The organism is Anaplasma marginale str. Florida (genome assembly GCF_000020305.1).
Classification (GTDB): domain Bacteria; phylum Pseudomonadota; class Alphaproteobacteria; order Rickettsiales; family Anaplasmataceae; genus Anaplasma; species Anaplasma marginale.
The window spans coordinates 1-115,343 of the sequence record NC_012026.1; the positions used below are offsets into that span (position 1 = coordinate 1).

The 115,343-nt window shown below is 50.2% G+C and carries 92 protein-coding genes, 4 tRNA genes, 2 rRNA genes and 4 pseudogenes (1 of these 102 running past the window's edge); 55 read left to right on the plus strand and 47 right to left on the minus strand.

What is annotated here, in order from left to right; genetic code table 11:
* Nucleotides 1-12 precede the first annotated feature (12 nt).
* Entirely contained in the window at nt 13-1,905 is a 1,893-nt protein-coding gene (locus tag AMF_RS05070; RefSeq protein ID WP_181005423.1) for a hypothetical protein, read from the plus strand.
* Here AMF_RS05070 and purE read toward each other — a convergent pair.
* Together purE and AMF_RS05080 are read right to left on the minus strand one after the other, a co-directional pair.
* Nucleotides 1,862-2,329, minus strand: a complete 468-nt coding sequence (gene purE / locus AMF_RS05075; protein WP_010262250.1) for a 5-(carboxyamino)imidazole ribonucleotide mutase — start codon at nt 2,327-2,329, stop codon at nt 1,862-1,864. The two genes, AMF_RS05070 and purE, sit on opposite strands and share 44 nt — an antisense overlap.
* 25 nt (nt 2,330-2,354) lie before the next feature.
* Nucleotides 2,355-2,957, minus strand: coding sequence for a TlpA family protein disulfide reductase (locus AMF_RS05080; RefSeq protein ID WP_010262269.1), 603 nt, complete (start codon nt 2,955-2,957; stop codon nt 2,355-2,357).
* 155 nt (nt 2,958-3,112) lie between these two features.
* On the opposite strand from AMF_RS05080, the gene rodA reads away from it, so the two are divergent.
* From rodA to AMF_RS05095, 4 genes are all read left to right on the plus strand, one after another.
* Complete coding sequence (gene rodA, locus AMF_RS05085) at nt 3,113-4,183, plus strand: rod shape-determining protein RodA (protein WP_010266753.1); 1,071 nt, start codon at nt 3,113-3,115, stop codon at nt 4,181-4,183.
* A gap of 74 nt (nt 4,184-4,257) precedes the next feature.
* Nucleotides 4,258-4,554 carry an integration host factor subunit alpha gene (locus tag AMF_RS05090; RefSeq protein ID WP_010262280.1) on the plus strand — a complete coding sequence of 99 codons (297 nt, stop codon included), beginning with the start codon at nt 4,258-4,260 and terminating at the stop codon, nt 4,552-4,554.
* Nucleotides 4,551-4,925 (plus strand): MerR family transcriptional regulator, encoded by a 375-nt coding sequence (locus AMF_RS10160; RefSeq protein ID WP_010266757.1) that lies wholly within the window; start codon nt 4,551-4,553, stop codon nt 4,923-4,925. The genes AMF_RS05090 and AMF_RS10160 overlap by 4 nt, the downstream gene beginning before the upstream one ends.
* Nucleotides 4,916-4,993 (plus strand) — tRNA-Pro (locus AMF_RS05095). Before AMF_RS10160 ends, AMF_RS05095 begins: the two co-directional genes overlap by 10 nt.
* A 193-nt stretch (nt 4,994-5,186) precedes the next feature.
* Here the strand turns inward: AMF_RS05095 and AMF_RS05100 are convergent.
* Together AMF_RS05100 and AMF_RS05105 are read right to left on the minus strand one after the other, a co-directional pair.
* Nucleotides 5,187-6,122: a hypothetical protein gene (locus tag AMF_RS05100; RefSeq protein ID WP_010266761.1), complete on the minus strand. Its 936-nt coding sequence runs from the start codon at nt 6,120-6,122 to the stop codon at nt 5,187-5,189.
* A gap of 89 nt (nt 6,123-6,211) precedes the next feature.
* Nucleotides 6,212-6,622 carry a hypothetical protein gene (locus tag AMF_RS05105; protein WP_010262291.1) on the minus strand — a complete coding sequence of 137 codons (411 nt, stop codon included), beginning with the start codon at nt 6,620-6,622 and terminating at the stop codon, nt 6,212-6,214.
* 202 nt (nt 6,623-6,824) lie between these two features.
* On the opposite strand from AMF_RS05105, the gene AMF_RS05110 reads away from it, so the two are divergent.
* Together AMF_RS05110 and murC are read left to right on the plus strand one after the other, a co-directional pair.
* Nucleotides 6,825-6,911 (plus strand) — tRNA-Ser (locus AMF_RS05110).
* Nucleotides 6,912-6,947: 36 nt separating this feature from the next.
* Nucleotides 6,948-8,372 (plus strand): UDP-N-acetylmuramate--L-alanine ligase, encoded by a 1,425-nt coding sequence (gene murC / locus AMF_RS05115; protein WP_037348963.1) that lies wholly within the window; start codon nt 6,948-6,950, stop codon nt 8,370-8,372.
* A gap of 26 nt (nt 8,373-8,398) precedes the next feature.
* Here the strand turns inward: murC and trpS are convergent, their stop codons facing one another.
* Complete coding sequence (gene trpS, locus AMF_RS05120) at nt 8,399-9,388, minus strand: tryptophan--tRNA ligase (protein WP_010266766.1); 990 nt, start codon at nt 9,386-9,388, stop codon at nt 8,399-8,401.
* Nucleotides 9,385-10,020, minus strand: coding sequence for a nucleotide exchange factor GrpE (locus AMF_RS05125; protein ID WP_010262299.1), 636 nt, complete (start codon nt 10,018-10,020; stop codon nt 9,385-9,387). The genes trpS and AMF_RS05125 overlap by 4 nt, the downstream gene beginning before the upstream one ends.
* Before the next feature lie 80 nt (nt 10,021-10,100).
* On the opposite strand from AMF_RS05125, the gene ribD reads away from it, so the two are divergent.
* A complete protein-coding gene (ribD, locus tag AMF_RS05130; RefSeq protein WP_010262304.1) occupies nt 10,101-11,216 on the plus strand; it encodes a bifunctional diaminohydroxyphosphoribosylaminopyrimidine deaminase/5-amino-6-(5-phosphoribosylamino)uracil reductase RibD in 1,116 nt (371 codons plus the stop codon).
* A gap of 269 nt (nt 11,217-11,485) precedes the next feature.
* On the opposite strand, the gene AMF_RS05135 is transcribed toward ribD, so the two are convergent.
* Together AMF_RS05135 and secG are read right to left on the minus strand one after the other, a co-directional pair.
* Nucleotides 11,486-13,168 carry a CTP synthase gene (locus tag AMF_RS05135; protein WP_010266777.1) on the minus strand — a complete coding sequence of 561 codons (1,683 nt, stop codon included), beginning with the start codon at nt 13,166-13,168 and terminating at the stop codon, nt 11,486-11,488.
* A gap of 12 nt (nt 13,169-13,180) precedes the next feature.
* Nucleotides 13,181-13,489 carry a preprotein translocase subunit SecG gene (gene secG / locus AMF_RS05140; protein ID WP_010262310.1) on the minus strand — a complete coding sequence of 103 codons (309 nt, stop codon included), beginning with the start codon at nt 13,487-13,489 and terminating at the stop codon, nt 13,181-13,183.
* A 303-nt stretch (nt 13,490-13,792) separates the two neighbouring features.
* Between secG and AMF_RS10490 the strand changes: the two genes are divergently transcribed.
* Together AMF_RS10490 and AMF_RS05145 are read left to right on the plus strand one after the other, a co-directional pair.
* A complete protein-coding gene (locus AMF_RS10490) occupies nt 13,793-13,945 on the plus strand; it encodes a hypothetical protein (RefSeq protein ID WP_010262314.1) in 153 nt (50 codons plus the stop codon).
* A complete protein-coding gene (locus AMF_RS05145) occupies nt 13,938-14,876 on the plus strand; it encodes a tyrosine recombinase (RefSeq protein ID WP_010269150.1) in 939 nt (312 codons plus the stop codon). The genes AMF_RS10490 and AMF_RS05145 overlap by 8 nt, the downstream gene beginning before the upstream one ends.
* Before the next feature lie 197 nt (nt 14,877-15,073).
* On the opposite strand, the gene AMF_RS05150 is transcribed toward AMF_RS05145, so the two are convergent.
* Nucleotides 15,074-15,748, minus strand: a complete 675-nt coding sequence (locus AMF_RS05150) for an ABC transporter ATP-binding protein (protein ID WP_012658791.1) — start codon at nt 15,746-15,748, stop codon at nt 15,074-15,076.
* A gap of 270 nt (nt 15,749-16,018) precedes the next feature.
* Between AMF_RS05150 and AMF_RS05155 the strand changes: the two genes are divergently transcribed.
* The 3 genes from AMF_RS05155 (at nt 16,019) to AMF_RS05165 (ending at nt 22,899) form a co-directional block, all read left to right on the plus strand.
* Nucleotides 16,019-18,271: an NADP-dependent malic enzyme gene (locus AMF_RS05155; protein WP_012658792.1), complete on the plus strand. Its 2,253-nt coding sequence runs from the start codon at nt 16,019-16,021 to the stop codon at nt 18,269-18,271.
* Between the two features lie 227 nt (nt 18,272-18,498).
* Entirely contained in the window at nt 18,499-21,165 is a 2,667-nt protein-coding gene (locus tag AMF_RS05160; protein WP_244825226.1) for an AsmA-like C-terminal region-containing protein, read from the plus strand.
* A 219-nt stretch (nt 21,166-21,384) separates the two neighbouring features.
* Entirely contained in the window at nt 21,385-22,899 is a 1,515-nt protein-coding gene (locus AMF_RS05165; protein ID WP_010266785.1) for a proton-conducting transporter transmembrane domain-containing protein, read from the plus strand.
* Between the two features lie 14 nt (nt 22,900-22,913).
* On the opposite strand, the gene AMF_RS05170 is transcribed toward AMF_RS05165, so the two are convergent.
* The 4 genes from AMF_RS05170 to AMF_RS10165 form a co-directional block, all read right to left on the minus strand.
* Complete coding sequence (locus AMF_RS05170; RefSeq protein ID WP_010266788.1) at nt 22,914-23,222, minus strand: hypothetical protein; 309 nt, start codon at nt 23,220-23,222, stop codon at nt 22,914-22,916.
* A gap of 138 nt (nt 23,223-23,360) precedes the next feature.
* Nucleotides 23,361-23,486: a hypothetical protein gene (locus tag AMF_RS10625; protein WP_010266790.1), complete on the minus strand. Its 126-nt coding sequence runs from the start codon at nt 23,484-23,486 to the stop codon at nt 23,361-23,363.
* An 8-nt stretch (nt 23,487-23,494) separates the two neighbouring features.
* Nucleotides 23,495-23,881 carry a TrbC/VirB2 family protein gene (locus tag AMF_RS05175; RefSeq protein ID WP_041660044.1) on the minus strand — a complete coding sequence of 129 codons (387 nt, stop codon included), beginning with the start codon at nt 23,879-23,881 and terminating at the stop codon, nt 23,495-23,497.
* A gap of 72 nt (nt 23,882-23,953) precedes the next feature.
* A complete protein-coding gene (locus AMF_RS10165) occupies nt 23,954-24,187 on the minus strand; it encodes a TrbC/VirB2 family protein (protein ID WP_011114405.1) in 234 nt (77 codons plus the stop codon).
* 3 nt (nt 24,188-24,190) lie between these two features.
* Here AMF_RS10165 and AMF_RS05180 point away from each other — a divergent pair, with 3 nt between their 5' ends.
* A complete protein-coding gene (locus AMF_RS05180) occupies nt 24,191-24,778 on the plus strand; it encodes a P44/Msp2 family outer membrane protein (protein ID WP_276324272.1) in 588 nt (195 codons plus the stop codon).
* Nucleotides 24,779-25,002: 224 nt separating this feature from the next.
* Here AMF_RS05180 and AMF_RS05185 read toward each other — a convergent pair whose 3' ends face one another.
* Nucleotides 25,003-27,444: a hypothetical protein gene (locus AMF_RS05185; protein WP_010266814.1), complete on the minus strand. Its 2,442-nt coding sequence runs from the start codon at nt 27,442-27,444 to the stop codon at nt 25,003-25,005.
* Nucleotides 27,445-27,641: 197 nt separating this feature from the next.
* Between AMF_RS05185 and thiS the strand changes: the two genes are divergently transcribed.
* Together thiS and AMF_RS05195 are read left to right on the plus strand one after the other, a co-directional pair.
* Nucleotides 27,642-27,851, plus strand: a complete 210-nt coding sequence (gene thiS, locus AMF_RS05190; RefSeq protein WP_010262367.1) for a sulfur carrier protein ThiS — start codon at nt 27,642-27,644, stop codon at nt 27,849-27,851.
* Between the two features lie 80 nt (nt 27,852-27,931).
* Nucleotides 27,932-28,708: a thiazole synthase gene (locus AMF_RS05195; protein WP_010266818.1), complete on the plus strand. Its 777-nt coding sequence runs from the start codon at nt 27,932-27,934 to the stop codon at nt 28,706-28,708.
* 97 nt (nt 28,709-28,805) lie between these two features.
* Here the strand turns inward: AMF_RS05195 and AMF_RS05200 are convergent, their stop codons facing one another.
* Nucleotides 28,806-29,195, minus strand: a complete 390-nt coding sequence (locus tag AMF_RS05200; RefSeq protein ID WP_227013331.1) for an Erum7620/ECH_0207 family putative T1SS effector — start codon at nt 29,193-29,195, stop codon at nt 28,806-28,808.
* Between the two features lie 230 nt (nt 29,196-29,425).
* Between AMF_RS05200 and gltX the strand changes: the two genes are divergently transcribed.
* The 4 genes from gltX to AMF_RS05220 all read left to right on the plus strand — a co-directional run bounded on the left by gltX (nt 29,426) and on the right by AMF_RS05220 (nt 32,965).
* Complete coding sequence (gltX, locus tag AMF_RS05205) at nt 29,426-30,751, plus strand: glutamate--tRNA ligase (RefSeq protein WP_010266823.1); 1,326 nt, start codon at nt 29,426-29,428, stop codon at nt 30,749-30,751.
* A gap of 224 nt (nt 30,752-30,975) precedes the next feature.
* Nucleotides 30,976-31,048 (plus strand) — tRNA-His (locus AMF_RS05210).
* Between the two features lie 134 nt (nt 31,049-31,182).
* A complete protein-coding gene (locus AMF_RS05215; protein WP_010266826.1) occupies nt 31,183-32,388 on the plus strand; it encodes a hypothetical protein in 1,206 nt (401 codons plus the stop codon).
* A 58-nt stretch (nt 32,389-32,446) separates the two neighbouring features.
* The gene (locus AMF_RS05220) at nt 32,447-32,965 is read left to right on the plus strand and encodes an RsmD family RNA methyltransferase (RefSeq protein ID WP_241759768.1); all 519 of its coding nucleotides are present in this window, start codon (nt 32,447-32,449) and stop codon (nt 32,963-32,965) included.
* Nucleotides 32,966-33,205: 240 nt separating this feature from the next.
* On the opposite strand, the gene AMF_RS05225 is transcribed toward AMF_RS05220, so the two are convergent.
* Complete coding sequence (locus AMF_RS05225; protein WP_041660045.1) at nt 33,206-33,583, minus strand: TrbC/VirB2 family protein; 378 nt, start codon at nt 33,581-33,583, stop codon at nt 33,206-33,208.
* 231 nt (nt 33,584-33,814) lie between these two features.
* Here AMF_RS05225 and AMF_RS05230 point away from each other — a divergent pair, with 231 nt between their 5' ends.
* Nucleotides 33,815-34,006: a hypothetical protein gene (locus AMF_RS05230; protein WP_041660046.1), complete on the plus strand. Its 192-nt coding sequence runs from the start codon at nt 33,815-33,817 to the stop codon at nt 34,004-34,006.
* A 1,710-nt stretch (nt 34,007-35,716) separates the two neighbouring features.
* Nucleotides 35,717-36,175 (plus strand): annotated as a pseudogene (gene msp2 / locus AMF_RS05240) (outer membrane protein MSP2); the annotation flags it as partial.
* Between the two features lie 322 nt (nt 36,176-36,497).
* On the opposite strand, the gene AMF_RS05245 reads toward msp2, so the two are convergent.
* Complete coding sequence (locus tag AMF_RS05245) at nt 36,498-37,784, minus strand: MFS transporter (RefSeq protein ID WP_010266850.1); 1,287 nt, start codon at nt 37,782-37,784, stop codon at nt 36,498-36,500.
* A 290-nt stretch (nt 37,785-38,074) separates the two neighbouring features.
* Here AMF_RS05245 and rpsP point away from each other — a divergent pair, with 290 nt between their 5' ends.
* Nucleotides 38,075-38,344 (plus strand): 30S ribosomal protein S16, encoded by a 270-nt coding sequence (gene rpsP, locus AMF_RS05250; protein ID WP_010266854.1) that lies wholly within the window; start codon nt 38,075-38,077, stop codon nt 38,342-38,344.
* A 152-nt stretch (nt 38,345-38,496) separates the two neighbouring features.
* Here rpsP and AMF_RS05255 read toward each other — a convergent pair whose 3' ends face one another.
* From AMF_RS05255 to rpmI, 5 genes are all read right to left on the minus strand, one after another.
* Nucleotides 38,497-39,783 (minus strand): NTP transferase domain-containing protein, encoded by a 1,287-nt coding sequence (locus AMF_RS05255; protein ID WP_010266857.1) that lies wholly within the window; start codon nt 39,781-39,783, stop codon nt 38,497-38,499.
* 180 nt (nt 39,784-39,963) lie between these two features.
* Nucleotides 39,964-40,671 carry an SDR family NAD(P)-dependent oxidoreductase gene (locus AMF_RS05260; protein WP_010262423.1) on the minus strand — a complete coding sequence of 236 codons (708 nt, stop codon included), beginning with the start codon at nt 40,669-40,671 and terminating at the stop codon, nt 39,964-39,966.
* 141 nt (nt 40,672-40,812) lie between these two features.
* Nucleotides 40,813-41,862 (minus strand): phenylalanine--tRNA ligase subunit alpha, encoded by a 1,050-nt coding sequence (gene pheS, locus AMF_RS05265; protein WP_010266860.1) that lies wholly within the window; start codon nt 41,860-41,862, stop codon nt 40,813-40,815.
* On the minus strand, nt 41,831-42,217 hold the full coding sequence (rplT, locus tag AMF_RS05270) for a 50S ribosomal protein L20 (RefSeq protein WP_010262430.1): 387 nt from the start codon (nt 42,215-42,217) through the stop codon (nt 41,831-41,833). The genes pheS and rplT overlap by 32 nt, the downstream gene beginning before the upstream one ends.
* 26 nt (nt 42,218-42,243) lie before the next feature.
* Entirely contained in the window at nt 42,244-42,444 is a 201-nt protein-coding gene (gene rpmI / locus AMF_RS10170; protein WP_010262434.1) for a 50S ribosomal protein L35, read from the minus strand.
* A gap of 466 nt (nt 42,445-42,910) precedes the next feature.
* Between rpmI and AMF_RS05280 the strand changes: the two genes are divergently transcribed.
* The 3 genes and pseudogenes from AMF_RS05280 to AMF_RS05290 form a co-directional block, all read left to right on the plus strand.
* Entirely contained in the window at nt 42,911-43,480 is a 570-nt protein-coding gene (locus AMF_RS05280; protein WP_010266863.1) for a cell cycle transcriptional regulator TrcR, read from the plus strand.
* A 108-nt stretch (nt 43,481-43,588) separates the two neighbouring features.
* A complete protein-coding gene (gene rho, locus AMF_RS05285; RefSeq protein WP_011114094.1) occupies nt 43,589-44,953 on the plus strand; it encodes a transcription termination factor Rho in 1,365 nt (454 codons plus the stop codon).
* Nucleotides 44,954-45,353: 400 nt separating this feature from the next.
* Nucleotides 45,354-45,968, plus strand: a pseudogene (locus tag AMF_RS05290) (P44/Msp2 family outer membrane protein); the annotation flags it as partial.
* 1,679 nt (nt 45,969-47,647) lie between these two features.
* On the opposite strand, the pseudogene AMF_RS05295 reads toward AMF_RS05290, so the two are convergent.
* Nucleotides 47,648-47,869 (minus strand): annotated as a pseudogene (locus AMF_RS05295) (P44/Msp2 family outer membrane protein); the annotation flags it as partial.
* Here AMF_RS05295 and AMF_RS10175 point away from each other — a divergent pair.
* From AMF_RS10175 to AMF_RS05315, 4 genes are all read left to right on the plus strand, one after another.
* Nucleotides 47,870-48,103 carry a TrbC/VirB2 family protein gene (locus tag AMF_RS10175; protein WP_011114405.1) on the plus strand — a complete coding sequence of 78 codons (234 nt, stop codon included), beginning with the start codon at nt 47,870-47,872 and terminating at the stop codon, nt 48,101-48,103.
* Between the two features lie 72 nt (nt 48,104-48,175).
* A complete protein-coding gene (locus tag AMF_RS05300) occupies nt 48,176-48,556 on the plus strand; it encodes a TrbC/VirB2 family protein (RefSeq protein ID WP_010266903.1) in 381 nt (126 codons plus the stop codon).
* A 571-nt stretch (nt 48,557-49,127) separates the two neighbouring features.
* Complete coding sequence (locus tag AMF_RS05310; RefSeq protein WP_010262497.1) at nt 49,128-50,168, plus strand: Fe(3+) ABC transporter substrate-binding protein; 1,041 nt, start codon at nt 49,128-49,130, stop codon at nt 50,166-50,168.
* Nucleotides 50,169-50,348: a Trm112 family protein gene (locus tag AMF_RS05315; RefSeq protein WP_010262501.1), complete on the plus strand. Its 180-nt coding sequence runs from the start codon at nt 50,169-50,171 to the stop codon at nt 50,346-50,348.
* A gap of 249 nt (nt 50,349-50,597) precedes the next feature.
* On the opposite strand, the gene AMF_RS05320 is transcribed toward AMF_RS05315, so the two are convergent.
* Nucleotides 50,598-54,587: a hypothetical protein gene (locus tag AMF_RS05320; protein WP_037349892.1), complete on the minus strand. Its 3,990-nt coding sequence runs from the start codon at nt 54,585-54,587 to the stop codon at nt 50,598-50,600.
* A 291-nt stretch (nt 54,588-54,878) separates the two neighbouring features.
* Between AMF_RS05320 and AMF_RS05325 the strand changes: the two genes are divergently transcribed.
* Nucleotides 54,879-61,187, plus strand: a complete 6,309-nt coding sequence (locus tag AMF_RS05325) for a hypothetical protein (protein WP_010266915.1) — start codon at nt 54,879-54,881, stop codon at nt 61,185-61,187.
* Between the two features lie 28 nt (nt 61,188-61,215).
* Here the strand turns inward: AMF_RS05325 and AMF_RS05330 are convergent.
* Nucleotides 61,216-61,287 (minus strand) — tRNA-Ala (locus tag AMF_RS05330).
* Nucleotides 61,288-61,356: 69 nt separating this feature from the next.
* Nucleotides 61,357-61,812: a transcriptional regulator NrdR gene (nrdR, locus tag AMF_RS05335; RefSeq protein WP_010266919.1), complete on the minus strand. Its 456-nt coding sequence runs from the start codon at nt 61,810-61,812 to the stop codon at nt 61,357-61,359.
* Nucleotides 61,813-61,979: 167 nt separating this feature from the next.
* Between nrdR and AMF_RS05340 the strand changes: the two genes are divergently transcribed.
* The 3 genes from AMF_RS05340 (at nt 61,980) to AMF_RS05350 (ending at nt 64,183) form a co-directional block, all read left to right on the plus strand.
* Nucleotides 61,980-62,237: an NADH-ubiquinone oxidoreductase subunit NDUFA12 family protein gene (locus AMF_RS05340; protein ID WP_223822740.1), complete on the plus strand. Its 258-nt coding sequence runs from the start codon at nt 61,980-61,982 to the stop codon at nt 62,235-62,237.
* A gap of 107 nt (nt 62,238-62,344) precedes the next feature.
* Nucleotides 62,345-62,800 carry an outer membrane lipid asymmetry maintenance protein MlaD gene (mlaD, locus tag AMF_RS05345; protein WP_010262538.1) on the plus strand — a complete coding sequence of 152 codons (456 nt, stop codon included), beginning with the start codon at nt 62,345-62,347 and terminating at the stop codon, nt 62,798-62,800.
* 213 nt (nt 62,801-63,013) lie between these two features.
* Nucleotides 63,014-64,183, plus strand: coding sequence for a P44/Msp2 family outer membrane protein (locus AMF_RS05350; RefSeq protein ID WP_010269287.1), 1,170 nt, complete (start codon nt 63,014-63,016; stop codon nt 64,181-64,183).
* Nucleotides 64,184-64,754: 571 nt separating this feature from the next.
* On the opposite strand, the gene AMF_RS05355 is transcribed toward AMF_RS05350, so the two are convergent.
* The 3 genes from AMF_RS05355 to AMF_RS10555 form a co-directional block, all read right to left on the minus strand.
* The gene (locus AMF_RS05355) at nt 64,755-65,156 is read right to left on the minus strand and encodes a TrbC/VirB2 family protein (RefSeq protein ID WP_029209763.1); all 402 of its coding nucleotides are present in this window, start codon (nt 65,154-65,156) and stop codon (nt 64,755-64,757) included.
* A 106-nt stretch (nt 65,157-65,262) separates the two neighbouring features.
* Nucleotides 65,263-66,978: a hypothetical protein gene (locus AMF_RS10495; RefSeq protein ID WP_041660047.1), complete on the minus strand. Its 1,716-nt coding sequence runs from the start codon at nt 66,976-66,978 to the stop codon at nt 65,263-65,265.
* A gap of 135 nt (nt 66,979-67,113) precedes the next feature.
* Entirely contained in the window at nt 67,114-67,305 is a 192-nt protein-coding gene (locus AMF_RS10555) for a hypothetical protein (RefSeq protein WP_041660046.1), read from the minus strand.
* Between the two features lie 231 nt (nt 67,306-67,536).
* Here AMF_RS10555 and AMF_RS05370 point away from each other — a divergent pair, with 231 nt between their 5' ends.
* The 4 genes from AMF_RS05370 to AMF_RS05385 all read left to right on the plus strand — a co-directional run bounded on the left by AMF_RS05370 (nt 67,537) and on the right by AMF_RS05385 (nt 70,927).
* A complete protein-coding gene (locus tag AMF_RS05370; protein ID WP_041660048.1) occupies nt 67,537-67,908 on the plus strand; it encodes a TrbC/VirB2 family protein in 372 nt (123 codons plus the stop codon).
* A gap of 408 nt (nt 67,909-68,316) precedes the next feature.
* Entirely contained in the window at nt 68,317-69,390 is a 1,074-nt protein-coding gene (gene recA, locus AMF_RS05375) for a recombinase RecA (protein ID WP_010262591.1), read from the plus strand.
* 94 nt (nt 69,391-69,484) lie between these two features.
* The gene (gene pyrE / locus AMF_RS05380; RefSeq protein ID WP_010262594.1) at nt 69,485-70,087 is read left to right on the plus strand and encodes an orotate phosphoribosyltransferase; all 603 of its coding nucleotides are present in this window, start codon (nt 69,485-69,487) and stop codon (nt 70,085-70,087) included.
* Nucleotides 70,088-70,120: 33 nt separating this feature from the next.
* Nucleotides 70,121-70,927: a HesA/MoeB/ThiF family protein gene (locus tag AMF_RS05385; protein ID WP_010262598.1), complete on the plus strand. Its 807-nt coding sequence runs from the start codon at nt 70,121-70,123 to the stop codon at nt 70,925-70,927.
* A 355-nt stretch (nt 70,928-71,282) separates the two neighbouring features.
* Here AMF_RS05385 and AMF_RS05390 read toward each other — a convergent pair whose 3' ends face one another.
* A complete protein-coding gene (locus AMF_RS05390) occupies nt 71,283-72,131 on the minus strand; it encodes a P44/Msp2 family outer membrane protein (protein ID WP_010266964.1) in 849 nt (282 codons plus the stop codon).
* Between the two features lie 354 nt (nt 72,132-72,485).
* Between AMF_RS05390 and AMF_RS10560 the strand changes: the two genes are divergently transcribed.
* Nucleotides 72,486-74,417 carry a P44/Msp2 family outer membrane protein gene (locus AMF_RS10560; RefSeq protein ID WP_244825228.1) on the plus strand — a complete coding sequence of 644 codons (1,932 nt, stop codon included), beginning with the start codon at nt 72,486-72,488 and terminating at the stop codon, nt 74,415-74,417.
* A 371-nt stretch (nt 74,418-74,788) separates the two neighbouring features.
* On the opposite strand, the gene AMF_RS05400 is transcribed toward AMF_RS10560, so the two are convergent.
* Both AMF_RS05400 and AMF_RS05405 read right to left on the minus strand, forming a co-directional pair.
* Complete coding sequence (locus tag AMF_RS05400; RefSeq protein WP_010266981.1) at nt 74,789-75,703, minus strand: AEC family transporter; 915 nt, start codon at nt 75,701-75,703, stop codon at nt 74,789-74,791.
* A gap of 108 nt (nt 75,704-75,811) precedes the next feature.
* Nucleotides 75,812-76,126 carry an ETC complex I subunit gene (locus AMF_RS05405; protein ID WP_241760035.1) on the minus strand — a complete coding sequence of 105 codons (315 nt, stop codon included), beginning with the start codon at nt 76,124-76,126 and terminating at the stop codon, nt 75,812-75,814.
* Nucleotides 76,127-76,181: 55 nt separating this feature from the next.
* On the opposite strand from AMF_RS05405, the gene xseB reads away from it, so the two are divergent.
* Nucleotides 76,182-76,385: an exodeoxyribonuclease VII small subunit gene (gene xseB / locus AMF_RS05410; RefSeq protein WP_010262628.1), complete on the plus strand. Its 204-nt coding sequence runs from the start codon at nt 76,182-76,184 to the stop codon at nt 76,383-76,385.
* 430 nt (nt 76,386-76,815) lie between these two features.
* Here xseB and trxA read toward each other — a convergent pair whose 3' ends face one another.
* From trxA to AMF_RS05430, 4 genes are all read right to left on the minus strand, one after another.
* Entirely contained in the window at nt 76,816-77,151 is a 336-nt protein-coding gene (gene trxA, locus AMF_RS05415; RefSeq protein ID WP_010266982.1) for a thioredoxin, read from the minus strand.
* Nucleotides 77,152-77,171: 20 nt separating this feature from the next.
* On the minus strand, nt 77,172-77,984 hold the full coding sequence (gene virB9, locus AMF_RS05420) for a P-type conjugative transfer protein VirB9 (RefSeq protein ID WP_010266984.1): 813 nt from the start codon (nt 77,982-77,984) through the stop codon (nt 77,172-77,174).
* A gap of 250 nt (nt 77,985-78,234) precedes the next feature.
* Nucleotides 78,235-79,353, minus strand: coding sequence for a pyruvate dehydrogenase (acetyl-transferring) E1 component subunit alpha (gene pdhA / locus AMF_RS05425; RefSeq protein WP_012658811.1), 1,119 nt, complete (start codon nt 79,351-79,353; stop codon nt 78,235-78,237).
* Nucleotides 79,325-80,266 carry an alpha/beta fold hydrolase gene (locus AMF_RS05430; RefSeq protein ID WP_012658812.1) on the minus strand — a complete coding sequence of 314 codons (942 nt, stop codon included), beginning with the start codon at nt 80,264-80,266 and terminating at the stop codon, nt 79,325-79,327. Before AMF_RS05430 ends, pdhA begins: the two co-directional genes overlap by 29 nt.
* 300 nt (nt 80,267-80,566) lie before the next feature.
* Here AMF_RS05430 and AMF_RS05435 point away from each other — a divergent pair.
* Nucleotides 80,567-83,353 (plus strand): 23S ribosomal RNA (locus tag AMF_RS05435).
* 78 nt (nt 83,354-83,431) lie between these two features.
* Nucleotides 83,432-83,546: ribosomal RNA gene (rrf, locus tag AMF_RS05440) — 5S ribosomal RNA — on the plus strand.
* Nucleotides 83,547-83,921: 375 nt separating this feature from the next.
* On the opposite strand, the gene guaB is transcribed toward rrf, so the two are convergent.
* From guaB to rpmE, 3 genes are all read right to left on the minus strand, one after another.
* Nucleotides 83,922-85,388: an IMP dehydrogenase gene (gene guaB / locus AMF_RS05450; protein ID WP_010262673.1), complete on the minus strand. Its 1,467-nt coding sequence runs from the start codon at nt 85,386-85,388 to the stop codon at nt 83,922-83,924.
* A gap of 72 nt (nt 85,389-85,460) precedes the next feature.
* Nucleotides 85,461-86,282 carry an NAD kinase gene (locus AMF_RS05455; RefSeq protein ID WP_010262675.1) on the minus strand — a complete coding sequence of 274 codons (822 nt, stop codon included), beginning with the start codon at nt 86,280-86,282 and terminating at the stop codon, nt 85,461-85,463.
* Nucleotides 86,279-86,500 (minus strand): 50S ribosomal protein L31, encoded by a 222-nt coding sequence (rpmE, locus tag AMF_RS05460; protein WP_010262677.1) that lies wholly within the window; start codon nt 86,498-86,500, stop codon nt 86,279-86,281. Before rpmE ends, AMF_RS05455 begins: the two co-directional genes overlap by 4 nt.
* 343 nt (nt 86,501-86,843) lie before the next feature.
* Between rpmE and fabD the strand changes: the two genes are divergently transcribed.
* The 3 genes from fabD to AMF_RS05475 all read left to right on the plus strand — a co-directional run bounded on the left by fabD (nt 86,844) and on the right by AMF_RS05475 (nt 89,781).
* Nucleotides 86,844-87,821: an ACP S-malonyltransferase gene (fabD, locus tag AMF_RS05465; protein ID WP_010262680.1), complete on the plus strand. Its 978-nt coding sequence runs from the start codon at nt 86,844-86,846 to the stop codon at nt 87,819-87,821.
* Nucleotide 87,822: 1 nt separating this feature from the next.
* Entirely contained in the window at nt 87,823-88,458 is a 636-nt protein-coding gene (tmk, locus tag AMF_RS05470) for a dTMP kinase (protein ID WP_010267004.1), read from the plus strand.
* A gap of 141 nt (nt 88,459-88,599) precedes the next feature.
* Nucleotides 88,600-89,781 carry an MFS transporter gene (locus tag AMF_RS05475; RefSeq protein ID WP_276324275.1) on the plus strand — a complete coding sequence of 394 codons (1,182 nt, stop codon included), beginning with the start codon at nt 88,600-88,602 and terminating at the stop codon, nt 89,779-89,781.
* Nucleotides 89,782-89,936: 155 nt separating this feature from the next.
* Here the strand turns inward: AMF_RS05475 and AMF_RS05480 are convergent, their stop codons facing one another.
* On the minus strand, nt 89,937-90,590 hold the full coding sequence (locus AMF_RS05480) for a Tim44/TimA family putative adaptor protein (protein WP_010269346.1): 654 nt from the start codon (nt 90,588-90,590) through the stop codon (nt 89,937-89,939).
* Nucleotides 90,591-90,701: 111 nt separating this feature from the next.
* Here AMF_RS05480 and secB point away from each other — a divergent pair, with 111 nt between their 5' ends.
* Together secB and AMF_RS05490 are read left to right on the plus strand one after the other, a co-directional pair.
* Nucleotides 90,702-91,199, plus strand: coding sequence for a protein-export chaperone SecB (gene secB / locus AMF_RS05485; RefSeq protein WP_010267008.1), 498 nt, complete (start codon nt 90,702-90,704; stop codon nt 91,197-91,199).
* Nucleotides 91,153-91,971, plus strand: a complete 819-nt coding sequence (locus AMF_RS05490; RefSeq protein WP_012658816.1) for a DsbA family protein — start codon at nt 91,153-91,155, stop codon at nt 91,969-91,971. Before secB ends, AMF_RS05490 begins: the two co-directional genes overlap by 47 nt.
* Before the next feature lie 254 nt (nt 91,972-92,225).
* Here AMF_RS05490 and AMF_RS05495 read toward each other — a convergent pair whose 3' ends face one another.
* Complete coding sequence (locus tag AMF_RS05495) at nt 92,226-93,491, minus strand: M16 family metallopeptidase (RefSeq protein WP_010267013.1); 1,266 nt, start codon at nt 93,489-93,491, stop codon at nt 92,226-92,228.
* A 148-nt stretch (nt 93,492-93,639) separates the two neighbouring features.
* Here AMF_RS05495 and AMF_RS05500 point away from each other — a divergent pair, with 148 nt between their 5' ends.
* Complete coding sequence (locus AMF_RS05500; RefSeq protein WP_181005424.1) at nt 93,640-94,905, plus strand: peptidoglycan DD-metalloendopeptidase family protein; 1,266 nt, start codon at nt 93,640-93,642, stop codon at nt 94,903-94,905.
* A gap of 305 nt (nt 94,906-95,210) precedes the next feature.
* Nucleotides 95,211-96,614, plus strand: a complete 1,404-nt coding sequence (locus AMF_RS05505; RefSeq protein WP_010262714.1) for an NAD(P)H-dependent flavin oxidoreductase — start codon at nt 95,211-95,213, stop codon at nt 96,612-96,614.
* A gap of 96 nt (nt 96,615-96,710) precedes the next feature.
* On the opposite strand, the gene AMF_RS05510 is transcribed toward AMF_RS05505, so the two are convergent.
* From AMF_RS05510 to mfd, 4 genes are all read right to left on the minus strand, one after another.
* A complete protein-coding gene (locus AMF_RS05510; RefSeq protein ID WP_010262718.1) occupies nt 96,711-97,328 on the minus strand; it encodes a riboflavin synthase in 618 nt (205 codons plus the stop codon).
* A gap of 281 nt (nt 97,329-97,609) precedes the next feature.
* Complete coding sequence (msp1b, locus tag AMF_RS05515) at nt 97,610-99,775, minus strand: adhesin MSP1 subunit beta (RefSeq protein WP_012658819.1); 2,166 nt, start codon at nt 99,773-99,775, stop codon at nt 97,610-97,612.
* Between the two features lie 230 nt (nt 99,776-100,005).
* Nucleotides 100,006-101,202, minus strand: coding sequence for a hypothetical protein (locus AMF_RS05520; RefSeq protein ID WP_012658820.1), 1,197 nt, complete (start codon nt 101,200-101,202; stop codon nt 100,006-100,008).
* Nucleotides 101,180-104,638, minus strand: coding sequence for a transcription-repair coupling factor (mfd, locus tag AMF_RS05525; protein ID WP_012658821.1), 3,459 nt, complete (start codon nt 104,636-104,638; stop codon nt 101,180-101,182). The genes AMF_RS05520 and mfd overlap by 23 nt, the downstream gene beginning before the upstream one ends.
* A gap of 115 nt (nt 104,639-104,753) precedes the next feature.
* Between mfd and rnhA the strand changes: the two genes are divergently transcribed.
* The 6 genes from rnhA to AMF_RS05555 all read left to right on the plus strand — a co-directional run bounded on the left by rnhA (nt 104,754) and on the right by AMF_RS05555 (nt 111,251).
* Nucleotides 104,754-105,209, plus strand: a complete 456-nt coding sequence (gene rnhA, locus AMF_RS05530; RefSeq protein ID WP_029209769.1) for a ribonuclease HI — start codon at nt 104,754-104,756, stop codon at nt 105,207-105,209.
* A gap of 9 nt (nt 105,210-105,218) precedes the next feature.
* Nucleotides 105,219-108,218, plus strand: a complete 3,000-nt coding sequence (locus AMF_RS05535) for a YhdP family protein (RefSeq protein WP_010267046.1) — start codon at nt 105,219-105,221, stop codon at nt 108,216-108,218.
* Nucleotides 108,219-108,404: 186 nt separating this feature from the next.
* Nucleotides 108,405-109,142: a UMP kinase gene (pyrH, locus tag AMF_RS05540; protein ID WP_010262748.1), complete on the plus strand. Its 738-nt coding sequence runs from the start codon at nt 108,405-108,407 to the stop codon at nt 109,140-109,142.
* Nucleotides 109,143-109,150: 8 nt separating this feature from the next.
* Nucleotides 109,151-109,702: a ribosome recycling factor gene (gene frr / locus AMF_RS05545; protein ID WP_010262753.1), complete on the plus strand. Its 552-nt coding sequence runs from the start codon at nt 109,151-109,153 to the stop codon at nt 109,700-109,702.
* A 21-nt stretch (nt 109,703-109,723) separates the two neighbouring features.
* Nucleotides 109,724-110,413, plus strand: a complete 690-nt coding sequence (gene uppS, locus AMF_RS05550) for a polyprenyl diphosphate synthase (RefSeq protein WP_035017772.1) — start codon at nt 109,724-109,726, stop codon at nt 110,411-110,413.
* Nucleotides 110,403-111,251, plus strand: a complete 849-nt coding sequence (locus tag AMF_RS05555) for a phosphatidate cytidylyltransferase (RefSeq protein ID WP_010262761.1) — start codon at nt 110,403-110,405, stop codon at nt 111,249-111,251. The genes uppS and AMF_RS05555 overlap by 11 nt, the downstream gene beginning before the upstream one ends.
* A 101-nt stretch (nt 111,252-111,352) precedes the next feature.
* On the opposite strand, the pseudogene AMF_RS10135 reads toward AMF_RS05555, so the two are convergent.
* Both AMF_RS10135 and AMF_RS05565 read right to left on the minus strand, forming a co-directional pair.
* Nucleotides 111,353-113,350, minus strand: a pseudogene (locus tag AMF_RS10135) (hypothetical protein); the annotation flags it as partial.
* A 44-nt stretch (nt 113,351-113,394) separates the two neighbouring features.
* On the minus strand, nt 113,395-115,343 hold the 3' portion of the coding sequence (locus AMF_RS05565) for a hypothetical protein (protein WP_010267068.1). The gene runs 979 nt beyond the window's last position; the window shows 1,949 of its 2,928 coding nt (coding positions 980-2,928); the start codon falls outside the window, past its right edge — the gene reads right to left on this strand; the stop codon is at nt 113,395-113,397.

The window sequence follows — 115,343 nt, forward strand, 5'->3', positions numbered from 1 at the left end:
ATGGGGGGGTTTATGCCTTTAAAACAGCAGACTACCGATGACTCTGATCTTGAGTCGGAAAAAAACTCACGCACCAAGGGTACCGAAGAGTCCGACAACAAGCATCGGCCTGCAGGAAAAGGTAAGGCAGAATCTCGAGATGGTAGCGCCAACCAGGATTATGGTGCCGACGAAAATCTCACGGCACTCAAAAGTCGCATCACCGTTCTACATAGGAAATTGGTACGCCTGGAGAGCGAACTTGCACGATGTCAGGACGCACAGCATGAAGCCTTCAATAACTATGTGGCATTGGCGCATCATGTCCAGAAAGTAACAGCACCCGTAGTGCTGTGTGTCATGGTGCTGATGTTTTCCATATCAACCGCAATACTCGTCCGAAATGCGTTGAAAATTTCTAAGGCCCTTGCTCCGGGTTTTTTCCGGGGAGTGGGAGCGATATTTACCGGCCCGTATCCATTAATGCTCAAATTCGCATTTGCCATGGTTCTACCCCTACTGATCGGGATAATTTGTTTGGGGCTGCACATAACACTTAGAGGGCGCAACTACAGGAGGGCCCATACGGCTGCAATAGACACTTTGATGAAAAAGTACGAAGCATGCCATGAGGTCCAAGCAAAAATTTCACACGGCAGGCTCGCCCTACAGGCCGCTGTAGTGTCTGTTGCAGATGCCAGCATGAAACAACTACAGTTTGTGCAGCAGGGCATTCTTATGTGTGTCGGGGAGCTGGACGACATGCAGAAGTTCCGGGTACGGCTGGACAATGAAATCCTTGCGATCAACCGGCGGATTCCCGGCCTTGTTGAGGAGATCAAAAAACACACCGACGACGCGCTTGAGTGGAATCTTGCCAGAACCAAGAGCATTCTAGAGAGCACTGAAGAGCGCCTGCAGGATATGGGTAATGAGCTGGTGCGCTGTCTGGATGACGCCCGTGCTCTTATCGAAGCGGCGCGCACAGCCGCGGGAACGATGCAGAACATTGTTGATGACGCGGTGAAGAAACACCTTACTGAAGTGCTGCAGAAAGTTGCAGAAGTGAGCAACGGCTTCCTGGCCCTTCAGAAGAGTGTATCTGACTACCTGGAAAAGAGTAGTGGGCTTGTCGCACGGGAGGTAAAAGCGATATTAGATGACCGTATGCGAAGCCTGCGTACCATGTATAACATATGGAACGTAGACAAAAACTCCGTGGTCAACGTATGCTGCCTACTACAACAGGCGCAGAGAGAAGCTGTTGCAATTGCAAGTCATATCAGCGAATACGACGCAAACACTTTTCGAAAAACGCCTCATTATAACTTGCTCAAGTACCAGGTTGCTGACAGTCAAGGCAAGAACAAGGAATACCTCGTGCATAGTAAAATAAAAGCGATGGCTGGTGAAATAGAAAAAGTTCTGCCAAGTATATCAAGCATAATAGCGAAGAAGAGCGGGCACACCAAAGAGGATATTGTAAAGTGTAGAGACGCGCTGCGCCAACTTGATCGTAAGCTATTCGGCGACAGAGCGGTGTTTGCAGACGAAGCTGAGTATACTGCTTTTATACGTGCAGCAAGTAATGCTACAAACCTCCCTGAGGGTGTGGAAACATTGCCGGCCCCATTACAAAGGGTGAAGAACTTTATTGAAGCGCAGGATGGGTTTTTTGTGTATCTCCCGTACCTAATGACTTCTGCTATGGCCATCGATCACATGAAAAACTCCGTTGACCAGATGACTGACGTGTGCACACGGCTTGAGTCTATAGCGAAAGACATCTGTCCTGACGTGCGAGGTAACACCGCTCAGCCTAGTTCCGAGATTGATGGTACTTCTGTATTCATGTCAGGTCTGCAATTTCCCGGCTTGGCCACTAATGCTTCCGCTCAAAAGGCGACACCTCAACCGCAGCTGTAAGACTCGCCTTCCACTCCCCAAGCCTGTGCTGCACGCCAGCATCGCTTAGCCCTAGTATGGATGCCGCAAACACGGCGGCATTTGCCGCCCCCGCTACTCCGATAGACATAGTAGCGACCGGGGTGCCTTTAGGCATTTGTACTATAGACAACAAGCTATCCAGGCCATTCAAACACTCGCTCTTTACGGGCACACCTATGACAGGAACGCTCGTTAGCGAGGCAACCATCCCCGGTAAATGCGCCGCCCCACCCGCGCCGGCTATTATAACTTTGATTCCTCTCGTGTGCGCAGTTTTCGCAAAATCGTACAGCCTGTCTGGTGTTCTGTGGGCTGAGACTACCATCACCTCAAATTCAATGCGCAGCTCATCCAAAACCGACGTCGCAGCGCTCATGGTGGGAAAGTCAGACTTGCTGCCCATCACCACTGATACCCGCGCGCCGCTCTTACTCACCCTGGGTCTTTCCCGAAGTTATAGAGTCCATAACTGCCCGCAGTGCCCGTGAACTGGTGATATTGCCGGAAGGGGCGCTGCCACCGCCGAGTACCGATATGTATGGTATTCGCCCATCAAAATACACACCCTTGCCAGCCAATGCGTAGGCAAGTTTGCTGTGATATGCGGGAGACACGTTGTACGGGACGAAGTTTATTTGTTTTTGGGACAACAAAAACCCAGCGAGTTTTTCTTTGTTGGTATCCAGAGAAATAACCATGGGTTCCACGTCCTTGTACGCACCAATAATCCCTATAACTTCGGGCATCTTCTCCACACAGTTGCTGCACCACGAGGTGTATAGCACCAAAAGTGTGGGACCTGCCCCTATTTTTGACATCAGACCATAAAGGGCCTCGTCAGAGTTGATCTCCTGAATTTTTATTGAGGACCGCTCCAGCTCCCGCTCATAGTCGTGCACACTGCCGATGAGTATGAATGATGCAACTGCGAGTATGCAAAACGCAGCTATGAAACACTTGTTGTATAGTACCTTGGGAACCATAAGCGCACCCCGCACAAGACCCTCACTTGCCACAATTATGAACTTCAAGGAGGCAACTCACAAGGTTTTTATCAGTTCGGATATGGCACCAGGCTGTGGGTCATTACTTGAAGATATAACAAATCGAGGTTTTGTGTTATATCACCGTGGGTGTTGTATTGGTGTGGTAAGCGGGTTGCTTTTTAGCGCTGGGGAGGTGTGTGATGTCCAAAATACGCGTTTTACTGTTGCTGGATGTGGCTATACTGCTGCTCGTCGGTTTTGGAATCCAATACTCCTCCGCTGGCGGGCACTGGCACCCTTTTGCCAAGCACCACATGTACGTTTGCGCAGTGTGTATACCTCTGTCTATTGCGGCGTCATTTGTCAGTGTAAAGTCGTATATGAGGTACTCATACTTGGCGTACGCCGGCGCATTTTGCCTTTTGTTGATGGTACACGTTTTTGGGCATTCAGCCATGGGTGCAACCAGGTGGCTAAAGGTGGGTGCCTTTGGCGCGCAACCATCGGAGTTTGCCAAGGTCTCCCTGATCCTCGCCTTGGCCCGATATTTTCACTGCAGAAACCCACACCGATCTCTAAGTTTACGCAATTTTACTGGGGGGATGATAATCACCCTGCCGCTGGTGCTTTCGGTGTCTAAGCAACCCAACTTGGGTACTGCGGGTATCATGTTCCTCATGGCGATGCTTATGATGTTTGTTGCTGTTGCAGATAGGCGATACATGGCGTGGTTTTTGTCTCTGCTGTGTGCAATGTCTCCCATAGTGTGGGGCATGCTGCACCATTATCAGAAAAACAGGCTGCTGTCCTTCTTAGACCCTGGGCGTGACCCTATGGGTATGGGGTATAATTCTTTGCAATCACAGATAGCCATAGGTTCCGGTGGAATGTACGGCAAGGGCTTTGCGAACGGTAGCCAAACCAAATTGGGTTTCTTACCCGAGAAGCAGACCGATTTTGTTTTTTCCGTTTTTAGCGAGGAGCACGGATTTGTGGGCGTGATTTTGCTGTTCGCCCTGTACAGCATGTTGGTATACACCAGCTTATACGTTGCCTTGTGTGCGCGCTGCAACTTCAGTAGGCTAATGGCGGTGGGGATCTCTGTGTTTTTCATGCTACACCTCTTCATCAATGTAGGCATGGTCACCGGAATTTTGCCCATAGTTGGGATTCCGCTGCCGTTTCTGTCATACGGGGGGAGCATTATGCTTACGAGTATGGTGCTTGTGGGCATACTTGCAGCCGTTGCTCGGGAGGCCCGTACTCCCTAATGCAGCTAATATGGGCTTGATACTTTCTTCCTATGATGTAGACTTGTCAAGTCTGTTGTACTTGGTGCTAAATTATGGCTCAGACGCTTACGAGGGCTCGGCTTGCTGACGAGATTAACAGAGAAATCGGTATATCGCGCGAGGATGCGCTAGTACTGGTTGGGGAGATACTTGACGAGATGGTGTCGTCCCTGGTCAGAGGGGGCCTGTTAAAGATATCTTCGTTTGGCACATTCAAGGTGATAAGAAAGAAAGAGCGCATTGGCAGGAACCCAAAAACTTTGGAGCAGTTTATAGTGAAGGAACATAACACCGTTACGTTTTGTCCATCGGTAACGATGAAGCGCCTGATCAACGGCGAAGAATCGTGACCACTGATCTGCAAACCCGGAGTGAAGCGGACGAGGTTCGCGAGAGGGTTTTTTGCACCATTAGTGACGTAGCGAAGGAGGTTGGCGTAGAGCAATATGTGCTCAGGTTTTGGGAGAGTAAATTTCCACAGATTAACCCAATCAAGCGGCGCGGAAGAAGGCTGTACGACAGGCAAAATGTTGCCATTATCAAAAAAATTAAGCACATGCTTTATGACAGGGGGTACACCATAAGAGGTGCGCAGCTGGAGCTAAGGCGCAAGCAAAGCATGTCAAAAACTGTGGCGGAAGGGAGTGACGGCCTGATTCAGCTATTGCGTCGCATGACCGAAATGCGGGACATGCTGATCAAAAAACTAAACGGAATGTAGCGCAGCCAGGTTAGCGCGTCAGTCTGGGGGACTGGAGGTCGTGGGTTCGAATCCCGCCATTCCGACCAGTATGTGTTTGCCTGTTCGGGGCTACATGTTGTGGGTCTTGTAGTTTATCTCTAATCTGTGGGCAATCCGATTATACCCGAGTTGCTGCGCTGGTATATCTGGGCCAGGCTCCCCGGTTGCGTGTATCCCGCTAGGAATGCAGATGGAGAGCCCGGCTTCACCTATTGGCGACGTTAAATAGGCTTATGTAAACTAAACCCAACTGAAGATATTTGCGGCTGTGGGTATGATGTCTGTGTCTTCCTCTGTGTACACATCTTCCACAACTACTTCAAGTGCAGATTCTTCTGGTTGCGCTGAGGTTTTGCCTACCTGCTCACCCTCTGTGCGGATTTCCTCACCTAAATCTGCCAGGTCCTCTACCACGGGAGAGTGTGCCACCTCTTGTGCTTGCTCTTCCTCATCGCTGTCGTTATTACTAGCAGGTATTGCGGCTTCAGAATCCATTGCAGGCTGCACTGCTGCAGAGCCATTCACGCTTTCTGGAAGCTGGTCCTGTGTGGTTGTTACGTCCGGCTGGCTGGCTTCCAGTGCCTGTTGTGTATCCGCAGTCTCATCGGAATTTGCAGTTTCAGTTGGAGCCGAAACTTCTATTATGGGAGCATCAACCACTTCCCGCTGTGATGTTGCTATTTCTACCACACCTTCATCCTCATCAAAATTTTCGTCTGTAGCGTCATCAACAGCTTCTCCACGCTGCTGCATAGGTGCCCCATCGGTGCTTTGCGCGGGCACGCTATTTTCTGCTAGTTGTAGCTGGCCACCATCTATAACAACGGAGCCTGCATATTTTGAGCCCTCTTCCGGTGGCAACAATTGGCCGTCACATCCTAATAGTTCCAACAATGGGGGGATGTCAAAAGCTATACTTGCTGTTTTTTGGTCGAAGTTTATTGTAAGCTCATGGGCGTGGGTTCCCATAAAACTGGCTACAGTGGAGCCGTCTCCTCTGACAAAAACTACCTCACTGTGTCTAGGGGAGTCTGCAATGTGGGAATAAACCTGCAGGTCCTTGCCGTGTATGGAAAAGTCATCACTGGAAATTGACACATTGTCATGTGCGTTTATGTCTGAAAAAGTCACAACAGCCGTGCTTCCATTAAGCGCGTCGTATACGTAATCGAACATTGTGGTACCTTAAATATTGAATGGGTGTTAGTGTTTGCGCAATTGCTTTGGTGGCATGTCACTAGAACAGTTTCTAAGCTGAGGCACTGCTACCACTGCAAATCTTCATCCTCGTCGAAAAAGTCATAATCTGCCATTGTGTATACCTGTACTTGGACCTCAGGGTACATTTGGCTCATCACTGGAAGAGCCTGCAGGGGATTTATGGAAAAATGTGCCTCGAGCGATTTTTTGTCTGAAGCTATATTTAACGCGATGCCTGTCAACGCGGAGTTATATATATCAGCTGTGACTTCGCCGTCCCTTCCCAGTACTACATGGCTTGTGCAATAACTCATAGGCTCTTGCGCAGGTGCGTTGCAGTGCTGTAGTGGGCTATGGCCAGCGAAAATATCACCGTTAGTGACAACCACGTGTCCGTCACTTACGGAAAAATTACGAGACAAATCAGCGTCGTCTATGCGAAACGCTAGATCGTAAGTATTGTCGAAATCAAACATAGTGCGTCGGCCTTTAATTTATTAAAACCGCGGGGATTCTAGAGAGGAGGAATTAATCTTGAGTTAACAGCGCTTTTTTCGTGCGTAACGCAACTTTGCCTGGCAGAAATAGCACCTCACTTACATGTGATGAAGGACACGCGTCCCATTCAACTGCTGACACACGATTGCATGCTTGCCTGTATTGTGTTACAAGTGACGCGGACGGATGGCCGAGCGGTTGAAGGCACCAGTCTTGAAAACTGACGTACGTTAGCGCGTACCGTGGGTTCGAATCCCACTCCGTCCGTTTTGTTCTCTAGTGCTGCTGGCTTGGAGGTGTAGTTTGACGGACCCTTTTGGATTGAGTCCCGGCAGCGTACTACACTTTATAGGCATTGGGGGCATCGGGATGAGTGCATTGGCGATGGCTACCCGCGATTGTGGTTACACGGTGCAGGGGAGTGATACATCTACATCCCCGATGGTGCAGGCCTTGTTAGACAAGGGAGTCCACGTAATGCCGGACCATAGAGCAGACAATGTGCAGAATGCAGACGTCGTGGTATACTCCAACGCAATTAAGGACGACAACGTTGAGTTGCAGTCTGCAATTGCTGCGGGCAAGCTCGTTTTACGCAGAACGGAGCTGCTGTCCAAGGCGTTAGGAGCAGGGCGTACCATAGTCGTATCTGGCTCGCACGGGAAAACCTCAACGACCGGCATGATTGCCTCCATAATGGAACATGCAGGAATGGATCCTACGGTCTTTATCGGTGGAATTGCCTTCCACTATGGCAATAACTACAAAATGGGGGCCGGGGAGTGGGCTGTAGTTGAGGGCGATGAATCGGATGCCGGTTTTACGGAGCTGCCCTGTGAAATAGCTGTGGTGACAAATCTTGAGTGGGAACATCCGGACAAGTATTCATGCTTGGAGGCCTTAGAAAGGGTATTTTCAGATTTCCTGCGCAACGTAAAAGCCGGTGGGGCCTCTGTTATGCCGAGCAGACTGTCTTTCACATTGGGCAATGGTGCAAAGTGCAGCAAAATTACTTATGGCCTTGAAGGTGGTGATTTGCGTGCTTCCAATACCACATATATGGGTGATGCCACGGTGTTTGATATAGTGGGATTGAATGGAGAAGAGATTTGTTGTGGTGTGCGGCTGCCAGTACCGGGGCGCCACAACGTGGAAAATGCACTCGCAGCGGCTGCAGTGGCCAAGCACATTGGTGTTGGTTGTAACTACATAAAGGCCGGGCTAGAAGGCTTTATGGGCGTTGGCAGAAGGTTTGAAATTATCGCCAATGTTGGGGGCGTTACATTTGTTGATGACTATGCACACCACCCCACTGAAATAGAAGCCTCGAGAAACGCGGCCAAGCTATCCACAACTAGCGGGCGGGTGATCGGCATATTGCAGCCACATAGATTCACCAGGGTTCAGCACTTTTTCAAAGACTTTACAAGCGCGATTTCCAAGTTTGATTATCTGATTTTAACTGACGTATACCCTGCTGGTGAGGAGGTAATATCGGGTTGTGAGAGCCTAGACATTGTGCGCGAGATAAAAAGCCGCGGGTTCGACCAAGTCGTACATGCGAGTACGCCCGATGCAATCACAGATATCGTTGCTTCCGTTGCTCAACCGGGAGATGTAGTAATAGCAATGGGAGCCGGCAGCATAACGGGCATAGTACGTTCTGTTGCCAACGCGTATATGGCTCATCACAGCGTGCGCTGCCAAACAACGCAAAACTATGCATAGCCTGGCTGCCCTTTTCCTGACTATTTTTACCGCACCAGCCCTATGATTTTTTTGATCTCCACAATGTGCTTGCCGGCTAACTCCCTGGCCGCACCATTTCCCGTAGCTATTATTTTGTCCACGTATGCAACATCACGTACCAACTCCCTTATTTTTTCTCTTATGGGGGAAATTTCCCGCACCAATAGGCCTGCCAGTGCCTCTTTGAATTCTTTAGTGCCACTAGCCGCAAACTCATTACACACTTCTGCTTTAGTCATGCCAGAGAGCGCCGCAAATATATTGACCAAGTTGTGCATTTCGGGCCTCTCATCGAGGCCTTCTAACGATAGGCCCCGTATGCTATCTGTTGTGGCACGCATGATTTTTTGAACTATGCTGTCATCATCATCATCAAGATTGATGCGTGCAGCATCTGACGCGTCAGATTTACTCATCTTCTTCTTGCCATCTCGTAGGCTCATAATTCTTGCTGAAGAATCAAGGCTAAGCGGCCTTGGAACGGGGAAATAATCCACCTTGTGCATAGCATTGAATGCCCTGGCAATATCTTGGGTAAGCTCGATATGCTGCATTTGGTCATCACCCACGGGTACCAAGGTTGCCTTGTATAGCAATATATCAGCCGCCATAAGCACTGGATACCCGTACAGCCCCATGTTCGGTGTGCTACCGCTCCGGCTTTTATCTTTGAATTGAGTCATACGATTAAGCCACCCCATGGGGGTGACACATCCGAGTATCCAGCAGAGCTCAGAATGCTCGGGTACCGAAGATTGCACAAATAGCACAGATTTTTCCGGATCAATGCCGCATGCTATATACGTGGCCAGTAAACTAATCGCCCTAGAGTGCAGTGTGGCCGTGGCCGCGTTTCCTGCGGTAAGCGCGTGAAGATCCACTACGCAGAAAAGGCACTGATCTGAACCTTGCAAGCCCACCCACCTGCGTATCGCACCCAGATAGTTGCCTAAGTGCGGTACACCACCACTAGGTTGGATACCAGAGAATATCACCCCTGCTCGCTCGATGTTTTTGATACTATAACCAGCGCTGGACGCAAGACTTTTGTCTGAATTATATACCCAGCCTGTACAACTTCCAAAACCGTGCCAGCGGGCTTACTATCGTCAACAGCCTGGGTTACCGCTTTGTGAAACCTTGGATCAAACTGCTCGCCCAGGGGAGAAACCCTCGACACGCCATGGCTACTTAGCGTGCTCATGAGGCCATCCCACGTCATCTTAACGCCAGTATGCACGTTGTCATCGTCGCTGAGGTTTTTCAAGGACGCTTCTAAATTGTCACACGAGGCGATTAAGTCACGCACGAAGTCAGAAATGGAAAGTGTTTTTGCCTCTTCTACCTCTTTTTGAACCAAGCGCCTAAGGTTTTTGCTATCCGCAACGGCTAGGCGTAGCTGATTGCGCAAATGCTCAACTTCGGCCCGGAGCTTTTCTAGCTCTAAAGAATCAGCAGCCACCCTGTGCTGCGCCTTGCCACCCACACCAGCTGCAAACTTCCCCGCGGGGCCTTGCTTCCTTCCCGCAGTAGGGTCGGGTCCGCCCTTTTGTGGTGCTCCAGCACCCGGCCCGGCCGGTGTGGCGCCCCCCTGCTGTTCGGGATCAACGCGTCTCTCTTCAGCCATAGCTCAAAAACTTTTACACACGAACCTTAGGAGTATATAGTAATTTTGTGTGTACATTTCAAGAGTAAAAGCAACACCCAATGTTCGACGACGAGAGATTCATGTCCATCGCGCTCAGACTTGCGCATAGGGGGTTAGGCAATACATATCCAAACCCAACTGTAGGGTGTGTTGTGACCAACAGCGCCGGCAGTATTGTGGGTAGGGGATGGACAGCCATGGGAGGTCGGCCCCACGCTGAGGTTGTGGCACTCAAACAGGCCGGGGAAGCGGCAGCTGGGTCTACTGTATACGTTACGCTAGAGCCGTGTTGCCACCACGGGCAAACTGGGCCGTGCACTGCCGCGCTCATCAGTGCAGGGGTGCGCAGGGTGGTTATAGCCGCGCTCGACCCCGACAAGCGGGTGTCCGGCAAGGGGGCTAGATCTCTTGCAGATTCTGGTGTGGAAGTCAAACTTGGGGTGCTGCAGCAACAGGCTGAGGAACTTAATGTGGGATTCTTCTACAGTAAGACCAAAAGGAGGCCGTTCATTACGGTAAAGCTGGCAACCACACTTGACGGCAAAATTTCTCTGCCGAATGGCAGTGATCGGTGGATTACCAACGAGCTGACGAGGAAGTGGGTACACAAACAAAGAGCCATGCATGATGGAATCATGGTGGGTAGCAATACTGTGGTCGCTGATGATCCCATGCTAGATTGCAGGCTTCCAGGCTTGGAAGAGCACTCTCCGATCAGGATAGTAATAGACCGCTCTGGCAAGTTATGTTCACATCATAAGGTTGTTGCTACATCTGATGTGGTGCCAACATATATTGCTACAGATAACGACGACCATAAAGCACTGCACGCTGTGAGATACCTCAGGATATGTGAAAGGGGTGACTTCCTTGCAGGCACCATGAATGCGCTTGCAGAGGAATTGGGAATAACCAGGTTGTTTGTTGAGGGTGGAGGTGTGCTGGTTACTGAGCTTCTTAAAAGGGGGTTGGTGGATCAGTTCATTTGGTGCAGAGCAAACAGAGTGTGCGGAGAGCAGGGCGTTGAATCTATATTGAATCTCAATGAGCTTCCGTCCGGACACTGCCACTTCTCCAGGGTAAAAACCCTAACGTTTATGGAGGACACCGTGGATATCTTTCAAGTTTTGTTTGCCAATGAACACAGCAACACTGCCGTGCCCGTTGAGGCATAGTGATGCGCACTGGTCGCGCGTGGCCGCAGGGCATGCTCGGCATGTATGGGCTTTGTGATAACTTCTCCAAGTTATAAGCAATGCCGCGAGTCATGAACCTCGGCGCGTTTAGTAACAGATCTTGATGAATGCTGCAAAGTGAAGGCGCAACCAAGTGCCAGCATCTTTATGTTGGCGCAACACCAGAAACATAGCATCAAAAGCCAAAATTGGGAATTCCATGCCCCGAGCCACTATATTTTGACGAAAATTCTTGCTGCGGCACTACGCTATGACACGACGCTACTGCCGGGAACAAGTATGGCAGCAGCCGACACCGATTTATGCATAAACCCGCGCTGCTTTATCTGCAGCACATTTTGCACAAAAGATGTAAACAATGGGTGCGGCGCAAACGGACTGGATTTAAACTCTGGGTGGAATTGCACGCCTATGAACCACGGGTGTGACTGCAATTCCAGTACCTCCACCAACCCGTGCGAGTCTGACATGCCGGTGAAGGATAACCCGTGCTCCTCCAGGACATTTTTGTACTGGGGGTTGATGCAGTAACGATGTCGGCATCGTTCGTTGATTACCGTACTGCCGTACACAGACGCAACTCTAGAATCTGCGCTCAGACGGTATGTGCACGATCCTAACCTCATACTACCGCCCAAAAGATATTCTCCTTCGCCCTTTTGCAGCCATGGCAACTCGACAACAATCGGGTTTTTGCAGGCCTGATTAAATTCTGTGGAGTTTGCATCTTCAAGCTTCGCAACATTAAGCGCAAATTCTATGGCGGCAAGCTGCATTCCCATACATATTCCTAACATGGGGATGCCATTGGCGCGCGCGTAACCTATTGCTAGGACTTTTCCATCCACTCCATCATCACCAAACCCGCCAGGGATGAGCACCCCGTCCACATCATGCAAGTCAGACTCCCTTACCGGTAGACGGGAATCCACCCACTTTACTTGTATTTTGATTCCACTATGCATACCCGCATGGTCCAGCGCTTCTGTGAGTGACGTGTAGGCGTCTAGGAATTTTGTGTACTTGCCTATAATTGCTATAGTAACCACATTCCGTGCGTTGTTGACCATCGTGAGTACATTTGCCCACTTGGTTAGGTCAGGTTCTGGAGCGCCCATCCCAAAGTGGCTGAGTATTTGTGTATCAAGCTTATGCGCATGATACATAACTGGTAACTTGTACATGCTTTCTACGTCGAGCGCGGGGATTACGTTATCTGCAGAAACGTTACAGAAGTTTGCTATTTTCGCGCTCTGGTATTGTGGCAGCGGCTCCGCACTGCGGTATAGTATTATGTCTGGCTGTATTCCCAAAGAGCTCAACTCCTTAACCGAGTGTTGCGTGGGCTTAGTTTTCAACTCCCCAGCAGAACCTACGCAGGGTACCAGGGTGAGGTGTACAAAAATTGTGAAGTTTTTACTCAGCCTGTAGCTCACCTGGCGTATAGATTCGAGAAACGGCTGACTTTCGATGTCACCAACGGTACCGCCTATTTCACAAATTATGAAGTCAGCCCCATCGTCATTACTCAGGATGAAAGAGATTATAAGGTCCGTTACGTGCGGGATCACCTGCACAGTGTGGCCCAAATAGTCTCCACGCCTTTCCTTGGCAAGCAACTGCTGATATATCCTCCCAGCGGTTATGTTGTCTTCCTTTGTGGTGTTGACCCCCGTAAACCGCTCGTAGTTTCCCAGATCTAGATCGGTCTCGCCGCCGTCATCGGTGACAAACACCTCCCCATGTTGTGCAGGGCTCATAGTACCCGGATCTACATTTAGATACGGATCAAGCTTTCTAAGGCGCACCCGAAAACCACGGGCCTGAAGTAGCGCACCTATAGAAGCTGCAGCTAGCCCTTTCCCCAGCGAGGATACAACCCCGCCCGTGACGAATATGAAGCGCGCGCTACACACGTCCCCTATTGACATAAACTCCTAAGCTCACTCAAAAGGGACCTCACTGCCGTTGGACTCCTGCCCAGATACTGCCTCAGTCTTACTAACAACAGAAACCTCTCGAACACGTCTTGCGTTAGTGCCCACAAGTAATATGGTGTTGACTATGAAGGCAGCAGCCACGACCGCAGTAAGCTTGGCTATAAAACTAGAGGAGGAACTCTTACCAAACATTGAGCCAAGGTTACACTGAGGGCCACCAAACCCCCCCAGGGTATCAGACTCAGGAGACTGCAGTAACACCAGCAGAACCAGCAGAAACGCCAGGAACACCTGCGCGGCTGTCAAAAACATAAGGCAAGAGACAAACGACACCTGCGGAGGCTATACCATTTGTGCACTTTAGTCAAGAAATTGTTCCATGGTGCGCCATGATTGCGGCGTCCGTACGCAGCATATTTTGCAAAACCCATGCAGCTCGCTATGCGCTGAGTTATGCTCGGATGCCGAGACTTAATACGTGTACACTAGGTTAATTGTGTTGCGCGCATGCCGGGGTTGCCAGTCTCTTGTCAGTTGATACCGTCGATACAGTTGATACAGTTGACATTGGGGTTTTTAAACTTAACATCCGTGTATGCGGTTTGTCGGAGCCAGATGAAGATAAAGCTGAATAGGAGACGCAAACTCGTCCTGGTGTTAGTGGGTGGGTTTGTGCTGTGGTTACTGCACTACTACAGAATGCGCGAAGGCGCGCGCATGTTATCCGCAGAAGAGCGCAGGGAGATAGTGCTGGAGCTGCATGAGTGACGAGCGCCACCTAGACGCGTTTCTTGAGTCTCTGTTGTCGGGTAGATGTGTTTCTCCAAACACTAGCAGTAGTTACAGGTCTGACCTGGAAAACTTGGCTGAGTTTTTGGGCAGGCGCAACCTCAGAATGGTAGACGCCAGCGCTGCAGACCTGCGCGCATATGTTAGGAGCCTCAACAGCAGAGGCTATAGCCCCGCGACTGTGGCCAGGAGGATCTCTGCGATCAGGGGGCTGTACGGCTTTTTGTATGGTGACCGAATAATCGATGGAGACCCTGCAGCTAATTTGGACTCCTGTAAACTTGGCCGCCCCCTGCCTAAGGTGTTGACTGTGGACGAAGTGGACAAGTTGCTTTGTGCAGCCGGGTCTGATTTGTCTGTGGAAGGGAGGAGGACCGCAGCCATAGTTAACATACTATACTCTTCAGGTGTGAGGATTTCAGAGCTCATAAATTTGGGCTTCTACGATATAGAGTCAATGCTAAAAGAGCAGCGCTCAGATGTGGGACATTTGGTCATCAAAGGGAAGGCAGGTAGGGAGCGCCTCATTTTGCTGAATGAGGTTGCAATCGCCAGCATAGTCGCATACCTAGCGGTGAGGGACCACTTTATCGTAGGGCAGAAATCGGAATCTAGGTGGCTATTTCCCGGCGCAAAGTTTGACCAATGCATTAGTAGACAAAGAGTTGGACAGTTGCTAAAAGCACTGGCAATTGTTGCGGGGGTTGACCCAAAGCGGATATCGCCACACAAGCTCAGGCACTCGTTCGCTACACATTTGCTAAATAATGGGTCCAACGTAGTCTTCATTCAAAAGATGCTGGGGCACGCAAGCTTGTCCACAACCCAAATCTACACTTATGTCGCGAATGACAGGCTCAAGGAAGCTCTGCAAACGTTTCACCCATTTGCAAAAAGCCCTCCTAAGTAGCGCTTGCCGCCTTGCGTAGGCCATAAGTAGTTGTCCGTTTTTACATCAGCGCAGGGTAGCGTACCACCTTTCCCGCGCGGCAGTTTGCCGCAGCACTCATTAATGTGTTGGTAGATCATCCGTGCAGCATTGCGCCGTGTGTTACTATCTGGGTATTCTGCCGTACGTGCGGCCGGGTGGCGGGAGACTTTGCATTTCTATAACTCGGTTAGCATTCCCCCGCTTAGGGAGAGGACACGGTCGGTTTGCTTGGCTAGAGTGCGATCATGGGTTGCGACGAGCCCGGCAAGGTTTTTCGCTTTGACGTGTTTGTGCAGTACAGAAAATACTGCTTTGGACATTTGCGGATCTAGGCTGCCTGTGGGTTCATCTGCAAGTATTATGGTGGGGGAATTCACGATTCCCCTTGCTACCGCAACCCTCTGCCTTTCACCACCAGACAGCTCTGAAATTCGGCATCCGGCCTTGTCTTGCAGCCCCATTTCTTCTAGTATTGCAGCCGCAACACTTTCCGCGGTGCTCGCGCCGTGGCCCAGGATTCTTTGGGGCAGCATTACGTTTTCTAGCACTGAAAACTCCTGCAGCAAATGGTGGAACTGATACACAAACCCCATGTGCTTTCTACGCATCATGGTTCTTGTCTTGTCACTTGCCGGGGCACACACCGTCCCGTTGAGCACCACAGTCCCGGAGGTTGGTACCTCAAGCAGGCTTGCTATGTGTAGTAGGGTGCTTTTACCGGAACCGGAACTTCCAATCAGAGCCGCGAACTCCCCGCGTTGTATTTTTAGGTTTATGTTTGACAGAACACATACGCGATTGCGCCTCCCGTAGCACTTGCTGACGTCGAGGATTTCTAGCACCGTAGTCATGAAAAACCGGAAGAGCCATGCAGGTAGCCAGTATACTCATTGTAGCCGCTGTATCAACTGCCACAGGAAGCGTAGTCTAGTTAACGTTTGCGCGAAGGCATGCAGCCTGAAAATTCGTGCTAAGTACGCACATTCCGCATTTAAACTATTTTCACATACTGCCACGGTTATGAACGGCTGCTGGCGCGTGGGTAGGCGGCTGATTTAAAAGTTGCTAGTGGGAGTAGCGAGGTGTATACCCTATCCGTTTAATGGTTAACGAGCGATTTTATGGGTGATTTTTCAGAAAGAGATAGGGAGGCGCTCGAATTTCACTGCAAAAGGAGGCCGGGTAAGGTTTCCTTGTTGCCTACTAAACCACTTATGACGCAGGGTGACCTTTCGCTGGCTTATTCCCCAGGCGTCGCCGTGCCATGCCTGAGAATCGCCTCCGATCCTGACACGGTGTATGACTACACCGCCAGGGGTAACTATGTTGCTGTGATCTCCAACGGTACCGCAGTTTTGGGGTTGGGCAACATAGGCCCTCTTGCATCCAAGCCAGTTATGGAAGGTAAGGCAGTTTTGTTCAAGCGGTTTGCTGATATTGACGCCGTTGATATAGAAGTCGACACAGAAGACGTAGAAGAGTTCATAAATGCCGTGAAGCATCTGGGCCTCAGTTGGGGCGGCATAAATTTGGAGGATATACGCGCTCCTGAGTGCTTCATCATCGAGAGGCGCCTTGGCGAGCTGATGGATATTCCCGTATTCCATGATGACCAGCATGGCACTGCCATTATAACACTCGCCGGAATCATAAACGCGCTGGACATCACTGGGAGAAATCTCAAGAGTGTTAAGATAGTCGTAAATGGTGCGGGTGCCGCGGGTATAGCGTGCGTAGAAATGCTAAAGTTTGTGGGCATCCCCAACGATAACATAGTGCTGTGTGACCAAAATGGGGTGATATACAAAGGGCGGCAGCTCGGGATGAACGAGTGGAAGCTCAAGCACGCGATCGAGACTAAAGAGAGAGATTTGAAAGACGCCATGAAGGGGGCGGATATCTTTATCGGACTGTCTGTGCGCGACGTTTTGAGCAAGGAAATGCTGCTCTCCATGAACAAAGACCCAGTGATTTTTGCGTTGGCAAACCCATATCCGGAAGTAAACCCAGAGTTTGCGCGGGAGGTGCGCCCAGATGCCATAATAGCCACTGGCCGCTCAGATTACAGCAACCAAATCAACAACGTAATGGGCTTTCCCTACATATTCCGCGGGGCTTTAGATGTGCGGGCAAAGTCTGTAAACAATGAAATGAAACTAGCTGCGGCTGAGGCTTTGGCTATGTTGGCAAGAGAAGTGGTCAGTGATGAGGTTTTGGAGGCCTATGGCGGGCGCGGAATGGGCTATGGCAAGGAATACATAATTCCAACTCCGTTTGACCCCAGATTGCTGTCCGTGGTCTCTCCCGCAGTTGCGAAGGCCGCCATAAACTCCGGAGTTGCAAGAAAAAAAATTGACGATTGGGACCGCTACGCTCTGGAATTGAACTCCAGGATTTCACCCACCTCTAACATTTTGAACCTCATGTATGGCTCAGTAAAGAGCTCTCCAAAGCGCGTGATCTTCCCTGAAGGCGAAGAGGTGCGGGTAATTAAAGCCGCGCTGCAGTGGTACGGGCAAGGTTATGGCACGCCAATACTTGTAGGCAGGGTTGATAAGATCAAAGAAAGCCTTGACCTGATAGGGGTAGATTCCCTCGAGGGTATTACCATCGCAAACGCTGCGATTTCCTCTCGCAATGACGTATACATAGACTACCTGTACAGTAAACTTCAGCGTATGGGGCGCTTGCACCGCAGCTGCGTCAGGGACGTCAAGACGGACAGAAACGTTTTTGCCGCATGTATGCTCGCATGTGGCGATGGGGATACTTTAGTCACGGGTATAACTCGAGGATACAGCGAGTCACTCTCAGACATTCGCAAGGTAATCGACGCGCGAGGGGAGGTATTTGGCCTGTCAGTTGTGGTCATGGAGGAGCGCACGCTATTCATTGCTGATACAGCCATAAACGAACTTCCCACCGCGCAACAACTGGCCGATATAGCAATTAAATCTGCCGCGGCCGCGCGGAGTATGGGGCATGAACCCAGGGTTGCTTTTGTCTCATTCGCAAATTTTGGAAGTCACTCTCAAAAGGAATCTGATCGGGTGCGGCAGTGTATGGACATTGTTGCAAGCTGTAACGTAGATTTTGAGTATGATGGTGAAATGTCGGTAGATGTTGCGCTGAAGCCCGAATCGCTGTCTATGTACCCCTTTTGTAGGTTGAGCAAACCTGCAAATGTTCTGATAATGCCCAGCCTATACAGCGCGAGCATATCTTCTAAGTTGTTGCGAGAAGTTGGCGGGACGACCGTTGTTGGGCCAATTCTCATGGGCATGGAGAAGCCGGTGCAGATCGTTCAGATGACCGCTTCGGTGTCGGAGATTCTCAACCTTGCAGTCCTCGCCACGCTTTCGCACCCCATCTAGCCGGTTTTCCGGTTGCAACGGGCTAAACTGCATGGCTCTACGCGCTGTCATGGCCCTGGTGGCGCGTGGGGCATTATGCGTTCTGGCGTAGTGCTGCGTCAGATGCGTCCCAAAATGAGTGGGGAGCTTTTACTGGGACCTTTATATATTCTTAAGCTGTTTGGTGAATATAAGTGGGTGATGCTTTCGGTATACCGATGAAGTTTTTGGGGCGCTTATGTTGTTGTGTGCTAGTTGTATTTGCAGCGCTGGCGTTTGTACCCTACCTGGTGGATTGGAACGCCCACTATGGCGAGTATGTTTTTAAACAGTTGGGTGCGGCCACAGGCAGTAGTGGCGCGGTAGTTAAGGCCATAGGGAATATTGAGGGCAGTCTGCTGCTTCCAAAACTTACGGTTCGCAACCTCTACGTGGAGTGCAGTGAGGACGCCGCGGGTTGCGCTGGTACACTCTCGATCGATCGCATGGAACTCAGCGTTGACCCGTTGTCGATACTTATGGGTGAACCGAAAGTGCGCACAATTAGCCTGTACGGGCTGCGTACCAGCGTTGGGGGCCTGGTCGGCATGGTGGGCTCGCAGACCAAGAGCGGTCTCGGTCATGTGCGGATTTTTGATTCAGCAGTCGTGACAGGTGGGGTCGTTGGCGCTTCCGCATCTGCATACAATACAGTGCACGTGAAGAGTGCAACGATAAAATCAAGCGGCAGCGCGCTGTTCGGTGATGCTGTGCTCAAGATAGGTGGTACTAAATACCTCCTCTCTTCAAAGTTAGAACGCAGTGCGGCTGGTAGCACAGTCAAGGTAGAGCTGCACTCCCCTAATACAAGCATGGTACTAAGTGGCAATGGTGCCGGTCAGGGCTTGTTTGATGACTTTGGCGCCAGGTTTGAGGTCAAAACTGAAAACCTTTCTGAGTTGGCACAAACCGTGGCAGTAGTTACAAATTACAGGCTCCTAGGCTCTGTTGCCTCCGCTGAGGAGATGGTACTGTCTGCAGGAATCAAGGCTGCGAAGGGCAGCGGATTCGAAGTGAAAGACCTTACCATGCAGAGCAAAAGCATTTCCGGAACCCTGGAATTGGCGTGCACTTATGCGCCTTTCTGTACAACGTCCCTGAATTTCTCCTCCATTGATCTAGACGCCCTGTTCCCCGAAGGTCTAGGCACCGAGCAGGATGCTTATTATGCAGATTTCCAAAGCAGCGCGGAACGCTTCTCCGTCGTGCCATCGTGGTTGGATGCTACAGTCGGGCTGGATGTGAGAGAGATAAACTACAGAGGCGGCGTATCGAGAAATCTTGTGGCTGCAGTTTCGGTCAGGCAGGGCAGGATCGCAGTTGATCGATTGTTGCTCGATCTGCCGGGTAAAAACAACCGTCTGAGCGTTAGTGGGGTAACTTCAGAAGATGCGGGCAGCATAGTGCCCCGGTTTGTCGGCACTCTTAGCGCTCAGGGGGACGATGCCGACACAATCGTATCCTGGTTACTGCCGCTACGTGCAGATGCGCACAGGGCACAGGGTAAGAAGTTTGCTCTCACGGGTAGCCTGTATGTGGCCCCTCGTATTTTCTCTCTGTTGGGCGCAAGAATGTACGCAGGTGGTGCCCACGCATACGGGAATGTAAAGTACAAATACGGTAAACGGGGGGGTGAGGTCATAGGTGATGTGACCATGAGCAACTTTAGTGTTGGTGGCTACAGCTTTGATGAAGACTTCGACGTCAAGCGCGACGTCATGAACTTCACGTGGCTGAGAAGTGTCAGTTGTCCGGTCAAGCTTGCGGTTAGGCTGCAGAATTTTGCGGTGAACTCTGGGTTTGTCAAGGAGCTGAGCTTCCTGGCAGACCTATCGCAGCACAAAGTGAGCGTCGAGAAGATCAGCATGCGTGCGGTTGATGAACACGACAGTCCGTCTGACTTGGAAGGACGTGCAAGCGTTGCTCTCAGCAGCCGTGGTATGCGCCCGAAGGTATTTGTGAGCCTCAAAAGCGCTAGGTACAGCGATGCTTTCTTGCGGCTTCCCAAGTTTGTGGAGCGCACCGGGGCAGATGTGCATGCTGATACCGCAAGCAGCTCTCCCCGGGGGGAGAAATCGGAGAAGTTTTTGTGGTCAAGTAGACCCATAGATCTTGCCAGCTTTGAGGGCTTAGATGGCAGCATTGAGGTACACGTTAAGGAATTGTTTTTCGGCGGCCGGATGCTATCGAATTTTACATGGCTTTCCACCCTGAAAGAGGGCGTTATGTCCATGGACAAGCTACACTTTGCCCAGGGGAAGAGCGGCACAGTGGATATAAGCGGTAATATCGGTATGGGAGAGGTCTCTTCCTTGTCCCTGGTCGTTTCTGCATCGGACGTCTCGATCGGGGATGTAGAACAGCAAACAAACTCGTCACAAACTTCGAAGGTGAGCGGGCACGTTAGCGTAAGTGGCAGCATTCAAACGCAAGGAAGGAGCATGCTCGAACTTGCCAATGCCCTAAAGGGCAAGATAAAATTCGCGGCTAGGGGGCTGGACATTGGTGGTGTAGACTTAAACGGGTTTATTGAGGATTTGTTCGCAGCTGAGAGCAAATCTGAGGTCGCATCCCTTGCGCGCGTACATCTTTACAGAGGCAGCACACTCTTTGAGACGCTGGATGGGGAATCCCAGATAGATCAAGGTTCTCTCGCTTCATCTCTGCAATTTAAAATAGGTAACGCAGCTGGCTCCGCATCTGTCAACCTTTCGGTCCCACAACTCGCTGTCATTGCGCTGTTCAGATTCTTCTTCATCCCTCCAGAGAGCGAGTCCCCCGTGCATATGGATATGCACCTACAAGGGTATGTATGGCAGCCAAACCCCACGTTTGATATAGATAGCCTGTACGAAATCGTGAGGAGCAACAGATAGGCCCGGTAAATTTGCTATAAACCTGGCTGAATTACGCGCTGCGAGAAAGCAGAGTTCCATAGGGCCTTGCTTGCAGACGCTTGCAATGCTGTGGTGGTCTGGGTAGGCAATACCGTAGGTTGTAATTATCGCCGCCATGCGGTTTTTCAAAGTATGTATTGTAAATGTTACGCTTTTGGTATAAGGATGCAAGGTGCCTTTGGATGAAAGGGAAATCGCGTGATTGGCGCCTTAAAGGAGCATCTGGTTATTTTGCAGGTGATTGTGCCGCTACTGTCGGCCGTTGTGTGCTCTTTGCTGCGCAACAGAGTTGCATGGGCGCAAGCTATATCCTGCGGAGCGGTTGCTTTGTCCTTCTTTACAGCCCTAGCGCTGTTCGTTCAGATTAGTAGTAGTGGCCCAGTTGTGTACCAAGTGGGCGGATGGGGCCCTCCTTATGGGATAGAGCTGCGAGTCGACTTGCTAAGCGCGACCATGCTGCTCCTGGTTGGGTTTATCGGCATCATGAGTGTGATCTATGGCGTATATCCCAGCCGCAGGGAACTTTCTGCAAACGTGGTCCCCAGGTTTTATGCCGCGTTCCTGCTGGCGTTTGGGGGCATGCTTGGGATACTAGTCTCGCATGACGTGTTCAATGTTTACGTATTCTTGGAAGTGGCATCCATATCCTCTTACGTTTTGGTCGCTGTGGGTGATGACAAGCGCGCAGTTTCCTCTGCATTTGAGTATTTAATCATGGGCACGGTGGGTGCAACTTTTTACCTGATAGGCATCGGGTTTCTATATGCCGCCACCGGCACACTGAATATGGGGGACATGTTTGCGATATTGCAAGAGATCCCGGTAAACAGGGCCGTGCAGGCGGGGGTTTTGTGTGTAATGCTGGGTTTGATCGTAAAAGCTGCGCTGTTCCCGTTTCACGGCTGGATGATAAAGGCTTATTCAGCCTCACCTGCATTTGTTACCGTATTTTTATCTGGCACGGCTACGAAAGTTATGGTGTACCTAATAATAAGGGTAGTGCACAACGTCTTCGGTACCAGACTAGTGTTCACTGAGCTGCCTTTCGGCACCGCTCTGTTAACCTTGGCCGCAATTGCTACGGTACTCACTTCTGTGATTGCGGCGCTGAGCAGAGATATGCGGGATGTGCTTGCATACTCGAGCGCCTCTAATATTGGCTGCATCATTCTCGCAGTTTGCATAAACACATACTCTGGGCTTGCCGCCGCTGTGGCTTATATGGTCAATCACAGTATCGTAAAGTCTGCACTGTTCATGGTTTCTGGGGGTATAGCGTATCACTTTAACAAACGCAAAGTCAGCAGTAAGTACTTAAGCCTAAGCAAGGCCTTGCCGCATGTAACCTCTGCTTTTGTCCTGTTGGCGCTCAGCTTGGTCGGCATGCCGCCCACTATAGGGTTTGTGGCGAAATGGCACATGCTCAGTTCGTTTATGGATGCACGCGCCTTCACCGGACTGGTGGTTTTGTCGGTTGGCTCTGTATGCTCCGTGATATACACATGGCGCGTGGTGGAGCATCTGTATTTCTCTTCCCGAATGGTGGAGAGCTGTGCTAACGACATAGCCCTGAAGACGCCAAGGGCTATGACTCTCTGCATTTGGATTATGGCATTTTTTGGGTTCATAGCCGGGGCCTATCCGCTACCGCTCACTTCAATTTCTGAGCAAATAGCGGCGGACTTATTATTTCACCCGAACAACCCGCTGTAATGTTCAGGTGCAGCCTACCTGCCCCTTCCCCTGTTGGATGACACAAAAACTTGGGATACAGCCTCCACCCCGATGACGCTCTTCGGGAGCACAGCGGTAGCACCGTGCTTCATATATGGCGAAAACTGCCGCTGAGGCGGCTTAGTACTACTGGTTCTCTTGAGGACTGCGCTGGCACTCCCCCAAGGTGCACTGGATTTCTCTCTTAAATCCCTGTTCCGTTTTCCAATCCAAGCAGTAAACTGATTGACCGCGTAGGTCAACAGGACGTACAGGACTATTCCAAAAACGGCAAGAAACAATACACCTGTAAAACTAGGCATGACACACAACCACAAACAACACACAACGCAGCGGGGACGCCCGCTAAGCTTTTCATGGCATAACCACCACCGGGACATTGTACAGTAACAGTGGACGAAAGTAAATCTCCCTTCATTGTGGGGCCCTGCAGATGGCAACTATAACTTAATATTTAGGGGCAACCCAGCCCAATCTGCTACCACCTCTGCACCATCACTGCCTACCGGCATCTCAGCCCAACTTGGCACGACCACCACCTCTGCACCATCACTACCCAGCAGCACCTAATCTTCTATCGGTTACTTTGGGCAGTGCCTTTATAACTGGAACAGTCAAAGCTACCGGCATCCTTCACACCCTCACCACTCAACCCAGCAGCAAACTTAGCCATAAGCTTACCAGCACCAAAGAATATAGCTGTAAATACAACCAACATCACAATAGCAGGCCATGCAAGCTTACCAAAGATAGCCATAATGCTAGAACCTAGTATCACTCCAGTCATGATGGGTAGTCCCAGCTTCTGCACAAACCGTATAACGTTACATATAACAATAGTCGCTGTATCATCAGCAGTCTGAGCACCCTCGCTGGACTTACTAGCCCCAGCAGGTACACCATGTAAGATACCCAATGCTAATACTACAGCAATGAGTAAGAATCTAAGTTTTAGCAACATCACCACTCTCCCAAAACCTCTACGTCCACCCTTGCACTAACTGGTATTACCCTCAATACAGTGGCCATAAGCTTACCTATGGCTGTACATACAACCAGCATTACCATGGCAGGCCATGCAAGTGTGCCAAGCCATGACGCCAGAACCTAGTACCACCCCTGTCATGATGGGTAATCCCAGCTTCTGCACGAAGACAATGACGTCACAAATAACCTTGGTAGCTGTATCGTCAGCAGTGTTAGTACTGCTGATAGTATCGGCATTAGTAGAACCTGCTGTGATGAATAACCATATCAGGGCTACCATAGCATGCTCACAGCCCTAGAGGGGAGCATTGGGTATAGTATTGGAGGAGCAAGGGTTGAAGTAGAAGTAGGGTATGAAAGGTTTGTCATTAAGGGAGGTAAGAAGTCTAATGAGGATACAGCTTCAGTATTCTTATTAGGAAAGGAGTTAGCATATCATACAGCTAGAGGTCAGGTAGACCGTCTTGCCACTGCTTTAGGTAAGATGACTAAGAGTGAGGCTAAGAAGTGGGGTAATGCCATAGAGAGTGCTACTGGCACTACTAGTGGTGATGAACTGAGTAAGAAGGTGTGTGGCAAGGGTACCACTAGTGGCAACCAGTGTGGGGTTAACGCCACCAGTGGCAGCACCAACAATGGCAAGCTTAGTACTGTATTCAACACTGACGGTGCAGAGGCTATCTCATCAATGGACACCACTGCCAGTGGTACTAGTAACACCATCAGCTTGCAGGGGATGGCGGGCAACATTAATAGCCTTTTCCTCCTTACTCAGAGGCATGGGTGCTCCCATACCTTCCTATCTTTTGCTCTCCCATATACTCACATCATTAACCGTGCATGGGTAGATGCGTTGGTGGAAGAGGGGTGAGATTCTGTAGTATCTCCATGGTATGACTGCAGGGACTGGTAGCAGTGGTGGTGCGGGGCTGCTGGCAAGGATGGATTGGTAGCAACCCTTACGGTTGCGGCGTGTTGTAGGGCCAGGAGGTTTTGGTGGCGCGGATGCGCTCCATGCTCTATCCATGGTGTCGTAAGGTCATGTGGGGGCCCCGTGGGCATGTGGTTCAGGGTGTTTTTTGGGCCATTTTGCGGCTATCTGGAGCAGCTAGTGCGTTCATCGTAGGAAGTAGCTTGGCCGCATGATGAGTCTGTACTTTCATACCCTGATGCATGTTCTGATGTTACGCTACGTGTGCAACGGTTGCATTCCCCTTCTGCCTCGTTGGTGGTGAGTGGCGGTACGTATAATACTAAGGTTTGTTTAGGTGCGGCACTGTGGGGCTTCTTGCGTGTTTTGTGCTTCCGGGTGCTATGGGAAGAATGCTCAGATGTTATTGAAGGTGCATCGCTGCCAGGAAGCTCTGCTGCACAGGTGTGCGCCGCGCATAAAGCCCAGAGAAGGCGCTTCTTGAGTGCATGTACAACCCGGTGTTTTTTCTTCCTGCGCTGAAGCCCTGCAGACGCTGATTGCGCCAGAGTTGTGGATGATGCGGTGCTCGATTCAGAGACACAGTTGTCATTGCTCGAGGGTGTAGCTGCAGATCGTAAGGCCGGCGTGCGCCGCTCCGCAGCATTGTTAATACCACATTTCTGCTTGTGGCCGGCATTGGTTGGTAATTGTTGGGTTGAAGGCCGAACGTCACCGTGTGCATCAACGCCTTGGTCTGGGCTCACACATTTGCTCGACATACTCTCCGAGACATATGAGGCCAATTTCCTCTTTTTGCCCAAGCTCCCAAAATTGCCGGCCTTCACGTAGCCACACCTGTTGCTCTGAGATATGCGCAGCAAAAGTGACGAGAATGACTTTGTGCTCTTTTTTGTATGGTCATTGCTTGCAGGTGAGGACTCTACGTCAGAGTCGTGGCCGAGCTCCTGGTCAGCACATGTTGTATACAAATTACACAGTGACTCGGCGTGCAGTAGCAGGGAGCGTGCTCTTTGGCTTTCCCGCAGGTACCTAGATGTGTGCGTGCCTACAGGGCGGCGCACTTTGCGGGCTGCAGATGCTTTTGTGCCCCCAGCAAGCATGTGTCCGACGCCATTCGCGTAACACAAGTTGAGCGCTGTAAGGCTACTTGCCCGATGCTGCTGTTTCCTGCTGAGTAGTTTTAGAAGGTGTGTTAGCAGGGTGCCGGTACGAAGGCGGAAGTTATCATTGCTGGGACGAGGATGCAACGCTGCAACGGCATCGTCATCTCCCGTACTACCGCACGCGCGTGATTTGGGTTGCTCATATGCATTTGCTGCCATAGTTGTAGGATAATACCCGGTGTTTTGCTCAAGTTTGCATCGTGCAGCATGTGACTGCCGCTTCAGCCATCTGGATACAGTGCCCATTTTTGTGCGCACTTTCTGGTGTGCAAGCCCCAATACCCCACCATACTTGGGATTTGTCAGCGCGAAACAGCGCAACGGCAGGGGCCTAGGTTGGGATGTGCAGTTTCTCACTGTTGCCATATATTCTGTGTGGCTAGCAACCTTGTATGAGCTCTGTACTGCGCGCAAAGTTGCGACCAGCTCGGGGTGTTTTTTGTAGCGATCTATATTCATGAGCTTGATGTTAAGCAAACTCTCAAAGAATTTTGCGCAGTCACCATACATGATGCTATCCTTATAAACGGCATCAAGCCTTTTCAGGGTGCCGTAATCCTCACGCAGCTTCGGTAGGATGAATACCGCGTAGAAGAATTGCACAAGCTTGCGGTGCAGCATATACCAAGGGTGGCGCCGATTTACAATGACTTCGACATATTCTAGACGTTTTTTGGTCTGCTCTAGATGCGTTGTTATAGCCTCAGAAACCAGCTGCCTGGCTCTAGTTTCTTGCGTACTGAGATTTCTAACAGGGGTTTGTACTGCCTTTCCATGGACGTGCAATATACGCCGAACTAGCACTGCTGACATGCAGGCTGGCGGCAGCTTATCGTAACTCGCGCCATAAAAAGTAAGCAAAAGACAAAATTCCTGCCGCATTTTCAGGGCAAAGTAGCGCGACAGGTTGTCCAGCACTTTTAGACTGTTTTCCGTTATTACATCTAAGCTAAGGTGTGCGTTGATTCCCACCCTTTGCAAGTATGATGACAGCTCTTGCACGCATGCAATAGATGCCGGACTGAAAAAATTATACGCAGACGACTTGCCGTGTAATTTGTATATCTTAGATGCGCAACAATATGCTAGACGTTGCAGCTGCGGACCGTCTACGTTATGCTCCTGCGCAATTTGTAGTAGGGATTGGCACAATACTTCGGTCATCCACGTGCGGTTGTAGTGCCCGTGCTCAAAGTTGGTAAGTTTTTCAATGTCATTCCTGCTAAGCCTAAGATTGTGCCGCAGTATGCTTATGTATGGATATCCAGCCATCGCACTGTTCGTTCCAACAACTCCCGCTAGGAACCCGGATAGCATGGGCAGAGAATTTGTATCTGCTAGCAGTTTTGCCAAACCCTGAAACTCTGCAGTCAGGAATAGAGAGGCGTTATTGTTTGTAGTGGTAGGTGCCAGGTAACTTGTTTTCTGCAGTGACAGCATGAATATCCACCATCATATCTACGTTATGCCGAGATTAGCATAATATCACCAGCCGTACAAGATAACTCGTACCGCGTTTTGAGAACCTCCTACGCTACCACCCGCCAACATCTGTGATTTAGAGCGGAAATGGCTGGCACTGACTGGGGGATTGATGTATACACTACAGCGTCTGATTCAAGCTTCGAGTCTTTTCCATGGAAGATATGATAAATATCGAGGTTAATGGAGAAAAGAGAGCAATACCTGCGGGAAGCTCGCTACAATGCGCTGTAGCAGAATATGCAGCTAGTGCACCCTTTGCTGTAACAGTCAATCATGTACTTGTTACCAAGGCACAATATGGCGAGTATGCACTCAAAAATGGGGATGCTATAGACATAGTATACCCAATGCAAGGTGGTTAGCATGTGGTGCGCGTCTCCCGAATGGTTCAGCGCGGCAGCAACTGCACAGCTGCTCGGCCTTCATGGCACGGAGGGGTAACGTGTGGAATGTGTACGGAGCAGAGCTAAACAGCAGATTGCTACTCGGGTCTGCGCTATACCCATCTCCAGAGGTGCTCAAGCAGGCCATACTAAACTCTGGAACGGAGGTGGTAACTGTCTCTCTCTCCAGGCAAATGCCGTCTGCCAGGGCGGGGGGAGATTTTTGGCGTATAGTTCGGGACAGTGGGTGCCGTGTTTTACCAAATACGGCTGGTTGTTGTACAGTGAGCGATGCTGTACGCATGGCGCAAATGGCGCGGGAAATCTTTGCCACTTCTTGGATCAAGCTTGAAATCATTGGTGATGACTACACACTACACCCTGACATCATGTTGTTATGTGAAGCCGCTAAAGAGCTTGTAAACCAGGGCTTTGAAGTCTTCCCATATTGCACGGATGACCTTGTAGCGTGCCGCAGACTTATAGACTGTGGATGCAGAGTACTAATGCCCGGTGTGTCCCCCATAGGTTCCGGCATGGGCGTGTTGAATGTACACAATCTTAAGCTACTGAGAAACCGATGTAAGGATATAATAATCATTGTGGACGCCGGCATAGGCAGACCATCTGATGCGGCTATGGTCATGGAAACCGGGATTGACGGAGTGTTGACCAATAGTGCAATCGCGCGATCTCCTGACCCCGCAAATATGGCTCACGCTTTCAAATATGCTGTAGAGGCCGGCCGGCTTGGATACGAAGCAGGCATGATAGGCAAAAGGGAGTTCGCAGTGGCGAGCACTCCCCTTATAGATACGCCTTTTTGGCGCGGGTGACTGCGGTAATTCAGCTGATTTGGAATCTGGATTAACAACGAGCGGGTATGTTGCTGGTAGAAGCAACTTGCAGCGCGCAACGCACTAGGCAGCAGACCTACGAAGTGCCGCCGGGTGTTTTATTTGCTGCCTGTTCCATAAACCGTAACCGAGCGTGCAGGGCATTATGTGCCAGTACGGTTGCGGAAATAGCATGCTTAGTTCTTCTAAGCTTCATGCGCAGCCAGTCTGGGTAAGAAAGGCCGGCGTAGAGCTTAATAGTGAATTCCAGCATTATGTAGCAAGGCAGGCCGATCAGACGTTCATGGTATGCAACGTAAGCGATGCACGACGCCGCCACCAGGATACAAGTTAAGGCCCACAGCCTCTTATAGGCGGCGTAGAAGAACACGAAAATAAAGGCCAGAAACGAAAAACCGTCGCGCACGAACTTAACGCACCCTGACCCTCCGTGCGTGTATACACAGAAAAAATGCACTCTGATCACAAGAACGACCGGGGTTACCATTCTAAAAAGAAAACCTTCCTCGGTAAACAAAAAGATTCAGGTTGCTTACGTGCTATTCCCTTGGTAAAGGAGTTGATGTGCAGATATCTCGGGATTTGGGGCGTTATGTGTTAAACTTCACTGGTGTATTGCCTGGCAATGTGCAATATCTTACACGCTGTTTACGTATTAGGTTAATCCATGACAGGATGCTCTGCAGGTTGGACTGAATGATTACTCGTTTTGCGCCCAGCCCCACTGGGTACATGCATATAGGGAATGCGAGAACGGCGCTAATATGCTGGCTGTACGCCAGAAGCAGATCTGGCAAGCTCTTGCTCAGGATAGACGATACTGACCTTGAAAGGTCCGAAGACAGGTATGTGGAAGGAATAAAAAATGACCTAACGTGGCTGGCCATGGATTGGGATATTTGTTTCAACCAGCGCTCTAGGATCAGTAGGTATGACGCAGTTTTCAACTCCCTGATAGACGCAGGTGCAGTCTACCCCTGCTACGAAACTCCGGAGGAGCTGGAGTTAAAAAGGAAAATGATGCTCAAAATGGGGCTGCCACCCATTTACGACAGAAGTGCCTTGAACATGACTGAGCAGGACCAAAAAGCCTACAGTGGCAGGAAGCCGTATTTCAGACTTAAAATAGGTCGTGACCAGGCAATTTCCTGGGAAGATGAAATACGGGGCAAGGTGGTGTTTCAAGCTAAGAATATTAGTGACCCAATTCTCAGGAGGACCGATGGAAGTTATACCTACATGTTTCCCTCTACAGTTGACGATATAGATTTTGAGATAACGCACATCGTTCGTGGCGAAGACCACGTAAGCAACACGGCAGTGCAAATTTACATTATGGGCTTGCTTGGCGCAAAAATACCATCATTTGCCCACCTACCGCTACTTCGCATGGGGGGCTCAAAGATGTCTAAGCGGGTGGGTGGAACCGAAATATTCAAAATGCGGGACATGAACCTCGAGCCTATGGCGATTAACAGCTACATGGCTAGGATAGGTACGTCACTTCCGGTGGAGCCGCACACAAACATGCGGTCCCTTGTGGATTCGTTTGACATCAAATTATTCAACCAAGCCCCAATAAAGTTCGAACTGGAAGACATATCCAAGCTGAATGTACGGTTGCTGCAGAAGCTGCCATTTGCAGAAGTACGGGATAGACTAGAAGCATGCGGCATAAAGTGCTCGGAAGGCTTTTGGTACGCGGTGCGTGACAACATAAACGTTATTTCAGAGGTGAAGGGGTGGGCAGAGATTTGCGGTCCTGGGGTCACTCCCGTGGTAGATGACGTAAACCGGCAGTTGCTGCAGCTAGCGAGCGATCTCCTACCCGAAGGAGAGCCAAATGATGGTACATGGAAAACTTGGCTGCAAAAAATCAAAGAATGTTCGGGTTGCGAGACCCGTGACATTCTCTTGCCGCTCAGACTCGCACTTACGGGGGTGCCAAAAGGTCCGGAGTTTGCAAAATTACTACCTCTGATCGGTAGAGTGGAAATATTGCGGAGGTTACGTGGCGCATAACGCACTGGCGGCCTACGGCAGGTTTTTCCAAGGTTGGCGATGCAATTAGTGCACGGGTGTTGCCCGTCGGTTATCGTGTGTGTAACATGCGATGCTGACGTTCAGCATTCCCGCCGGATGCGTGTAAGGAGGGCGGTACACTCCGCCGGGTTGTGCGAGGCCATTTTCCCGGCATATGGTACTTGACTCCTGCAAGTCAGATGTGATAGTTGGTTGTCCTCGCGGCGGGCGTAGCTCAGTCGGTAGAGCATCAGTTTGTGGCACTGGAGGTCGCCAGTTCGATCCTGGTCGCTCGCCCGCGCACTAGGCTACAAGCACAATGCCTAGGTACAAATCTCGGTTGTAGTATTACCGTCGATGCAAATAGAACTTTGACTTACCGCGGTTTTATCATTAGAATCAGCTCTTACTTTGTGTTGTAGTTTGGTCGTATGTTGCGTTACCTGCTGTGCTGCTGTGCTTTGTGTGTTATTCTTGCGTCGCATCACTGCTGTGCCTCTTCTGTGCGCATAAAAGCCGTTGTTGATGGGAAGGCTATAACCAGTCTTGATGTATCCAGGCGCACAAAGGCGAACGCATTTTTCTACAAAACTGCACATGCTGGAAGCGACCAGGGTGAGGTGCTGCAGTCTCTGGTTGATGAGTCCGTACTAGAGCTTGAGGCCAAGGAGTTGGGCATATCTGTGGGTAAGCGCGAGTTAGAAGCAGAAGCCAGTAAAATGTTCTCGGTTTTGGGTGTTTGTGACGGGCTGAGTGTCGGTGAGTGTGTAGTGCAAAATGGGCTGGACCACAAATCTGTGGAAGATCATCTCAGATCTAGGGTCATATGGAGCAAAATATTGGCCACACGGGTTGCGCCTTTTCTCGCGGTTTCGGATAGTGACGTCGAAAATTACGTTGATGAGGCGAAGTCTGCCGGCCTTGAAACCGTGCTGGACCTGGAGCAAGTTTTCGTGCCGTTCAAGGCAGGAAACGTCTTAGACTCCGTGCTGAGTGAGCTGAACAAGGGTGTGGCGCTTGACAAAATAGCATCCAGGTATAGGGAGCACGCAGTGTACGCTGACCGCGCTGTTGGGGTGACAGCTAGCGCTTTCTTGCCCGATGTGAAAATATCACTAGTAAAAGCCAAGGTTGGCCAAGTGATTGGCCCAATCAGGATTGACCGCGGCTACTTGGTGCTGAAGCTGCTAAATAAGGTCAAGGTAAGCAAGGGGTTTCTGAACAGCTCTGCAAGCATAAAACGTGTCTCTGTCGCGAGAAGTGACCACGAAAACGTTTTGCGGGTAATGAAAGGGCGCGGTGCCAACTGTGACACTTTCGATGGCATTGCCAAGAACATGGGGCTGGATGCAACAAGTCTTGATGTGCGCGTTGGTGACCTTGCCTCTAAACTCCAGTTCATGTTGAGCAACGCCGAGCTAGGAGAGGTGCTGAGCTCTGCTGCTGCGGCCGGAGGGGATAGCAGCGAGGGCGAAAAGGTTGACCTTATAGTGCTTTGTGGCGTCTCACAGGGTGGTAGTCCAACAGCCGAAGAGGTCTACAAAATCAAACAGGCTGTGTATACGGAGAAGCTAGTTTCCGCGAGCGGGAGGCTTATGGAATCCATAAGGGGCCGCCATTTCACCAAAAAGTTTTGACGGTTTTTAGGCTGCGGGTGTGATCAGGGTTACAGCAGGTGTTCACCGTGGCAGGCGTGTGTTCACTGGTAGCGCTCTTAAGGCACGGCCGGCCGTTTCTGTGGTAAGGGAGTCAGTATTCAACGTTTTACGTGCGCACATCCCTATAGAAGGTATAAACGTGTGTGACATATGCTGCGGCAGCGGCGCTTTTGCCTTTGAAGCCCTATCCAGAGGTGCAGAGCATGCCTGCCTCGTAGACATATACTTACCCAATTTACAGTCAGTTAGAAGAACGGCTGAGAGTTTGGGTGTTGGACACAGAATGACCATTTTGTGTTGCGATGTGCACAAACTTCCGTTGGCGGATCGCAGCTATGATCTGGCATTTGTTGATCCTCCTTACGAGGAAACGTCATTGGTGAATGTCTCACTCAACGCGATGTTGAGTATGCGGTGGTGCAGAGCTGGTAGCGTGGTTGTGCTTTGCATAAAAAAAGGAGCCAAGGTCTCAATTCCTGAGCGCTATGAGCTACTGACCCGCAAGTCTTACTGCGGGTCGGAAGTACTATTCCTGTGCGCGCTCCCCGACGATTAGCAGTATACCACTCACCACCGACACCATCGCCCTGGCACCTCAGCCCAACTCACTACCAATGCCAACACAGCTCTCTGCACCATCACTGCCTAGCAGTGCCTTTATAACTGATACAGTCAAAGCTCTTGGTACCACCGACATAACAAAGCCACTATCTATAAACCCCTGGCATCCCAGTCTAACTTGGCACGACCACCACAGCTCTCTGCACCACCACTACCTAGCAGCAGCTACTTGCCACTAAGTCTTGGCACTCGTATGACTGGCACAGTCAAACTTACTGGCATCACCTATGCCATCACCACTCAACCCAGCAGCAAACTTAGCCATAAGCTTACCAGCACCAAAGAATATAGCTGTAAATACAACCAACATTACAATAGCAGGCCATGCAAGCTTACCAAAGATAGCCATAATGCTAGAACCTAGTATCACTCCAGTCATGATAGGAAGCCCAAGCTTCTGCACAAACCGTATAACGTTACATATAACAACAGTCGCTGTATCGTCATCCTTAGCAGCCTGATTATTCTGAGTATTAGCCCCTGCAGGTACACCATGTAAGATACCCAATGCTAATACTACAGCAATGAGTAAGAATCTAAGTTTTAGCAACATCACCACTCTCCCAAAACCTCTACGTCCACCCTTGCACTAACTGGTATTACCCTCAATACAGTGGCCATAAGTTTACCAACACCTAATGTTGTTCCTGGGGTACAGTCCAACCCAGATCCTCACTTACCAGCATCACTTGACTTCGTCCCCACAACTTGGTACCACACAGCCCCCTTGATTCCACAGGTGTGGGGCTCACCCTATATTACCTATGTGGCACCTCTACCATCTATGGTCACCCCACGTGGTAAGAGCTCCACAGTTGATAGGCAAAGTGAGTGCGGGAGTTGGGAGAGGAAGGAGGTGCACTGGTGCTATGGAGATTACAAAGATAGGAGTTGGAACAGCACTCCAAGCTTTCCTGGTGTTGCACTGACAACACATAGCATAGGAACAGGCACTGCTACAGAAGTGGGAGAGTGAGGAGCCAGGGTTGAAGTAGGGATAGGACATGAGAGGTTTGTTATTAAGGGGGGAGATGATGCAGCATTCCTACTAGGTAGGGAACTAGCATTGGATACAGCGAGGGGTCAGTTACTATCCAGTGCATTGGGTAGGATGTCCATGGGTGATGTACATAGATTAAAGAAGGAAGTAGTAGGTAGTATAGGAAGAGGAACAGCTAGTCCTGTAAGGGCAATGTTTAGTAGAGAGATCTCAGATGGAGATACATTACTTGCTGGGGAGATGGTAGGAGTTGATGAAGGACTAGTTATACAAGAACTGAGCAGACCAGAAGAATTAGAAAAGCTACAACATGAACTAGCAAAGCAAGTAAGTAAATTAGCTGAACTTGGAGAACTTAAGTGGTTAGAAGAACTTGAAAAGCTGGAGACTGAGGAGCTGGAGAAGGTGAGGGGGAGGCTTAAGCAGAAGACGACAAAAGCCAAGGAAAAGGTTCGAGAGCTTAAGGAGAAGATAAAAGAAGAAGAAGAGCAAAAGTGGTTAGAGAAGCTCGAGCAGTTAAAGCCTGAGGAGATAGAGAAGCTACAAGGATCAGAAGAGATAGAAAAGCTTAGAGCGCTAGTAAAGGAAGGCCTAGGAGACTTGGAGAGGCTAGAAGCTAAGAAGTTGGAAGAGGTGAAGAAGGTAAAGGAGGAAGTGGCGATAAAGGTTGAGGATATAGAGGAGGTGAAGGATCAGGTAGGAGAACTGGAGAAGCTGGAGGAGTCGGAGCTGCTGAAGAAGATAGCGGAGATAGGAGACTTAGAGCAGGAACAGCTGGAGATGAAGAGGGAGATAGAGAAGCTGGAGAGCGGAACGCAGCTGCAAGAGAGAATGAAGAAGCTCACAGAGAGACGGAAAAAACTAGCAGCAATGACGGAGCTGCAAGTACTCAAGAGCAAACTAGAAGAACTAGCAGCGATAAGGGAGCTCAAGGCATTGAGGCTGGAAGAGAGATTGAGAGAATTGGCCAAGGTTAAGGCATTAGCTGAGAAGCTACAAGGACTAGATGTTCAAGAAGGATTGCAACTGATAGGGAAGATTAAAGCAGAGCTTGGAGAGCAGCTAGATCTGCTAGAGAAGATAAAGAGGGAGGAGTTTAAGGAGCTGGTACAGCAGCGTGCTCAGGCTATACGCAAGGAGAATAGTACACAAGCTGTAGGTAAGCTAGTAACAGCAGCAGAAGGAGCAGAAGAGATCCGAGTACTAAGAAAGCTAGGACAGTTGGATGAGCTAATACCAGAAGAGAGATTGAGAGAATTGTCCAAGGTTAAGGAAACACTGAAGCAGTTGAAGGAGGTGCTGGAAGAGAAGAAGCTGAAGCTGGTGCAAGAAAAGCTCAAGCAGGAGAAAGACTTAGCAGGATTGGCGAAACAAGGAATGACACTATTAGGATTTGTATTAAGCCCGCTAGAGAAAGCAATGACGGGAACGGAGGTACTGGGACGTGCACTAAAAGATAAGGAAGTGGTAAAACTAGAGAGACAGATAGATAGGATCAAAGCACTAGAAGAACTTACAGAGATTGCTGAGAAGCGTGGAGTTGCAACAGTGATGAAGGCAGCATTAGCTAGTGCGATGGAGATGGCTAAGAACAGGGGTTGGACTGATTATTTAAACAGTCTAGATGTAAGTGAGAGAGCTAATGCTGCAAGGGAATTAATTGCTGCTGAGAAGATTAGAAAATGGGCTAGGGATATTAATAACTTGGATGCTGATGAACGGGCAATGGTAGCTGGGGCTTTTGCTAGAGCTGTTGAAGGTGCGGAGGTGATAGAGGTCAGGGCTATAGGGTCTACTTCTGTAATGCTCAATGCTTGTTATGACCTTCTGACTGATGGTATTGGGGTTGTTCCTTATGCTTGTGCTGGTATCGGTGGTAACTTTGTCAGTGTTGTTGATGGTCACATTAATCCTAAGTTTGCTTACAGAGTGAAGGCTGGTCTGAGTTATGCTCTGACTCCTGAAATTTCTGCCTTTGCTGGGGCTTTCTACCACAAGGTGTTAGGTGATGGTGATTATGATGAGCTACCTTTGAGTCATATTTCTGATTATACTGGTACTGCTGGTAAGAATAAGGATACTGGTATTGCTTCATTTAACTTCGCTTACTTTGGTGGTGAGTTGGGTGTTAGGTTTGCCTTCTAGTTCCTTCATGTGAATCCTTCCTAGCGAGTATCCCCACAGCCAGTCTGTTCTCCAGTAACCAACTAACTTTTAACTTACGGAATACTACCAACCGCGGGGTAGATGCTTGGTGGGTTGCGGCGGCTTCCCGCTGCTATGCGCAGCCGATTGCTTATAAGTGGTACTGCTGAACTTTCCCCCATCAGGTGTTGTCGTAGTTTGTGCCTAGTGCTTTGCTGGCAGTGCCTCCAATGAATGCCGTAAGGTTGCGTGCGATGTTGTAGTTTTACACCAGCCTTCAACCTACAGGTAAGTTGTGGTTGGAATCGTTGGGCAGTCAGTCCTACAGCCAGTCCCTGTATACGTCTTCCTTCCTGATTCTTGTAAGTGCGACTAGTGCAACCAGTGCCCAGAATATTATGCAAAGCCCAGGGGCAATGCGCCAGCCCGTTGTCTTAACTAGCCAGGTGCAGAGTGCAGGGGCAATCCCTCCACCAATTGCTGAGGAAACATTCCTCGCTATGCCAAACCCTGTGTACCTTACCTTGGTGGGGAACAATTCAGACATTGCAGCACTGGATGGCCCCAGCGCAGCTGCAAAAGGCACTACAAATATCAAGTACCCAAGCCCAATGTATAGCGCACTCCCCTGACTCAGCATCCAGAATACAGGCATGCTGACCAGCAGAAACGTCACCGCTGCGCCTCCAATAACTTTTTTCCTCCCAAGGACATCAGAAAGTGCACCGAAGGCAACCGTCAATACCCCTGCGAGCATAACGCTGACCATTTCTATCGCCTCACTTATTTGTGGGTTGATGACCACAGCGGGTGAAAAGTCCCTCACGTAACTGATGAAAAATACCATCAGAATGTGAAACGAGCAGTTCTCTATGCCATCTATGCAGATGGCCAATAACAGCGCCCTCTTGTAGTGCCGAAATAGGTGCCTGACAGGAGATTCGCCAGTGAGCACATCACCCCCCTCTTGCTTGGCTTGTGCTTCATACGCTGGGCTTTCACCAGTCTTTGCTCTGGTATAAATGCTGATGATGCCCACAACAAACCCGATCACGAAGGGTATGCGCCACCCCCACACCCCGAAGTTGTCCCCAGTAAAATGCCTGACCGCAATTTTTACCGCAAAAGCAAATACGGAGCCGAGTACTGCACTCAATACTTCAAAGCTCCCAAACAGCCCAGTGTTGCTCTTCTTGGAGTGCTCTATGAGGAACGTTGCGTTGCCTGCCTCCCCCCCCAAGGATATGCCCTGCACCAGCCTACATATTACAAGCAGCACCGGAGCAAGTATACCTACACTCTCGTAGGTGGGGATGACGGCCATGAACCCTACCGGTACAGATACACCAAATATGGAGAGGATGAGTGCTACTTTTCTGCCATATTTGTCCCCTATGTGGCCAAATACACTTGCACCGAAGGGGCGCATGCAAAACCCAACTGCAACCACGCAGAAGCTGCTCAACAGCAATGAGTACCTGTCTTCCTGCGGAAAGAACAGTTCACCAATGGTGCCAGCAAGGCTACCGAAAAGTATGAAGTCGTACCAAACCAGTGTATTGCACGCTATAGTGGACAGTACGGCGTTCGTCACCTTCCTGCTATCCATAAAACCTCCATTCACCCGGCCATTGCTAACCACGGGCACAACACGCAGCAACCTACCTAACGCTTCCGGCTACGCCCCATACCATAAAATGCGGAGTAATCCGCTGCGCCATGACCAAGCCGGCACTAGCAGCCTTCCCCCAACACGCTCCGAGCCATATTGCTCCCAGGGGTCGCCATTATATGCCAAATGTCAGGCCTTGTCACAGTAAATGCTGCAAATTTAATTGACGCACCGTTCTGTGATGGTAGAATGGGCCCTCTCGGGTTAAAAGGGGTCCTTGGTAAGGCATGTCCGTAAAGATAAGGTTAATGAGGCTCGGTGCGAAGAAGAAACCCTTCTATAGGGTCGTGGTTTCTGACTCCAGAGTTCAGAGGGACGGTAAGTTCATCGAGCATGTGGGTTTTTATGACCCCATGGTGCCGTGTGGTGAGCCCGGGTTCCTGAAGATTGACGCAGAGAGGCTCAGCTACTGGCTGGGTGTGGGCGCCCAACCGACGGACAGGGTGTCTTGGTTCATAAAAAAGGGGTTTGTTGAGGTACGTCCCGCTGGAGCCTAGTGGGGGCTCGCGCGCTGGTGGCCGGTGCCGCGTCGTGGCGGCGTTTGTGTCGGCTTGCTCCGGGGTTGTCAGCTCGTGCAGGGTGCTGTTCTGCGTTGCTTTGTGTCTTGTTGTTGAGAGCCTCGGTGTGGGGCACTTGCAATCGGCTCTTCTCACCTTCTGGTCTTGTATTCCGGTTTTGTTGTCTGCCTGCTTCTGGCGATGCCTAGGCTTCGTGGCGGTAGATCTTCGGTAATCACGCTGCCGGCGGCTATTGCGGCGTTGTCGCCCACTTTTATTGGGGAGACTATCGTGCTGTTTGCTCCCACAAAGCAGTTGTTTCCTATGTCTGAATGCTGCTTGTTTCGGCCATCGTAGTTACATATAACCGTCCCTGCTCCCACATTCGTGTTTTTGCCTATAGTGCTGTTGCCGAGGTAGCTCAGGTGTTTCACCTTGCTCATTTCTCCCAGGCTACTTTCTTTGATCTCCACGAAGTTGCCTACTACGCAGCCCCTATCTATAGTCGAATTGCCCCTAACCCTGGCAAATGGGCCGACAATGGCTCCTTTTTTGATGTGGCAAAACTCCAAATGTGAATAGGATAGTATCTCCGCGCCTGGCTCCACAGCAACCCCCGCGCCGAAAACCACATATGGATGCACTATCACATCTTGTGCTATCTGCGTATCTATTGAGAAAAAAACTTGGTCAGGGGACGTTAAAGTCACGCCCGACTGCAAAAAGCTAGCTCTCTTCATGCACTGGAAGTATGACTCCGCTATTGCAAGATCCGCCCTTGTGTTGATGCCCATCGCCTTGCGCTCATCTGCAATTACATAGCCAACTTCCACATTCTTCTCCGCGGCAGATTGCACAATATCTGTTAGGTAAAGTTCTCCATCACGGCATGATAGCCCTCCCAGTAATCCAGAAATTACTTGCCTGTATCCCGCAATTGCCCCAGAAACTGCAAGGCCGTTTGTGTCACGCCCATGGCTGACTTCCAGTACATTCCCGGAGCTGCCCAACACAATTCTACCGTACTGGTTATTTTCAGATTTAAAGGCCACGAGAACAATTTTTGCCCCGCTTGAAAGCCTATCAAGGGCGTGGCACACTGTGGCCTTATCAAGCAGCGGTGTATCCCCGTATAGTATCAGCACAATCTCTTCTGAGGGGTTTTTGAGCGCCTGCAATGCTGAGGTGGCCGCGCCCCCTGTACCCGCAATTTCACCCTGCAGCACGGTGTTGAGGCGCAGGTTATGCTCCCCTGCCAGCGCGGCTACCGGGCCATTTACTGCAGCATTTGTCACTATGACGGCGCGCTTTGGGCGCAGTTCATCAGCAAGCTGCAGCACATGCTTTATGATTGGCGCATTCCCCAATTTGTGTAGAATCTTCGGCGTGGTGGAGCACATTCTGCTGCCACATCCTGCAGCAAGTATTACGATATCCATAACTCCTAGTTATACGTGGACTTGGGACTCCAGGATTCATCAATTTTGGAGCTTTTTCTAGGGATTTTTTTGGCGTGTGCACCATAGGCTGTGCAACAATGCGCCAAGAAGTGCTGGGCCGGAATCTGCCCGCATAGCCGGCAAATCCGCCCAAGTGGCACCGCGCGGCAGTTATGGCAGTTATGGCGGGGCCGCAGGGCTAGTATGTATTATCTCGCCGCTGAGTGTGTTGTTACAATCAACCAAAGTTGCAACGGCATCTAGAAAGTTTTTGAGGCACGGGGCGGCATTTACATCTTCGAGTGACTTTACATTGTCTATCTCGTGGTCTGGGATCTCAGGTGGGCATATGGCATTGATCTGCAGGTTTGGTGCAAACTCTGCGGCAGCCATTATTGTGAAATCTGCCAGTGCCTTCTTTGACAAAAGATATGCAAAATATCTTGTTTGTGTCCTTGTGATGTTTGTATCGATTACGTTTATGACCTTCCCTCCGGCCGCACACATGCGCGCGAAATGTTGCGTGAGGAATGCTGGGGCCTTTATGTGTATCTTATAATTCTCTTCGAGTTCCCCCTCACTAAGCTGCCCGAGGGTGCTCTTGCGAAAAACCGAGGCATTGTTGATTAGAGTATCACAGTAAGGGAGCTCCGCAAAAGCGTACGCAACCAGGCGGCCAAGCGTTGCAAAGTCACATAAGTCAGACCGGAAAAGCAGGCACCGCTTCCCATAATCTTCCTGGATGATCCGTTGCAGATCCAGTGCCTCGCTGTGCGACCTATTGTAGTGCACTATAACATCGTAACCGTGCTGGGCCGCAAGAAATATCGCAACAGCCCGCCCAACCCTACGTGCGGCCCCAGTGATGATCACGCCTCTTTTGTGCACTACATTCCAAAGATATCTACAGAGCCACCATGCGACAGCGGCGTGGGCCACCCATGCCGAGCGTCACGCAAAAGTTTGCAACCCGGCTGTATATCCGTCAACAAAAACCACGCGGCCGCACACTGGAGGTACTCCCGTTGGCTAAGTGCGGCCTAGTATGTCAGTAAACCAAAAACCGTAGTGGTTCAGCCATTCTAGCTTATTGCTGTAAAAGTTGCGAAGGTCCGTGATGCCATACTTCAGCATGGCCATCCGCTCAACACCCATGCCGAAAGCAAAGCCACGGTATTTTTCCGGATCTATGTTCACGTTTTCCAACACGGCTGGGTGTACCATGCCACACCCCAGCACTTCAACCCACTTTTGGTGCCTGTCTTTTACGTCTATCTCCGCGGACGGCTCAGTAAACGGGAAGAAACTAGCCCTCATCCTGGTTTCCACTTTGCGCGCAAAGAATCTACTGAGAAAGTAGTTGATGCAATATTTCAGATGGCCCATAGTCACGTGTTTGTCGACAAACAGCCCCTCTACCTGGTGAAATACTGGGCTGTGCGTGGCGTCCCAGTCATTTCTATACACCCTACCCGGAGATATAATTTTGATTGGAGGGTTGGGATTGCTCTCCATGGCACGTATCTGCATTGACGACGTATGGGTCCGCAACACTACCCGCCGGCCGTTGAGCCTTTTCGTCATGTAAAAGGTGTCATTCTCCGCGCGCGCAGGGTGATGTTCTGGCGTGTTTAATGCATCAAACACATGAAATTCGTCCTCTAGCTCCGGGCCGTGAACCACGGCAAAGCCCAGCTCACTCAATATGCTGCTGATCTCCCTAATCACCCCAGAAATTGGGTGTATCTTGCCACAAGTTCTGGGCCTTGCAGGCAGAGTTACGTCAATACGTTCGCTAGCCAACCGTGAGTGCAGCTGCTCCCTAGCGAGCTGTGATTCCCTATCCTGAATTGCCAGCTTCAACGCAGCACACGCGGCATTCGCCGCAGATCCAACCGCTTTGCGCTCGTTCATATCCTGTATGGTAGAGATCTGGCGCAGCAAAGCCGTCAGGGCCCCACCACGCCCGATATAGCGCCCCCTGACTTCATCTAACTCTTCTACAGAACTACAAGCAGCGACGCAGGCTTTCGCCTCCTCACTAAGATCACTTATCTTGCTGATTAACGGCACAAGCATACCCACAGGTACCCGCGACAGCGCTTACTACCTTCTCAAAGGCAGCCTTGTCATTCACGGCCATCTCCGCCAGCATCTTCCGGTTCAGCTCTATACCACACAAAGCCATACCCTTCATCAGCTGAGAGTATTTAATACCCCATTGCCTTGCCGCAGCGTTGATGCGCACAATCCACAGGCGCCTGAAGTCACGCTTACGATTGCGCCTATCCCGATACGCATACACCAAAGCCTTCTCCAGCCGCTGCAGCGCAGCTCTGTAGCAGTTTTTAGAGCGCCCTCTATAACCTTTGGCAAGTGCAACAACTTTCTTGTGCCTAGCCCTGGCGGTAACACCGCGTTTGACCCTAGCCATAAAATCCCCGTCCTACAACCAATTACCTAAAGACTATACGGCATGAAGGACGCGACAATACGTGCATCCGGCGCGCTCATCTGCGCGATGCCCCTACGGGTCCTAAGGCTTCTCTTGCTCCTCTTAGTCATGCCGTGGCGCTTGGTGGACTGGGCAGACATCACCCTCCCACTCGCTGTGACCTTAAACCTCTTCTTAGCGGAGGATTTGGTCTTCAACTTTGGCATAAAACTCCATGCCTGAACTCAATAACTCCCCAGACTACATCCTTGTCTGCGTGGTGTCAAGCGGATACCATCTCGGAATGTTTGCCTGCATTCGGAACGCATCGCAGAGATATACCTGCACAGTCGTACCTAACCGGGGTGGTTGCACTTTGGGCACACTCTCCCGTACCACATACCCGCACGCGCATCTGCGGGCGAAAATCTCCGGTGTGCTGCACGTTTGGAGTTGTATAACAAAGCGTGTATTTTGCGGTGCAGACCGCAACTCAAAATGTCCTAAGATGGCTGAAAGTCCTTGACATGGAGGGTGCGTGTGGTACCATGGTCGCGCCTGAATCGGACCGTGCTCGTATGTTGTAGGGTTAACCAATTCTTAGAGGTTGTGGTCTAGTGTTGGGGTCTGTGCGGTTTCGTTAGTTTGGAGATTCTTTGGATTATGTCGTCAAGCAATGAGGGTACTCCGTTGATGCCCAGGGCCGTTGCCGTGTGGTTGGTGGATAATACAGCCCTCACTTTTGAGCAGATCGCCGAATTTTGCGGGTTGCATCTGCTTGAGGTCAGGGGTATCGCTGATGGCGAGGTTGCCAAGGGCGTTGTGGGTTGTAACCCGGTTGCTATGGGGCAAGTTACCAAAGAGGAGATAGAAGCCTGCCAGAAGGACCCTACCAGGATCCCGAAATTGGTGGTTCATAGGGGAGTAACCACTGGTAAGCTGTCAAGGAGGAGAGGTGCCAGGTATACTCCTGTAGCCAGGCGTAGAGACAAACCCGATGCGGTTTGCTGGATATTAAAATACTGTGCTGAGATGCACGATTCGCAGATAGCCAAACTTATAGGGACCACGAAGGCGACGATTGCCGCGGTGCGGAATAAGGAGCACTGGAACTCAAGCAACATTAAGCCTAGAGACCCGGTTTTGCTGGGCTTGTGCACGCAGGCGGATCTTGATGAGGCTATTATGAAGGCTCAGATGGTGGCTGAGAGAGAGAGAAGAGTCAGGAATATGAACGAGGAGATTCAGGACCAAAAGGCGTAGGTGCTGTTTCCTCTTTTTGCGCGTTTTTAGCAGTACGGCCCCCTGCCCAGCAGGCTTCCGGGGGCGCTTGCTTATACCTTCATTGTACATGAATTTAAGGTCAATCTTGTGTTCAACAAGAATAAGAGAAGGTCCAGGTCTTATTCCTCCAAGCCGGCGACCGAAAGAAGTGCGGAGCATCGCACCCCCTCCGAAGGAGGGAGGGTACTGAACCTGTGTGAACTGAAGCAAAAGAGCACGGAGGAGTTACTGGTAACAGCAGAGGAGTTGGGAGTAGTCAGCAACGGAAGGATGCTGAAGCAGGAGATAATTTTCCAGCTAATGAAGCGAGTTATCAGTGAAGGAGGCATAGCTATCGGAGGTGGAGTAGTAGAGACACTACCTGACGGGTTTGGGTTTTTAAGATCAGCCAAGGCTAACTATGCAGCAAGCAGTGATGATATCTACATATCTGCAGGCCAGATCAAGAAGTTCAATTTAAGAACAGGAGACATAGTAAGTGGCGAGATCAGAGCACCTGGGGAGAAGGAGAGATACTTCACACTGGTCAAGGCATATAGCATAAACTACACAGAGATAGGAAAGCTACAGAGGTACGTACACTTTGACGATCTGATTCCACTATACCCTGAGGAGAGGATTTTACTCGAATGCAAAGAGAGTTTTGGAGGGGAGAAGAAAGACATCAGCATGCGCGCAATAGACATCATAGCCCCACTGGGCAAAGGTCAGCGTGCACTGATTGTAGCACCACCTAGGGTGGGCAAGACGGTAATTTTGCAGCAGATTGCACACTCCATTGCCATGAATCACCCAAACATGGAGTTGATAGTCCTGCTCATAGGAGAACGGCCTGAGGAAGTTACAGACATGCTGAGGTCAGTAAAAGGAGAAGTAGTGAGCTCCACATTTGATGAGCCAGCATATAGGCACGTACAACTGGCTGAAATAGTAATTGAGCGGGCTAAGAGGATGGTAGAACACAAGAAGGAAGTTGTGATACTACTAGACTCAATCACCAGATTGGCCCGTGCGTACAATGAGGTCATGCCATCATCTGGTAAGGTACTAACTGGTGGGGTAGATTCCAACGCATTGCAAAGACCCAAGAGGTTCTTCGGAGCTGCAAGGAACATCGAGAATGGCGGGTCACTCACCATCATTGCAACAGCACTGATTGAAACTGGTTCAAAGATGGATGAAGTCATCTTTGAAGAATTCAAGGGTACAGGTAACTGTGAAATAATCCTAGACAGGAAAATCGCAGACAAGAGAATCTACCCTGCGATTGATATTTCTAAATCTGGGACTCGTAAGGAAGACATGCTGATAGAGAGTGCATTTTTGAAGAAGGTATGGCTACTCAGAAGGTTACTATCAGCAATGGGTCCAGTAGAAGCCATGGAGTTCCTGCGAGACAAGCTAAGCATCGCCAAGGACAACAATGACTTCTTTGAGATGATGAACAGCTAATTACACCCAGGCCATCCATAACTTGTACCACCCAGCCCAGCACACCTAACTACCCAACCTCCGCCATCTACACACTTGAAGTTCTTAGCATCACCCAGGTCCCCGCTTACTACCCGACCTGGCACACCATACCCGAGCCCCTACTCTCCCATACACCTAACTACCTCCACCACCTTTGCATTCAAAGTTCCTTGGCATCACCCACACCTTCCCAGATCCCTACCTCTGTGTACTACTCGCACTCCCAACTTTCTTGGCACAGTCAAAGCTCTCTGCACCCACGTCCCTCCTACTCTCACATACTTGCAGTGCCCGACGCTACCGACACACCATACTCACATTCAAAGCGCTTGGCCTTATCACTGCCCAGTTCCCACTTACCAGCACCTGATGCCTGTGCCAGGGCCTGTTCCCGTACAAGCGAGATGCTGCAGGTCGGGTGGATTTCAAGGTCCACAACTTCGACTGGAGTGCTCCAGAACCCAAGATTAGCTTCAAGGATAGCATGCTCACAGCCCTAGAGGGGAGCATTGGGTATAGTATTGGAGGAGCAAGGGTTGAAGTAGAAGTAGGGTATGAAAGGTTTGTCATTAAGGGAGGTAAGAAGTCTAATGAGGATACAGCTTCAGTATTCTTATTAGGAAAGGAGTTAGCATATGATACAGCAAGAGGTCAGGTAGACCGTCTTGCCACTGCTTTAGGTAAGATGACTAAGGGTGAAGCCAAGAAGTGGGGTAAAGCAGTAGAGGGTACTACTAATGGTGAGAAGGTGAGCCAGAATGTGTGTGGCAAGGGCGAAGGCAGTAATGGCACTAAGAAGTGTGGTACCACCGATAGCACTGCCACCACCAAGATTAGTGAGGTGTTCACTGAGGGTACAGACACACTGCTTTCTGTTGAGGGGAACAAAGACACCATCAACTTGCAGGGGATGGCGAATAACATTAATAACCTGAGTAAGGAGGATAAGGCAGTTGTTGCCGGGGCTTTTGCTAGAGCTGTTGAAGGTGCAGAGAGCTGTGGTGAGTTGGGCTGAGATGCTGAAGGTGCTAGAGGTTGGGTGACTAGTTGACCTGGGAAAGCAGTGAGTGGTGCCGGTAAGAAGTAGGGGGTAAGTAGAGAGGACAAAGATTGTGGAATGCCACATTGGGTAAGGAAGATGAGATGCAGGTGTTGAGGTACAAGAGACTGGGAGACGGGTTATGCAGGTGACACCGGTGCAGAGGGCTGTGTTGGCAGGGTCGAGATTTGGTAGGCCAAGAGGGTACGAGATGAGGTGCCAAGAGAGGCTGGCTGCCCTTGGTGGTGCCCAGTAGAGTTGGAAGTGTGAGCGATGTTGCGAGGAAGAGTGGTGAGTCACACTGTTGTAGAAGGGGTTAGGAAAAGGGTTAGGGCCCCAGCGACCATTGCCCGTTCATCAGCATCCAAGTTATTAATATCCCTAGCCCATTTTCTAATTTTCTCAGCAGCAATTAATTCCCTTGCAGCATTAGCTCTCTCACTTACATCTAGACTGTTTAAATAATCAGTCCAACCCCTATTCTTCGTGATCTCCATAGCATTAGTCAATGCAGCCTTCATCACTGTGGCTACTCCACGCTTCTCAGCTATCTCTGTAAGTTCTTCTAGTGCCTTGATCTTGGCTAGTTCATCTTTTTCCCTACCAGATCTCTTGAGTAACCAGTGCTTTTCCAACTCTTTCTTTCCTTCTGAGCCCTCCAGACGTTTTTGTAGCTTCTTGACCAAAGCTCCTATCGATGTCTCCTCCACCTTAAATATCTTCAACACCTCCGTCAGCTTTTGTGCTTCCAATTGTGCTATAGTGTCTTTCACCTCAGCTAATGTCCTCAACTGCTCTTCTGGTATTAGCTCATCTAACTGTCTTAGCTCCCTTAGCACACTTATCTCTTCTAACATACTTGCTGCTTTCCTTATAGATTGCGGATTAGTCTCCTTACGTATTCTTTGCCGCTGTGTCAGTTCCTGTATCTCCTCCAGCTTTTGTGCTGCTAGCCGTACTAGTCTTCTATCTAGTCCCCTCATTCTCTCTGTGAGCTGAAGTCCCTCTTGAATCTCTAATCCTTCAATCTTCTGCTTCTCAGCTAATGCCTTGACTTCCTTAACTTCAGCTAATGTTCTCAACTGCTCTTCTAGTCCTAGTGCCTTAAGCTCCCTTATCGCTGCTAGTTCCTGCCCTACTCTTCCAATCCTGCGTAGCAACCACGTTTTGTCCAAATGCTCTGCAAGCTCTGAACCCTTTACCTTCGCCTTCACCTCCTCTAACTTCTTAGCTTCTATCTCCTTGATCCACTCCAGCTTTATCTCTTCCGGTGTCTTACCATCAGCAATTTCCTTCTTGAATCTCTGTACCAGCTCCTGCACTGATGCTTCCACGCCCAAAGCTTTTAGCGCTCCTTCGAGTCCTTGCTCCAGCTCCTCAGTCTCCAGCTTTTCAAGTTCTTCTAACCACTTAAGTTCTCCAAGTTCAGCTAATTTACTTACTTGCTTTGCTAGTTCATGTTGTAGCTTTTCTAATTCTTCTGGTCTGCTCAGTTCTTGTATAACTAGTCCTTCATCAACTCCTACCATCTCCCCAGCAAGTAATGTATCTCCATCTGAGATCTTCCTACTAAACATTGCCCTTACAGGACTAGCTGTTCCCCTTCCTATACTACCTACTACTTCCTTCTTTAATCTACGTACATCACCCATGGACATCCTACCCAATGCACTGGATAGTAACTGACCCCTTGCTGTATCATATGCTAACTCCTTTCCTAATAAGAATACTGAAGCTGTATCCTCATTAGACTTCTTACCTCCCTTAATGACAAACCTTTCATACCCTACTTCTACTTCAACCCTGGCTCCTCCAATACTATACCCAATGCTCCCCTCTAGGGCTGTGAGCATGCTATGGTAGCCCTGATATGGTTATTCATCACAGCAGGTTCTACTAATGCCGATACTATCAGCAGTACTAACACTGCTGACGATACAGCTACCAAGGTTATTTGTGACGTCATTGTCTTCGTGCAGAAGCTGGGATTACCCATCATGACAGGGGTGGTACTAGGTTCTGGCGTCATGGCTTGGCACACTTGCATGGCCTGCCATGGTAATGCTGGTTGTATGTACAGCCATAGGTAAGCTTATGGCCACTGTATTGAGGGTAATACCAGTTAGTGCAAGGGTGGACGTAGAGGTTTTGGGAGAGTGGTGATGTTGCTAAAACTTAGATTCTTACTCATTGCTGGAGTATTAGCATTGGGTATCTTACATGGTGTACCTGCTGCAGGGGCTGATACTCAGACTGCTAAGGATGACGATACAGCGACTGTTGTTATATGTAACGTTATACGGTTTGTGCAGAAGCTGGGACTACCCATCATGACTGGGGTGATACTAGGTTCTAGCATTATGGCCATCTTTGGTAAGCTTGCATGGCCTGCTATTGTAATGCTGGTTGTATTTACAGCTATATTCTTTGGTGCTGGTAAGCTTATGGCTAAATTTGCTGCCGGACTTAGTGGTGAAGGCATAGGTGATGCCAGTAAGTTTGACTGTGCCAGTCATAAAGGTAGCAGTGGTGCTGCTGGGTAGTGATGGTGCAGAGAGCTGTGTTGGCCTTGGTTAGGAGATGCTGGTTACCGTTGAAGTGAACCGGTGCAGAGAGCTGTGGTGGTCGTGCCAAGTTAGACTGGGATGCCAGGGGTTTATAGATAGTGGCTTTGTTATGTCGGTGGTACCAAGAACTTCAAGTGTGTTGGTGCCCAGTAGAGTTGGAAGTGTGAGTGATGTTTCGAGGGAGAACGGTGATGAGAGGACATTGGCTTATCTGTATTGTAAATTTGGGTAATGTGCGGGCGTGTCCGCTGGGCAGGAAGTTGGTGCCAAGTTAAATTTACAGATGAGGCCGCGTTGTGTGGGGCAGAGGCGTGGTAGACCGGTGTGGCGAGGGGGTGTGCTAAAAAGGCGGCAGCCGGGATGATTGCACTGCCGGATTCGTTTCCTGTCTAATCCCAACTCAGAAAGCCGCCCTGCACTCAGCCATTCTTAATACGCGTAGTTGCACAGCCGCACCTTTATTGTTCGCGATTATTGTAAAGATTTGCCTTGATTTACTTTTTGGTTCCCATATCATATGACCCGATGCCTGGGTGATGGTTGCAGTATGAGGGTGGTAGGAGTGCTGCTGTGTGCCCTGGCAGTAGGTCTGGGTATAGGCTTCCTGTATGACAGGTACCAGTCCGGTCAGGGTGAGGTGGTGAACGTATACTCTTCCCGCAAGGAAGAGCTGTTGCGCGACCTGTTCAGAAAGTTCACCGCGGAGACCGGGATCAAGGTTCAGTATATAAACGACGAAGCGGCGCAGCTGATTGCTCGTATGGAGAGCGAAGGCATGTACAGCAAGGCCGATGTCTTTCTCACGGCTGACGCGGTAAACCTCATACTGGCGAAGAAGCGGGGGCTATTGCAGGCAGTTCGTTCTAACGTCCTTGAGCAGGTCATCCCGGCAAGGTACAGGGATGCCGAGGGATATTGGTTTGGGCTCACAAAGCGCGCCCGGGTGATGGTCTATAACAAGGCGTTGGTTGATGTGGGGGATCTGAGCACCTATGAGGATCTTGCAAACCCGAAGTGGAGGGGCAAGATCTTGGTCAGATCGTCAAGCAGCCCATATAACCAGTCGCTGATAGCGTTCATGATAGCAAGCAATGGGTCTGAGGCAACGCGGGAGTGGGTCCGGGGGTTGGTCGCCAACTTCGCGCGCAAGCCCAGCGGAGGAGATACTGACCAGATTTACGCAGCGGCCGCCGGCGAGGGCGGGATCGCGATAGTAAATAGCTACTATTGGGGTAGAGTCAGCGCTTCCAGCAATAAGGCTGACCAAGATGCCGCGTCAAAGCTGGCTGTGTTTTTCCCCAATCAAAGGGAGGGGGAAGGCGCTATGGTAAACATTAGTGGGGGAGCCATAGCAAAACATGCAAGGAACTTCGCAAACGCAGTTAGACTGCTGGAGTTTCTGTCAAGCGCGGAGGCGCAGAAGATATATGCAGATGTCAATCAGGAGTATCCTATAGTGCAGGGAGTTGAGTGCTCCAGCGTCCTGCGGTCTTGGGGCGAGTTTCGGGAAAGTGAGCTGCCGTTGCAAGACCTTGAGGAGCATCTTGCGGAGGCTGTGTTGATTGCAGACGAAGAGGGGTGGAAGTAGTTGTTGGATAAAAGATTGCTAGAGGTTTTGGTGTGCCCGTTGACTGGCGGTGAGTTGTATTACGATGCCGACAGTTGCGAGTTGGTAAGCGAAAATGCGGGTCTCGCGTTCCCCGTGCACGATGGAATCCCCGTCATGCTTGCGGACGAGGCGCGCAAGCTGGAGCCTGACACCAAGTAGGGCTCTACTGTGAGTCTATGAACGTTGCATCGTTCGCTTGTTATGGCGGCAGGGTTACGCAGCCCTCGGTACCTTAGCCTTTTCCAGTTGTGTTCTGTATGTGGTCATTGTGTTCTCGGCGAAGCTCCGAGATATGCCATAAGGTTCGGTGAAGCAGCAGGCGCGTCACGCGCTGTGGCACGTGACGGTAGCCTGAAGCTATGCCCCCGAAGAGGCGCGCTTGCGCCCCCGGGGAAGTATGTGTGCCTACTATAGCGGCAGTAGGTTATGCTCGTGTGTGTGACACTGAGTGCCCCCGTTGCAGTGTGTGTTCCACGCCACACTGTCAATAAGTGCATCGTCGGTGTGATCCCGATGGGGCGTACCACCGCGCACTCCCACATTGGCTATGTGTGGATCTGTGTGGGGGAATGTGGAGCTTGATAACATGCTACTCTCCATCTCGACATCATCCTGACTGCGTGTGGTGCGCTGTACTTTCACAACATTGCTACTATCCGCGCGTATGCTGTCATGCCTAGCCCTCAGGAAGTCGTCTAATGCGTCATCATGAGCGCTACGTGTATTTACCACACCAGACTCTGCAGTGCCTGCAGTGCCATGCACGCCGTGGTCGACTGCCCCGGTAGGTTCCCCCCTGATGCCCAACGCGACCTTGCCGACCAGCAGGTGTGGATGTTTGGATAGCACCCCTACCTCGCTTCCGTGCTTATCAAACAAGTGTACAGTTTCGGAGTAGCCATCCCCAGTTGCACCTATGCCGGCGTAAGATATGTTTCCGCTGTCACGAATCTCCAGCAGAGTGCCATCTTCGTACTTATTCAAGTCAGTCAGAAGCACATTGGTCACGGGAATTCTCGGCGTGTGGTCGGTTACCGCGTTTTCATGCACAAGAACAGAGCTGATGTATCTATGCTCACCCAAATCTTGAGGCATGCCCTTGGGGTTTTCCAACCCATCTGCAGTAGAAGGAACTAGGTGCTTTTGTCCATTGTGGGTCACCACTTTCAGGTGTGTAATTGCCCGTGGCAACTGGAAGTAACTCCCCTCATTTATGTTAGCAATGAAAAAATCATGCTCGTGCACCTTTTGGCCGTTCACAACCCTATCACTGGCCAGCAAGTACAACATCGCACCACGCAGTTGTTGCAAATCGTGCTGGCTTGCATCGACTTTTGACATTTGCGCAGCATTTATTGCAGCTTGATCTGCTGAGGCATCTTCCACTATTCCAGCACGTCTGTGTATTTCTTGCACCAATTCCGGGCTGTCACCCTGTTGGCGTTGCATGAAAGAGTAGTAGTCGCTAAACCCGCTGTCGGTGCCCAGGTCTCCCTTGCCAGTCAATGATACGCGTTGCGTGCCATTGCCACCATTTTGTAGTTCGACTTCCTGTTCATGCAAAGAGGAAACGAAGTCACTGTGGCTGTAGTTAGGGTCAAATGCAAGGAAGATATCTCCTTGGAAGAAGCTGGGAGCACTGGAAAGCTCACCAATCTTTACGTTTTCTGGCTCGTAAACGAGCTCAGCTCTGGCAAAGTACGACTGGTCATGTACCCGGATTATTTCGCCTTGTGCATTCCTGGGTAGCTGCGGATCATCCACATTCCACCGCAACTTGAACAATGTGCCATCGGCGTATCTTGTGAAATCTATGAGATCCAACTTTGCGTGCTTAGCAATCCAGTCCGCTTCGATTCTTTGATACGCGAAAATTGGGTCAATGTACGTATAACCCTTTGTGTTGTACGGCATGCCGGGCGGGTTTGTGTCCCCATCTTTCGTGCAGGGAACAAGCCTAGTGGTGCCATTTTCTGTCCTTACAAGTTTGAGGTGTGTTATACTGTCAGGAAACTGCAGCACCCTACTTGCAGCCACATCCCTGATGAAAAATGCAGGGTTTTCGATGATATCACCGTTCTCACCCCTACGCTCTTCACGCATGTAAAACTGGAGACGGGATAGTCGCTGTACGATCATCTCGTTGTTTGAGTACACAGTAGCATCGTACGTATCATCGCTTGTTCTGTCTGTACCTCTATCATCAACAGCAGTGCCTTTCCTCGCCACTGTGCCGGAACTAGCTTCTGAAGCGTCAACAGCAGGTTCTATCTTAACCCCTTGAGACACCGTAAGCTTATCATCCCCGCTGAGTGCTAGGATTTTAGGATCCAAGAATTTATTCAAGCTAACCACAACACTCGACTCCCCATCAGACGCTACTGTACCGCGCACAAATTGGGAAACCTTGTTGCCATGCTCATCCAACGTTACCACCGCAACTGGAGCTTCAGAGTACGTGGTGTATACAGATTTGAGCCCGTCACCTGTAATAAAGTTTCTGAATCCTGAGTGCATGTCTTCGTACACAACAAAAGCCTCGCTATCACTCGGCAGCTCAGCTACCTTTTTGCCCCCTGGCAGGAACACAGATACACCGCTCACATCTCCTTTACCGGTTGCTTCCAGAGATAAAACAGTACCGCTTGGATATTGCCATAGTTCCTTAAGCGTGGACGGGTCAGCGCTCCTCATCCTTATAGGATCAATGTACACAAGGTGCCGTAGAGCTTTGCTAATCATCAACGACTCTGCCGAATTTACGTAGCCCGCCGCGAGTGCGTACGCACGCTTGGTAACATATTCTGAATATGCCGCCCCCAGCATTTTTGTTCGCACATCCAACTTGATACCCCGGTTTTCGTACTCTGTACCAGCAATTGTCACAAAGTCCATGTGGGGTATGCTGTCAGGAATGCTGTTTAGCCCCCTGTCTAGCATGACGGATGCATGCTCTATGGCCTCACGCAGAGCGTGTTCTGAATGCGCATCCTGCGCCTGCACGTATTGGCCATATGCCTTCTCCGCCCTAACAACGGCCTCGCGTATCTCAGCAGTCTCACGGTCATACTTGGTCATAATTCTAGAGATATTGCTGACATTTTTGTAATACTTACCCAGCAGATAATCTTCACCTTGCGCATTACAATATGTATATTTACGCACCCCCTCCACGATCACAGGCTTCAAAAAGTGGTAGTCATACTGTATGTTAAGTGCGTCCCCAGAATATGGGTTGATTGCGCATATCGTATCGTGTACTCCAATGTGCCCAACCGGGGAAAGGGTTGTTACAATCCCTCCTCGGCTGTTTTCAAGGTGCGCATCAAAAACCTTGACCTGCTTGACTTCGCCGTCAATTATCTTGTCTTCAAACCCAATTAGCGAATGTCTGCGCACAAACAATGCATTGTGTCGGTTTGCAAATTGCTCTGTGGCATTCTCGTTCAGCCACTTTTCAAACCCGGTTGGTAAGTGCATCAAGAGGTTGAACGGATCTATAGTTACCATTGCGGATGCCAGTTGATCAGTGTACTCACCATGCGGATTGTAAGGTGCGGTTGCAGAATTCCTGAAGCTTTCCCGCAACGCATGAGGGTTATGCGTTTGCAGATAGTGAATGAGTGTTGCGCCTAAATCGTACTTTAAAGTTGTGTACCTATAGTCTTGCTTTTCTGGCTCGGCTTGCGTTGTGTGCTCATCGATGATGGCCATGATGCCGTCCAGATTTTTTGTACTGCTCAGTTGAGGATCATCCTTAAACATCTGCAATACACGATCTGCCCTTCTCATAATGTCTAAGTCTACCCCGTGGCCGTGTTCTACACTGTGCTGTATATACTCACCCACACCCTCGTTTAGGATGTCCACCCCGATGTGGGATCCGTAGCGACTGGAAATAGCGTAGTCAAACAGAAGGTGGCTTAGTTCGTGAGGTAAGTTCGCAACCCTATTTTTCCCTTCCTTGTATACGTAAATCCTATTGTCAGAGGGCCATGCTATGCCACCTATGTTGCTATGGATGCCTAAGCTCCTTAGTGCAGCATCAAATTCCCGCTTATGCTCAAATACATATATATTAAGCTCTTGCGGAGTATTATGCGGTTCCAACGCGAAGTTTGCATGGAACACCTCAAGCGTAGTCTTGAGTGTGCGCTCTACATATTGCTTCGTTGCATCTGCAAGCGGGTCCGTACTGTGTACGGCAAGCTTGAGCTGCAACTGCTCCAGAAGTTCAGACTGTACATTGAACTTATTGTGAAAACCCCTCTCTACTTCAGCAAACGACGAAACCGCTTTACCGCCCGCAGCAGCGACGGGGCAGGCCGGGTTACACGTTCTAACGGTCTGCGGAGGCTGGGGGGAGCCCCTCAAAGGGCATCGCTCTGACGTTCTCATAAAAACCCCTAAGAATAAAAAAGAGGGGAAGTAGAGCACAATTTTTTAGAAGAGTCAATAGAAAATAATTTCTTAACCTATGCAATGTGCGTACTGTAGCGGCTTTCCCCGCGCCAGCATGGCTAGGCTACTATATGTGGTGTTTTGGCGTGGTAGTGGCAGATTTAAAAGTTCTCCCTCTTTTTCGCTTAGAGGCTCCTGGCAGATGGGTCACAATCGCGCTTCACTCATTTTTAATGTGAATTCCCTATCAATTCCCGGCTTTTGGTTCTTACCCTTATTGAGGATAGCATGACAATTATCGGGCAACGAGACGCAGATCAAGACATTCGCATAATACCTGGAGGGCTCATATCCTCCAAAAATGGGTCAGAGTTGTACTCTGTGGCTGCAATAGACGGCGAACACCCGGTCTTGTTCCCTACATCACGGTACTATTACCTGGGTACGTACAACATAATATATGAAAATCACGGCTACGCGCTGTCGATCCCGCCCAGATACCAATTTTTGAAGGTAGTCCAAGACGAGGGAAGGCATGTGCTGCGTTTTTGTGATCGGAACGGAAAATTGCTCACTGTCAGGGATTTCAATCCCCTAGAAGGTAAGGACGTGCGTGACACGTCAAGTATTTTAAGTGCCCTAGAACGTGCAAATACTCCTACAGTCACCAGTATGGCAAGACTTGCCGCTGATAACAGCGCGCTCGATAACGTAGAATACGTCGCTTCGCAAGATTTAAAGGACTTGGCGCAACCAGACGGGAACCAACCCTCATTCGCGCTTGGCCGTCTTGGTGAAGACGTATCTGCAGCGCACATGTTTCCCCTGAAACCGTTTGAACCATTGCCTGCGATGACTCCAGAAACTACAGTGGGCGCGCTGAACAGCGAGTACGCGTCGCTAATGCTGGACCATGGCAGCGGCTCCGTAACCTTCTCGTACTTTTCGCCGGCACTGCAATACCCTGCATATGTACGGATAGAGCCCGCAAAGTATCAGCAGGAAACCATAAGCGCGGTGAAGTCAGCATTGCTTGAACACCCATTATATCTTGTGGTGGAAGGCAGGGCGTTCAGCATATCAAGGAACGCGGAAGGCGCTATAATGGTCCGGAATGACCAGCAGGCTAGGAGACTTTTACAGCAAGCGAATCTTCTGCCAGATGATGGAGACGCAGATGAAAACGCATTTGATATTCTTGGGGGAAGGTACGCACTGCGGATAACTGTAGGCGATACGCTGTTGTCTCCAGAGGAGGTGCAGCATGAGTTTGAGAATCTGCCAGGTATACTGAGCAATGTTGCAGTGTCGGTTCAGGGAGCTGAAATACCGCTGCCTGCGCGTACACACGGCGGGGACTTGCTGCTGTTTCGCGACTTCACGCTCGAGCATATTGCCGCGGGAAAGACTGATGGCAGTGGTGTACCAGAGTTTAGGGAGGATCTCACCAAACTTGCATTTGAGGCGCTGATAAAAAACAACTTCGCGCTTCGCATCCCTGCAACAGATAGCGGAGAACTCCCTTACATAAATGTCAATGGGCAGCCTATTGCGGGCAGAGCCTATCCTCTGCAAGCATTGACGCGCAGTGCGGAATACCCCGCCGGTGCAGGGGATTCCAGAACTGAGACGGGTAGCACACCCACAGATACCCCACAAACTCCACAGCCTGATGAGGCAGCACCCCCCAGAGTTGCGACGGAAAATGCACCTGAAAATGCAGGAGATTCTAAGAATGGAACAGGCAGCACATCCACAGATAGCCCACAGACTCCACAGCCTGATAAGGAACCCCCCAGAGTTGCAGCGGAAAATGCACCTGAAAATGCAGGAGATTCTAAGAATGGAACGGGTAGCACACCCACAGATAGCCCACAAACTCCACAGCCTGATGAGGCAGCACCCCCCAGAGTTGCGACGGAAAATGCGCCTGGAAATGCAGGAGATTCCAAGAATGGAACAGGCAGCACATCCACAGATAGCCCACAGACTCCGCAGCCTGGTGTGGAAGAGCACAAAGTCAGCACGGGAGGTGTGGTGGGCTCCGACCCAGATGCCGCATTCGTTGGTGACGACCCGAGAGCGTACCAGCAGAATGAACAGAAATGGAGTGTAATAGGTACGATTGCTCCTAGAGAGATACTGTTCGACGCGCAGACAGGAATGCGAAAACACTCGGTAGTGCTCGAGCTTCATAACGGTGATGAGCACGCACTGCCAACGCGCAGCTACCGCTTTGGACAAGACGAACAATTGATAGCTCGTGACATTTGGGGGCATAAAGTAGTTATTCCGGAGGAATATCGTTACCTAAAAGTCGCATTGCACGAGATTAACGGGCAGCCGCAATATAGGCTGTCATTTTGTAACGAATCGGGCAAAACACCAGACGCGCAGGACTTAGCGCGTTATTATCAGGGTAGCAACTCTCTGCCAGATGACCTACGAGCATTGCTAAATCGGGGCGTGGTGCCGGATATTATTGCAAACCCACAGTTCGTCACCAGTGATGTACAGGGAATATCGCTCAAAGACCTGTATGACGCACAAGGCCACAGCCCGGCAATTGCATTAGTCAGGCACCCGGGTGTTAGCTCCGTTCTTGGCCATAAATTTACAGAGGACGCGCACGCAATTGTAGGTAAACTCGCCTCGAGTCTGGCCTATTTCGATTTCTCTGCCCATCCATACTATACCCACCTGTTTCACTACGATGACAACACAGTAGAAGTACCCCCAGCAAACCCCGGGGTTATCCCGGATGCCGCTGCTCTGGCTTCTCAAAATATGTTGCTGGTACTAGGGCAAGAAGGCTTTTTCTACGTGTCTGGTCGGGACCCGAGTGCGGGCAATGCGCGACTCGTGGATTCTCCAGGAGAATACTTGAACTTTTTAACTCAAGCTGCCTTGGTACTGAATGGGAAGCCGGCAGAGATTTCTCAGCCCCTAGCACTGAAATTTCAAGTGGGCCAGGCAATTACAGATTCGCGTAATGACCTGGGTGGGCTGTACCCAGTGTACGCCCTTGTGGGAGAAAAAGTATACTACTTAGAGATAAATGATGGTAATGTGCTTTTTTCGAGAAATATGCTGGAGCTCGCCTACATTCCAAAGGCGGGATCTCCCTCGCTACTGTGCGCAGATAGCATGCTTGGGCAGGAGGTTATACGCAAAGCACTGCATGAGCCCATCTCGTTTGCAGAAGAAAAGACCAGCCACAACCCGCACTTTCAAACCCACATGATTGTGCACGGAAATAAGGTTGTGGTGCGCAATGCCGCCGATGCGTTATTCAAGGTACTTCCGCAGGGTGTAGACACTGCAACACACCATGAGGATGAACCCATTAGTAGGACGCCTGAGCCAGCGCCAGTAGATGATCTCCAGCCGCCACACACAGCTGGTGGTGACGCCAATAGGGATGGAGGGGAACGCTCTAGTACTGGCACGCAGCATACCCCTCCAAGTGAAGTATCCACCAATAAAACTGGGGATACTTCAACAGATGATGCTGAACATGCGGAGATGCTCTCACTGCCTTTTGGGTTGGGGGCAAGAATTGAGGACGGTAAAGGGCGGCGCTATGAAACATTTCAGGTTGTGCTGCGTGTGCAAAAAGACGCATCTGGAGCCGAAAACCCGGCCCTACCCACATCAGGATACATATCTAAAAATGGAGAGATAATTCACATAAACAAGCTAGGCGGATACGCTCTCGCCTTGATACCGGAACACAGATTTTTGAAAGTAGTTAAGGTGTTCGAAAACGGGGAAGAGAAATATAAATTAGCTCTCTGTGATGCAACAGGGCGACCACTAACACCGCATGATTTTACCAAACAGAGTGCCGCAAGCGCGACAGAGGGCGCTCCTACAGTAGGTCGCTCATATGTTTTCGGAGACTACACAACCTTCTTGCAAGATGATCACGCGCTGTGTAACACTGGGCAAGTAGTTGTGGCTGGCGCCAATGGCACTGAAGTTGCGGTAGACTTGGAAGATGTGTACAACACCCAGGGCTACTTACCATACTTCAAGCTTGAAGCGTCAGAATCCGGACGTGTTCTGGTGAAACACAATGGGTATGATACCCTCTCAGACCGCCCCATGTTTTTGAGCGGGGAATACGCACTGTTTGAATTTGACCCAGTGTCGTATGCCTGCACTCTATCGTTGAGCAATAAACACTCGGCGAGCAGTGCAGGGCCCGCTATTCAGGATATTGAGCTTACACTCACACCCGCTGACCAGCAATATTCTAGTGAAATGGCATGGGCTAGGACTCAGTCTTTGGAGCGCAAGCCGCTGTATGCAAGCGTTGACGGTACGTCGCTAAAATTTACCGCGACGCCTGCAGCTCGGGTGGTTGAAGACCCTTGGGTAGTGGAGCAATTCATGCGACGCATTTCAGACCCGAATTATCATGATGACCATAGCTACTCCGTGAGGATTGTTGCCCTGGATAAATACGATGCAGGATTGCAAGGCATGGGCATTAGGATAGGGTCACAGACAGTAGAAATTCCTATCACGCGTGAAGACGGCAGTAGAATAGGCTTTCCTCTGAACGCCCCAATCAAGATTGCACATACAGACAGCCACGGCAAAAAATCCACACAAGGTGTACCGGACTTGCAGCACGATGTCCTAAGTGAATTTTTGTCGCGGCAAGTTTCACTTGTAGTCGGTCCCAGTGGGCGCGAGCGCATAGTAGCACCAACCGGGACGCTGCTTGCAAGCGATGGTGCAAATGCGCAAGGTGAGTTTTTATCTTCGCTGATTGCGCACAACATGAATGAAATTGTGGGTAGGAGCGTCAACGAGTTTGTTGCAAAAGTCAGAAATGTGCGCCACGCCGGCGTTGGTGGGGAGCACGGGACAGACGACCTTTCGCCAACCCAGAAGGTACCTGATACCAAAGATATGCACCCACACGACGTAGACGAACCCAACGGGCGCGTAGTTGAGACTCTTCGGCTATATCTTGATCGCGATGCGCAGCAAGCTCCCTTCCTATTCGGAGTCGCCGCACGGTATGATGAAGACCCACGCGTTGCACCAAAGGTGTCGTATTCTTTCACAAGACAAGGAGAGCTAATAGCCTACATGGGCCCGTCTCTCTTCAAAGTGCTTGATGCAAGGTACGTAAAAGTTGTTCAGTTGCAAGATGACGAATACGCCCTGCGGCTATGCGATGCTGAGGGCCAAGACCTCGACAGGGAGTACAGCAACGTTGACGCACCCGTTGTGATACCAGACAGTAACATAGATTGGGAATTGGACGAAATATATGAAAGCACCGAGGGAAAACCTGCTTTCACGCTGCACATGGGCCATGCCGGGCCTTCCGGGCATGCACCAGTAGTCCTGGTGCCCACACCTGAGAACTACCTGAGCGAGGATTACCACAACACGCCTGTTGCACATCTGAGCACCGGGTTTATGGTGTTCATTGTTGGCAGCAACCAAGTTACACTCCTTCACCGCTCAGTTGTGGATAGCGCGCGGGCAAATGCACTTGTTTGGGATTTGCAGGATGATGAAACAGGTGCAGTGCATAACACCTTGCTGCAGCGCGCATCGGATGCACATCCGCTGTATCTGGTAGTGCGGGCAGGTGAGGTCGCTTGGACCCTGGACGAGGACGCTACGGATCTGGAATTCACGTACGATCCACGCGTTATGCAGTGGTTGCGGAAAACATGGCTGGGGAACCTTGATCAGGCTACGCTAAAACTTACCATTGTAGACAATAAAGAAGACCCGGACTCGCTGAGGCTACATGTGCTCGTCCTTGGTGACACACCAGAGGCGCTCGAGCAGCCGGAAGGTGAGGAATTATATTTTGACAAGACAACATACAGCGTGCAAATACGCGATGGGGGCGCCATTCGTGATGTGCACACAGATGCAGCGCTGAGTCTATGGCGCACACAAATGCTAGCTGCAGTGGTGCCCGAGGTATTCTCCCTTGAGGTGCGTAGTAACGATGATGAAGATAGTACCACATATCGTGTTGTAAGGAATGCAGACGAACGCGAGACCAGTGATATCGCACAGGATTTTTCCCCCGAAAATTGGCATATGGGCCAGCCCTCACTGCTACAGGCCATTCAAGAACGTGACGCACTGTTACTGGGGCCAGGACCGCGGGCGGATGTACACGGACCCGATGCACATACACCCACCGATGATGCTGATGAAGAGGGCGGCGCTGAGAGCGGCTATGCCGACACAGGAGCACGCGGAATGTCCGCATTTGATGCTAAGCAGTGGGGGCCCGACACCCAGCGCTTAGTCTTTGTAGAAGAATCTACTGCCCGGGATCATAGAGGCGACTACACACTGTGGATCAATGTTGAGTATGAAAATATGGTTCGGTTTCACGCAAATGTGAACGCAAAATATCGCTCCGGGGAGTACACATACGAAGAAGCAATTGAGCTGTATAACTCCATTACCACAGAGGGGTGTAGACACCAGAGCCACGTTTTCCCGGTTATAAGCGGGGGTGTGGACCCGAACGGACAGGTCACCGTAGGTGGGTACAACTTCGGCGGTATAGAAGCCCTGCACAAGATGTTTGAGCTTACGTAACTAGCAGCAAGGTCACAGCGGCCCCGCGTGGAGGCAAGCGGGGTCGAACCGCTGACCTTCTGTGTGCAAAACAGATGCTCTACCAACTGAGCATGCCCCCGAAATCAGCGTCCAGGCTAACATAAGAGCACCTCCAATTCAAGAGAATTCTCCGGAGAGTGCACCTCGACTAGACAACCTCCTGCACGCGCTCTACTATGCCGCTAAAGTCGTTTACATCGCTAAAGTTCATATACACAGAAGCGAACCTGATATATGAAACTTTGTCCAGCGCAAACAGGCTCTCCATTACCATGCCTCCTATGACCCCGCTGGGGACGACGCTCCCCTTGATTGCCTCCAACTTGTAGAACATGTTGCTGACTACCATATCGATCTGGTCGCGAGTCACTGGACGCTTCTTCGTGGCCAAAATAATTGACGTTAGCAACTTCTGCCTGTCAAAAGCCTCCACACTGCCATCCTTCTTTAGCACCTTCACTGGTTTGAGCAGAAGCTCTTCCACAGTGGTAAATCTGGAATTACAACTGTCGCAAGACCGACGCCTCCTCACAGACATTTTGCAGTCTGAAGGTCTGGAGTTTTTCACGCTGGTGTCAACGCTATTACAAAACGGACATCTCATAAAAATTCAACTTTTTCCTAAGGAACCCTTGCCAACCGTCGAAAACCCAAGTTAGCGATTGTTTTTCATACCACAGACCTTATAATTAGGCAATGCGGAAGGAGTAGAATTTTGTGGCTGGTGGCGTGTTGTTCCCTCTGGGATTCGGCTTTTTGACCAAGCGGTGTGTGCATGTTGATAGTTTTGGAAACCGTTATTATTCGGCCATGGTCAGGGGCAGGGAACGCAGGTGGGTTGTCTATGGAGGGAAGGCAGACCCTTCCACTGTGGCGGCGCGGTTCCATTTGTGGCTGCACTATACAAGTGAAGATCTCCCGCCTGCGAAGGGAAATAGGCAGCACATCCCGAACTTGACTGGCACTCCAGATGCCTACCATCCACACCATGGGCCACATAGTAAGGGGTCCCGGGGTGCGCGCTCATAGCCTAGAACGCATCTGGCGCCCAGCCGAGCGGTTGCTGGCCCGTGTTGACGCGTAGCTGGATGTGCTCGGTGTCCTTCCGTGATAGGGTCCGTAAGTGAGTGGTTGGTATGTCACATTATAGCATCACAGAAGTTGTGGTAGGTATTCTCGTTTCTGCTGCAGTAGTTGCGCTGGGAGCGCATGTTACCAACAGATTGTCGCACGAGATGCAGTTCTACAAAGGCTGTCATACAATTCACGCGTACTTCACAGACGTTGACGGGCTCAGAGTGGGTAGTGAGGTGAGAGTATCCGGGGTGAATGTCGGGTCAGTTACTGCGCTGCATTTGGACCAGAACAACATGCCTGTCGTCAAGATGTGCGTACAGAAGGGGGTTAGTCTTCCGGTTGATAGCTCAGCTACGGTTACCTACGCAGATTTGCTTGGCAAAAAGTACGTGGACATCATGCCAGGGGCTGACGAGGCAGCCATAGCTGAAGGTGGTCTTCTGCGGCACACGAGCACTGCTGTATCTCTGCGCATGATATTAGAAGGGGTGGTGAATTCGGTGCTGAAAAAGTAGGTAGTGCCACGCTGATGATGCATGCACACGAAGGGCAACCTGAGTGTGCGCCGTTTGGCCCGCCAGCCCGGAATCCTTATTCTCTAGCTAGGCATAGTTGCAAGCCCTTCAAAAATGCAACTCATTTTAAGACCTTTTTAACAGTTGTATAGCACTGTCGTGCAGTGAGGGGCGTTTAGCCTCCTGTTGGTTGTCGGTGTCATTGGGTGCGTCATGAAGCCCGTAGTATGTATAGCTGCTGCATTGCTGAGTACGATTGGTTATCTGGTCCCAGCGAGTTCCCATGGGATGAACGGTCGTGAAGATTTTTACGTGAGTTTTGGGTACGGGCCCACCATAGGGAAGATAAGCGGGTTTAGGCTTAATGCTGCAAAAGAAACCGTCGCGATACTGCCCTACATTGGGAAGTTGGGCTCTGCTGAGCTTTCTTCCGCCAACTACGATTGGGCGGGGGAATCTACGGAGAGTCCGGCCATGGGGTTTGAGAACAGCAGTCTGTTGGGCCTCAGGGGAAGCGTGGGTTGCGTGGTACGCGGCACCAGGCTTGAGTTAGAATTCGGACATGAGCACTATGATTTCAAATCGCAAAATTATGCCTTACTGAGCGGCGGGAGTGCGACTTTTGCCCTGGTGAAAAGAATATCTGCCAGTGCGACGCGTGACGTCGAAGGTTTTCGGGCCGCGCTGCAGAAGGAGTTGTCCAAGCCGGCTTTGAGATCCATCAAGAAGCGTTTGGAAGATATTAGAGACCATGACGAAGCGTGGGAAAGCAAAGCGCTTGCTGACAAGGTTATAAGTAAGTTTGATGCCATCATACCTGGGGAGGAGGCCAAAACTGAACGTGCTGCTGCAACCGGTGCTGGTAGCGCTGATACCTCTGCACAGAACACGCAAGAGAGCAAGCGGAATCAAGCTATCACGGATATTGTTGGCCTCTCACGGCTCGCAAAAGGCGTCATTGGTCGGGCAATTGCCACAAGCACAGAGGGCATGGAGATTGTGGAAATAAGTGGGGTCAGGGTAGTTTCAGCGATCCTGAGTGCATGCTATGATTTCCCACAGGTGGGGTTACTAGTTGACTGGAGAATGTCTCCCTACGCCTGCGCAGGGTTGGGTGCAAGCTTTGTAGGACTGACCGCCCAACGATTTCAGCCACAGCTTACCTGCCAGGTCAAGGCTGGTGTGAGTTACAGCATCACACCCAGCCTGGCAGCATTCATTGGCGGCACTGCCAGCAAAACACTAGGCACAAACTACGACAACACCCCTGCCCACCGTGCAGTCGATGACGCCAGCCCATTAGGAAAAACAAAGGAGAAGGTCTCAGCATCCTTCGGGCTACGCAATATAGGGGTAGAACTAGGAATCAGGTTCGGATTCTAGGACACCCACCCCAATGGTGCCCCTCCACCATCTACCCACTTGCGGTTCCCGGCACTACCAGCACATTTACCCATGTACGGTTAATTATGTGAACCTGTGGGAACACAAAAGGAGATAATCCGCAGCATGAGTAGGAGTCCTCTGATCCCCTGCAGCACCAGAAACTATCACCAGCACCCCTGTACTACCACCACAGCTCTCTGCACCATCACGCGGCACTTCATTTCCTAACCTTTAGCTTGGTTTGGTGCCGGTCTTGACTTCCTTATAACTGGAACAGTCAAATCGTGTCCTTCACTACCCCTGGCCCCTCAGCCCAACTCTACTGGGCCCCAAGGCCACAGCTCTCTGCACCGGTTCACTTCAACGGTAACCAGCATCTCCCAACTTCTGGTACCTCCTCCTGCCCTTGGCACCTCAGCCCAACTCACTACCAAGGCCAACACAGCTCTCTGCCCACACCTGCATCGTCCATGCACCTAGTCCCTATCTCCGAACTCCCGCTGCCTCATCTCCCAACCAATGCCAACACAGCTCTCTGCACCATCACTGCCCAGCAGCACCTAATCTTCTATCGGTTACTTTGGCTGGTGTTGACCGCTGTATGCTGTGAACAGTCAAACTTACTGGCATCACCTATGCCATCACCACTCAACCCAGCAGCAAATTTAGCCATAAGCTTACCAGCACCAAAGAATATAGCTGTAAATACAACCAGCATTACAATAGCAGGCCATGCAAGCTTACCAAAGATAGCCATAATGCTAGAACCTAGTATCACCCCAGTCATGATGGGTAGTCCCAGCTTCTGCACAAACCGTATAACATTGCATATAACAACAGTCGCTGTATCATCAGCTTCAGTACCAGTAGTACTAGGGCTCGCCTGAGCAGCAGCCCCTGCAGGTACACCATGTAAGATACCCAATGCTAATACTCCAGCAATGAGTAAGAATCTAAGTTTTAGCAACATCACCACTCTCCCAAAACCTCTACGTCCACCCTTGCACTAACTGGTATTACCCTCAGTACAGTGGCCGGTTAGGAGTGTGAGCGATGTTGCGAGGAAGAGTGGTGAGTCACACTGTTGTAGAAGGGGTTAGGAAAAGGGTTAGGGCCCCAGCGACCATTGCCCGTTCATCAGCATCCAAGTTATTAATATCCCTAGCCCATTTTCTAATTTTCTCAGCAGCAATTAATTCCTTTGCAGCATTAGCTCTCTCACTTACATCTAGACTGTTTAAATAATCAGTCCAACCCCTGTTCTTAGCTATCTCCATCGCACTAGCTAATGCTGCCTTAAGCTTCTTACTAACAGCTAGATCCTCTAGCCACTTGATCCTATTTATCTGTCTTCCCAGTTTTGCTATATCTCCACCCTCTAGGAGTGCGTTGATCTTGGCTAGTTTTTTCTCCAGTATCACTAACTCCCAGTCCTTTGTTTCTCCTACACCCAGCGCCACCAGTCCCAGGTCTAGTACTGCTCCAAAGAGCCCTTTGGCTTTTCGCTTCTCAGCCAGCTCCTTAGTTAGCTTAAGCTTTTCCTGCTCCAGCTCCTTCTTATGCTCCTCCAGTACCTTCTTCTGACTTTCCAGGCTCTTCCTATCTAGCTTACTTACCTTTTCTACCAGCTTCCTCTCCAATGCCACAGTTCTAGTTGTAAGCTGTAATACCTCCTGAAGTTCCAGTCCTCCAGCCTGCCGCTTCTCTGCCAGTGCCTTAACTTCCTTAATCTCAGCTAGCATCCCCAGCTGCTCTTCCAGCTCCAGTCTTATCTCCTTGAGCATCTGTACCAGCTCTGGCCCTTCCTTCAGCTCCCTTATCGCTGCTAGTTCTTCTAGCTTGCTCTTGAGATTTTGTAACAGCTTCTCCTGGCCCTCCACCTTCTTTATCTTCTTAGCCGCCTGCAGCCCCTCCTCAAGCCTTTCCAGCAACTCCGACTCCTTTCCAGTTTTGGTGAGTTCTCTTATTCCTGGGAAAAACGACACTTCCCCCTTTGCCGCCTTCACCTCCTCTATCTTCTTAGCCTCTAGCTTTCCTAGCTCTCCCTTTACCTCCTCTACCAACCCCTTTCCTGCCTTCATCTCCTCCAAGGCTCCCTTCTTCAACCTTCCTACTTCCCTCACCAGCTCTGACTTCTTTCCCTCCAGCGTCTTCAGCACCTCCTTCAGCCCCTTCTTGAGTTCGTCAGCATTTGCCTCCTCTATCGCTTTCTTCAGCCCCGCAGGATCCTCCCCCCTTCCTGCCAACTCCTTAAGCTTCTCCCTCATTTCCCGGAGCTCTTCTGCTGTCAACTGCGCCTCCTCTATCTTCTTCTCCAGCTCCTTCATCGACTCAAGCCGCTGCTTGACCAACTCCAGCTCTGCCAACTTTTCCAGTCTTTCCAATCCCAGCGCGCTCTTTAGTTCCCCCTCTATCTCATCAGCATTTAGGTGCTGTCCTTTACTTTCCGCCAACGTCCTAAGTTCCTGTGAGGCTTTTCTCGCTTTCAGTCTCAACAGCTCCCCCAACTCCTCAGTCTCCAGCTTTTCAAGTTCTTCTAACCACTTAAGTTCTCCAAGTTCAGCTAATTTACTTACTTGCTTTGCTAGTTCATGTTGTAGCTTTTCTAATTCTTCTGGTCTGCTCAGTTCTTGTATAACTAGTCCTTCATCAACTCCTACCATCTCCCCAGCAAGTAATGTATTCCCATCTGAGATCTCTCTACTAAACATTGCCCTTACAGGACTAGCTGTTCCTCTTCCTATACTATCAACTACTTCCTTCTTTAATCTGTGTACATCACCCATGGACATCCTACCCAATGCACTGGATAGTAACTGACCCCTCGCTGTATCCAATGCTAGTTCCCTACCTAGTAGGAATGCTGCATCATCTCCCCCCTTAATAACAAACCTCTCATGTCCTATCCCTACTTCAACCCTGGCTCCTCACTCTCCCACTTCTGTAGCAGTGCCTGTTCCTATGCTATGTGTTGTCAGTGCAACACCAGGAAAGCTTGGAGTGCTGTTCCAACTCCTATCTTTGTAATCTCCATAGCACCAGTGCACCTCCTTCCTCTCCCAACTCCCGCACTCACTTTGCCTATCAACTGTGGAGCTCTTACCACGTGGGGTGACCATAGATGGTAGAGGTGCCACATAGGTAATATAGGGTGAGCCCCACACCTGTGGAATCAAGGGGGCTGTGTGGTACCAAGTTGTGGGGACGAAGTCAAGTGATGCTGGTAAGTGAGGATCTGGGTTGGACTGTACCCCAGGAACAACATTAGGTGTTGGTAAACTTATGGCCACTGTATTGAGGGTAATACCAGTTAGTGCAAGGGTGGACGTAGAGGTTTTGGGAGAGTGGTGATGTTGCTAAAACTTAGATTCTTACTCATTGCTGTAGTATTAGCATTGGGTATCTTACATGGTGTACCTGCAGGGGCTAATACTCAGAATAATCAGGCTGCTAAGGATGACGATACAGCGACTGTTGTTATATGTAACGTTATACGGTTTGTGCAGAAGCTTGGGCTTCCTATCATGACTGGAGTGATACTAGGTTCTAGCATTATGGCTATCTTTGGTAAGCTTGCATGGCCTGCTATTGTAATGTTGGTTGTATTTACAGCTATATTCTTTGGTGCTGGTAAGCTCATGGCTAAATTTGCTGCTGGGGTCAGTACTGAAGGCGATGCCAAGAGTTTCGACTGTGCAAATTATAAGAAGGAAGTCAAGTAACCGATACGAGTTGGAAGTGTGGTCATAGGCTTGTGTGGTTGGGCTGAGTGCCAAGGGCAGGAGGAGGTACCAGAAGTTGGGTTATGTAGGTGGCACCAAGAACTTAAAGTGTGTTAATGGTGCAGGGAGCTGTGGCGGGCTTGGGTGGTGCCAAGAACTTCAAGTGTGTTGAGGTACGAGAGGTTGGGAGACAGGAGCCTTGGAGTAAGTTAGGAGTGTGAGTGGGTAGAGTGGGGATGAGAGGACATTGGCTTATCTGTATTGTAAATTTGGGTAATGTGCGGTGGTAGGGGTGATTTACAGGATTTCTCCCCGGAAAACGGAGTGTAAAATTCTTGACAGATGTGAGCGTATGCGGTTAAGTCGTGACGTACTACAAAGGTTGTTTTTTCTGTTGATGGGGTGTCCATGTCAGGCAGTAAGAAAGATGTTGAATCTGAGAAGCAGAAGGCGTTGGATGCGGCCATAAGCCAGATAGAAAGGGCGTTTGGGCGGGGTGCCATTATGAAGTTGAAGCAGCATCCTGCCGAGAAGATGGATAGCGTGTCTACAGGTTCTATAGCTCTGGATGCGGCGTTGGGTATTGGAGGGTTGCCGAAAGGTAGGATAGTAGAGATTTTTGGTCCTGAGAGCTCCGGGAAGACTACACTTGCGCTGCACGTCATCGCAGAGGCCCAAAAGCAGGGCGGTAACTGTGCTTTTATTGATGCCGAACATGCGTTGGACACCGTGTACGCCAGAAAGCTGGGCGTAAATGTGGGGGATTTGATAGTCTCACAGCCCGACACCGGCGAGCAGGCTTTGCACATTGTTGAATACTTAGTGTGCTCCGGTGCCATAGATGTGATAGTAGTGGATTCCGTCGCTGCGCTCACTCCCAGGGCGGAAATAGAGGGTGACATGGGTGACCAGCACATGGGGTTGCAGGCTAGGTTGCTGAGCCACGCGCTTCGCAAGCTGACCTCGGTGGTCTCCAAGGCTAACTGTATATTGGTGTTTATCAACCAGATACGCATAAAGATAGGTGTGATTTACGGCAACCCGGAAGTGACAACGGGTGGTAGTGCGCTCAAGTTCTACACGTCAATACGGCTTGACATTCGCAAAGTAAGCGCGATTAAAGACAAAGACAACGTGATAGGGAACCAGACGAGAGTAAAGGTCGTCAAAAACAAGGTTGCACCCCCGTTCAAGCAGGCGGAGTTTGACATCGTGTACAATGAAGGCATATCGAAGCTGGGTGAGATAGTCGACATGGGTGTCAAGTTCGGTTTTGTCGAGAAGTCTGGTGCGCACTATTCCTACGGCGCGGTAAAGTTGGGACAAGGTAGGGAGAATGCCAAGGGTTATTTGAAAAGCAACCCAGATATCGCGAATGAGTTAGAGCAGAAAATCAGAGCATGCCTTGCGGAGAGTATGCACAGTAGCGATCTGTTCGCTGTAGATGAGCGTACCGATGTGTTGGAGGAGGAGGTTTTCTAGTGCCGGGCGCGCGGTGCTTGATTGCGGATTTTTGCCCCTGGTATCGCACACTCAAACGCCGTGCGGGGGTGCACTGGTATTGTGAGGTTGGGCGGTGAAAGAAAGGGGCATATATACAAGTGATGATGTGCTCAACATGCTGGTGGAGAGGTCTGCAATCCTAAAAGGCCATTTCGTTCTGTCTTCTGGGTTGCACAGTGATACGTACATTCAGTGTGCCAAGCTTCAAGAAGCGCCCTCTGTGTGCGAGACCCTGTGTGCAGCGCTTTTGAGACGAAGCAACGATGTGCTGGGTGACCTGAAGATTGATGTTGTGGCCTCCCCCGCCATGGGGGCAATAGTGTTTGGTTATGAAATTGCCAGGCAGCTCGGAGTGAATTTCGTCTTTTTCGAGCGCGTGCAGGGCAATTTCGAGTTGCGCAGAGGGTTTTGCATAAATGCTAACAGCCGAGTGTTGATAGTGGAAGATGTCATTACCACCGGCGGGTCATCCTTGGAGGTATTTGACGCTGTAACGGCCCTTGGGGGGAAAGTCATGGCTGAGCTGAGCATCATAAGTCGTGGTAGCTGCGTAAACACGCCGTTTCCAGTGGTAAGTCTGTTGGAAATGGATATACGAAACTATGCGGCGGATGATATACCTGATGAGCTGAAGAGTATACCAGTCTCTAAACCTGGTAGTAGGGCATTAAGCTAGTGCACGCATTGTTTTTTTGGCTGATCTGTTATTATGTGCGCGTCACGCAGTGACTTTCGATGTAGATACGCAAGGCAGGTGTTGGTACCCGAGATAGGGCACCGCGGCCACAATAAGTTGAGACAGAGCAAGATTCTAATTGCAGGTTGTGGGGGTCTTGGTAGCGCAGTGATACCGCTCTTGGCGGCCAGCGGCGTGGGGCGGCTTGTCGTGTGTGACGATGATACCGTCAGGATTTCAAATCTGAACCGACAAACTATTTACAGGGAACAGGATGTGGGGCGTAGAAAAGTGCGCGCTGCGGCCGAGTTTATAAAACACCTGAATAGTGATGTCGAAGTGCGTGAAATAGACTGCGCGATCGGTCCAAAAAACTTTGAGACCATACTATCTGATGTGGAAATCGTTGTAGATTGTGTGGATAGACTCGCAGTGAAAATGTTTTTGAACGACGCATGTGTTGCAACGCACAAAACCCTGGTACACTGTGCCGCTATAGGTTTCACTGGCGAAGTAATGGTAATACCACCCGGGGGGAGGCCATGCTACAGGTGTTTTTTTGAAGGGAAGCAAGTAAGCACCAAGCTAAATTGTGCCAATGCCGGAGTTGCGAGCCCTACTGTGGGGGTGGTCGGGAGTATGGCTGCTGCCGAGGTTATTAAGTACGTAGTTGGTAGTCACCAGTCAAGCGTAGGTAAATTATACAGGGTGGACCTCCGCAGTAACCGCTTTACCTCGTACGAACTTTCCGCAAACAGTTTGTGCAGTTGTTGCAGCGACACTGCAAGCGTGGACCCGCACGATTTTGAATCCTACGAAGGTAAACTGCGTATAGAGTAATGACCAGCCGACCTCTAAAAATCCCAGGCTGACCCAATTTGGGGCCCTACAGGTTGCTCGCCCAGCTTAGGCAGAAAGTCTGCCGCGTGCCTCGCGCTGAAAACCGAACCGGCCAACCTACTGGGCCACAACCTACAGTTGTGTTACGCGAAACCCCAAAACGCTAAGCCGAATTTGCAGCCCCAAACCGGGGCTGGCATGCATTCCAAAAAGCATTCGGCACAGCGCGGACCCCCACGCACTACCACTTCTCCATTGGCAGCCCGCACCCAGTGTTGCGCAACATCCAGACACCAAAGTGACGCAACATGTGGCAAAGACTTTTAGATCTTTACCACATGTGAAAAGCCCACAATTAGCTGAACAGGAATCTTGCTCCAAGGTTAAAGCCGTAGTCAGCAATATGCGCTTTGACTGAGGCTTTTGCTTCTCCAGAGAACTTTACACTGTTGTGTGCGGGAATGTCCTTGTAAGACTCATCAAATAGCCCGTGGTAGAACCCACCTGCCACCAAGGATATTTCCGGAGTAAACTGGTAGCTAATCCCAACCTTGCCCCTGTAGGCCAGCTTTGTGGTTACTTGCTTAGAGATGTCAACAAAGCTTGCGCCTATCCCGGCACATACATACGGGGACACAGGTAAATCTGTGTGCAGCACGTCATAGCAGCCATTTAACATGACTGAGGTGTTTGTGATTTCATCAATTTTGACTACGAAGTAATTGGTCTCAGTAATGTTAGCGTCGCGGGTAATAGCTGCCAGAGATTCCGCACCACTTTTTGCGTACTGCCCGTCCGCCAAAGTAGCAAACCTTCTGTAGCTCGCTTCCAATTCCACTCTGGCTCCTCCCAGAGAATATCCCACAGCGCCGTCGAAAGACGTGATTAAGTTTTTAGAGAAGGCAAAAGTGTAGCCAGATTTGGAAAAGTTTGCTGGCACACTCACATCAATCGTTGCAATGCTCTTGTCATAGCCTCTAACGTATGAGGTCTCTTTGCTTGACTCACGCATGTCGAACGAGGTAACAGAAGGAAATGCTGGGCTGTAGGCCGCACCCACGTAAAAGCTACCTCCCATTACTCCCCCTTCAGAAGCCACTTCGTGACTCATGGGAGATGCCACTACGGCCCCACTAACAAGTAGGGAGCAGGCGCAGACTGTGGCTGCTGACAGGCCCCCTGTAAACAATTCTCTGTAATTCATAGTAATCCTTTTGATAAATCATAAAAACACGCAGCAGTTTAGCATATAAAAGGTTAGGGTGGAAGTATCATAGCAGAAATTATAAAGCGCAACTCACCCACGACGCACACGGCCCTACCACACGCACCACGCCTTGCACAGGAGCGGTGCTGTAGATTTCTATAAGCACTTACAGATGAAGTCAAGCCTTCTGTAGTTTATTGTTGCTTGCGCTGTAAGTGCGGTCTATTGCATTATCGCGTGATACCGCACAAACACAAGACACAATCTGCTACTGTTGCGCATTAGCCTTGAACTGCTTGCGCCAGTGGAGCCCTCTAGGCCCTGTTCCTAGGGTTGGCTAGTGGACCGGCTTTGGGGAAAGGCAACGGGAGCTTCTACATAGGCCTAGACTATAACCCAACTTTCAACGGTATCAAGGACCTGAAAATCATCGGCGAAACCGATGAGGATGAAATGGATGTTCTCACCGGTGCCAGGGGCCTGTTCCCGATGAACGCTCTTGCTAGCAACGTCACCGATTTTAACTCATACCACTTCGACTGGAGTACCCCACTGCCTGGGCTAGAATTTGGGAACAGTACCCTGGCTCTTGGAGGGAGCATTGGGTACAGAATTGGAGGAGCCAGGGTTGAAGTAGGGATAGGACATGAGAGGTTTGTTATTAAGGGGGGAGATGATGCAGCATTCCTACTAGGTAGGGAACTAGCATTGGATACAGCGAGGGGTCAGTTACTATCCAGTGCATTGGGTAGGATGTCCATGGGTGATGTACACAGATTAAAGAAGGAAGTAGTTGATAGTATAGGAAGAGGAACAGCTAGTCCTGTAAGGGCAATGTTTAGTAGAGAGATCTCAGATGGGAATACATTACTTGCTGGGGAGATGGTAGGAGTTGATGAAGGACTAGTTATACAAGAACTGAGCAGACCAGAAGAATTAGAAAAGCTACAACATGAACTAGCAAAGCAAGTAAGTAAATTAGCTGAACTTGGAGAACTTAAGTGGTTAGAAGAACTTGAAAAGCTGGAGACTGAGGAGCTGGAGCAAGGACTCGAAGGAGCGCTAAAAGCTTTGGGCGTGGAAGCATCAGTGCAGGAGCTGGTACAGAGATTCAAGAAGGAAATTGCTGATGGTAAGACACCGGAAGAGATAAAGCTGGAGTGGATCAAGGAGATAGAAGCTAAGAAGTTAGAGGAGGTGCAGGAGCAGGCTGAGAAAAAGCTGGCGGAGCTGGAACTAGCGGATAAAGGAGGAGCATTGGGAACTAAAGGCGAAATACGGGAAGTTAGGCAGCTCAAGGAACTAGCGGATAAAGGAGGAGCGTTAGGAATCATGGCCGAGAAGCTCAAGAAGCAGGAAAGTCTCAAGGGGCTAGGAGGAACAGTAGAAGAATTAGCAGCGATAAGGGAACTGAAGGAATTGGGGCTAGAAGAGCAGCTGAGGATGCTGGCTGAGATTAAGGAAGTTAAGAGATTGGCAGAGAAGCAGAAATCACAAGGATTAGAGGCTCATGAGGGATTACAACTGACTGAGAAGATTAGAGCATTGGGAGGACAGCTGGATCTGCTGGAAGAGAGATTGAGTGAAAAGTTTAAGAGACTACAGCAGAATGAGCAAGGTATACGTAAGGATCTGAATCCACAAGCTATAACAGCAGTGGCAGGTAAACTAGATGAGATTTGGGTACTGGGGACGCTAGGACAGTTAGATGAGCTAGTGCCTGGGAAGAGAGCTCAGACACTGGGGGAAATGAAGGCAACGCTGAAGGAGCTCGAGAAAATACGGAAGTTAGTAGACCTAGAGAAGAAGCTAGAAACTATGGGAGAACTAAAGAAGGAGATAGAGAAAATCAACGAGGAGGGAGAGCTGCTGAAGCTAGAGGCTAAGATACAGGAGGAGGCGAAGGCGGAGATAACAACGCTTAAGTCAGCGGAGAGGTATGGTACGCTAAAGGAGAATCTCAAGGAGTTGGAGAAGAAACTAGGGGAGGTGAAGAGCCTAGGAGCGTTGAAGTGGCAGGTAGCTGGGATAGAACCCGGGACGGGAAGTCAGGGTGGAAAGATACAGAAGCTGGCTGATAAGCTCAAGAACAAACTAGGTGAACTAGTTGCCATAAGGGAACTGAAGGAATTGGGGTTTAAGGATTGGTTGAGGCTCAGGACACTAGAGGAGCTTACAGAGATAGCTGAGAAGCGTGGAGTTGCAACAGTGATGAAGGCAGCATTAGCTAGTGCGATGGAGATAGCTAAGAACAGGGGTTGGACTGATTATTTAACAGTCTAGATGTAAGTGAGAGAGCTAATGCTGCAAGGGAATTAATTGCTGCTGAGAAGATTAGAAAATGGGCTAGGGATATTAATAACTTGGATGCTGATGAACGGGCAATGGTCGCTGGGGCCCTAACCCTTTTCCTAACCCCTTCTACAACAGTGTGACTCATCCCAGCCACACACTCTATCCGTTTGTCGTAAGGTCATGTGTGGGTCCCATGGCACCTGTGATTCGGGCGTTTTTTGGGCCCATAGTATAGCAGGGGTTATGTGGGCTAGTGGCATGGTGGCGCCGGATATGCTCCATGCTCTATCCATGGTATCGTAAGATCGTGTGTGGGCCCCATGGGCACTGTGGTTCAGGTGTTTTTGGGCCATGCGCGGCTAGTACAGAAGTAGTGATATCATGAAGGGAACGTAGAATATCCCTATTACGGTGCTAATCAGCAGCATAATTGCCGCGACATCTGGCTTATAACTTGTTGTGTGTGCCAATATCACCCCGGTGCTAGATATAGGTATAATTGCCAAAAGGATGAGTGCCTGATACACCTGACTGTCATACAGACGTGGTCCATTGCGGTCTAGAAAAATCAACAGCAGTGCAAGAAGTGGCCAGGCGACATATTTGATCAGCACTGTGAGCGCCATGAGCTTCCAGTTTATGGCAAAGTCCTTTATGTTTGCTACGGATATGCCCAGCAGCATTGTACCGAGGACCATATATGTGCTTGCAAGGTCTGTGGATACGCGCAGCAAGAACTCTGGTACGCGTACTTCGAAATGATTGCAGACCAAGGCTACGACCGCCGCGTGGAATATAGGCAAAGTGATAAGCTTTTTTAAACACTGCCGTGGCGTGTATAACCCACTAGTTGCGATGTAAAAGCCAAAGCTGTTTTCGAAGAACAGCATACCAACGTAGCACAGAAGGTATATGGAAACAGCACTCTCGTCAAACAGGGCTATTGCTACTGGCAAGCCAAAAAACCCCATGCTGGAGCTTCCGGAACTGAAGGCCAGCATATTTCTCATGTGATCTCTCAATACCAGTGATGACGCGCTGTATACTACAAGCGACATTGTGCAGCAGATGACGAACGTGATTACCGGCAGAAACACAAGTTCTGGTGTTATGTGTATCTTCAGTATGCCAAAGAACACCACTATGGGCCCAATGCAGTAGAACAGAAGTTTCCCTATTGTGGCGCAATCGAGCTTAACTACCCGACCAGCAACGAACCCGAGCAGGATTGCTACGTACGCAGGTAATACTTTAAGCATCAGGGTAAAGAACATACTAACACCCAAACTACAGGTCAAATAAGGACCACGCGTGCAGGTACTTTAACATAAGTCAGAACCCCCTAACAACAGATTAGTGTCCCAATGGGCGAATGAAAAGGCCTACAGCTCCCTATTCTTAAAAAAGTTTTCGGAATAAGATTTAGGTTTTTTCCTAGTAGCTTGGTCCTGTAGCACGACGTATAAAATGCCACGGGCCTTCGCGTAGGATATGGCATCTTCCTTATTTGGAAAGTGCAGCCTTACTTGCTGTGCTGTATCCTTAGAGCCCACCCATCCCATGAGAGAATCTCTGTACCGTGAACATGAAGGCTCAAACTCCATGCACCAGAAGTTTCTCCCATAAGCGCCAGATTGCATAACATTTCTAGCAGGCCTATGTATTTTTGCCACAGGTGTACGCGAACCGCCAGGCACTTGCAAGTACCGATGAAAAGGCTAAGATTGCAGCAGTGTAACAGGTATTCAGCAAATGTCTATTAATAGTGGGGGGAGGTTTGAAGAGGCAGTACGGGAGTTGGAGCGCATCGTAGAAGAACTTGAGCGTGGTGACGTATCCCTCGATAGAAGCGTCGAATTATACAATCGGGGCAGGGAGTTACATAAGTACTGTTATGAAGTTATCAAGGGAGTGACGCTCAAGATCGAATCTTTAGGCGAAGAGGATATTGAGTAATGGCGGCCCCGCAGCCCATGATTCCTAGGTGTGATGCGCGTTTTTTAATACACAAGTGTCCCCGCATAGGGAGCAGTGACTTAGGTTTCCAATGGTTGGTTCGGTCAGCAAGGTTGGGGTGGGGGCCCACCAACCCCGAATTTGATTGCGCTCAATTGGTTGCATGAGCTTTGAACACACACCGTACCCGCACATGCCTTTCCCGGATACGCGGTACGGGTTGAGCGGTGCCTAATAGGCGATTCCGGCTAGCCATGCCGGCTCAGATGTACTACGTAAAACCTGCGTATGCAACGACCAAGTATGCAATGACCAACATGGAACCCTGCTGCGGTCCCAAAGCTGCGAACGCGCCAGACTGGCCAAACCACCAGAGCGACAGCCGAGTGAGAAAAAGCGCCAACACGCAGCCCCCCAAAAGGACGCCCTTCTACTGCGTAGTACCTCCAACAGCGCTGTCTATCGCGCCTATGATCTGCTGCAGATTTGCGCCAACAACTCTTGATAACTCTTTCCCGTCGGAGAAAATTACCAAGGTAGGTACCGCACTCACCCCATATGAAACGGGAGTATCTTGATTGTTTTGGATGTTAAGCTTGTAGATCTTCAGCTTACCCTCGTACTTTTGTGCCAGCTTTTCCAGTTGAGGGGAAAGGGCCACGCAAGGCCCGCACCAAGGAGCCCAGAAGTCCACGAGCACCAGGCCGCTCCCGACGCAGACCTTCTCGGGAAAATCAGAATCACCCACCTCAGCAATGTTAGACATGACCCCCTCCAATAGGAAACCTACCCACGTCCCCTTCTGGATGTAGAGGATGTGCGGTACAGCTTCTCGTTAAACACGCAGGCAGTACTAGAACCATACCGTAGCGTAAAAGCCGGAGAGACGCGCTCCACCACCACATAGTCACCCACGATCCTAAAGTTCACGAGAGACTCATACCCCTCAGCGTCAACATTGAAAATAGACGGAAGGTCTCCGTTAACGTTGGAAAACTGCATGTATGTGAACTTGCGGTCATCAAACACCCTGATAGGGACGATATTCGCAGAACCAGCAGTATGGGACACGGAATAGTCAAAGTTCAGGCCCTTTTTGGCAACCTCAGGATCACTTAAGTCAGGCACGTCATTCTGGTATGTGGGAAAAGACACTCCGCCACCCAAGCCAGACGATGATGCCGCATCAACACTGTTTGCGGCCGGGTATACGAATCTGACCTCGTATGCCAACCTGGGATCATCCAAGCCGCTGGCCTCCTCAGCATGCAGCTCAAAGTAATACACACGCCTGTTTGTTATGATAGTGACGTTGGTATCTGCGTTGTCTCCCACGGGTTTGATGAACAACCTATTCCCCTTCGGTACCAACTGCCACCCAGTTGAATCCCCCATGGAGACCGTATCAATAACCTCACCAGCCTCAAACAATATGCTAGACTGGTACCCGTAGAACCCCGTGTACCTGTGTATGGACTGAGGGTTAAAGTTCATAACCTTGATGTGGTCATCAGCGGCTATAGAGCGCGGCTCCTGCTTACCAAAAGCAGCCGAGCTGAACAACAGCGCTACAGCGCAAACCATGCAAGCCTTTCTCATAAGCTACGGTATAAACGAACACCTGCCCTAAGTCTAGCACTAATGTGTCAATCTGCAACCAATCAATAGGAAAAATTGCGTTTTATTGCCACGTGCGTTATTAAAAACAGGTCAGTTCCGTGTAAAGCCACTACTGAATTACCAGCGTGTGATTGCTTCCAGCACCGGTAGTGCGTGCCCACATCCAACAACAACCCCACCTCAACCAGCCGCGCAACTCCGATCTGGACGCGGCGAGTGCGACTCGTTGCTACTTGTACACATCCGTATACAACTCCCCAGCTTCAGGCTCCGGACTACTTTGTGCAAACTCTACAGCCCCGTTAACTATTTCGCGGACCTGCTTCTCAAAACCATCAAGAGTGCTTTCAGGTGCAATTTTGTGCTTCAGTACATACTCCTTCAACCGGCACAATGGGTCTCTACTATCCCGCACCTCATCAACTTCTTGCCTTGTCCTATACTTCGCCGGGTCTGACATTGAATGCCCTCTAAAGCGATAAGTTTTCATCTCCAGCAAGACAGGGCCGTTGCCATTCCTGCAAAGCTCTGCTGCATTACTTGCCGCCTCGATTACAGCAAAAATGTCCATGCCGTCTACCTGGCTACCCGGCACGCCACAGCCCTCTCCGCGTCTGTACAGCTCAACAACGGATGAAGACCTTGGAACCGAGGTGCCCATGGCATACTCGTTATTCTCCACCACATACACCACCGGGAGCTTCCACAACGATGCCATGTTGAAGGACTCGTACACCTGCCCCTGATTCATCGCACCGTCTCCCAGGCATGTAAAAACTACCCCCCTGCCTTTTTTATACTGTTCAGCGAATGCAATACCCGTTCCTATAGGTACTTGCGCGCCTACAATTCCATGCCCGCCGAAAAAATTCTTTGCTACATTAAACATGTGCATAGAACCACCCTTACCCTTGGAGCACCCGGTTCTCTTGCCCATCAGCTCTGCTAGTATAGTATTTGCGCTTTCTCCAGATGTGAGCATGAAACCATGCTCCCTGTAGCTGGTAACTATAGAATCTTCGCTGCTAAGCACATTTTGCAAACCTACCGCTATTGCCTCTTGCCCTATGTACAGATGACAAAACCCCCGTATGAGGCCCATACCGTACAGCTGGCCCACTTTTTCTTCGAATCTGCGCATTAATAGCATGTCGTGATAGGACTTGACCACCTGCTCGTCAGAGATGGCTGAATGACGCTTGCTCTTATTCACAAATCTACCTAACACACTCCAATAGGGTTCGTTACTACCTCGTAAAGCAACGGTGTTCAAGGTATTTATGATGCTGCCGGCACCACTGTGCAGTGCCCAGTGTTGGTCAGTCTTCCCTATTAAATTGCTGCACATCCCTTATCCGGCTCTCCACCATAACGGAGGGTGGGTGCCCTGTACCCGGATATTCTATGTGGCTAATATCGCGTTTCGATGCCAGCATTTTTCGCAAAGTCTCCGAGGTTAAATAAGCTGAATGCTCGCCCTTCAGCACTAAAATCCCGCCGCACTGCATCTTATCCCACACGTCCCAGATATCCCAATCGCCACTGCTGCTCTGCTGGATTTCAGCAGAAAGCTGGGCGCCAATGCCTGGGTCTAGGGTTAACACGTAACCGCCGTCCTTTTCCACAATTCTATGCCGCACAAGGTGGTCCCAATGCTCTTCCTCTACTATGCCGGAGTGGCGCAATGCATCCTTGAGATACTGCTTTGCCTGCTCCTTGCCGTCAAATGTGGGTAGCTGTGTCATAAGCTTAACAAGCGCCTGCAATGGCTGTGCCGGGGTGTACGGGCCTATATCGTTTAGTATAAGCTTCTCGATTGACAGTACATCATGGAAGTGCGCCGTCAAAAACATGGCAATAATCCCTCCCATCGAGACGCCCAAGTAATTGCACTTTTTGATTTTCAAGTGCTTTGCAAGATGTAATATGTCCGTGCAGTATGTATTGTAGTTGTAGAGGGAGTGGTCCCTAAGCCATGAACTCTTGCCGCGCCCCACAACATCTACTGACACCACTGGGAAATCGGACACGGCACGTCCCAAATAGTCAAAACAGGCTGAATTTCCAGCCATGCCATGTACACATATGAGCGGTGTTTTTCCCCCTAGGGCTTCGGGGTTGTGCACCCTATAATACATATAATGGTCTTCCTTAGACGGAATGAGGATCCTGTCCTCCAGCACAGCAACCATTGGCGCCTTATTGGTAAACAACTGCTGCAGTGTACCAACTTGTGTGCGCACTATCAAGCGCTGAGTCATCGCGTGAAGACCGGTATTGCCGCGCCATGAGGGGGAGTCTGGACAGCGGGCTTACAACGTACACTGGTGGACTTATAACCAAATGAGGAAAGTTTAAGTAATTTGTTGACACTCGTTGCGTTCTTAGTTAAGAATGGTAGCTCTATGGAGCGCTGGCCCTTGAGGTCTGTGGCTCGATGGTTGACAAGTTAGTAGAAAGATCAATGGTAGGGATTGTTCTCGTTTTGAGGACGATCTCGATTCGATTAGCTGATAAAGTATGGATAGTGTGGTTTTGATACTGCACGTATCGCTACGAATGAATAAACAAGAAAGAGCACTTGATGGATGCCTTGGCGCTAAGAGGTGATGAAGGACGTGGTAGGCTGCGATAAGCTGCGGGGAATTGTCAACAAGTTTTGATCCGCAGATGTCCGAATGGGGAAACCCGGCCAATTCGTTGGCCATTGCATGCTGAATACATAGGTATGCAAGACGAACCCGGTGAACTGAAATATCTAAGTAGCCGGAGGAAAGGAAATCAAAATGAGACTCCGTTAGTAGTGACGAGCGAACGCGGAACAGGTCTGTGGTCTGTAATTAGAAACTGGAATGCCTTGGAAAAGGCAACCGTAGGGGGTGATAGTCCCGTACAGGTAAGAAGGTTGCAGATCCTTGAGTAGGGCGGGGCACGTGGAACCCTGTCTGAATTTAGGGGGACCATCCTCTAAACCTAAGTACTCCTTAGCGACCGATAGTGAACAAGTACCGTGAGGGAAAGGTGAAAAGAACCCCGGTGAGGGGAGTGAAATAGAACCTGAAATCGGGTGCTTACAATCAGTTGGAGCTTGTGTAGGTTTTGCAGCTTGCTGTAATTTCTGCACGGGTGACAGCGTACCTTTTGCATAATGGGTCAGCGAGTTAATCTGTTGAGCAAGCTTAAGCCGTTAGGTGTAGGCGTAGCGAAAAGCGAGTCTGAATAGGGCGTTTTAGTTCATGGATTAGACCCGAAACCAAGTGATCTAGCCATGGCCAGGTTGAAGGTGTAGTAAAGTACATTGGGAGGACCGAACCTGTTACTGTTGCAATAGTATTGGATGAGCTGTGGCTAGGGGTGAAAGGCCAATCAAACTTGGAAATAGCTGGTTCTCCGCGAAATCTATTTAGGTAGAGCGTTGTACTATAAGTTGCCGGGGGTAGAGCACTGAATGGACTAGGGAGACTCATCCTCTTACCAAATCCAATCAAACTCCGAATACCGGTCAACTGTTCTACAGCAGACACACTGCGGGTGCTAAGTCCGTGGTGGAAAGGGAAAGAGCCCAGATCGCCGTCTAAGGTCCCAAAGTTATGGCTAAGTGTGGAAGGAGGTGAGAAGACCAATACAGCTAGTAGGTTGGCTTAGAAGCAGCCATCCTTTAAAGAAAGCGTAACAGCTCACTTGTCTAGATTTAAGTCTTCTTGCGCCGAAGATGTAACGGGGCTAAAGCCATACGCCGAAGACGCGAGTGCCCGGCTTGCCGGGTGCGGTAGCGGAGCGTTTCGTAAGCCTGTGAAGGTGGCCCGTGAGGGTTGCTGGAGGTATCGAAAGTGAGAATGCTGACATGAGTAGCGTAAAGGAGTGTGAAAACCACTCCCGCCGAAAACCTAAGGTTTCCTGTGTTAAGTCAATCTGCGCAGGGTTAGTCGGACCCTAAGGCGAGGCCGTAAAGGAGTAGTCGATGGGAATCAGGTTAATATTCCTGAACCTTTTAAGCGTGACGGATCTTGTGCAGTGCGTGCCTTATTGGATTGGTGCGTGCTTTAAAGAGGTCCCAGGAAATAGCGCTTAAGTTAATAAGTCCGTACCGCAAACCGACACTGGTAGGTGGGTAGAGTATACTAAGGCGATTGAGAGAACGATGCTGAAGGAACTCGGCAAATTGCACCTGTAACTTAGGGAGAAGGGTGACCTGTGGGTGGGCAACCACCTGTGGGTGGCACAGAGCAGGGGGTAGCGACTGTTTACTAAAAACACAGGGCTCTGCAAACACGTAAGTGGAAGTATAGGGCCTGACGCCTGCCCGGTGCTGGAAGGTTAATATGAGGGGTGAGAGCTCCGAGTTGAAGCCCCAGTAAACGGCGGCCGTAAAACTGACGGTCCTAAGGTAGCGAAATTCCTTGTCGGGTAAGTTCCGACCCGCACGAATGGCGTAACGATTTCCCCGCTGTCTCCAGCATCGACTCAGCGAAATTGAATTCCCCGTGCTGATGCGGGGTACCCGCGGTTAGACGAAGAGACCCCGTGCACCTTTACTATAGCTTTACATTGGTGTTAGGGATGCAATGTGCAGGATAGGTGGGAGACTTTGAAGCCCGGGCGCCAGCCTGGGTGGAGTCGTCCTTGAGATACCACCCTTTGTGTTCTTGGCATCTAACTACGCTCCATTTTTCTGGAGCTAGGACATTGTATGGTGGGTAGTTTGACTGGGGCGGTCGCCTCCTAAAGAGTAACGGAGGCGTGCGATGGTAGGCTAGGGCTGGTCGGAAATCAGCTTTTATAGTACAATGGCAAAAGCCTGCCTGACTGCGAGGCCGACGGGCCGAGCAGAGACGAAAGTCGGTCATAGTGATCCGGTGATTCCGTATGGAAGGGTCATCGCTCAACGGATAAAAGGTACGCCGGGGATAACAGGCTTATGGTGCCCAAGAGTTCATATCGACGGCACCGTTTGGCACCTCGATGTCGACTCATCACATCCTGGGGCTGGAGCAGGTCCCAAGGGTTCGGCTGTTCGCCGATTAAAGTGATACGTGAGTTGGGTTTAGAACGTCGTGAGACAGTTCGGTTTCTATCTTCCGTGGGCGTTGGAAATTTGAGAGGATCTGACTCTAGTACGAGAGGACCGAGTTGGACATACCTCTGGTGTACCAGTTGTTGTGCCAACAGCATAGCTGGGTAGCTACGTATGGACGGGATAATTGCTGAAAGCATCTAAGCGAGAAACCCCCCTCAAGATTAGATTTCCCCATTAGGGCCGTGAGAGACTATCACGTTGATAGGCCGGGTGTGTAAGTGCGGTAACGTATTTAGCTGACCGGTACTAATAGCCCGATTGGTTTATTCGTTTGTTGGTACGTGTAGTTCAAGACCACACTGCTTGCTTTATCTAGATCTTTCTGCTAGCTTGGTTATATGGCCGTTTGGCTGGTGGTTATGGCGGGAGTGAAACACCCGGTAACATCCCGAACCCGGAAGTTAAGCCTCCCAGCGCCTGTGGTACTTTGTCTTAAGACACGGGAGAGAGGGTCGCTGCCAGCCTTTGGTCGCCTTTCGTAGCGCGCTCGCGCTGTTATTCGTTTGTTTTTTGTTGCGCGGTCTGGCTTTTGGTTGCGGTGGGTGCGTACAATCTGAGTGTGTTGAGCTGCCAAAAGGCCTTTTGATTCACCTGTTGGGTGATTGTTTCGCAAGCCAAACATCCGATTTGTGCCCTTGGCCCTTTGTTGCTGGGCGCACGTTACTGAGTTTTTAGATTCTATAGTGACTGCTGTAGATGCATTGTAACTGTAAGGGGCGGCTTTTTGTCTGATAACCGAAGGAAGATATAGCGCGATTTAATTGATTCCCAAATATTGCAGGAACAAAAAGGACGCGTTAGGGCTAGTGTAGCGCTACTGATGGCCGATGATCAGAGGCCTAGTCCTTATGGGATTGGTAATACGGGTGATAATTTGGAGTTTCACGAGTAATTGCCACGCCATGCACGTGGCTTTCATGCAACCCGGCGGCGGTGATTATGGTGAACTTGCAGTTTGTTTTCATAGACTCTATATCCTTGTTTCCGGTGTACCCCATAGATGATCTGAGCCCTCCTACCAGTTGGTATATGACCTCAGACGCAGCTCCCTTGAAAGGTACCCGGCCCTCAACACCTTCTGGTATGAATTTTCCCCCGCCTTCCTGAAAGTACCTGCCGCTGCTGCCGCTTTTCATTGCTACAACAGACCCCATGCCTCTGTAGCACTTATATGCCCGGCCGTTGTATATCATGGTGTCTCCCGGGCTTTCATCCGTGCCGGCAAAGATGGAGCCTATCATCACCACATCTGCTCCTGCCGCAATAGACTTTGCGATATCTCCAGAATATTTTATGCCTCCGTCCGCTATCACTCTGACTCCCGTGCCCTTGCACGCTTCCGCGACGTTTTTTATGGCAGAAAATTGCGGTACTCCCACCCCGGTGACGATCCTCGTTGTGCATATGGATCCAGGGCCTATGCCAACTTTGACTGCATCGACTCCAGCCTCAACCAGGGCGAGGGCCCCTGCTGCCGTTGCCACATTTCCGCCTATTACCTGTGCATCAGGGTACAACGCTTTGATTTCTCTTATTGTTTGAATTACCCTGGCAGAATGGCCATGCGCGGTGTCTACCACTATTACGTCAGCTTCTGCCTGTATCAAGGCTTCAGCGCGCTCCATGCCCTCTTTGTTTCCTGTGCCGACAGCCGCTGCCACCCTTAACCTGGCTTTTTTATCTTTGCAGGAATTCGGGAACCGATTAAACCGCTCAATATCTTTTACGGTTATTAGACCAATGCAGCAACCGTGCTCGTCAGTTACTATGAGCCTCTCTATTTTGTGTTTGTGTAGAAGCCTAGTTGCCTCAGATTGGCTGATACCCTCACTCACGGTGACCAGATTAGTACTTGTCATTATGTCGCTAACTTTGCAATTCTTGTTCTCAACAAAGCGAACATCCCTGTTTGTCAGTATCCCCACGAGCTTATTCTGCTGGGGGGTGACTACAGGTATTCCGGAGTAGCTGTGCTTTCTCATGACGGATAAAGCAGTGCTCAACGTAGCGTCAGGGGAGACGGTTACAGGGTTACTGACTATCCAGCTTTCGTGTTTTTTGACTTTCTGTACCTCCGCAACTTGGCGCTCTATGGATAAATTTTTATGAATGCACCCCATGCCTCCATGCTGTGCCAGAGATATGGCAAGCCTGGACTCCGTCACCGTGTCCATCGCGGCTGACATTATAGGAATGCGGAGCTGCACGCTATCCGTAACATAAGTTGTGACATCTGTATCAGCCGGAAGCACATTGGAATCTGCTGGAATTATCAGAACGTCATCAAAAGAATAGGAAACTTCCACAACCGCCCTAGCCAAACTTCGTCGCCAATTATAAAATTTTTAGCGCGCACGTGCAATAGCGTCGCTCGCACGCTACGCAAGAAACTGTTCTGCTATGGTTCTCTCCTCTAGCCCATGTTCTGGATCAAACATAAGTGTAATCTTTGTGTTGTTGTCTTGCTTTATCTTGACGTCGCTTATATTGCGGAACTCTGTGTAGTCAGCAACTGCGCTGACGCAGCGGGTTTCAGGAGACAGCACATCGATTTCTACCAGGGAGTCATTCGGCAACAGTGCACCGCGCCACCTCCGAGGCCTGAAAGGATTAATTGCAGTGAGGCATACTATGTTAGAAGTGAAAGGCAATATGGGCCCACCTGCAGAGAAATTATAAGCTGTGCTACCTGCCGGGCTAGACACTATCACGCCGTCAGACACCAGCTCCTCCATGGCTACTTTCCCGTTGATTTTAATTCTGAGCTTGGCAGCCTGATGCGTGCCGCGAAACAGCGAAACTTCATTTACTGCGATTGCGCTATGCGTGCAACCGTAAACGTCCTGCGCTTCCATGCGCAACAGAGGCAGCTCAGTTGCAACTGCATTTTCGAGCTTGTGTGGAAGGCTGCCATCCACGCAGTGGTTCAGCAAGAACCCAACGCTACCATGCCTCACTCCATATACTGGCACGTTCCTACCGGGACCCACTACATAATTATGCAAACTGTGCAGCATGAACCCGTCACCCCCAACGACTACGAGCAAGTCTACCGCGGAATCTGGAGCGTCAGCCAGGTTTACCACGCCGTAAAAACTACGCAGACAGCCAACCCGATCCCTCTCCGCAGGGCCGGCCGCCACGTAACCTACAGTTTGATACTTACACCTAGCAGGCAAAACAGCGCTCTGCACGCTCACAAATCGCCGAACTTGCTCAGGAACCTAGCAGCCCTACTGTTCTTTTTGCTGCTCACCCTAAGCCCTGGGTTCCAAGCGGGGTGATTAAACCTGTCACTCTCAAGGTGCACCTTGACCATTTCGTCAGGTTTCCCGTATGTAGAAAGCATTTCACGCTGCTCACCATTTGTAAAAATAACCGTGATGGGGTGAACCTCAGGATGTATACCCTTCTTCATGACCACGGACCTCCTAACAAAATTGAAACAAAGGCGAACATAACTGCGGATGGTAACAGGGAAAAGGGTGCATGTCAATTGTGCGAGTTATGGGCATAGCTGCAGGTGTTCAACGTGTTACTAGTGCACATAAAACAATGCTTGGCACAGCTCGGCGTTGTGCCTGTTGAGGCGATTGTTACAGTAGCCATGACCGCGCGTATGCTCGACTGAAACTAATACGTTAGCTACGCTAAATTGGACAAGGCAGCGCCATCACTGCGTCACAGTCTGCAAAAATAGCTTTGACTACCACAATCACGTGAGCAATAATTGGCCGTGTACCATGGGGAGTCCCGAAGCTGTGTCTGTTGTATTTATGTTTCCCGGCCAAGGCTCACAGTTTGTTGGAATGGGCAGAGAGGTCTACGATAGCTCGCCTGCAGCACGTCGTGTGTTTCATGAGGTGGATGAAACACTGGGTAGGCACCTCTCCCGGATAATTTTCCAGGGGCCTGAGGAGGCTCTCACTTCGACCTGTAATGCGCAGCTTGCGTTGATGACTGTATCAGTCGCGTTGGTTCGTGCGCTGGAAGAAAATTTAGGCGGTCCTATCACAGATGCTGTGAAGTACGTTTTGGGGCACTCGGTGGGTGAGTACACGGCATTGCACGTCTCTAAAGTTATTGGGTTGCCCAGCGTTGCCAGGTTGTTAGACGTTAGGGGAAAGGCGATGCACCGAGCTTCTTCACTGTGTTGTGGGGGCATGGCGGCCCTGATAGGGGGTAGTTTGAGTGAGGTTGAAGCCGTAGCAGCGCGCGCATCTGAATATGGTATATGTGAGGTTGCAAATGATAACTGCACTGGTCAAGTGGTTGTCAGCGGTACTGAAAGCGCCCTGCAGCAGCTGCCGAAGCTCATTGAAGGTACCGGCATCAAGAAGGTAATAAGGCTGCGTGTTAGCGGGCCGTTTCACTCTTCTTTGATGCGGCTGGCTTGTAATGAGATTGGTGATTTTGTCGACCAGCTAGAAATGAACCCGCCGGAAGTAGAGATGGTTTTTAACGTATCTGCCTCTACACATTCTGACTGCAATGCGATAAGAAACCTAATGGTGCGGCAGGTTGTTAGCAGAGTTAGGTGGAGGGAGAGCATAGAGTACCTTATTGGGTGTGGGTGCTCAGAGTTTATAGAAGTGGGGCCCGGACAAGTGCTTGTTGGGCTGCTAAAGCGAATAGACAATTCCGTGCGCGGATTTGGTGTTGACTCAATGGAATCCGTACGCGCGAATTGCTCTGGTGTCCTAAAATCGGAGAAACTAGCCGCTAGTAATTCCGGGTAGTATGTTTATAACTTTTGAGGGAATTGATGGATGCGGGAAGACCACGCAGGCTGTCCTCCTCGCGAAATACCTGTCAGACTTGTACGGCGAACACAGAGTGGTGCTTACTCGAGAGCCTGGGGGCACCTCGCTTAATGAACTTATCAGAGGGGCTCTGTTAGGGCTTACTGATTACAAGCTAGACGGAATAACAGAGCTCATGCTTTTCATAGCAATGCGCAGGGAGAGCTTTGTCAAGGTAGTGTTGCCGGGTTTACTTGCGGGCAAAATAGTGATAAGTGACAGGTTTACGGACTCCACTGTGGCCTACCAGGGCTATGGATGCGGGGTGGACCTTGCGCTAGTTGGCATGCTAAACTCTCTGGTGGCTGATGTTGTGCCGGATATTACGTTTGTTATAGACGCTAGCATAGAGCTCGCCCTTGCGAGGACCAGCCTTAACGGATTCGAAAACCACGGCCCGGAATTTTACGACAGGGTTAGGGAGGGGTTCAGGACAATAGTTGCCAATAACCCACATAGGTGCCACATGATAGACTGTAAATCAGATGCCGCGGAGGACGTTTATTCAACGCACGACAGGATTGTTGCGTTATTTCGGGCAATAACCAAGGATAAACTTAAAGTGGCAAAATGACCCCGGTGTACTTGCCTATTTGGTGAGAATATTTGCTGTACTCTGTTAGTTTTTTTGTTACCATGTGCCCTAGTTGCGTTCGGTACTGGGGTTACTGTGTGGTCGGTGGATCGGGGGTTCTTTGCTTGGTTTTCTGTGGCGGTGTTTTACGCGCTCCAGTACATATTGCGTGTTATACCTAACACCCTTTCTGGGGAAATTATGGAGCGTTTTGGTGTGGGAGCGCTCGCCTTTGGGCAGTTTTCCGCGCTATATTACGCAGGGTATACCGTGGCACACATTCCGTTAGGGATACTAATAGACAAATACGGGCCCAAGAAGGTAATCCCGGTGTGCATGGTCCTCACTTTTCTGGGTGCGGCGCCCATGTTGTTTGATTCTTGGGAGTTTGTGCAAATTGGCAGGGTGTTCACTGGCATGGGTTCAGTTGCCGCGGCCATATCTGTTTTTAAAGTTTCAAAAATGTACTTTACTAGTACAAGATTTGCCAGGATGACTTCTATCGCGATTATGATAGGGTTTTTGGGTGCAATGTATGGTGGCAAGCCGATGTTGTCGCTGATAGAGAGTTTTGGCTGGAACAAGGTGCTCCTTGTGTTTGTCGTGGGTGGATGCATCTTGGCCATGCTTGCCGCATATTTTCTGTTTGATGCGCCAGATGCTACTGAGAGTCGTAGTGTGTCTGAGCAGGTAAGGAGTGTAATATGCAACAAGCGGTTGATGATTATAAGTCTGCTTGGCGGTTGTATGATAGGCCCGATTGAAGGCTTTGCTGACGGGTGGGCGACCGCATTTCTATCGGAGGTGTGTGGCGTTAGCCATGTAGCCTCGACAACCTTGCCTGCTGCGGTGTTCGTTGGGTGCTGCGTAGGGCTGCTGGTAGTCAGCTCTCTGCTTGAGAAGTCTTATGACGGATGGAACATAATAATTTGCTGCGGTCTGTTTACCATGGTTGCGTTTGCGGCCATGCTAACCGGAAATTGTAGCACTGGAATAAGCGCATTCATCCTACTTTTGACTGTAGGAATCTGCTCTACGTACCAAATCGTAGTGGTGTTTAAGGCCATAGAGTACGCAGGTAACGGCTCGGTAGCCCTGGCCACAGCGGTTTCTAATATGGCCATAATGTTTTTTGGATACTTCTTCCACACGGTGATATCATTGGTGATCAACTCGTACTGGGACGGTAAAGTCATCTCCGGTCAATCCGTGTATGGTAGCGGGCCGCTGGTCAAAGCCATGCTGGTTGTCCCCATAGGCGTCCTAATCGGTACTGTTGGGACCGCAATTATGAAACGCTGCAGTAAAGATAACGGGGGCTGAGTGTGTAGCGGCTGCGCTCTCCTTGGTGGCGCGACTCGACGCTTCTCCCGATGCGCTGGACCGTACGCCTGCCTTAGCGGTGATGTTTACCGGGTGGCATAAAAAGTGTGTCTCGGAAGGCAGGCCCGTCCCTGTGGCTAACCCCGGCCTTCCACCTATGCGCTAGTAGAAGTCAGATACCACCGTCTGCCCGAGGTGGTGATGTCTCTTGCGAATTTCCAGGTGTCTTCTATAGTATTCACCTTAGAGGTGCTGCCATCCACAACCTGCCCCCCTGCATCCCGCACGACATTTATCTGCTCGGTGACGAACTGCACGGTTATGGCGGCAGAGTTTCCCTTCAGCTCTGCGCTGGTTACTTTCTGCGATACTATAGACACCACAACATCCTCATGGGTGTGCCCGGCGCTCTTGCGACGCTCGATCTCTCTAACGAACGAGTCATGCATGTCTTTGCTAAGCAGCGACGACAAAAACTCAGCATTCCCCTGACTGAGTGCTTTCACTATTGCCTCAAAAGCCGCCGCCGACCCTTCGATGAAGTGCTTAACAGAAAAACCTTTGTTGCGCTCCTTTATAGCCTCGAACACGCTTGAAATCTGTTCAACAGATGCGCAGTCCGCCACAACAGAACTCACAGGAATGTCCTGGGAGTTAATGGAGCCGTCAGAGGCTGCTTGTTCGCCTCCAGCCTGTTCGGGATAGATGGCACTCGGCTGAAAATTGACGCTAGATGCCTTGCCTAGGGAACCATACAAGCGGAAGAAAATAAAGGCCGCAACGAACGCGTATATAGCCAGCTCAACCATACCCATCCAAATTTTTCACAAAGGCTATGTACAAAAGTACTTAACCATATTATAGTTTGCCCAGTGTTAATCAACAATTAATTGCGGTATTGCCGTCTAGGAGTGTCCAGTATGCGCCCAAAGCTCAAGGTAAGGGGACAGTACATTAAGGATTTGTCCTTTGAAAATCCAAACTCGCCCAAGGTTTTTCTGATGATCAGCAAATCTCCTCCGGAGATTAGCATATCGGTCAATGTATCGTCGGCTTCCTTGCCCGTGAAACCTACTGAGGGCGAACAGGCCGCCGCTGACCTGTATGAGGTCACTTTGCAGGTGAATATAGAGTCTGTTGTGGAAAAAGTACCTGCGTTTTTGTGTGAGCTCAAGTATTGTGGGGTCTTCTCCCTTGAGGAAAAAGCTGAGGAACAGGTGGTGAAAGAGGCTCTGCTCATTACTGCGCCGGGCGTTTTGTTTCCCTTTGTTCGGGAGGTTATCGCTAAGATGACTGCCAGCGCTGGGTTTCCGCCACTGATGTTGGATGTTATAGATTTTGAGGCAATGTATGCCAGCCAGCTTGGCGGAGATGACGGAAAGAATAAACAGGCAAACAAAAGTGGGGGTGCAGCCTGAATTTGTGGTCGTGTTTTGTGGTGGGATTATGGGGTTCTTGCGATATTGTGCGGGCATTTCCGTTGTGGCGTGCCTGTGTTCCGTGTTACTACTGAGTTTTTCTGTTGCGGCTGATACGAAAAAGGTGGACCTTCCCTCTAACCATGAGGCGAGCACAGTCGATACGGCGGATGTTACGGCCGAGAAGCTATTGGGTCTGATGCCCGGTGATAGATTTCTGGGCAACACGAGCGCTCCTGTAGTTATGCTGGAGTATGCGTCCTTCTCGTGTTCTCACTGTGCGGATTTTGCGACCAAGGTGTTACCAAGGCTCAAGAATGAGTACATAGACAAGGGCAAGCTCCTATATATATTGAGGGATTTTCCCCTTGATAAGCTCTCACTCTCTGCGGCCATGCTTGGTACGTGCTACAAGGACAACAAGACGTTTTTTGCCTACGCCAAGGCGGTGTTTAACTCGTTTGATGCCTTGATTGCCACCCACAAGGATCTTGGGCTTCTGGCAAATATCGCCAAAATTAGTAACATCTCTGACGAAGAATTTAAGAAGTGTACAACCGATGAAGCCTTGATGGATCGCGTGGTGCAGCAAAAGTTTTTGGCCGTTAACAAACTTGATGTAAATGCAACGCCTGCGTTCTTCTTGAACGGGCAAAGATATGAGGGTAGCCACGACTTTACCAGCATTTCTGCGGAGATTGAAAAGTTGATTTTGTTAACCCCCAACTATTCCGCGTTGGATGGCAAAGCAACCAAGCTGGAACGCAACTAGGCCTGGCAGTGCCTCTGGCGGCTGGTATTATGTCGCGCTGGAGCTACGCGGACTCGGTTATGTTCTGTGCGCGGCCGTAGCCAGTTGCACCTGAGTGGGGACGGTGGTTCGACTGGCGCTCCGCTTGTATGCGCGGTCCGCAAAACCACTGGAGGCGAACTCGCGCTGTTGGGAAATGCTTCTCCACTGCCTGGCCTGCGCCTCCTGCGTCCGTGTGCAGCCCCACACATGCAACTGCTGTAGTGCCCAGCAGCCTATGCAAGCATGTTCGATATTGTCTCTAAGCTAGGTAGTGGCCCGACCTTGCCTATTGCCGCGACCGTTAGTTTGCCACGATTTTGCAAAAGTAAATCTGCCGAATTTATTACGTCACCCAGGTTCACCGCACGTATTTTGCTTATCATCTCTTCCTTGGTGATGTACTTGTTGTAATGCGAATAGCAATAGCCAAGTGCCTCAGATTTTCCAACGGTACTCTCCCTAGACATCAAAACTTCGGACTCCAGCTTGCTTTTTGCCCTCAGTAACTCCTCTTCTTTCACGGTTTCGGGTAGCTTTTTCATCTCTGCAGCTATAGTTTTGAGCAGCTCTTGCAGGTTGCCTTCGTCAGTTGCGGCGTGTATGGAAAAAAGCCCACTGTCGGAGTAGCTAGAATTGAAAGAAGAAATGCTATAAACCAGCCCGCGCTTTTCTCTTATCTCTTGAAACAGCCTTGAAGACATACTACTGCCCAGTATCACGTCAAGGACCTGCATTGTGTAGTATCTCTCGTCTAAGTACGATACTCCAGGAAACCCAATTACTATGTTAACCTGGTCGAGGTCCCGGGCCTCTATGTACTGCCCTCCGGTATATACTGGAGGAGCAACGGGCTGTGGGTTCCGGTCCTGAATCTGAGCAAACCCTTGAGACATGCGTACAACGTCCTCGTGCGCTATATCCCCGGCTACGGAAAGAATCATGTTATTTCCGTAATAGTTTGCGCTCATGTACTGCACAAGGTCAGCCCTTGAGAGGCCCAACACTGACTGTTCCGATCCCAAAATTGGCGCACCGAAGATCTGGCCTTTGTATGCAACTTCCATATACTTGTCGAAGATAATACTGCCCGGGGAGTCATTCGTTTGGTATATTTCCTGCAACACGACATTCTTCTCCCGCTCAATTTCAACTTCCGGGAACGCTGACCTCAGCACTATATCCTCCAGAACCTCTAGAGCAATATGGACGTCCCTCTTCATAACTTTGACGTGATATACGGTGTGTTCTTTATCTGTATATGCGTTGAAGTTTCCACCTATGCAGTCAAAAGCCATTGCAATGTCCAGCGCAGATCTTGTATCAGTACCCTTGAATGCCATGTGCTCAAGAAAATGCGCCAGGCCTATTTTCTCCTTCTCCTCGTGCCTGCTGCCTGTTTTGACCCATATACTAATCCCTACGGAGTTTACCCCGTCTACCTTTTCAGAGACTACAGAAAAGTTATTTTCTAACCTTGTAACTGAGGTTGTATCATTCATAAATTGCTTCGCGAGTGGTACCCGAAACCTTTGATGGTATAGCATTGCCGCGTCGAGTAAAAGCTAAATATTTTGGTGGAATCTATGGGATGTGTTGCGTATCCGCGTCCAAAGCAGCAGGGTTTTAGTGCTTGTTCCACGGGATTTTATGATGTATGAAATCGTCTGGTCCAAGTGCAGAGGGGGTGTAGTGTTGGCTGATGTGCTGCCCAGGGCGGTTGGTGCAATGGTGATGCTTTCTGTAGTTTTGGGGGCCACACAGGTTGCCCGTGCTGGCGATAGAATCACGGCCATGGGCAGTGACGTGCTGCAGGTTACCGTGAAAGAGGGTGACAGCGTTATCAGCGTGCTGCGCGATGCGGGTGTACAAGTGGTTGAGGCCGTTGCTGCCGCGAAATCTCTGAGCGAAGTGTACAATATTGACAAGATAAATGTTGGGGACAAGATCAACGTTGGGGTAAGTGGCTCAGGCTCGGTGCGGTTTGTGTCGGTCAACCCCGCACGCTCCCTATACAGCTTTGAAGCGCGAAAAGATGAGGCTGGTAGGTATAGTGCCAGAGTTGCAAATAACGTCCAAGAAGTGAGGGTTATGAGAGTTTCTGGCCCGGTGGAGAAATCTTTTTTCGCATCTGCGGTCGAAGGCGGTTTATCTGACGCCATGATTATGCAGTTGGTATCAATATATGACAGCCGAGTAGATTTGGATAAAATTCCCCAAGGCAGCTGGCTTGACGTACTATTTGAACGGTTTTTCAACGCTAAGGGTGATTTGATCGCCGACGGAAATGTGCTATACACGGCCCTGGTCATTGATGGGCACCGCGGCAAACAGACGCACCTCAAGCTCTACAGGCACCTTATGAAAGATGGCACGGCCAGATACTGTGATAGCGAAGGACGTAGCCTGGGGAGGAGCATTTTTGAGCATCCCATAGGTGATGGCGGCACGTTTCGTGTATCGTCAAAGTTTGGTACTAGAAAACATCCGATACGCGGTTATAGCGGATTTCACAAGGGAGTCGATTATGCCGCGCCTTTGGGGACCCCAGTCAGGGCTGCGGACAATGGTATAGTAGGATTTGTAGGAACGAAAGGCACCTATGGTGGTTATGTCCGTATACACCATAGGAATAACTATTCCACTGCCTATGCCCATCTGAGTAAGATTAGAGCAGAATTGGTCAAGGGGTCTAAAGTAAAACGTGGGCAGGTGATTGCGTATGTGGGAAGCACGGGCTTGTCAACAGGGCCGCACCTGCACTATGAGGTGCTGTATAAGGGTAAACATGTTGATCCCCAGAAGGTTGGCATAGAAAAAGTTGTGGTGGAGCTCCCGCAGGAGGAGGGTCTCCCATTTAAAGAGACAGTTGCCAACATGGACAGCATGTTGCGCGGGGATTACCGGGAGAATTAACCGCCGGAGCGGCCACATTGCTGATTCAAGCCCTTGTGCATGCTTGGAGCTGGGGCGTTTAGGCCTGTGGGTGCGCCAAACATTCACATGTCCAGAGTCCATACTACGACGCTGGTGCATCTCCGCAGTTAGCAACAATAGTGCGTTAGTCTTACTCATTGGTGTGGCCTGGATTGGCGTTGCGGCCTCATTTTCGTTGACTGTAGAATGCATAAGCGCTAGACTCCAGGGTGTTTCATGAGTTTTCGTACTGCGAATAGCGAAGCCCTGGGTGGGCTTATAGCGTTGAGGGGAGGATTGCTCTTTTGCTGAAAGGAATTAGGAAAGTCTGTATCTCCGGTCGTGAGGTATGGCCCATTATCGAAGGGGGTAAGGGAATTGGAGTCAGCGACGGGAGAAGTGCAGGGGCCTTTGCCGCTGCTGATGCTGTGGGTACGTTTTCTTGTGCTAGTCCCGCGCTTGTAGATAGCAACGGGGAGCACGTGCCGCTGGTATACAGGGGAAAAACCAGGGGGGAGCGCAACCGGGAGCTGATACGCTACAGCATAGAGGCCGGTATAAGCCAGGCGCGTATCGCACACGATGTATCGCAAGGGCGCGGTAGGGTGCACATGAACGTTCTGTGGGAAATGGGCAACGTGAGCGAAGTGCTGTACGGGGTGCTAGAAGGCGCTAAGGGCCTAATTCACGGTGTAACGTGCGGTGCCGGTATGCCATACAAATTGGCTGAGGTGTCGATGCAGTGCGGGGTCTACTACTATCCCATAGTCTCTTCTGCTCGCGCTTTTAGAATTCTATGGATGCGCGCGTATCGCAAGTTCCCCAAGGAACTGTTGGGTGGTGTAGTGTATGAAGATCCGTGGCTTGCCGGCGGGCACAATGGGCTCAGCAATAGCGAAGATCCAAATATGCCTCAAGATCCATTTGACAGAGTGGCGGAGATTAGGTCTTTCATGAACGAAGTGGGTCTTTCTGAAGTTGTCCTGATAATGGCCGGAGGGGTGTGGCACCTGAAAGAATGGGAAACTTGGCTCGATAATGCCAAAATAGGCCCGGTAGCGTTCCAGTTTGGTACAAGACCTCTAGTTACGGAGGAGAGTCCGATTTCGATGTTTTGGAAGAAGAGGCTACTTTCCCTCGAGGTTGGTGACGTGCTACTCAACAAATTCAGCCCAACGGGGTTTTACTCTTCCGCTGTGAGGAACAAATTTTTACGCGAGTTGCAGGAACGTAACGAACGCCAAATTCCCTTTAGCAACGTATGCAGGGATGACTTTGTAGTCGCTGTGAAATTCGGCTCCAGGGGGCGAGATATATACATCACGGCCTCTGATAAAGCACGTGCTGATGCTTGGATTGCCGCTGGCTACGATGCCATGCTCAAAACACCGAATGACACAGTAATTTTTGTTACTGAACAAAAGGCTCGCGAAATACGGGAGGACCAAATAGGCTGTATGGGGTGCTTAAGCCACTGTAAGTTCAGCAATTGGAAAGACCACGGCACCTACAATACTGGAGAAAAGCCGGATCCGAGGAGCTTTTGTATTCAAAAAACGCTGCAGAACATCATTCGCAAGGGCGATTGTGACGGAGAGCTGATGTTTTCTGGGCATAATGCATACAGGTTTGGTAAGGATGAGTTCTACAAGGGTGGGTACATTCCAACTGTGAAGGAACTGGTTGATAGAATACTCAGCGGTTACTGAAGGAATCGAGCGCCGGCTGTCTGTGCTTCATGCTGTAGCGGAGGCGTCCCGCACGCGCTTGCCCCGCGGTCTTATACACTCGCCTGACGGCACCTACTACATGGTTTCATCATCGTTTCTGTTGCTTTTTAGCAGGGATTCTAGGTATCTGGCTATGAGATCTGTTTCTATATTTACCTCGCTATCAGCCTTGAGATACTGAAACGTCGTGTGGCCCCACGTATGTGGAATTACATTGACCACGAACAGCCCACTGCCAGAGGAGTTTACAGTCATAGAAACGCCATCCAGTGCCACTGAGCCCTTGCGGGCTATGTATTTTGTTAGCGTCTCGTCGCAGCTTACCATCAGGGTGTGGGAGCCGGCAATCTGGACTACAGACTCTACCCTTCCCACTCCATCGACGTGCCCTTGCACCATATGTCCATCCATAGGGTCGCCCATCCTTAATGGCAACTCAAGGTTCACCTTGGTGCCTGCACTCCAGTGCTTCAGGTTGGTGGCTCCTAAGGTTTCCTTGGAGACGTTTACGGTAAAACCGCTGCCCTTGTCTATCACTGTTAAGCAAACGCCAGCGCAGGCGACCGAACCACCCACGGCCATTCTTGCCAGGAGGTCTTTATCTTCCACGCTTAAGCGCACCGCTACGTCACTATCTCCGGGCGGTAACACCTCCTCAACAACACCCACGGCCGCCACGATTCCGCTGAACATAAAACCTCCAGCCTACCAGGAACCCACACTGCACTCCCGGCGTGACGCATCCAGGGTTGAGCAACGCCGAGCAGTCTACCACGTTCTTGTATCCACACAAGGAGCACTTGTCAACCTTACGATTAACTGGCTCAAGCTGGTAGGGGAGGTAGGCGCACACCTTCGGCTGCTTCCCGGAGCTCCGCGCTGGATTAATTGCCGTCTACACTGCGTCAGTCAAGGGTAGGAGATGATACTACATGACATATCTACACCGTGTCAGTTAAAGGTAGGGTAGCGGTTTACCTAGACCAACCGGAAGAAGACTGCTGTTGTGCAGCGTGCTGTCCTCCCTGTGCAATCTGGCTCTCCTGCTGATTGAGGGATTGTATTTTCCCTTCTGCAGAAGCCTCATTTACAGCAGTAGCAAGACCTTCAGCTGCCTGCGCGAGTTCCTCTGGATTAATGCCTTCCACGCCCTTGGCTTCAGGGGTGGTGTGTGCATCGTCTAATTTAATACCCGCAGCTTCCAGCCCTGCTTGGACCTCGGCAGTATGCCCCGCAAGTGTATTAGTCTGCTCTGTGCACACCTCTATTGTAGCGTTTATAAGGTCAGTAACAATTGCTTGGTCGTCCTTACTACTGTCATTTACTGCTTCAAGTAAGGCATTGTTGATAGCTGCGCTTTCTTGCATGTTCAGGGCATATAGGGCCTCGCTCATTGCATATATCGTTTCTGGGCTGATCTCTGCCACCTTTACCTGCGGGTCGATTTTCTGTGCATCTTTACCAGCTTGGCGAATGACGTTGGTGATATGGGATATGCTGCCGAACGCGGATTTCACGCTGTTACACATCTGCGAGACAATCTCCTTGGTTGTTCTAGGAGGTTGAGGTATGAAAGACTGCACAAGTGCATCGCGCTCTGCTTGGGAGAGCCCACATATTTGTGCAAGCTCGTTACACATATCGCTGACGATGGTCTTAATGGTTTCAGTCCCTGCAGCAACTGTTGCTGCACGCTCCTGTGCCACACGCTCGGTCATTGCTTGTGCTTCAGCTCGCTGCTCAGCCTGTGCCCTGTCTGCTTCCTTTGCTTCTTCTAGCTGTTCAACTGACGCATAACCTGCTAGAGCCGCTGTCCACTTATCTGTTGTCCACTTAGCTATGCCAGTATTGACTGACTTGAATGCATCGCCAATAGACTTGTAAGTCTCCTTGATCCCTTGAGCGATGTCTGTGCCCTCCCGTGCGAGGGTGGCGTTGATTTCTTCAAACTTCTGATTGACTGCTGCGAAGGAGCCCTTCATAAGCTTGGCACACGTCATGATGCCACCAAATGTCATCATGGCAAACTCTGAAGCCATGAGGTCTTTAGTTGCTTGTTCTACGTTACTGTGAAGGTAACTCGCAGCCCGATCTACGTACTCAGCCAGCTTAGACTCAGGGCCCATAAACGCCAGTGGTATCCCTGCAGGGAGGATAACTCCCGCGATAGCTGCGGTGTATGCTGCAACGCACATGGATACTGCACCAGCTAGTTTAGCTACAGCACCCATGAACTTACCGGTCATAGCCAAGCCTTCCCAGGTAGCTTGAGCTGCTACTGCAATTGCGGCGCCAATTTTATGCAGTCCTCTGTAGAATGTGTTAGCACTGACCCCTTCAGGAGACCATGCTTCACCTTCAACTTGCTGTTCTGCCTTCGCGTCGATTGCTGTGCGCAGGCTTTCAATCTCATTGAGGGCATCGTGCCACTTGTGGCATGCATCGTCGAGTTTGTTCTTACACTTTTCTAGACCCTTGCCGGCATATTTGCCCATGGTCTTGTTGGCATAACTAACGCCGTAGGAGGCCTCTACCAAGCCATTGCGACATAACCCTGCACCAAGTCTAGATGTTTCCAGACCTTCCCTAACTAGTGCAGTACTCTTGTCTGCAATCCCCTGTGATATCTGTGCCTGGCCTTCCGCGAGCATGTGCATGCCTCGGTCTAACATCTCCAGGCTTTCATCCACTGTACGCTTGAAGCCTGCTAGACCCCAAGCTGCTGCCTTGCCAAATTCTTGCTCCTCACCCGCTGGTACTTCAATCTTCTCACCAGTGTCAGGTGCTTCATCCATGAACGGTAGTGCGTCAATATCCTGAGGTGTATATCCGCCCTTAGATCCGCTACGAAAAAGCCGCCCGAGACTACCTAATGCTGCAGCTGCTTTAGCACGTAGTCCCACGCTCTCGTATTTAGCATCTGCCTTCGCTGCTGCCTCAGCTGCAATCTTTTCTGATAGTTGCTGAGAAAGCGCTTCCAGTGACTTCATTTGGGGATGGATGTTCTTGAGTGTACCATCAGTACCTTCTACGAATGCATTCAGTCGCGCCAGCTCCGCACTCTTGCGCTGGAATACGGCCGAGATGGCTTGTACTACATTGCTTTGATTCTGTTGTTGTTGCTTGTCGTCTTCTGCCATCGCACCTACCTACTTAACAATGTCTTGATAACCGGTTAGGCGCTCTTAACATGCCACCCGGCATTGCTTTATTTCACCAAATTTTCGGCTGTCCGGCGATTTTCGCCTCACAGAGCACCCGCCCCGCAGCAAGGTCCACAGACGCGTGCGCAGAACGGGGCCCGAGCTCGTAAAAAGTGTAACGGTGATTTTCTTAACTTAATATGAACTTCAAAGCTGCTGGAAATGGGTTAAATACAACTTTTGCTACACGCCAAAGTACACCAAAGGCCCACTAAAGCTGCGGTGTATGCTGCTTGGGAGAATGCACCTATTTGTGCAAGCTCATTACACATATCGGTGATGACGAGCTGAAGCTGTTCATGCCCTTTAGCAAGCTCATTCCGCATATCGCTGACGATGGTCTTAATGGTTTCAGTCCCTGCAGCAACTGTTGCTGCACGCTCCCCTGCCACACGCTCGGTCATTGCTTGTGCTTCAGCTCGCTGCTCAGCCTGTACCCTGTCTGCTTCCTTTGCTTCTTCTAGCTGTTCAACTGACGCATAACCTGCTAGAGCTGCTGTCCACTTAGCTATGCCATCATTAGCTGACTTGAATGCATCGCCAATAGACTTGAATGCATCGCCAACAGACTTGAATGCATTGCCAAATGCATCGCCAATAGACTGGTAAGTCTCCTTGACCCCTTGAGCGATGTCTGTGGCCTCCCGTGTGAGGGTGGCGTTGATTTCTTCAAACTTCTGATTGATTGCTGCGAAGGAGCCCTTCATAAGCTTGGCACACGTCATGATGCCACCAAATGTCATCATGGCAAACTCTGAAGCCATGAGGTCTTTAGTTGCTTGTTCTACGTTACTGTGAAGGTACTCACTGACTTTAACTACGGCATTGTTTACGGATTGATTGTCCATAGCTGTCAGCAGCAGCGTCGCAGGTGTAGCTGCGGCCATACCCACGATAGCTGCGGTGTATGCTGCAACGCACATGGATACTGCACCAGCTAGTTTAGCTACAGCACCCATGAACTTACCGGTCATAGCCAAGCCTTCCCAGGTAGCTTGAGCTGCCTGCTCGAGTTCCTCTGGATTAATGCCTTCCACGCCCTTGGCTTCAGGGGTAGCTTCTTGTAGTCCCTGTGCATCGTCGAATCTAATACCCGCAGCTTCCAGCCCTGCTTGGACCTCGGCGGTATGCTCCGCAAGTGTATTAGTCTGTTTTGTGCACACCTCGGCGGTATGCCCCGCAAGTGTATTAGTCTGCTCTGTGCACACCTCTATTGTAGCGTTTATAAGGTCAGTAACAATTGCTTGGTCGTCCTTACTACTGTCATTTACTGCTTCAAGTAAGGCAGTTTCGACAATTTGGGTTTCTGCTGATTCATGGGTAATGTCGCTGAGGCTGCGGTTAAGCAGCGGCCATGCATACAAGGTGGGACAATATATACTCTAGTATTTGATTCTGTGATGCCTTGGGTACTGACATCCTGATGCTGTGGTCACATATGGTAAAGAGATCGTGGTTGTCTATTATGTGCTTCAACATTCCTGAATGCGCTGCTGTGCCCTGCGACAGTGAAAACGTGACGTGCCGCTTCGCTTGCGTGACCTCTTGTATGCCGAGTGCGGAGCAAAGCTGTTTGATGCGCATTACATTCAGCAAATTCATGACCTCCGGTGGTGGCGCGCCAAATCTGTTTACTAGCTCGACAAAGCAGGTATCCGCTTCCTCCGCGGTTTTCAAGCTACTGATTTTTTTGTACACTCTTATACGCAGATCTAGCTCCCTGATGTAAGATTCAGGAATCCTAACATTCGCGTCTACGCCCACTTTTACGCTGTGGCAGCCCGCTTGTATGTGGGGTTGCTCCTGGCACGCTGCTATGGCTTCTTCCAGCATTTTATGATACAGCTCAATTCCCACTTCCTTTATGTTGCCAGACTGCTCTTCCCCCACCAGATTTCCAAAGCCGCGCATGTCCATATCCTGTAGGGCGAGGGCAAAGCCCGACCCAACGCTATTTAGAGACCTGACCGCTTCTAGCCTCTTCATGCCAGGTGAATCGGGCAGCGCCTTTTTTGACACTATGAAGTAGGCATAACCCTTCAGCGTGCTCCGGCCCACCCTTCCCTTGAGCTGGTACAGCTGTGCCAAGCCGAACATGTCAGCATTGTGCACTATTATGGTGTTGGCGAAAGGTATATCTATTCCACTTTCGATGATGGATGTTGTCAGAAGGACGGAGAACTTCCCATCGAAAAAGTCATTCATAATCTTATCCAACGCCCTGGTAGATGTTCTGCCATGCGCCACTTCGACCTTCACATTTGGGACCAGTTTTTGTAGGTCCGCCAACACGCCGTCAATGTCAGAAATAAACGGGCAGGTAAAGAACACTCTGCCACCGCGGCTGACTTCATCTAGAATTGCGGTTTTTATGATGTTGCCATCGTACTGTATGATAGCAATATCTACGGCCATCCTCCCCATGGGTGGGGTCCTGAGAACGCTCAAGTTTTTTATCCCGGAAAGCGACATGTGCAGAGTTCGGGGAATTGGTGTTGCGGATAAGGATAGAACGTGCACGTCATTCCTGAGCTTTTTGAGCTGTTCTTTCTGTTGTACGCCGAAGTGTTGTTCTTCATCAATAATGAGCAAGCTCAAGTCTAGGAATCTTATATCTTCTGCGAGAAGCGCACTCGTACCTATGATTATGTTGATATCCCCGTTTTCGAGCGCCTTTTTTACCTTAGACTTTTGCGTGGCGGATGATCGTGCAAGCTGCTGAACGTTGATATCGTAGTTTTGAAATCTCTCTCTGAATGCCGCAAGATGCTGCCTGCATAGTAGGGTTGTGGGAACGATTACGGCAACCTGCTTGGCCGGATCTTCGTTGATGACTAGAAATGCCGCGCGCAGTGCGACTTCCGTCTTGCCAAACCCAACGTCTCCACATATGAGCCTGTCCATCACCTTGCCGCTGGCGAGATCCTCCTCAACTTCTGATATTGCTTTGAGCTGGTCTTCGGTTTCTACGTATGGAAACTCTTTGCAAAAGTCCAAGTACCTCTGATTTGCAAGAAACTTATTGCCTTCCGCAAGTACGCGCATTGCTTCTGAGTGTAACAACGTTTGAGCGATATCTTTGATGCGTTTCTTGAGTTTGGCGCTGCGCTCCTGCCATGAGGTGCTGCCGAGTTTATCCAGGACGACGTCGGTATTGGTGCCGTATTTTGTGATCAAGTCTATATCTTCCACCGGGACGAAGAATTTGTCGTTATTGCGGTAGAGGATTTCGACAAAGTCGTGTAAATGTCCGCACACACTGAGCGTGCGTAGCGCATTAAATATGCCAACGCCGTAGTCCTTGTGTACTACTACGTCTCCTACTGCAAGGCAGGTGTCTTCACTGACTACCGTGCCAGAGGAGCGACCGGCCGCGCATTGACGTTTCAACAGGCTGTATTCTGTTATCACAATAAAGTCGTGTGTTACAACGTCACAACTTGTTGGTAGCACAGCCGCGTTGAACGCGCCTATAGGGCCTGCATACTCATGCACTCTGGATATGTGTATGCCATGTGCTTTAAACTTGTCGATGAAATATAGCAGTGATCCTTCAGAGTAGCAGGCGAGGATTAGAGTTTTATGGGCGGAGTTAATATAATCCGCGGCCACCGCGAATACGTCAGCCTTTTGTTCCTGTGCTAGCAACCTGAAATTCGGCACAGCGCCAATATTGCTGGAAGAGCATATGACTTGTTGATGCTCCCAGAGATTGTTTTCTGATGTTGCATCAAAGCGGCAGAAGATGGCCTTGTGAAAGCTCCGTGTAATTTGTATGTAGCCTTGTAAATCCAAGAACAAAGCGCTTTTTCCTGTGGCAGATTGTGCCGTATAATCCTCCTCCTGCGCCCCTTCCAAGCGCCGCAATACTTCTTCCGAAGCCTGCTCAGCAAGCACTAGTTTTGCGTTTGGGACATAATCGAAAATGGTTGACAGCTCATCTGCCTGCAGCAGCGGCAGCCACTGCTCCTCTCCCATGCATTTTTGCCTGGAAAGCATGGCTTCAGCAAATGCCGGATCGGGATTTGGATACTGCTGCATGTACCTTGTGTAGAACCGATTTAAGTTTTCTTCGGTTTTTATTACTTCAGATGCTGGATAGATAACCAAACTTGGTAACGCGCCTCCATCCGTAATTTGCGTATCAAGGTCGAAACATCTGATAGACTCAACAGCATCGTAGCAGAAGTCTATCCTGGTGGGCTTGTTATCTATTGGTTGGAAAATATCGACGATTTCCCCCCGTACTGCAAAGCTCCCCACTTCGCGCACCGCGGAAGATTGCGTATATCCGCATGCCACCAGATGTTGTACCAGCGCATCCATAGACAAACCATCGCCAGGTGCAACTGTTATGGTGGCACTGGCCACAGAGTGTGCCGGCAGCACTTTCTGCGCAACTGCGCCGGAGGTTGTTAACATTACGTACGGGGCCTTGGCATTAGAAATGTCAAGCAAACACTTCATCCTGGTTGCCATGACCAGGCTACTGGGTGAGACCCCCTTGTGTGGAATGGAATCCCACTTGGGCAGGATAAACACATCGCGCTCCCGGTCGAAAAACTTCAGGGTTTTTGCCAAATGCGCCAGGGATGTGCCTTCCTGTACGACGAACACGAACGGTGTGTGCCGATCTTCCATGCACATCTGGGCCATGAGCATGTCTCCAAATTCTGGAGCAACGCCGGTGATTACTTCAAGAGAGCCCACGTGTACGCCTACGAACGCGCGCTGATGACGAACCAACCCCAACAGTGGGCCACGCGCACTACGGTGACGCTCCACGAGCACAGAAAACAACTACTTGCGCCGCTCAAACATCCTCCTAGCTGCAAGACCTTAGGGCTAACGATGAATGTCATTGTATTATGTGAGGTATTGGAATACAATCAAAAATGACGGACGTATGGTGCTTATGGGGAAAAGTAGGGTTGCCATATACACCGATGGTGCCTGTTCTGGCAATCCTGGACCTGGAGGTTGGGGTGCTGTGCTGCGCTTTGGTGACGGAGGGGAGCGCAGAATATCGGGTGGCAGTGACGATACCACAAATAACAGAATGGAACTTACCGCGGTGATTATGGCTTTGGCGGCTTTATCGGGGCCGTGCAGCGTGTGCGTTAATACTGACAGCACCTATGTGAAGAATGGGATCACGGAGTGGATTCGCAAATGGAAGCTGAACGGATGGAGGACGTCTAACAAGTCCGCCGTGAAGAATGTTGACTTGTGGGTAGAGCTTGAAAGACTGACTTTGCTGCATAGTATTGAGTGGAGGTGGGTGAAGGCTCACGCTGGGAACGAATATAACGAAGAGGCTGATATGCTCGCTAGAGGCGAGGTAGAGCGCCGCATGGTTATTCCAAAATGATTTTGCGCTGTGAGGCTTTTGCCAGATTCTATGAACTCTATGGTGTGGACTTGTGTAAAATTACTGCTCGTGGGTGCGGTGCTCACGTTTGGGGGGGTGCTGTACTATCACGTCAGTACTAAGGATACCATAGAGTTCCGCACTGGCGCTATAAACCTGTATTTGAAGTTCAAGCTCTCCAAATTTTTTGCCGGCGCTGACGTTAACATACAAGATGTACAACTCTCTTGGCGCAGAGCTGATGAGAACTTCTTTCTATCAGCAAAGGGGCTTGTAATTATAGACAAAAAATCAGGCCTGAAGACGGAGATTCCCGAGGTTGCCATTTACTCCAAGGTTGGCATCCTGTTTTTATGGGGAGACTGGGGTGCCAGCCGGGTTGAGATTCCCACCGTGTACCTGAGTGCATTTAGCCCCGATGGGGAAGTCAGTGGTGCCAAGCCGCCGTTTTCGGTCTCAGCGCTTCGGGAGAAGCTATTTATGCTGATCAGATCCAGTGTGCCTGTTAGAATTGGGAGTATGCTGCTTAGTAACCAGAGCGGTGAAAGCCTGAAGGTAGATTCACTGTCGTTTGGGACCGAAGCGAAATACGATGGCAGAATCTTCTCACTGGAGTTAACCAGCGGCGCATCATCGGTTAAGGTTAAGGTGTCTGAGCACTATAAGGGGGTGATTTCTCTGAACATTAGGTGCGACAACTTCAACACAGCGCTATTTGAATATATCAGGTTCCTGGACGGTGTACTGCCCTTGTACAATAAGGTGCTGATTTCCGGGGCCGCAGATGTAGTGTTGGATGCCCATGACAGGATAGAGTACTGTGACATTGACTTGCAAAGCCTGAAGGGCACCGTTCCATATGGGGAGCATGATAGCGTCGCTGTGCACGGTTTTCGGGTTAGGGCCAAATACAGCGACCATGAGCTCTTGTTGTCTGATTTTAACCTCCTCATGGATGATGTGGCTCTCAAGATGCGAGCCTACTTCAACGCTATAAACAGCCGCCTTAATGCCAGTGTGAGCAGTTATGAACTTAAAACACAGCAGGTGTGTAGATACTGGCCCGAGCAGCTATACCCGGACTTGAAACATTGGTACTGCGATAACGTGATAGAAGGCACCTTTAGGGAACCTCAGGTGACCTTTCACGGCCACGTCAATGACATAAAAAATGTGGCCAATTACCGGTTCAGTGCGCATGTACGAGATGCGACCATTACGGTTAGCAACAAATGGGGTGCGGTGAATATAGTAGATGGTGGCCTGCTGCTGGATAGGGGGGAGCTAGTAATTCGGTCTGGCAATTATAACTTCAGAGGCGTAAATGCCGTTGAAGGCGTTGCTATTATCAAGGACGTTAGCGATAAAGATGCAAAGCTTGAGATACGCGGCAGAGCTTTTGGTGATGTCAGCGAGATATATACTGCGGCGGATGGGCAAGAGCGCTTTGGGGTTGTAGCAGAAAATATATCGGGTGTTGCCAACACGAAGTTCATAATTGAGGTGTCTAATCTGTCTGGGACGTCTGACATACACAGCGATGTTTATATCACCTCTGAGGTCGGGGATCTTTCAGTACGCGGGGTTTTGAATAGCTTTGACGTACACAGCGCGGGTTTAGATCTCGTTGTGCACAATGGAAGCGTGGAAGCAACTATTAAAGGCAAGATGAATGAGCGCGATATGACTCTTGTTGCGAGCGGAGATCCTGGTGGCGGTAGCATGATGTGTAAATTTGAAGGATATATTTCCGGAAATAACATAAGGCAGTTCAGCGCGGCGGCCCGACATGTTGGCCTCAGTGGTTATGCTAAGGCTACTATAGACTGGGTCAGCAATCATTCCGGTGCCGGCGACACCAAGGTTAATGGTGTGTTGGATGTCATAGATTTGTACTCGGAACTGGGGTACTTTCCAGTAGGTGCTCAGGCAAGAATACTGAAGTTTGCGGCGTCGGTGGAGCAGGATGGGAACATACAGGTTCATAATGCAACTTTGGCGGGGCAGGGCATAGACATCCGATTGAGCGGGCATATTGGCCAAGACGTGAACTTGGTGGCTAACCGTGTACGCTTCCTAAAAACTGATGCGCAGGCCCATGTTAAGTCTTCGAAAGATGGCAACCTGGTACTTCAATTGAGCGGGAAGTTTTTGGATCTCAGCAAGACTAACCTGTGGGCTTTTTTGAGCGGCGAATCGCGGCAGCAGGGGGGGCTTGAGGTAAAATTGCGTGTGCACAATGCACTCATGAAGAACAACGTGCCCATAAAGCGGGTTTTCTTCAGTATGGGGTACGATGGGGATGATAAATTGCACGCGAAGATGAGCGCAAATTTTGCCAATGATAATGCGCCAGTGAGAATAGAATACGGGCCCAGAGGTTTGGAGGTGAGCACAGAAAACGCAGGAAACTTCCTGCGATCCATCGACGTTTTGAGCACTGTAGATGGTGGGCATCTATCTATATATATGTACCCGGACAGTCACCTTGGTAGGACACAAGGCGTGTTCTCGCTCACGAATTTTAATATTGTGAACGCGCCCATACTTGCGCAGATATTAACTCTCTCGTCTCTGCAGGGAATTAGTAATACGCTCAATGGTAGCGGAATACACTTTGGCAAGCTTAATGTCCCGTTCAATTACAGCGAAAACCGCGTAAGCTTTGATGAATCGTGGATTGAAGGGGTGGAACTTGGCATCAGTGTGGGGGGAGAGATAAATCTGAGTACGAAAAGTTTCGATGTGCGTGGCCAAATAGTGCCGGCTTACGCAGTCAGTAAGTTGGTGTGGAATACGCCTTTGATTGGCAAGTTGCTAACAGGTGGATACAGCAGAGGCGTGGTTGCGATCGACTATAAAGTTAAGGGCACTGACAAAGCTCATGATATATCAGTGAATTTCCTGTCAATTCTCGCACCAAACCTGCTCAAAAGGGTACTCAAAGCTATAGATGATAAATCAAAGGGTGGGGCCGGTAACGTGAAGCAGCAACGCGCTGCTGAGTGACCGGCAATACAGTACCTGTTCGGTATTGTAGCAATTTATTGGTTGGCGATACGACATGCTGTAACTGTGGGTTGTACTTCACGTTTTCTGTATGCCGTACCACAGCGAAGTTGCGCATGGAAGATTGCGTCTTTGTTCGGTTGCTGTATAATCTTGCCAGGCTTGTGGGACGGGTTTCGTTTGAATATGTCGGTAAGTGATGGTGCCGCCACGGGGAGTGTGCGGTACTCTAGAGTTTTGCTTAAAGTATCGGGTGAGGCATTCGTTGGAGAAAAAAGGTTTGGCTTCGATCCTGCTGTTGTGCTCAGGTTGTCTCGTGACCTAAAAAATGTGAAAGAGTCCGGAGTAGAGCTTTGTATCGTTGTGGGTGGGGGGAATATATTTCGCGGTGCGTCCACCTCAGACGGGTTTGAGAGAACTAGTAATGACTATGTAGGCATGCTGGCAACCGTGATTAACGCGTTGGCTCTGCAGAATGCTCTTGAGGAAATGGGCGTGGAATGTAGGGTATTATCGGCCATGCCGATGACCGCTGTGTGTGAAACATACGTAAGGAGGCGTGCTGTTAGGCACCTTGAGAAGGGTAGGGTGGTTATATGTGCTGCAGGCATAGGCAGCCCGTTTTTCACCACAGACACTGCGGCTGCGCTTCGTGGCATAGAAATGCGCTGCGACGCAATATTCAAGGGTACTCAGGTTGATGGTGTGTACTCCTCCGATCCTAAGAAAGACGGTTCCGCGGTTCGGTACGACAGAATATCGTATCATGACCTTTTATCGTCCAATTTGAAGATTATGGATGCAGCAGCAATATCGTTGGCAAGGGAGAATTCCGTACCGATAATAGTGTTTGATCTAGGTAGGGATGGGGCATTCTTTGAAGCTGTGCATGGCAGAGGACTGTTCACAACTATATCTGACTAGGAGGGGATATGACTGACGCTATCAAAGAGTGCGCCAGGGAAAGGATGGAAAAAACCTTTTCTATGTTTCTGAGTGATATATCAGGCATCAGGACGGGGCGAGTGAGCGCTTCATTGTTGGATGGGGTGTTCCTCACTTATTACGGTAACAAGGTGCGGCTGAACACAGTGGCGAGTATATCTGTCTCTGGTAGGACTCTGCTGATTTCATTGTGGGATGCCAGTGTCATTGGTGATGTGAAAGCGGCCATTGATGCGTCTAATCTCGGTTTTGGTATGACGTGTGAGGCAACCACCATAAGGCTTGTTGTGCCTGAGCTTACTAGTGATGTGAGAAAAAATTTGGTGAAAATGCTCAGCAAGCTTACCGAAGAGGGGAAAGTCTCTGTGCGTAATATCAGGAGGGATACAATAGACAAGTTAAAGTCTATGCAGGACAACAAAGAGATTTCAGAGGATGACTTCCACTCCATAAGCGCGGAGATACAGAAAGTCACAGATACGTTCATCAAAAAGATAGGTGATGCCTTTTCCGTGAAGGAAAGCGAAATTTTGGGCTAAATGCACATTTGGATGTCTGCTATGGCGCATAAGTTGCCTAAACACGTTGCCGTAATAATGGATGGAAACGGTAGATGGGCGAAAAGTCGGGGCCTACCGAAGATAGAGGCGTACACTCAAGGTATGCTGGCCGCTAAAAAGGTTGTAGAGGCTTGTGTTCACCATGCCATTAGACATCTCACTTTGTACGCATTCTCCCTGGAAAATTGGCTCAGAAGCACTGAGGAAGTTAGCGACATTATGAGCCTGTTCACCAACTATCTGTCCTCTCCGGAGCTCCGCAAACTTTCTGATGACCATGGGGTGAGCATCAGGTTTGTGGGCGATTTAAAACTCCTGCGCGCGGATCTGGTGGAGCGCATGTCTGACATTCAATCTGTAACGCGCAACAACGATGCCTTATACTTGAATGTCGCGGTAAGCTACGGCGCGAAACAGGACATAATACAGGCCGTGAACGCGGCGTTAGATTCTGGAGTTGAGTCTGTTGATGGGGAGACGCTTCGCAGTTTTATGTGGACCAAGGACCTTCCAGACGTCGATTTACTGATAAGAGCTGGGGGCGAAAAACGCATTAGCAACTTTTTGCTTTGGCAGCTTGCATATGCCGAGCTCTACTTCTGTGATATTATGTGGCCAGATTTTACCGCTGCACATTTTTCTGATGCGCTGGATAGTTATCTGGCTAGAAACAGGAAATATGGCAGGTAGGCTGCTATGTGTGTATAATCAACTGGGCCAATGGGCTATTGTCAGCTTGAGCTGCGGTATCCGCGTCGTGCGTGATGTTATGCAGCTGTGTTTTGGGGGATGCATGAGTATTATGGAGTTTTGCAAGAAAGCCGGTAACTATGCGTTGCAACTACGGGAAAAAATTACGCGCTGCAAGTTGCCGGTCGTCGATGATAGCCTGCTGCTGCGCATACTGACGTCGGTTTTGGGAGCGAGTGTGTTTTTGGGCAGCATGTACTTTGGCGGGTGTTTGTTTTACCTGGTGTGTTTCTCCCTTGCCATGGTATCCGCGTTTGAGTGGCACCAAATGACAGGTGGCCACAGATATCTTTACATTCCCGCCATTTTTGTGGTCGCGTTGCCCTACGCCTCTGCTGTATACCTATACACGTTGCCCCATGGGACCATTATACTGTTGTGGATGATACTCAGTGTGTGGAGCACCGATACAGGCGCGTATTTTGTGGGTAAAAGCTTAGGAAAACGCAAAATACTGCCCGCTATCAGCCCAAACAAAACGTGGATGGGCCTCCTCGGGGGTATTGCGTTCAGTGCAGTGGTGACGCTTCTAATGTCGGTCATGTTCGGTATATTTTTTGTGCCACATGCGCTATTTATCGGAGCGGCAGTTGCGGCAGTTGCGCAATGTGGGGACTTTGTCGAATCTGGCATTAAGCGTCTTTGCAAGGTTAAAGATAGCGGGTTTATCGTGCCCGGGCATGGTGGCATATTAGACCGTGTTGACGGGTTCATGTTCACGGCTCCAATGGTTGCCTTCTACATACAGCGTTTATCAAAATTTTTTGCTGATGTTTAGTAGTGGGGCGTATAGTAGACCGGAGGCCTCTGGCCAATGGTTGCCCGTAACGCGTTCCTGAGTGCCACTTGGCGCGCAATACACCTGTGGCGCCTTGCCGTTTATGGGCGTTTGTACCGTAGTTTCTGGATAACAAGCCGTGGCACTTTGCCTTGGTGGCTTTCCCTGCGAAGATCGGCCTCCCGTTTGAGGAATTGCATCTTCCCATCTGCAGAAGCCTCATTTACAGCAGCAGCAAGACCTTCAGCTGCCTGCTCGAGTTCCTCTTGATTAATGCCTTCCACGCCCTTGGCTTCAGGGGTGGTGTGTGCATCGTCTAATTTAATACCCGCAGCTTCCAGCCCTGCTTGGACCTCGGCAGTATGCCCCGCAAGTGTATTAGTCTGCTCTGTGCACACCTCTATTGTAGCGTTTATAAGGTCAGTAACAATTGCTTGGTCGTCCTTACTAGTGTCATTTACTGCTGCAAGTAAGGCAGTTTCGACAATTTGGGCTTCTTCTACAGGTATAGCGTCGCTCATGTTCTGCGTTTCTGGGCTGATCTCTGCCACCTCTACACTATTGTCCTGCGAGTTTGCCTCTATACTAGCTTTGCTCATGATCCCAAGACTACGTGCCATACGGAACATCACGGATTCTAGGCCCGAATGCATATGTGAGATAAGCTCCTTGGTTGTCCTAGCAGGAGGTTTAGGCGTGAAGGACTTCACAAGTGCATCGCGCTCTGCTTGGGAGAATGCACCTATTTGTGCAAGCTCATTACACATATCGGTGATGACGAGCTGAAGCTGTTCATGCCCTTTAGCAAGCTCATTCCGCATATCGCTGACGATGGTCTTAATGGTTTCAGTCCCTGCAGCAACTGTTGCTGCACGCTCCCCTGCCACACGCTCGGTCATTGCTTGTGCTTCAGCTCGCTGCTCAGCCTGTACCCTGTCTGCTTCCTTTGCTTCTTCTAGCTGTTCAACTGACGCATAACCTGCTAGAGCCGCTGTCCACTTATCTGTTGTCCACTTAGCTATGCCAGTATTGACTGACTTGAATGCATCGCCAATAGACTTGAATGCATCGCCAATAGACTTGTAAGTCTCCTTGATCCCTTGAGCGATGTCTGTGCCCTCCCGTGCGAGGGTGGCGTTGATTTCTTCAAACTTCTGATTGACTGCTGCGAAGGAGCCCTTCATAAGCTTGGCACACGTCATGATGCCACCAAATGTCATCATGGCAAACTCTGAAGCCATGAGGTCTTTAGTTGCTTGTTCTACGTTACTGTGAAGGTACTCACTGACTTTAACTACGGCATTGTTTACGGATTGATTGTCCATAGCTGTCAGCAGCAGCGTCGCAGGTGTAGCTGCGGCCATACCCACGATAGCTGCGGTGTATGCTGCAACGCACATGGATACTGCACCAGCTAGTTTAGCTACAGCACCCATGAACTTACCGGTCATAGCCAAGCCTTCCCAGGTAGCTTGAGCTGCTACTGCAATTGCGGTGCCAATTTTATGCAGTCCTTTGTAGAATGTGTTAGCACTGACCCCTTCAGGAGACCATGCTTCACCTTCAACTTGCTGTTCTGCCTTCGCGTCGATTGCTGTGCGCAGGCTTTCAATCTCTTCGAGAGCCTTGCTCCACTTGTGGCATGCATTGTCGAGTTTGTTTTTACACTTGTCTAGACCCTTGCCGGCATACTTGCCCATGGTCTCATTGGCATAACCAACGCCGTAGGAGGCCTCTACCAAGCCATTGCGACATAACCCTGCACCAAGTCTAGATGTTTCCAGACCTTCCCTAACTAGTGCAGTATCCTTGGCGTCAATCCCCTGTGATATCTGTGCCTGGCCTTCCGCGAGCATGTGCATGCCTCGGTCTAACATCTCCAGGCTTTCATCCACTGTACGCTTGAAGCCTGCTAGACCCCAAGCTGCTGCCTTGCCAAATTCTTGCTCCTCACCCGCTGGTACTTCAATCTTCTCACCAGTGTCAGGTGCTTCATCCATGAACGGTAGTGCGTCAATGCTCTGGTCAAGGTCCTTGGGTGCATCTGAGCTCTTGAGTTTACCACGGGCGACAAGCCGCCCGAGATTACCTAATGCTGCCTTGCCAAATTCTTGCTCCTCACCCGCTGGTACTTCAATCTTCCCTATGCAATTTTGGTGTGTCCCTGAGTGATGGCCGGGGTTACCTCGTCAATTACGAGAATTGGGCTGTGGGATGAATCCGTGTCCGATTGTGTGGAGTCAGACGATGTATACTCGGCATACGCTGCCATAGGCTGGTCCTGGCACGACGCGGAGGTAAGTGTGCCCCGAGTGCAGTCATTTACTCTCAGTGCTGCGCTATTGTCTTCATACCCATCCGGGCGCACAAATGCGTATCCATGTGCTGTTTGGGCGGTTATGCTCCGCGGTGGCGCTGCGAAGGTTAAAGTTGTACTTGGACCTGGGTTTGGATACGAGGCTTCTGAACCACGCCTGCAAGTTATTTGATATGGAGCCCAACTATGCCGCTCACCTAGACGACCGTTCCGTGCGTACATTCGCTGTGTTGTGGCGCCAGGCGAACTGGTTTCGACACCAAAACTGGTATCATTGTGCGTTGCCTGGTTTACATAGTGTACTTCAAGCAATGCACTATCTGGTGCATCACCAAACTGCGGATGTGGGGTTGCAGATTGTGTAGTAATACCCACTGGCACCGGGCCGTATGTAGCAACCTCAACCGCACTTAAGCCTTGTGTGACCTCAGCTCTGGTGTGTGCCGCTAATTCTGGTGCAATTATTGGCCTGCTCGTAGTTTGGGTGTGCACTGCGTGGCCGGTGTTGCTGCCTGCCCACCAACAAGGGTTTACTGCCGGCTGTGTGACTGGATGTGCTACCAGGTCGATATTACGCTGCTGGCCAGGGTGTGTTGAGCCCGTATACGCGGCGCTGTAGTTCGTGTGTGCTGCTTGTAACTGGGTAGGGTTGCCTACAAAAGTTTCGCTGCCAGAAAAGCCCGTGTTCCCATGGTATGATATTGCCCCGCTCTGCCCGCGCGTACCACTTGCAGTTTGGACTGCATGTTGCGAGGGTACGTAGCCGGCCACATATGTTGTAGCGTGTGCCTGCATGTTTTGGAATCCATGCGCGTTTCCGGTCACGCTTCCGCCTGCACGGGATTCGGGGCCTGCGCCGTATTGTGCCGCATTTGCATGTTGTGTAGCTACGTTTTGCTGTACTTGTGGTACGGCTATTCCCTGCACCGATGGTAGCATGCTGGAGGTGTGTTTGCGTTCAGTAGCGGAAGGTAAGTGCGACGCCTGAGTAATATATGTGCTCGAAGATGTGCCTGGTAAATGTGATTGCATGCTAATACACGAGGCCCCTACATATGCAGATTGCTGTCTTGGTGGGGCCATGAGAGCGCAGGACGCCATGTGCCGCTTCAACTCTGCCAAATGTCTGAACTTGTGTTCGCTCTCGATAACCGAGCTACGAATCGTACTTTGCATATGATTATGCTGCTCATATGCCGAACTGCCGGGGGTTCTAGACATGTGATGGCCGTCAATCATTACTAGTGCGTGGGATAAGAGTGCGGCAGCAGTCTCGATAAGTGTGTGGGAATTTGTCACTTCTCCGGCTGCTGTATGTGTTGCACCTTGTAAAGTGCCAAGGTAGCGGTGTATGGATGTGGTAAGGGTATCACTGTCCAGAGCTGCGTATCTAGTTCCTGAATCCCGGCACATGCGCGATATTTTTTCATCTAGCTGGATCATTACACTGTCGAGGAAGTGCACGTTGCACATTAGATGTAAGAGCCCACTGTAAAACCTGTCTATGCAGCGTCTATGGTATTTATACCGAGCAATATCATGCGAGTTTGTAGGCAGGATGTTAAGCTGGCAAATCGGTTTCAAGCGAACTTTTTGGAAGATTTTGTCGCCACCTTGCGTGTCATTTTCTTCAGGCACTTGTGCTGCGTGTGCAAGGACGGAAACCCCGCGCAACAGTGGGACAATCTCCTTGTGCCATTTTTGTGCGGCTTCCCTATACCACCCTTGTGAGGCGTACCTGGTGTATTTATCCATTTGCTTACAAAGTCCGCGCA

What these genes read in the sequence shown, in the direction of transcription:
- AMF_RS05105 (WP_010262291.1), bottom strand. Translation starts at nt 6,622, where the DNA reads ATGTTTGATTTCGACAATACTTACGATCTAGCGTTTCGCATAGACGAC.
- pdhA (WP_012658811.1), bottom strand. Translation starts at nt 79,353, where the DNA reads ATGTGCAGCAATTTAATAGGGAAGACTGACCAACACTGGGCACTGCAC.
- AMF_RS05125 (WP_010262299.1), bottom strand. Translation starts at nt 10,020, where the DNA reads ATGGCTGAAGAGAGACGCGTTGATCCCGAACAGCAGGGGGGCGCCACA.
- AMF_RS10175 (WP_011114405.1), top strand. Translation starts at nt 47,870, where the DNA reads ATGGTAGCCCTGATATGGTTATTCATCACAGCAGGTTCTACTAATGCC.
- AMF_RS05510 (WP_010262718.1), bottom strand. Translation starts at nt 97,328, where the DNA reads ATGTTCAGCGGAATCGTGGCGGCCGTGGGTGTTGTTGAGGAGGTGTTA.
- thiS (WP_010262367.1), top strand. Translation starts at nt 27,642, where the DNA reads ATGGAAGATATGATAAATATCGAGGTTAATGGAGAAAAGAGAGCAATA.
- AMF_RS05175 (WP_041660044.1), bottom strand. Translation starts at nt 23,881, where the DNA reads ATGTTGCTAAAACTTAGATTCTTACTCATTGCTGTAGTATTAGCATTG.
- AMF_RS05490 (WP_012658816.1), top strand. Translation starts at nt 91,153, where the DNA reads ATGACGGAAAGAATAAACAGGCAAACAAAAGTGGGGGTGCAGCCTGAA.
- AMF_RS05100 (WP_010266761.1), bottom strand. Translation starts at nt 6,122, where the DNA reads ATGTTCGATTACGTATACGACGCGCTTAATGGAAGCACGGCTGTTGTG.
- AMF_RS05255 (WP_010266857.1), bottom strand. Translation starts at nt 39,783, where the DNA reads ATGGATATCGTAATACTTGCTGCAGGATGTGGCAGCAGAATGTGCTCC.
- AMF_RS05280 (WP_010266863.1), top strand. Translation starts at nt 42,911, where the DNA reads ATGCCCAGGGCCGTTGCCGTGTGGTTGGTGGATAATACAGCCCTCACT.
- virB9 (WP_010266984.1), bottom strand. Translation starts at nt 77,984, where the DNA reads ATGAGAAAGGCTTGCATGGTTTGCGCTGTAGCGCTGTTGTTCAGCTCG.
- tmk (WP_010267004.1), top strand. Translation starts at nt 87,823, where the DNA reads ATGTTTATAACTTTTGAGGGAATTGATGGATGCGGGAAGACCACGCAG.
- AMF_RS05225 (WP_041660045.1), bottom strand. Translation starts at nt 33,583, where the DNA reads ATGTTGCTAAAACTTAGATTCTTACTCATTGCTGTAGTATTAGCATTG.
- AMF_RS05070 (WP_181005423.1), top strand. Translation starts at nt 13, where the DNA reads ATGCCTTTAAAACAGCAGACTACCGATGACTCTGATCTTGAGTCGGAA.
- pheS (WP_010266860.1), bottom strand. Translation starts at nt 41,862, where the DNA reads ATGCTTGTGCCGTTAATCAGCAAGATAAGTGATCTTAGTGAGGAGGCG.
- AMF_RS05310 (WP_010262497.1), top strand. Translation starts at nt 49,128, where the DNA reads ATGAGGGTGGTAGGAGTGCTGCTGTGTGCCCTGGCAGTAGGTCTGGGT.
- rplT (WP_010262430.1), bottom strand. Translation starts at nt 42,217, where the DNA reads ATGGCTAGGGTCAAACGCGGTGTTACCGCCAGGGCTAGGCACAAGAAA.
- gltX (WP_010266823.1), top strand. Translation starts at nt 29,426, where the DNA reads ATGATTACTCGTTTTGCGCCCAGCCCCACTGGGTACATGCATATAGGG.
- AMF_RS05400 (WP_010266981.1), bottom strand. Translation starts at nt 75,703, where the DNA reads ATGTTCTTTACCCTGATGCTTAAAGTATTACCTGCGTACGTAGCAATC.
- AMF_RS05230 (WP_041660046.1), top strand. Translation starts at nt 33,815, where the DNA reads ATGGTCACCCCACGTGGTAAGAGCTCCACAGTTGATAGGCAAAGTGAG.
- AMF_RS05150 (WP_012658791.1), bottom strand. Translation starts at nt 15,748, where the DNA reads ATGACTACGGTGCTAGAAATCCTCGACGTCAGCAAGTGCTACGGGAGG.
- AMF_RS05430 (WP_012658812.1), bottom strand. Translation starts at nt 80,266, where the DNA reads ATGACTCAGCGCTTGATAGTGCGCACACAAGTTGGTACACTGCAGCAG.
- rodA (WP_010266753.1), top strand. Translation starts at nt 3,113, where the DNA reads ATGTCCAAAATACGCGTTTTACTGTTGCTGGATGTGGCTATACTGCTG.
- AMF_RS05155 (WP_012658792.1), top strand. Translation starts at nt 16,019, where the DNA reads ATGGGTGATTTTTCAGAAAGAGATAGGGAGGCGCTCGAATTTCACTGC.
- AMF_RS05245 (WP_010266850.1), bottom strand. Translation starts at nt 37,784, where the DNA reads ATGGATAGCAGGAAGGTGACGAACGCCGTACTGTCCACTATAGCGTGC.
- AMF_RS05325 (WP_010266915.1), top strand. Translation starts at nt 54,879, where the DNA reads ATGACAATTATCGGGCAACGAGACGCAGATCAAGACATTCGCATAATA.
- ribD (WP_010262304.1), top strand. Translation starts at nt 10,101, where the DNA reads ATGTTCGACGACGAGAGATTCATGTCCATCGCGCTCAGACTTGCGCAT.
- pyrH (WP_010262748.1), top strand. Translation starts at nt 108,405, where the DNA reads ATGTCGGTAAGTGATGGTGCCGCCACGGGGAGTGTGCGGTACTCTAGA.
- secG (WP_010262310.1), bottom strand. Translation starts at nt 13,489, where the DNA reads ATGTTTTTGACAGCCGCGCAGGTGTTCCTGGCGTTTCTGCTGGTTCTG.
- rnhA (WP_029209769.1), top strand. Translation starts at nt 104,754, where the DNA reads ATGGGGAAAAGTAGGGTTGCCATATACACCGATGGTGCCTGTTCTGGC.
- AMF_RS05145 (WP_010269150.1), top strand. Translation starts at nt 13,938, where the DNA reads ATGAGTGACGAGCGCCACCTAGACGCGTTTCTTGAGTCTCTGTTGTCG.
- AMF_RS05370 (WP_041660048.1), top strand. Translation starts at nt 67,537, where the DNA reads ATGTTGCTAAAACTTAGATTCTTACTCATTGCTGTAGTATTAGCATTG.
- AMF_RS05480 (WP_010269346.1), bottom strand. Translation starts at nt 90,590, where the DNA reads ATGGTTGAGCTGGCTATATACGCGTTCGTTGCGGCCTTTATTTTCTTC.
- AMF_RS05500 (WP_181005424.1), top strand. Translation starts at nt 93,640, where the DNA reads ATGATGTATGAAATCGTCTGGTCCAAGTGCAGAGGGGGTGTAGTGTTG.
- AMF_RS10165 (WP_011114405.1), bottom strand. Translation starts at nt 24,187, where the DNA reads ATGGTAGCCCTGATATGGTTATTCATCACAGCAGGTTCTACTAATGCC.
- secB (WP_010267008.1), top strand. Translation starts at nt 90,702, where the DNA reads ATGCGCCCAAAGCTCAAGGTAAGGGGACAGTACATTAAGGATTTGTCC.
- nrdR (WP_010266919.1), bottom strand. Translation starts at nt 61,812, where the DNA reads ATGAGATGTCCGTTTTGTAATAGCGTTGACACCAGCGTGAAAAACTCC.
- AMF_RS05390 (WP_010266964.1), bottom strand. Translation starts at nt 72,131, where the DNA reads ATGAATTACAGAGAATTGTTTACAGGGGGCCTGTCAGCAGCCACAGTC.
- recA (WP_010262591.1), top strand. Translation starts at nt 68,317, where the DNA reads ATGTCAGGCAGTAAGAAAGATGTTGAATCTGAGAAGCAGAAGGCGTTG.
- AMF_RS05320 (WP_037349892.1), bottom strand. Translation starts at nt 54,587, where the DNA reads ATGAGAACGTCAGAGCGATGCCCTTTGAGGGGCTCCCCCCAGCCTCCG.
- purE (WP_010262250.1), bottom strand. Translation starts at nt 2,329, where the DNA reads ATGGGCAGCAAGTCTGACTTTCCCACCATGAGCGCTGCGACGTCGGTT.
- rpmI (WP_010262434.1), bottom strand. Translation starts at nt 42,444, where the DNA reads ATGCCAAAGTTGAAGACCAAATCCTCCGCTAAGAAGAGGTTTAAGGTC.
- msp1b (WP_012658819.1), bottom strand. Translation starts at nt 99,775, where the DNA reads ATGGCAGAAGACGACAAGCAACAACAACAGAATCAAAGCAATGTAGTA.
- rpsP (WP_010266854.1), top strand. Translation starts at nt 38,075, where the DNA reads ATGTCCGTAAAGATAAGGTTAATGAGGCTCGGTGCGAAGAAGAAACCC.
- rpmE (WP_010262677.1), bottom strand. Translation starts at nt 86,500, where the DNA reads ATGAAGAAGGGTATACATCCTGAGGTTCACCCCATCACGGTTATTTTT.
- AMF_RS05300 (WP_010266903.1), top strand. Translation starts at nt 48,176, where the DNA reads ATGTTGCTAAAACTTAGATTCTTACTCATTGCTGGAGTATTAGCATTG.
- AMF_RS05185 (WP_010266814.1), bottom strand. Translation starts at nt 27,444, where the DNA reads ATGCTGTCACTGCAGAAAACAAGTTACCTGGCACCTACCACTACAAAC.
- AMF_RS05215 (WP_010266826.1), top strand. Translation starts at nt 31,183, where the DNA reads ATGTTGCGTTACCTGCTGTGCTGCTGTGCTTTGTGTGTTATTCTTGCG.
- AMF_RS10495 (WP_041660047.1), bottom strand. Translation starts at nt 66,978, where the DNA reads ATGTCCATGGGTGATGTACACAGATTAAAGAAGGAAGTAGTTGATAGT.
- trxA (WP_010266982.1), bottom strand. Translation starts at nt 77,151, where the DNA reads ATGTCTAACATTGCTGAGGTGGGTGATTCTGATTTTCCCGAGAAGGTC.
- AMF_RS10490 (WP_010262314.1), top strand. Translation starts at nt 13,793, where the DNA reads ATGAAGATAAAGCTGAATAGGAGACGCAAACTCGTCCTGGTGTTAGTG.
- xseB (WP_010262628.1), top strand. Translation starts at nt 76,182, where the DNA reads ATGTCTATTAATAGTGGGGGGAGGTTTGAAGAGGCAGTACGGGAGTTG.
- AMF_RS05135 (WP_010266777.1), bottom strand. Translation starts at nt 13,168, where the DNA reads ATGTCAATAGGGGACGTGTGTAGCGCGCGCTTCATATTCGTCACGGGC.
- AMF_RS05355 (WP_029209763.1), bottom strand. Translation starts at nt 65,156, where the DNA reads ATGTTGCTAAAACTTAGATTCTTACTCATTGCTGGAGTATTAGCATTG.
- mlaD (WP_010262538.1), top strand. Translation starts at nt 62,345, where the DNA reads ATGTCACATTATAGCATCACAGAAGTTGTGGTAGGTATTCTCGTTTCT.
- AMF_RS05170 (WP_010266788.1), bottom strand. Translation starts at nt 23,222, where the DNA reads ATGCCTAGTTTTACAGGTGTATTGTTTCTTGCCGTTTTTGGAATAGTC.
- AMF_RS05350 (WP_010269287.1), top strand. Translation starts at nt 63,014, where the DNA reads ATGAAGCCCGTAGTATGTATAGCTGCTGCATTGCTGAGTACGATTGGT.
- AMF_RS05495 (WP_010267013.1), bottom strand. Translation starts at nt 93,491, where the DNA reads ATGAATGATACAACCTCAGTTACAAGGTTAGAAAATAACTTTTCTGTA.
- frr (WP_010262753.1), top strand. Translation starts at nt 109,151, where the DNA reads ATGACTGACGCTATCAAAGAGTGCGCCAGGGAAAGGATGGAAAAAACC.
- AMF_RS05180 (WP_276324272.1), top strand. Translation starts at nt 24,191, where the DNA reads ATGCTCACAGCCCTAGAGGGGAGCATTGGGTATAGTATTGGAGGAGCA.
- AMF_RS05090 (WP_010262280.1), top strand. Translation starts at nt 4,258, where the DNA reads ATGGCTCAGACGCTTACGAGGGCTCGGCTTGCTGACGAGATTAACAGA.
- AMF_RS05385 (WP_010262598.1), top strand. Translation starts at nt 70,121, where the DNA reads ATGTGCGCGTCACGCAGTGACTTTCGATGTAGATACGCAAGGCAGGTG.
- AMF_RS05555 (WP_010262761.1), top strand. Translation starts at nt 110,403, where the DNA reads ATGGCAGGTAGGCTGCTATGTGTGTATAATCAACTGGGCCAATGGGCT.
- AMF_RS10555 (WP_041660046.1), bottom strand. Translation starts at nt 67,305, where the DNA reads ATGGTCACCCCACGTGGTAAGAGCTCCACAGTTGATAGGCAAAGTGAG.
- uppS (WP_035017772.1), top strand. Translation starts at nt 109,724, where the DNA reads ATGGCGCATAAGTTGCCTAAACACGTTGCCGTAATAATGGATGGAAAC.